This is a genomic window from Tissierella pigra (assembly GCF_009695605.1).
Taxonomy (GTDB): domain Bacteria; phylum Bacillota; class Clostridia; order Tissierellales; family Tissierellaceae; genus Tissierella; species Tissierella pigra.
Genome location: NZ_VUNQ01000002.1, coordinates 1 through 115343, shown reverse-complemented (window position 1 = coordinate 115343; position 115343 = coordinate 1). Strand labels below are relative to the sequence as shown.

The 115343-nt window shown below is 31.6% G+C and carries 109 protein-coding genes, 1 tRNA gene and 1 riboswitch (1 of these 111 running past the window's edge); of the genes, 95 read left to right on the top strand and 15 right to left on the bottom strand.

Features of this window, described 5'->3' with window-relative positions:
* Together FYJ83_RS01815 and FYJ83_RS01810 are read right to left on the bottom strand one after the other, a co-directional pair.
* Positions 1–106, bottom strand: partial view of a Ger(x)C family spore germination protein gene (locus FYJ83_RS01815; protein ID WP_195837886.1) — the beginning only. The gene continues 1031 nt to the left of window position 1, outside the view; the window shows 106 of its 1137 coding nt (coding positions 1–106); its start codon is at positions 104–106; its stop codon lies beyond the left edge, outside the window.
* Positions 99–1583, bottom strand: a complete 1485-nt coding sequence (locus tag FYJ83_RS01810) for a spore germination protein (protein WP_154438503.1) — start codon at positions 1581–1583, stop codon at positions 99–101. The genes FYJ83_RS01815 and FYJ83_RS01810 overlap by 8 nt, the downstream gene beginning before the upstream one ends.
* A 151-nt stretch (positions 1584–1734) precedes the next feature.
* Between FYJ83_RS01810 and FYJ83_RS01805 the strand changes: the two genes are divergently transcribed.
* The 3 genes from FYJ83_RS01805 (at position 1735) to FYJ83_RS01795 (ending at position 6097) form a co-directional block, all read left to right on the top strand.
* Positions 1735–2319, top strand: a complete 585-nt coding sequence (locus FYJ83_RS01805) for a LysM peptidoglycan-binding domain-containing protein (protein ID WP_216585668.1) — start codon at positions 1735–1737, stop codon at positions 2317–2319.
* Positions 2320–2470: 151 nt separating this feature from the next.
* A complete protein-coding gene (locus tag FYJ83_RS01800; RefSeq protein ID WP_326828281.1) occupies positions 2471–4075 on the top strand; it encodes a CTP synthase in 1605 nt (534 codons plus the stop codon).
* Between the two features lie 99 nt (positions 4076–4174).
* The gene (locus tag FYJ83_RS01795; RefSeq protein WP_195837885.1) at positions 4175–6097 is read left to right on the top strand and encodes an S-layer homology domain-containing protein; all 1923 of its coding nucleotides are present in this window, start codon (positions 4175–4177) and stop codon (positions 6095–6097) included.
* A 122-nt stretch (positions 6098–6219) separates the two neighbouring features.
* Here the strand turns inward: FYJ83_RS01795 and FYJ83_RS01790 are convergent, their stop codons facing one another.
* Genes FYJ83_RS01790 through FYJ83_RS01780 form a run of 3 tightly spaced genes read right to left on the bottom strand, consistent with a single transcriptional unit; the run spans position 6220 to position 10360 of the window.
* On the bottom strand, positions 6220–7515 hold the full coding sequence (locus FYJ83_RS01790) for an ABC transporter permease (RefSeq protein WP_154438499.1): 1296 nt from the start codon (positions 7513–7515) through the stop codon (positions 6220–6222).
* Positions 7508–9646, bottom strand: a complete 2139-nt coding sequence (locus tag FYJ83_RS01785) for a COG1361 S-layer family protein (protein WP_154438497.1) — start codon at positions 9644–9646, stop codon at positions 7508–7510. The genes FYJ83_RS01790 and FYJ83_RS01785 overlap by 8 nt, the downstream gene beginning before the upstream one ends.
* A complete protein-coding gene (locus FYJ83_RS01780; RefSeq protein WP_412034772.1) occupies positions 9647–10360 on the bottom strand; it encodes an ABC transporter ATP-binding protein in 714 nt (237 codons plus the stop codon).
* Positions 10361–10548: 188 nt separating this feature from the next.
* On the opposite strand from FYJ83_RS01780, the gene kal reads away from it, so the two are divergent.
* From kal to FYJ83_RS01690, 18 genes are all read left to right on the top strand, one after another.
* Complete coding sequence (gene kal / locus FYJ83_RS01775) at positions 10549–10932, top strand: 3-aminobutyryl-CoA ammonia lyase (RefSeq protein WP_154438495.1); 384 nt, start codon at positions 10549–10551, stop codon at positions 10930–10932.
* Positions 10933–11026: 94 nt separating this feature from the next.
* On the top strand, positions 11027–11845 hold the full coding sequence (kce, locus tag FYJ83_RS01770; RefSeq protein WP_154438493.1) for a 3-keto-5-aminohexanoate cleavage enzyme: 819 nt from the start codon (positions 11027–11029) through the stop codon (positions 11843–11845).
* Positions 11846–11911: 66 nt separating this feature from the next.
* Positions 11912–12850 carry a carbamate kinase gene (gene arcC, locus FYJ83_RS01765; RefSeq protein WP_154438492.1) on the top strand — a complete coding sequence of 313 codons (939 nt, stop codon included), beginning with the start codon at positions 11912–11914 and terminating at the stop codon, positions 12848–12850.
* A gap of 182 nt (positions 12851–13032) precedes the next feature.
* Entirely contained in the window at positions 13033–13884 is an 852-nt protein-coding gene (locus FYJ83_RS01760; protein ID WP_154438490.1) for a class II fructose-1,6-bisphosphate aldolase, read from the top strand.
* A gap of 70 nt (positions 13885–13954) precedes the next feature.
* A complete protein-coding gene (gene fsa / locus FYJ83_RS01755) occupies positions 13955–14602 on the top strand; it encodes a fructose-6-phosphate aldolase (protein ID WP_154438488.1) in 648 nt (215 codons plus the stop codon).
* 11 nt (positions 14603–14613) lie between these two features.
* Entirely contained in the window at positions 14614–15582 is a 969-nt protein-coding gene (gene glpX / locus FYJ83_RS01750; protein ID WP_154438486.1) for a class II fructose-bisphosphatase, read from the top strand.
* A 167-nt stretch (positions 15583–15749) separates the two neighbouring features.
* Positions 15750–17105, top strand: a complete 1356-nt coding sequence (rho, locus tag FYJ83_RS01745) for a transcription termination factor Rho (RefSeq protein WP_154438484.1) — start codon at positions 15750–15752, stop codon at positions 17103–17105.
* Positions 17106–17200: 95 nt separating this feature from the next.
* The gene (rpmE, locus tag FYJ83_RS01740; protein WP_154438482.1) at positions 17201–17401 is read left to right on the top strand and encodes a 50S ribosomal protein L31; all 201 of its coding nucleotides are present in this window, start codon (positions 17201–17203) and stop codon (positions 17399–17401) included.
* 459 nt (positions 17402–17860) lie between these two features.
* Positions 17861–18805: a DUF1385 domain-containing protein gene (locus tag FYJ83_RS01735; RefSeq protein ID WP_154438480.1), complete on the top strand. Its 945-nt coding sequence runs from the start codon at positions 17861–17863 to the stop codon at positions 18803–18805.
* On the top strand, positions 18799–19632 hold the full coding sequence (gene prmC / locus FYJ83_RS01730; protein ID WP_154438478.1) for a peptide chain release factor N(5)-glutamine methyltransferase: 834 nt from the start codon (positions 18799–18801) through the stop codon (positions 19630–19632). Before FYJ83_RS01735 ends, prmC begins: the two co-directional genes overlap by 7 nt.
* A gap of 14 nt (positions 19633–19646) precedes the next feature.
* On the top strand, positions 19647–20189 hold the full coding sequence (locus tag FYJ83_RS01725; RefSeq protein WP_326828280.1) for a chromate transporter: 543 nt from the start codon (positions 19647–19649) through the stop codon (positions 20187–20189).
* Positions 20186–20704 carry a chromate transporter gene (locus FYJ83_RS01720; RefSeq protein ID WP_154438476.1) on the top strand — a complete coding sequence of 173 codons (519 nt, stop codon included), beginning with the start codon at positions 20186–20188 and terminating at the stop codon, positions 20702–20704. Before FYJ83_RS01725 ends, FYJ83_RS01720 begins: the two co-directional genes overlap by 4 nt.
* 33 nt (positions 20705–20737) lie before the next feature.
* Positions 20738–21802: a peptide chain release factor 1 gene (gene prfA / locus FYJ83_RS01715; RefSeq protein WP_154438474.1), complete on the top strand. Its 1065-nt coding sequence runs from the start codon at positions 20738–20740 to the stop codon at positions 21800–21802.
* Positions 21803–21922: 120 nt separating this feature from the next.
* Positions 21923–23503 carry a type I restriction-modification system subunit M gene (locus FYJ83_RS01710; protein ID WP_154438473.1) on the top strand — a complete coding sequence of 527 codons (1581 nt, stop codon included), beginning with the start codon at positions 21923–21925 and terminating at the stop codon, positions 23501–23503.
* A gap of 35 nt (positions 23504–23538) precedes the next feature.
* Positions 23539–24522: a virulence RhuM family protein gene (gene rhuM, locus FYJ83_RS01705; RefSeq protein WP_229768456.1), complete on the top strand. Its 984-nt coding sequence runs from the start codon at positions 23539–23541 to the stop codon at positions 24520–24522.
* The gene (locus FYJ83_RS01700) at positions 24506–25792 is read left to right on the top strand and encodes a restriction endonuclease subunit S (protein ID WP_154438469.1); all 1287 of its coding nucleotides are present in this window, start codon (positions 24506–24508) and stop codon (positions 25790–25792) included. Before rhuM ends, FYJ83_RS01700 begins: the two co-directional genes overlap by 17 nt.
* Before the next feature lie 37 nt (positions 25793–25829).
* Positions 25830–26465 carry a restriction endonuclease subunit S gene (locus FYJ83_RS01695; protein WP_326828279.1) on the top strand — a complete coding sequence of 212 codons (636 nt, stop codon included), beginning with the start codon at positions 25830–25832 and terminating at the stop codon, positions 26463–26465.
* 38 nt (positions 26466–26503) lie between these two features.
* Entirely contained in the window at positions 26504–29521 is a 3018-nt protein-coding gene (locus FYJ83_RS01690) for a type I restriction endonuclease subunit R (protein ID WP_154438465.1), read from the top strand.
* Between the two features lie 87 nt (positions 29522–29608).
* On the opposite strand, the gene FYJ83_RS01685 is transcribed toward FYJ83_RS01690, so the two are convergent.
* Positions 29609–30319, bottom strand: coding sequence for a ZIP family metal transporter (locus FYJ83_RS01685; protein ID WP_154438463.1), 711 nt, complete (start codon positions 30317–30319; stop codon positions 29609–29611).
* Positions 30320–30463: 144 nt separating this feature from the next.
* On the opposite strand from FYJ83_RS01685, the gene FYJ83_RS01680 reads away from it, so the two are divergent.
* The 29 genes from FYJ83_RS01680 to FYJ83_RS01545 all read left to right on the top strand — a co-directional run bounded on the left by FYJ83_RS01680 (position 30464) and on the right by FYJ83_RS01545 (position 55137).
* Positions 30464–31513: an L-threonylcarbamoyladenylate synthase gene (locus tag FYJ83_RS01680; protein ID WP_195837884.1), complete on the top strand. Its 1050-nt coding sequence runs from the start codon at positions 30464–30466 to the stop codon at positions 31511–31513.
* 12 nt (positions 31514–31525) lie between these two features.
* Positions 31526–31966, top strand: coding sequence for a low molecular weight protein arginine phosphatase (locus tag FYJ83_RS19600; protein ID WP_195837883.1), 441 nt, complete (start codon positions 31526–31528; stop codon positions 31964–31966).
* A 34-nt stretch (positions 31967–32000) separates the two neighbouring features.
* Positions 32001–32438, top strand: coding sequence for a ribose 5-phosphate isomerase B (gene rpiB / locus FYJ83_RS01675; RefSeq protein WP_154438461.1), 438 nt, complete (start codon positions 32001–32003; stop codon positions 32436–32438).
* A gap of 53 nt (positions 32439–32491) precedes the next feature.
* A complete protein-coding gene (upp, locus tag FYJ83_RS01670; protein WP_154438459.1) occupies positions 32492–33121 on the top strand; it encodes a uracil phosphoribosyltransferase in 630 nt (209 codons plus the stop codon).
* A gap of 14 nt (positions 33122–33135) precedes the next feature.
* The gene (locus FYJ83_RS01665; RefSeq protein ID WP_154438457.1) at positions 33136–34161 is read left to right on the top strand and encodes a glycosyltransferase family 4 protein; all 1026 of its coding nucleotides are present in this window, start codon (positions 33136–33138) and stop codon (positions 34159–34161) included.
* Positions 34162–34282: 121 nt separating this feature from the next.
* On the top strand, positions 34283–35392 hold the full coding sequence (gene wecB, locus FYJ83_RS01660; protein ID WP_154438455.1) for a non-hydrolyzing UDP-N-acetylglucosamine 2-epimerase: 1110 nt from the start codon (positions 34283–34285) through the stop codon (positions 35390–35392).
* Between the two features lie 167 nt (positions 35393–35559).
* The gene (locus FYJ83_RS01655) at positions 35560–36951 is read left to right on the top strand and encodes a sigma-54 interaction domain-containing protein (RefSeq protein ID WP_326828278.1); all 1392 of its coding nucleotides are present in this window, start codon (positions 35560–35562) and stop codon (positions 36949–36951) included.
* Positions 36952–37208: 257 nt separating this feature from the next.
* Entirely contained in the window at positions 37209–38387 is a 1179-nt protein-coding gene (locus FYJ83_RS01650) for an acetyl-CoA C-acetyltransferase (protein ID WP_154438453.1), read from the top strand.
* Positions 38388–38524: 137 nt separating this feature from the next.
* Entirely contained in the window at positions 38525–39181 is a 657-nt protein-coding gene (atoD, locus tag FYJ83_RS01645; RefSeq protein WP_154438451.1) for an acetate CoA-transferase subunit alpha, read from the top strand.
* Positions 39181–39831, top strand: coding sequence for a 3-oxoacid CoA-transferase subunit B (locus FYJ83_RS01640; protein ID WP_154438449.1), 651 nt, complete (start codon positions 39181–39183; stop codon positions 39829–39831). Before atoD ends, FYJ83_RS01640 begins: the two co-directional genes overlap by 1 nt.
* Before the next feature lie 215 nt (positions 39832–40046).
* Positions 40047–40283, top strand: a complete 237-nt coding sequence (locus FYJ83_RS01635) for an AtpZ/AtpI family protein (protein ID WP_154438447.1) — start codon at positions 40047–40049, stop codon at positions 40281–40283.
* Positions 40276–40650 (top strand): ATP synthase subunit I, encoded by a 375-nt coding sequence (locus tag FYJ83_RS01630; protein ID WP_154438445.1) that lies wholly within the window; start codon positions 40276–40278, stop codon positions 40648–40650. Before FYJ83_RS01635 ends, FYJ83_RS01630 begins: the two co-directional genes overlap by 8 nt.
* Positions 40651–40698: 48 nt before the next feature.
* Positions 40699–41367 carry a F0F1 ATP synthase subunit A gene (atpB, locus tag FYJ83_RS01625; protein WP_154438443.1) on the top strand — a complete coding sequence of 223 codons (669 nt, stop codon included), beginning with the start codon at positions 40699–40701 and terminating at the stop codon, positions 41365–41367.
* 29 nt (positions 41368–41396) lie between these two features.
* Positions 41397–41666 carry an ATP synthase F0 subunit C gene (gene atpE / locus FYJ83_RS01620; RefSeq protein WP_154438441.1) on the top strand — a complete coding sequence of 90 codons (270 nt, stop codon included), beginning with the start codon at positions 41397–41399 and terminating at the stop codon, positions 41664–41666.
* Between the two features lie 66 nt (positions 41667–41732).
* Positions 41733–42245 carry a F0F1 ATP synthase subunit B gene (gene atpF, locus FYJ83_RS01615; RefSeq protein WP_154438439.1) on the top strand — a complete coding sequence of 171 codons (513 nt, stop codon included), beginning with the start codon at positions 41733–41735 and terminating at the stop codon, positions 42243–42245.
* Positions 42233–42766, top strand: a complete 534-nt coding sequence (locus FYJ83_RS01610) for a F0F1 ATP synthase subunit delta (RefSeq protein ID WP_154438437.1) — start codon at positions 42233–42235, stop codon at positions 42764–42766. Before atpF ends, FYJ83_RS01610 begins: the two co-directional genes overlap by 13 nt.
* 27 nt (positions 42767–42793) lie before the next feature.
* Positions 42794–44296, top strand: a complete 1503-nt coding sequence (gene atpA, locus FYJ83_RS01605) for a F0F1 ATP synthase subunit alpha (RefSeq protein ID WP_154438435.1) — start codon at positions 42794–42796, stop codon at positions 44294–44296.
* Between the two features lie 122 nt (positions 44297–44418).
* Positions 44419–45276 carry an ATP synthase F1 subunit gamma gene (gene atpG / locus FYJ83_RS01600; protein ID WP_154438433.1) on the top strand — a complete coding sequence of 286 codons (858 nt, stop codon included), beginning with the start codon at positions 44419–44421 and terminating at the stop codon, positions 45274–45276.
* A gap of 18 nt (positions 45277–45294) precedes the next feature.
* Positions 45295–46692 (top strand): F0F1 ATP synthase subunit beta, encoded by a 1398-nt coding sequence (gene atpD / locus FYJ83_RS01595; RefSeq protein ID WP_154438431.1) that lies wholly within the window; start codon positions 45295–45297, stop codon positions 46690–46692.
* 2 nt (positions 46693–46694) lie between these two features.
* Entirely contained in the window at positions 46695–47105 is a 411-nt protein-coding gene (locus FYJ83_RS01590) for a F0F1 ATP synthase subunit epsilon (RefSeq protein WP_154438429.1), read from the top strand.
* 144 nt (positions 47106–47249) lie between these two features.
* The gene (locus FYJ83_RS01585; protein ID WP_154438427.1) at positions 47250–48047 is read left to right on the top strand and encodes a YwmB family TATA-box binding protein; all 798 of its coding nucleotides are present in this window, start codon (positions 47250–47252) and stop codon (positions 48045–48047) included.
* 18 nt (positions 48048–48065) lie between these two features.
* Positions 48066–49316 (top strand): UDP-N-acetylglucosamine 1-carboxyvinyltransferase, encoded by a 1251-nt coding sequence (murA, locus tag FYJ83_RS01580; protein ID WP_154438425.1) that lies wholly within the window; start codon positions 48066–48068, stop codon positions 49314–49316.
* Positions 49317–49463: 147 nt separating this feature from the next.
* The gene (gene spoIID, locus FYJ83_RS01575; protein ID WP_154438423.1) at positions 49464–50501 is read left to right on the top strand and encodes a stage II sporulation protein D; all 1038 of its coding nucleotides are present in this window, start codon (positions 49464–49466) and stop codon (positions 50499–50501) included.
* A 138-nt stretch (positions 50502–50639) separates the two neighbouring features.
* Positions 50640–51452 carry a M23 family metallopeptidase gene (locus FYJ83_RS01570; protein WP_195837882.1) on the top strand — a complete coding sequence of 271 codons (813 nt, stop codon included), beginning with the start codon at positions 50640–50642 and terminating at the stop codon, positions 51450–51452.
* 49 nt (positions 51453–51501) lie between these two features.
* Positions 51502–51756, top strand: a complete 255-nt coding sequence (gene spoIIID, locus FYJ83_RS01565; RefSeq protein ID WP_216585643.1) for a sporulation transcriptional regulator SpoIIID — start codon at positions 51502–51504, stop codon at positions 51754–51756.
* A 120-nt stretch (positions 51757–51876) separates the two neighbouring features.
* Positions 51877–52899: a rod shape-determining protein MreB gene (mreB, locus tag FYJ83_RS01560; protein WP_326828277.1), complete on the top strand. Its 1023-nt coding sequence runs from the start codon at positions 51877–51879 to the stop codon at positions 52897–52899.
* A gap of 58 nt (positions 52900–52957) precedes the next feature.
* Positions 52958–53995, top strand: a complete 1038-nt coding sequence (locus tag FYJ83_RS01555; RefSeq protein WP_195837881.1) for a flagellar hook-basal body protein — start codon at positions 52958–52960, stop codon at positions 53993–53995.
* A 6-nt stretch (positions 53996–54001) separates the two neighbouring features.
* Positions 54002–54796 (top strand): flagellar basal-body rod protein FlgG, encoded by a 795-nt coding sequence (flgG, locus tag FYJ83_RS01550; protein WP_154438418.1) that lies wholly within the window; start codon positions 54002–54004, stop codon positions 54794–54796.
* Positions 54797–54807: 11 nt separating this feature from the next.
* The gene (locus FYJ83_RS01545; protein ID WP_154438416.1) at positions 54808–55137 is read left to right on the top strand and encodes a rod-binding protein; all 330 of its coding nucleotides are present in this window, start codon (positions 54808–54810) and stop codon (positions 55135–55137) included.
* Positions 55138–55190: 53 nt separating this feature from the next.
* Here the strand turns inward: FYJ83_RS01545 and FYJ83_RS01540 are convergent, their stop codons facing one another.
* The 3 genes from FYJ83_RS01540 to FYJ83_RS01530 all read right to left on the bottom strand — a co-directional run bounded on the left by FYJ83_RS01540 (position 55191) and on the right by FYJ83_RS01530 (position 60694).
* Positions 55191–58052: a phosphodiester glycosidase family protein gene (locus FYJ83_RS01540; protein WP_154438414.1), complete on the bottom strand. Its 2862-nt coding sequence runs from the start codon at positions 58050–58052 to the stop codon at positions 55191–55193.
* A 176-nt stretch (positions 58053–58228) separates the two neighbouring features.
* A tRNA-Pro gene (locus FYJ83_RS01535) sits at positions 58229–58305 on the bottom strand.
* A 253-nt stretch (positions 58306–58558) separates the two neighbouring features.
* Positions 58559–60694 carry a methyl-accepting chemotaxis protein gene (locus tag FYJ83_RS01530; RefSeq protein WP_154438412.1) on the bottom strand — a complete coding sequence of 712 codons (2136 nt, stop codon included), beginning with the start codon at positions 60692–60694 and terminating at the stop codon, positions 58559–58561.
* 170 nt (positions 60695–60864) lie between these two features.
* On the opposite strand from FYJ83_RS01530, the gene FYJ83_RS01525 reads away from it, so the two are divergent.
* From FYJ83_RS01525 to FYJ83_RS01455, 15 genes are all read left to right on the top strand, one after another.
* Positions 60865–61335, top strand: a complete 471-nt coding sequence (locus tag FYJ83_RS01525; protein ID WP_154438410.1) for a COG2426 family protein — start codon at positions 60865–60867, stop codon at positions 61333–61335.
* Between the two features lie 57 nt (positions 61336–61392).
* A riboswitch (SAM riboswitch) is annotated at positions 61393–61496 on the top strand.
* Between the two features lie 365 nt (positions 61497–61861).
* A complete protein-coding gene (gene metK / locus FYJ83_RS01520) occupies positions 61862–63034 on the top strand; it encodes a methionine adenosyltransferase (RefSeq protein WP_154438408.1) in 1173 nt (390 codons plus the stop codon).
* A 154-nt stretch (positions 63035–63188) separates the two neighbouring features.
* Positions 63189–65411, top strand: a complete 2223-nt coding sequence (gene recD2 / locus FYJ83_RS01515) for an SF1B family DNA helicase RecD2 (protein WP_154438406.1) — start codon at positions 63189–63191, stop codon at positions 65409–65411.
* A 1-nt stretch (position 65412) separates the two neighbouring features.
* Entirely contained in the window at positions 65413–66060 is a 648-nt protein-coding gene (locus FYJ83_RS01510; RefSeq protein ID WP_154438404.1) for a ComF family protein, read from the top strand.
* The gene (locus FYJ83_RS01505; protein WP_154438403.1) at positions 66057–66467 is read left to right on the top strand and encodes a MerR family transcriptional regulator; all 411 of its coding nucleotides are present in this window, start codon (positions 66057–66059) and stop codon (positions 66465–66467) included. The genes FYJ83_RS01510 and FYJ83_RS01505 overlap by 4 nt, the downstream gene beginning before the upstream one ends.
* A gap of 63 nt (positions 66468–66530) precedes the next feature.
* The gene (gene flgM / locus FYJ83_RS01500; RefSeq protein ID WP_154438401.1) at positions 66531–66812 is read left to right on the top strand and encodes a flagellar biosynthesis anti-sigma factor FlgM; all 282 of its coding nucleotides are present in this window, start codon (positions 66531–66533) and stop codon (positions 66810–66812) included.
* Between the two features lie 14 nt (positions 66813–66826).
* Positions 66827–67294 (top strand): flagellar protein FlgN, encoded by a 468-nt coding sequence (locus FYJ83_RS01495; protein ID WP_154438399.1) that lies wholly within the window; start codon positions 66827–66829, stop codon positions 67292–67294.
* Between the two features lie 3 nt (positions 67295–67297).
* Positions 67298–68710 (top strand): flagellar hook-associated protein FlgK, encoded by a 1413-nt coding sequence (gene flgK / locus FYJ83_RS01490; RefSeq protein ID WP_154438397.1) that lies wholly within the window; start codon positions 67298–67300, stop codon positions 68708–68710.
* A gap of 39 nt (positions 68711–68749) precedes the next feature.
* Positions 68750–70171, top strand: coding sequence for a flagellar hook-associated protein FlgK (gene flgK / locus FYJ83_RS01485; RefSeq protein WP_154438395.1), 1422 nt, complete (start codon positions 68750–68752; stop codon positions 70169–70171).
* Between the two features lie 64 nt (positions 70172–70235).
* Complete coding sequence (gene flgL, locus FYJ83_RS01480) at positions 70236–71213, top strand: flagellar hook-associated protein FlgL (protein WP_154438393.1); 978 nt, start codon at positions 70236–70238, stop codon at positions 71211–71213.
* A gap of 149 nt (positions 71214–71362) precedes the next feature.
* Positions 71363–71776: a flagellar assembly protein FliW gene (fliW, locus tag FYJ83_RS01475; RefSeq protein ID WP_154438391.1), complete on the top strand. Its 414-nt coding sequence runs from the start codon at positions 71363–71365 to the stop codon at positions 71774–71776.
* A 1-nt stretch (position 71777) separates the two neighbouring features.
* Positions 71778–72002, top strand: coding sequence for a carbon storage regulator CsrA (gene csrA, locus FYJ83_RS01470; RefSeq protein WP_154438390.1), 225 nt, complete (start codon positions 71778–71780; stop codon positions 72000–72002).
* A gap of 32 nt (positions 72003–72034) precedes the next feature.
* On the top strand, positions 72035–73582 hold the full coding sequence (locus tag FYJ83_RS01465; protein ID WP_154438388.1) for a response regulator: 1548 nt from the start codon (positions 72035–72037) through the stop codon (positions 73580–73582).
* Between the two features lie 190 nt (positions 73583–73772).
* Complete coding sequence (locus FYJ83_RS01460; protein WP_154438386.1) at positions 73773–74900, top strand: AAA family ATPase; 1128 nt, start codon at positions 73773–73775, stop codon at positions 74898–74900.
* Complete coding sequence (locus FYJ83_RS01455) at positions 74897–75679, top strand: DUF3226 domain-containing protein (RefSeq protein WP_154438384.1); 783 nt, start codon at positions 74897–74899, stop codon at positions 75677–75679. The genes FYJ83_RS01460 and FYJ83_RS01455 overlap by 4 nt, the downstream gene beginning before the upstream one ends.
* Positions 75680–75852: 173 nt before the next feature.
* On the opposite strand, the gene FYJ83_RS01450 is transcribed toward FYJ83_RS01455, so the two are convergent.
* On the bottom strand, positions 75853–76104 hold the full coding sequence (locus FYJ83_RS01450) for a hypothetical protein (protein WP_195837880.1): 252 nt from the start codon (positions 76102–76104) through the stop codon (positions 75853–75855).
* Between the two features lie 415 nt (positions 76105–76519).
* Between FYJ83_RS01450 and FYJ83_RS01445 the strand changes: the two genes are divergently transcribed.
* From FYJ83_RS01445 to FYJ83_RS01360, 18 genes are all read left to right on the top strand, one after another.
* Entirely contained in the window at positions 76520–77812 is a 1293-nt protein-coding gene (locus FYJ83_RS01445; RefSeq protein WP_154438380.1) for an AAA family ATPase, read from the top strand.
* Complete coding sequence (locus FYJ83_RS01440) at positions 77805–78392, top strand: hypothetical protein (protein WP_154438378.1); 588 nt, start codon at positions 77805–77807, stop codon at positions 78390–78392. The genes FYJ83_RS01445 and FYJ83_RS01440 overlap by 8 nt, the downstream gene beginning before the upstream one ends.
* 440 nt (positions 78393–78832) lie before the next feature.
* Positions 78833–79651 carry a flagellin Hag gene (gene hag / locus FYJ83_RS01435; RefSeq protein WP_154438376.1) on the top strand — a complete coding sequence of 273 codons (819 nt, stop codon included), beginning with the start codon at positions 78833–78835 and terminating at the stop codon, positions 79649–79651.
* A gap of 87 nt (positions 79652–79738) precedes the next feature.
* Positions 79739–80614 carry a hypothetical protein gene (locus FYJ83_RS01430; RefSeq protein WP_154438374.1) on the top strand — a complete coding sequence of 292 codons (876 nt, stop codon included), beginning with the start codon at positions 79739–79741 and terminating at the stop codon, positions 80612–80614.
* Between the two features lie 14 nt (positions 80615–80628).
* Positions 80629–81084, top strand: a complete 456-nt coding sequence (locus tag FYJ83_RS01425) for a hypothetical protein (protein WP_154438372.1) — start codon at positions 80629–80631, stop codon at positions 81082–81084.
* A gap of 557 nt (positions 81085–81641) precedes the next feature.
* The gene (locus FYJ83_RS01420; RefSeq protein ID WP_412034773.1) at positions 81642–81803 is read left to right on the top strand and encodes a YjfB family protein; all 162 of its coding nucleotides are present in this window, start codon (positions 81642–81644) and stop codon (positions 81801–81803) included.
* Between the two features lie 48 nt (positions 81804–81851).
* On the top strand, positions 81852–82577 hold the full coding sequence (locus FYJ83_RS01415) for an Rpn family recombination-promoting nuclease/putative transposase (protein ID WP_326828282.1): 726 nt from the start codon (positions 81852–81854) through the stop codon (positions 82575–82577).
* Between the two features lie 95 nt (positions 82578–82672).
* On the top strand, positions 82673–83299 hold the full coding sequence (locus FYJ83_RS01410; protein WP_154438366.1) for a hypothetical protein: 627 nt from the start codon (positions 82673–82675) through the stop codon (positions 83297–83299).
* Positions 83286–85157 carry a motility associated factor glycosyltransferase family protein gene (locus FYJ83_RS01405; protein WP_154438364.1) on the top strand — a complete coding sequence of 624 codons (1872 nt, stop codon included), beginning with the start codon at positions 83286–83288 and terminating at the stop codon, positions 85155–85157. Before FYJ83_RS01410 ends, FYJ83_RS01405 begins: the two co-directional genes overlap by 14 nt.
* The gene (pseB, locus tag FYJ83_RS01400) at positions 85144–86181 is read left to right on the top strand and encodes a UDP-N-acetylglucosamine 4,6-dehydratase (inverting) (protein WP_154438362.1); all 1038 of its coding nucleotides are present in this window, start codon (positions 85144–85146) and stop codon (positions 86179–86181) included. The genes FYJ83_RS01405 and pseB overlap by 14 nt, the downstream gene beginning before the upstream one ends.
* 19 nt (positions 86182–86200) lie before the next feature.
* Positions 86201–87391 carry a UDP-4-amino-4,6-dideoxy-N-acetyl-beta-L-altrosamine transaminase gene (pseC, locus tag FYJ83_RS01395; RefSeq protein WP_154438360.1) on the top strand — a complete coding sequence of 397 codons (1191 nt, stop codon included), beginning with the start codon at positions 86201–86203 and terminating at the stop codon, positions 87389–87391.
* A gap of 9 nt (positions 87392–87400) precedes the next feature.
* Complete coding sequence (locus FYJ83_RS01390) at positions 87401–88132, top strand: cytidylyltransferase domain-containing protein (protein WP_154438359.1); 732 nt, start codon at positions 87401–87403, stop codon at positions 88130–88132.
* 23 nt (positions 88133–88155) lie between these two features.
* Positions 88156–88614, top strand: coding sequence for a GNAT family N-acetyltransferase (locus FYJ83_RS01385; RefSeq protein WP_154438357.1), 459 nt, complete (start codon positions 88156–88158; stop codon positions 88612–88614).
* 21 nt (positions 88615–88635) lie between these two features.
* A complete protein-coding gene (gene pseI, locus FYJ83_RS01380) occupies positions 88636–89652 on the top strand; it encodes a pseudaminic acid synthase (RefSeq protein ID WP_154438355.1) in 1017 nt (338 codons plus the stop codon).
* Entirely contained in the window at positions 89649–90623 is a 975-nt protein-coding gene (locus FYJ83_RS01375) for a hypothetical protein (RefSeq protein WP_154438353.1), read from the top strand. Before pseI ends, FYJ83_RS01375 begins: the two co-directional genes overlap by 4 nt.
* Before the next feature lie 169 nt (positions 90624–90792).
* On the top strand, positions 90793–90990 hold the full coding sequence (locus FYJ83_RS01370) for a YjfB family protein (RefSeq protein WP_154438351.1): 198 nt from the start codon (positions 90793–90795) through the stop codon (positions 90988–90990).
* A gap of 66 nt (positions 90991–91056) precedes the next feature.
* Positions 91057–91422 carry a DnaA N-terminal domain-containing protein gene (locus tag FYJ83_RS01365; RefSeq protein ID WP_154438349.1) on the top strand — a complete coding sequence of 122 codons (366 nt, stop codon included), beginning with the start codon at positions 91057–91059 and terminating at the stop codon, positions 91420–91422.
* A 176-nt stretch (positions 91423–91598) separates the two neighbouring features.
* Positions 91599–91868 carry a hypothetical protein gene (locus FYJ83_RS01360; RefSeq protein WP_154438347.1) on the top strand — a complete coding sequence of 90 codons (270 nt, stop codon included), beginning with the start codon at positions 91599–91601 and terminating at the stop codon, positions 91866–91868.
* 52 nt (positions 91869–91920) lie between these two features.
* Here the strand turns inward: FYJ83_RS01360 and FYJ83_RS01355 are convergent, their stop codons facing one another.
* Both FYJ83_RS01355 and FYJ83_RS01350 read right to left on the bottom strand, forming a co-directional pair.
* On the bottom strand, positions 91921–92379 hold the full coding sequence (locus tag FYJ83_RS01355) for a chemotaxis protein CheX (protein ID WP_154438345.1): 459 nt from the start codon (positions 92377–92379) through the stop codon (positions 91921–91923).
* Positions 92370–93233: a response regulator gene (locus FYJ83_RS01350; RefSeq protein WP_154438343.1), complete on the bottom strand. Its 864-nt coding sequence runs from the start codon at positions 93231–93233 to the stop codon at positions 92370–92372. Before FYJ83_RS01350 ends, FYJ83_RS01355 begins: the two co-directional genes overlap by 10 nt.
* A 291-nt stretch (positions 93234–93524) precedes the next feature.
* On the opposite strand from FYJ83_RS01350, the gene FYJ83_RS01345 reads away from it, so the two are divergent.
* The gene (locus FYJ83_RS01345; RefSeq protein ID WP_154438341.1) at positions 93525–94952 is read left to right on the top strand and encodes an aminopeptidase; all 1428 of its coding nucleotides are present in this window, start codon (positions 93525–93527) and stop codon (positions 94950–94952) included.
* 107 nt (positions 94953–95059) lie between these two features.
* Positions 95060–95377: a hypothetical protein gene (locus FYJ83_RS01340; protein WP_154438339.1), complete on the top strand. Its 318-nt coding sequence runs from the start codon at positions 95060–95062 to the stop codon at positions 95375–95377.
* Positions 95378–95429: 52 nt separating this feature from the next.
* Here FYJ83_RS01340 and FYJ83_RS01335 read toward each other — a convergent pair whose 3' ends face one another.
* Entirely contained in the window at positions 95430–96047 is a 618-nt protein-coding gene (locus tag FYJ83_RS01335; RefSeq protein WP_229768455.1) for a hypothetical protein, read from the bottom strand.
* A 177-nt stretch (positions 96048–96224) separates the two neighbouring features.
* Here FYJ83_RS01335 and FYJ83_RS01330 point away from each other — a divergent pair, with 177 nt between their 5' ends.
* Positions 96225–98261, top strand: coding sequence for a methyl-accepting chemotaxis protein (locus FYJ83_RS01330; protein WP_154438335.1), 2037 nt, complete (start codon positions 96225–96227; stop codon positions 98259–98261).
* 37 nt (positions 98262–98298) lie between these two features.
* Here the strand turns inward: FYJ83_RS01330 and FYJ83_RS01325 are convergent, their stop codons facing one another.
* Both FYJ83_RS01325 and FYJ83_RS01320 read right to left on the bottom strand, forming a co-directional pair.
* Positions 98299–99153 (bottom strand): YihY/virulence factor BrkB family protein, encoded by an 855-nt coding sequence (locus FYJ83_RS01325; RefSeq protein ID WP_154438333.1) that lies wholly within the window; start codon positions 99151–99153, stop codon positions 98299–98301.
* Between the two features lie 77 nt (positions 99154–99230).
* The gene (locus FYJ83_RS01320; protein WP_154438331.1) at positions 99231–100295 is read right to left on the bottom strand and encodes a winged helix-turn-helix domain-containing protein; all 1065 of its coding nucleotides are present in this window, start codon (positions 100293–100295) and stop codon (positions 99231–99233) included.
* A 550-nt stretch (positions 100296–100845) separates the two neighbouring features.
* Between FYJ83_RS01320 and FYJ83_RS01315 the strand changes: the two genes are divergently transcribed.
* From FYJ83_RS01315 to pcp, 9 genes are all read left to right on the top strand, one after another.
* Positions 100846–105768 carry a S8 family serine peptidase gene (locus FYJ83_RS01315; RefSeq protein ID WP_154438329.1) on the top strand — a complete coding sequence of 1641 codons (4923 nt, stop codon included), beginning with the start codon at positions 100846–100848 and terminating at the stop codon, positions 105766–105768.
* 261 nt (positions 105769–106029) lie between these two features.
* Entirely contained in the window at positions 106030–107733 is a 1704-nt protein-coding gene (locus FYJ83_RS01310; protein ID WP_154438327.1) for a peptide ABC transporter substrate-binding protein, read from the top strand.
* Positions 107734–107805: 72 nt separating this feature from the next.
* Positions 107806–108741 (top strand): ABC transporter permease, encoded by a 936-nt coding sequence (locus tag FYJ83_RS01305; protein WP_154438326.1) that lies wholly within the window; start codon positions 107806–107808, stop codon positions 108739–108741.
* A 10-nt stretch (positions 108742–108751) separates the two neighbouring features.
* Entirely contained in the window at positions 108752–109672 is a 921-nt protein-coding gene (locus tag FYJ83_RS01300; protein WP_154438324.1) for an ABC transporter permease, read from the top strand.
* Positions 109673–109682: 10 nt separating this feature from the next.
* Entirely contained in the window at positions 109683–110708 is a 1026-nt protein-coding gene (locus tag FYJ83_RS01295; protein ID WP_154438322.1) for an ABC transporter ATP-binding protein, read from the top strand.
* A complete protein-coding gene (locus FYJ83_RS01290; RefSeq protein ID WP_154438320.1) occupies positions 110701–111657 on the top strand; it encodes an ABC transporter ATP-binding protein in 957 nt (318 codons plus the stop codon). Before FYJ83_RS01295 ends, FYJ83_RS01290 begins: the two co-directional genes overlap by 8 nt.
* A 14-nt stretch (positions 111658–111671) precedes the next feature.
* On the top strand, positions 111672–113054 hold the full coding sequence (locus FYJ83_RS01285) for a TldD/PmbA family protein (protein WP_154438318.1): 1383 nt from the start codon (positions 111672–111674) through the stop codon (positions 113052–113054).
* Complete coding sequence (locus FYJ83_RS01280; RefSeq protein ID WP_154438316.1) at positions 113054–114397, top strand: TldD/PmbA family protein; 1344 nt, start codon at positions 113054–113056, stop codon at positions 114395–114397. The genes FYJ83_RS01285 and FYJ83_RS01280 overlap by 1 nt, the downstream gene beginning before the upstream one ends.
* Before the next feature lie 163 nt (positions 114398–114560).
* Positions 114561–115202 (top strand): pyroglutamyl-peptidase I, encoded by a 642-nt coding sequence (pcp, locus tag FYJ83_RS01275; protein WP_154438315.1) that lies wholly within the window; start codon positions 114561–114563, stop codon positions 115200–115202.
* Positions 115203–115343 lie beyond the last annotated feature (141 nt).

The following is a 115343-nucleotide window of genomic DNA, read 5'->3' as shown; positions in this document are numbered from 1 at the left end:
TTCCAGCTACGGGAGAGAGCTGTTCAATTTCTTTATAGCTTCCACAACCTGTAACAAGGCTTAAAATCATAAATATAATTAGTATAAAAATAAAAGATTTATTCATGGTTTTTACCTCCATTACTACGAATATGGTTATTTGTCATATATCTAGGTCTAAGCCTCATATACCATGCAGGAAATCTTACGGCTGTATCTTTTAAACTTTGCATATTAAATGTAGTTAAATTTGACATATATGGTATGCCAAAGGAGTCAAGCTTAAATAAATGAATAAGGAGAAATGTCATTCCTATAATATATCCATATAGACCTAAGATAGAAGAAAGAAAAATCAGGGCTATTTTTATAACATTTGAAGCACCATTTAGATTCGGAGTTATTAAACCAGCAATTCCAGACATTCCAACTACAATAATTATTGGAGCACTAACAAATCTTGCATCTACAGCTGCAGTTCCTAGAACTAATGCTCCTACTATAGATAATGCTTGCCCAATAAATGAAGGCATTCGTGCTCCTGCCTCCCGAAGTTCCTCAAATACTATTAGTAGTCCAGTAAGCTCTAAAATTGTAGGCAATGGGGTAGATATTCTAGAGGCATAAATACTCATCATAAGTGGAGTAGGAATAAACTCTTGATGCTGGGTTACTAATGCTAGATATATGGGGGGAATACTTATGGTAGAAAGGAACCCAAATATACGAAGAATCCTATTTATAGATGAAAAATAATAATTTAAACTATAATCATCAGCAGATTGGAAAAGCTCTATAAAAATATAAGGTAGAGTCATGACTACAGGAGAACCGTCAACTAAAACTGCAATTCTCCCTTCCAAAAGTTTTGACGCTACTACATCTGGTTTTTCCGTACTTCCAGTGGTTTCAAATATAGAAAAAGGTTCTTTGTCAATATACTCTTGAATATATTTCACATCAAGGATTCCATCAATTTTAATGGCATTTAATTGACTGTATAGGTTCTCTAAAATTTTCTCCTCTGCTAACCCCTCTATATAAGCTATACAAATATCTGTATTGGTTATATCTCCAATGGTCATAAAATTAAATTTTAATTTATTTGATTTGATTTTCCTTCTAATCATAGACAAATTAACCATTAAACATTCATTAAACCCTTCCCTTGGACCACGAAGGGCTTTTTCTACAGTAGGTTCTTCAATATTACGGGTTTGCCAACCTTGACTTTTTATAATAAGACAATTGTTTTCGCATTCTAAAAATAGAGCAGTATTTCCCATTAGAACTGCATCAACTAATTTAGATATATCTTTAGTTTTTTCAGAGGAGCATGACATAATAATTTGATCTTGGAAAGTGTCCATTTGGTTTAAATTAGATGAAATCCTATTTGTAATAATAGGTTTTATTATATATTCACTGATTATATTTTCATCAACCATTCCATTAATAAAAAATATACAGCAAACCATATTGGGATTAAATTGGTTTTGAAGTTTTTTTATTTTTAAAGTATTATCGTCTTTAAATATTTCCTTCATTAAATTTATATTTTCATCTAAAGAGTAAGATATATTATAATCTTGTAAATTTTTCATAATATCCACAACCTTATATAAGTTTATTTGTTAGCTTTACCAAATAGAGTATTTTTATGTTGTCTTATATAAAATTAAATCTATGATGAACCAATGGATTTTATTTGAATATACTATATTGAGTTATAATTCAATTAAGGGAGGTAATAATATGTTTTGTCCAAATGGAATGCCTTATACTATTAAGGCGGGAGATACATTTTATAGAATAGCTCAAACCTACGGTATAACTGTAGATGCTCTAATGCAAGCTAACCCAGGTGTAAATCCAGATAGATTATTTATTGGTCAAGTAATTTGTATACCAACATCAGGACCTACTCCACCACCGACACCAGGAAGTTGTCCTACTTTAAGACAAGGAAGCAGAGGGGCTGATGTAGTAAGACTTCAACAACTTTTATTAGGTCATGGATTTAATCCAGGTGCTATAGATGGTATATTTGGTCCGAATACTCATTCAGCTGTTGTGGCTTTCCAAAGAAGTAGAGGACTTACACCAGATGGAATAGTAGGAATAAATACTTGGACTGCATTGGGAGTAAATTGTTCTGGAGGACCGACACCGGGACATTGTCCAGCAGGAACTTTTGCTTATACTATTAGATCAGGGGATACTCTTTATATCCTTGCACAAAGATACCGTACTACAGTTGATGCAATAATGCGTGTAAATCCAGGGATAAATCCTAATAATTTACAAATAGGTCAAGTAATTTGTATACCTCAACAATAAAATAGAGAACCTAAGGTTCTCTATTTTTTATTCAAAAAACCTTCCAAATAATTGACTTATTTTTTTATATAAGATAAACTATTAGGATAGACTATAGTAAACGAAATTTTTAAATTGACTATATGAAATATTTTGAGGAGGTTTTGGTAAAGTGCCAACTAAATATATATTTGTTACTGGTGGTGTAGTTTCATCTTTAGGAAAGGGAATTACTGCTGCTAGCTTGGGACAACTTTTAAAAAGCAGAGGACTTAGAGTTACTATTCAAAAATTTGATCCTTATATAAATGTGGATCCAGGAACAATGAGTCCATATCAACATGGAGAAGTATTTGTTACAGATGACGGAGCGGAGACAGACTTAGATTTAGGTCACTATGAAAGATTTATTGATGTAAATTTAAGTAAAAATAGTTCAGTAACTTCTGGTAAAATTTATTGGTCTGTACTTAATAAGGAAAGAAAAGGGGAGTATGATGGAAGAACAGTTCAAGTAATTCCCCATATAACAAATGAAATCAAAGAAAGAATCATAAGAGCATCTAAGGAAAGAGATGTAGATGTTGTGATCACTGAAATAGGTGGTACAGTAGGAGATATAGAGTCTTTACCTTTCTTAGAAGCTATTAGACAGATTAAATATGATGTAGGTAAGGAAAATGTAATGTATCTACATGTGACTTTAGTTCCATATTTATCTAAAGCTGGAGAACTAAAGACTAAGCCTACACAACATAGTGTAAAGGAATTAAGAGGTCTTGGAATTCAACCTGATGTTTTAATCTGTAGAACCGAAGTTCCTATTGCTAAGGATTTAAGGGATAAAATAGCCTTATTCTGTGACCTAGACCCATCAGAAGTAATAGAGAATAGTGATGCCGATACTATATATGAAATTCCTTTAATGCTTGAAAAGGAAGGACTTCCACAATTAGTTATAAATCACTTGAATTTACAATGTAATGAGCTAGATTTAACAGAGTGGAATAAAATCGTTGAAAGAGTAAATAATCCTCAAGGTCATGTGACTATTGGTCTAGTGGGTAAGTATGTTGAACTGAAGGATGCTTACTTATCTGTATCAGAATCCTTATGTCATGGTGCTATTGCCAACAATATAAGTGTAAGTATAAAATGGATTCATGCAGAAGAAATAAATGATGACAATGTAGAAGAACTTTTATCTGATGTAGATGGAGTTTTAGTTCCTGGTGGTTTTGGAGATAGAGGAGTAGATGGAAAGATTTCTGCTATAAGATATGCTAGAGAAAACAAAGTCCCTTATTTAGGTATATGTTTAGGTATGCAGTTGGCAGTTGTAGAATTTGCTAGGAATGTGGCGAATCTAAAGGATGCACATAGTTCAGAATTAAATTCACAAACAGATTATCCAGTTATTGATTTAATGCCAGAACAAAAGGATATAGATACATTAGGAGGTACATCTAGATTAGGATTATATCCTTGTAAAATTAAGGAAGATAGCAAGGTTTTTGAAATATATAATGATGAAATTATATATGAAAGACATAGACATAGATATGAATTCAACAATGAATATAGAGATATGCTTATTGAAAATGGTTTAGTTATATCTGGTACATCTCCTGATGAAAGATTAGTAGAGATAATAGAATTGAAAAATCATCCATGGTTTGTAGCAGTTCAATTCCATCCAGAGTTCAAATCAAGACCAACGAAGGCACATCCATTATTTAGAGAGTTTATTAAAGCAACTATGAAAGATAATGAATAACTAATAGTTCCGATTTTTGATCTAAATATTATTATCCACTGTGAATAGTAATTACTAAATCAAAAATCGGAATTACTGTAAATAAAGGAGGTTATGAAAATGAAAAGTGTAAAATTGAGAAAAGGCATGACCACTATTTTAGCTTCAGCAATATTAATATCAGGGATTCCAAGTTATGGTGCAGCACCAAGATTTAAAGATGTTCCTGCCAGCCATTGGGCTTATAGTTATGTAGAGAATATGGCAAAGTTAGGCTATATTTCAGGAACTACCAGTACAACATTTTCTCCTCAAGGAAGTTTAAACTTTGATGCAGCTATGAGTTTAGTTGCTAGACTTTCTAATCCTAGTGAAGCAGAAAGAACTAAAGCTTTAGATGGTTATGATGATTTATTAAAGGAATTGAAGATAGAATCATGGGCAAAAGAAGGACTAGCTGTTTGTCTACATAGAGGTATAATTACTGAATCCCAATTAAGAGATGTAAGTAAAAAAGGTCTTGTAAAAAAACCTATTAAAAAAGTAGATATAAGTGAGTATTTAGTAAAAGCCATGGGTTTAGAAGATGAAGCTCAAAGTAAATTAATTGTAGCTTTGCCATTTAAAGATGTACTTAGTATTGAAGCACGTCAAGCTAAATATGTACAGGTATTACTTGATGCAGGAGTTTATGATGCTAAGGGAAATGGAGATGGTACTTTCAAGCCAAATTCTTCTTTAACAAGAGATGTAATGGCAAAGATGATGTCAACTGCATATGATTATATGGAGAATAATGGAATATCAACTACTCCAACTAACCCTACTTCACCAGAGACACCAGACTCAACAGAAACAGACAGTGTAAATGGACAGATAAAGATACTTACTGAAGGAGGAGCAGAGAAGCTTGTAACAATTACAGATAAAGTAAAGGGACAGGCTACTTATAGATTATCAAATACATCTGTAATAACTGTAGATGGTAAAAGTGCTTCTTATGCTTCTTTAACTGAAGGACAAGAAGTAGAACTAGAATTAAAGAGAAACACAAATCAAATAGTAAGTCTTAAAGCTAAATCCATAGAAGAAAGTGTATCTGGTAAGATTAAATCCATAAATGCTACTGGTCTAAGGATGACTTTAGAATATACAGAAGGAAGCAAAACTCTTTCTAAGGAATTTAATGTAGATAAAAATGTAGAAGTATATTTAAATGATAAATCTGCAAGTTTAAAGGACTTAAATGAAGGAGATTTAATAGAGGTAAAAAGTAGCAATAATGTAATCTACGATATTGAGGCTATAAGCAAAATCAAGAAAGTAGAAGGTATTATAAAGGAAATAACTAAGGTAAAAGATAGTAAAGATGGAGAATATGATATTACCATAGTGGATGATAAGGATAATGTATATGAGTTTATAATAAACGATAAATCTTATATAACTAGAAACAATAGAAAAGCAAAAGCAGAGGATTTAAAAGTAAAAGACGATGCTTATGTTGAAGCTGAATACAACATAGTAAAAGATATAGATGCTGAAGTAGTTAAGAAAAATATAAAAGGTCAAATTGTAGAACAAAGTACTAGGCTTCATCAAAGCATAGAAATAACAGTATTAAACCAAGATACTAAAAAAGAAGAAAAGTATGCTTTAAGTAAAGATGTGTATATTAGAGTAGATAAGACAGTTACAAGTCCAATAGATTTAAAAACAGGATATTATATAGAAGCTGTTACAGAAGGTGATGAAATCATTGAAATATCAGCAGACTCTAAAGGACTGGAATCTACTTTACTAGGTAAAATTGATTATATCAACACTAGAAATATGGAGATAATTTTGATTATAGAAAACACAGATTTAGATGATTCAAAATATGGTGATGAAATAACAGTACGTGTTAAAAAAGATGCTATTATAGCAGATAGATCACTTAAAGCCATTTCTCTATCACATTTGGGAAGAGGAGATAAGATTCTTATAGCAGGAACTTATGATGGATTCTATTTTGTAGCAGATACTATACAATTAAGATAATAAACCTTGGGGAACTTTAAGTTCCCCAATAATTAAAAAACTAATAATTGGAAGGCAATTCCAATTATTAGTTTTTTTATCTTTTAAACTATTCACTTTTCACTCTTAGTTATTCACTGTTTTTATTCCGTTCTGATCGCTTCTAATGCTGATAGATTCATGGCACGTCTTGCAGGGAAGTATCCTGATACTATTCCTATAAGAGCCGAAAACACCATAGATGCAAGTATTAACCATAGGGGTATTATGGATATTTTAGTGGAACCAGAGCCAATGGCTGCACCAAATTTCACACTAAGCTTATTTATAACGAAGGATATTAAATAGGAAAACCCTACTCCAAATACTCCGCCTGTAAGTCCAATTAAGGCTGACTCAAATAAGAATAATCTCTTTATATCCTTTAAGGAGGCACCTATTACTTTCATTATACCTATTTCCTTAGTTCTTTCATAAATACTCATTACCATGGTGTTTGTAATACCTATGGCTGCAACTAGTAATGATACTGCCCCAATTCCACCTAGAACTGCTTGAATTACTGCGGCTTGTTTTTTCATAGATTCTAGTTCATCATTTAAACTATAAGCCTCATAGCCCATGTCCTTAATGGTTGTTTGCACTTCTTGGACATTTTTCATGTCATTTACTTTAACGTTTATTTGATCATATCCACTATTCTTTTTACCTGGTTGTGGTTTTTGATTTTCTGATTTTTCTTTTTCTTTTATAAGTTGTTGTAAATCTTTAAGAGGCATATATATTCCATAGTTGGTTTCCCAGTTTCCCTCTGTTAAAACTCCGGCTACTTTAATTTTATATTCCTTATAATTTACCTTTTGCTCTCCTGGAGTAGACCAGCCATAGTTAGGATCTAGTGTTAGAGTCATTCTATCCTTCATAAGATTGATTTTTGGTTCTCTATAGGTTCTTGCCTTAGGTTCGTAGAAATTATTCTGCATTTGACCTCCAAATACTACAGTAAGGGTATCCTTATTGTTTAAAAGTCTACCTTCAGCAGCTTCGAATCCAAAGTCTTCCATGGAATCAGGGTCTATTCCTTTAATGGAACCTGATGCAACATATCTTCCATTTATAATAGAACCATAAACTTGAAGTGTAGGGCTTACGGCTACTACATTAGTCAAAGTCTTAAAGGATGCTACGGCTTTATCATCTAAAGGCATTTCTTTTTTCCCAGGTTGGGGAGCCTCCCAACTTTTACGAACATTGACGGTAGTTAAACTACCCCACTGGGCAATTTGTTCTTCAAAGGCTTTACTCATTCCAAATCCTAGACTAAGCATTACTATAATAGAACTTGCACCTATGATTACTCCAAGGACTGTAAGAAAGGTTCTTAGTTTTCTTCTCCACAGATTTTTAAATCCCATTACGAATAAATCTATATTACTCATCTAATGCTTCTTCCTTTTGTTTTTTCTTTTTCTTATAAAAGAAATATCCGCCAACAGATGCTGCCACTATGGCTAAAATAGACCATAGCCATTTTGAAGTAAGGATTCCTTTAATTCCACCTTGATTCATATTATCTTCTGGTGGGAATTCTCCGGGAAACTCCTCTGCTGGAGGCATATCCGTTACATTTAGTGTAAATTCTTTTCTTAATTCTTGAGGTTGACCTGTGGAGTCCTCATATGTGAAAACTACTGCTCCAGTTAACTCTCCTGGTGCATTTGGAATTACCGTTCCTTCAAAATATTCACTGCCACCACTATCAAAATTACCTACATAATAGCTTCCATTTTCTGTTTGGAAATCTCCTTCTAATTTAACCATCATATTATATAATGTAACTTTACCTGTATTATAAAATTCTAAAGACACAGGTAAAGGCTGACCTACTGATGCTTCAGGATAAACACCTAGTTCGCCAGTTTCAAGTCTTGATTGTTGTACTACAGGTACTCCTATTAACTCAACATCTTTTAATTCTGTACCATCGTTATCTTCATATTCAAAGTTAGCTGTTATAATATGAGTTTTTGCCACAGCATCGGGAACTGTAAACATAGTAATGGTTTTTTCTACTCTGCCTTTAGGGGCTATGGAGTCAATATAGAATGTATTGGAACTATCTACTGGTGTAAATGCAGAACTGCCAGCTTTCTGATTATCATTACTTCCAGCTGCTTCTGCTGTTAAAAATATTTTTATATTTTTAACAGTTTTTTTACTAGATGTATTATAGAAGGAAAGAGTCATTTCAAAGTTTTCTCCTGCCTTAACTAGCTGTGGGTCAAAACTATATTTGTCTATGATTAATTTTGGTTTTCCTTTAGTTGGATCACCTTTTTCTGGAGCTACTACAAATACTCCAACAAATTGATTTACAGTATCTTCTTTTCCTAAATCGTCTGTATATCTAACTGTGATTTCTATAGGATAGTTTTTAGTTTCAGCTGCCTTTGTACTTAAAAATTTAAACTCTAAGTCTTGAGAATCCTGTGGAGCCAGTGAATTTAATTTTACTATACTTACAGATTTAGGCACTACTCCTGATGGATCTGTACTTTTAGCTTCCACGATTATATCTTTTGCATCTGATTGACCTTGGTTTCTAATACTAAAGCCTACAGTTATTTCTTTGTTTTGTCCAATTGAACCTGTTGGATAATTTAGTTTCTCAATTATTAAATTAGATGATTGACCTTGATTTCCAGCAACTGTTATAAAGAAATTACTTTCATCAGTTATGGTTTCACCTTTTTTATCTTTATAAGATAAGATTAGTTTTAGCTCATGATTTCCAGAGGATATTTTTTTTGATGATTTTAATTCAAAATACACATATTTTTTACCTCCAGAATTTATAGATTGTATAGTTTTACTATTAACTCCATTGGCTAAGGCAAATCCTTCTCCAGATAGTCCGCCTAAAGATACTTTAATGTCTTCTGCTGTAGCATTACCGTTATTTGCTAAATTAAATCCTACTGCAATAACTTCCCCTGCTTGGACAGTAGACGAAGGCATTATATCTACTTTATCTACTATAAGTTGAGATGAAGTTTTATCCTGAGTAACACGTATATTTATAGTTCCTTTTGTAGTGTATTGCTTTGGTTGTACAATTTCTTCTTCGTATTTATCGTTGCCATCGTCATCTTTTTCAGGTTTACCATCTTTATCTGTAACCTGTATTTTACGATAATCAGGTTCACCATAGTAAGTGATTTCAATTGGTAAAGAATAATTTTTTCCCTCTGCATCTGGGTCTATTTTTACTCTATATGATAAAGTTCCACTTTCACGATCTCTCATGCTTCGTATACTATCAAAGGAAGAACCATCTACATATACCATTCCAGTAGAGTCTCCACTAAGGTTTCCAGTAACATCTGTTGCATAGCCATATCCTGTGTTTTTAAGGTCTACAGATATGGATATACTTTCACCGGGCTTACCTTGGTAAGTAGTTGAATTGGAAATTATTATATTAGGGTCACCTCTATAGGCAAATCCCATACTTGGAACTTGTAATATAACCAAGATTGCTGCTAAAAAAATACTTAAAAATCTTTTCATCTAATTTGCTGCCCCCTTTATTATGTTTTCATTTTCTATGATTTTTTCTATATGTCCATCCCTAAGACTAACTACTCTATGGGCATAGTCTGAGATCTCTACATCATGGGTTACTATTATTAAGGTTTGTTTAAGGTCATAGGCCATACCAGTGATTAAATCCATGATTTCCAGTGTAGTTTTAGTATCTAGATTTCCTGTAGGCTCGTCTGCAAATACTATGTCAGGTTTGCCTACAAAGGCTCTTGCAATACTTACTCTTTGCTGTTGTCCCCCACTCATTTCAGATGGTTTGTGATGAAGTCTTTTCTCTAAACCCACGTCGATTAAGATTTTTTTTGCTAATTTTTCTCTTTCAGATTTAGGTACTCCTTGAAAGGTAAGACCTAAACTTACGTTTTCTAAAGCTGATAAAGTTGGAATCAAATTATAGGACTGAAATACGAAGCCTACATATTTTTGACGAAACTTGGTTATGTCTCTTTCATTCATTTTGTGTATTTTATATTTCCCTATGGTTATTTCACCCTTAGTAGGTTTTTCGAGTCCAGCCATCATATTTAATAATGTAGATTTACCTGAACCAGATGTACCTAAAAGACATATAAATTCCTCTTTTTTTATGGATAGACTCACGTCATCTAAAGCAATAATTTTTTCGTCTCCCATTTTATAGACTTTTCTCAAATTTTTTAATATAATTAAATCATTCAAAAATAGATTCACCTCCAATTAAATACTATTAATTATATTTTATCATAACATGTAATATTAAATAGTTACAATATTATTAAAGTTTAATGTTGAATATTACTATTTATTAAGAATTCTAAATCTGAATTGTGAACTGATTATCAATATGATATAATAAACTTAAATAAAATTTCTCAAGGGGGTTCACTATGGAAAAAGCTATGATTAGACTTAGAATGAGTACACAAGATGCTCATTATGGTGGAAACTTAGTAGACGGTGCTAGAATGTTGGCATTATTTGGAGATGTTGCTACGGAGTTACTTATTAGACATGATGGAGATGAGGGGCTGTTTGTAGCTTATGATAAAGTAGAGTTTACAGCACCAGTATATGCAGGAGATTATATTGAAGCAGTAGGGGAAATTGTAAAAGTAGGAAATACTTCTAGAAAGATGGTATTTGAAGCTAGAAAAGTAATAGTACCAAGAAAAGATATAAGTGATTCTGCTTGTGATTTGTTAGAGGAACCAATAGTAGTATGTAGAGCAGAAGGAACTTGTGTAGTACCTAAGGATAAAATAAGAAAATAAAGAAAACAGTTAATAGTAAAAAGTTTGGGGTAATGCTTTTGTGTTTTTAACTATTCACTATTAGTTATTCACTAATAATAAAGGGGGCGTTTTTATGGAAAAATTAATCATTACAGCTGCTATTTGTGGTGCCGAGGTAACTAAGGAAAATAATCCAGCAGTTCCTTATACTGTAGAAGAAATAGGTAGAGAAGCAGAATCAGCTTATAAAGCAGGGGCTAGTATAATTCACCTTCATGTTAGGGAAGATGATGGAACACCTACTCAAGATAAAAATAGATTTAAGGCTTGTATGGATGAAATATTAAGAAGATGCCCAGATGTTATAATCCAACCTTCCACAGGTGGAGCAGTTGGTATGACTGATGAAGAAAGACTTCAACCAACAGAACTAGGGCCAGAAATGGCAACCTTAGACTGTGGTACTTGTAACTTTGGTGGAGATGAAATATTTGTAAATACTGAAAACACTATAAAAAACTTTGGTAGACTTATGATTGAAAGAGGAGTTAAACCAGAGGTTGAAGTATTTGATAAGGGTATGATTGACTATGCCATTAAATATGCTAAACAAGGATTTATAAAAGAACCAATGCACTTTGACTTTGTATTAGGAGTACAAATGGCAGCAAGTGCAAGAGATTTAGTATTTATGGTAGAAAGTATACCACAAGGCTCTACTTGGACAGTAGCAGGTATTGGCAGACATGAATTTCCTATGGCAGCTATAGCAATAGCTATGGGTGGTCATGTTAGAGTAGGTTTTGAAGATAATGTATATATAGACAAGGGAGTATTGGCTAAATCTAATGGAGAATTAGTAGAAAGAGTTGTAAGAATTGCAAAAGAATTAGGACGAGAAATAGCTACTCCAGATGAAGCAAGAGAAATACTAGGTCTAAACAAAAGATAAAAAATAACTCCGATTTCTGGTGATACTGGAAATCGGAGTTATTTTGGAATAAGGAGGAAGGATATTATGGAAAAAAGAGTAGTGATTGCCTTAGGAGGAAATGCTATACTTCAACCTAAGCAGGAACCAAACTATGAAACTCAATTGGAAAATGTAAGAAAAAGCTGTGAAGTACTTGCAAAGCTCGTAGAAGAAGGTTATCAGCTAATAATCAGTCATGGAAATGGACCACAGGTAGGTAATCTCCTTAGACAAAATGAGGAGGCTAAGGAAGTCGTACCTCAAATGCCATTAGATGTACTAACTGCTGAAACTCAAGGATTCATTGGATATATGATTCAACAATCATTAAAAAATGAACTAAACAAATTGGGGATAAATAAAGAAGTTATAACTTTAGCCACTAGAGTGGAAGTATCAAAGGATGATGAAAAGTTTAAAGACCCAAGTAAACCTATAGGTGCATTTTATACAGAGGAAGAGGCTTTAATTTTGAAAGAAGAAAAGGGATGGCTATTAAAAGAAGATTCAGGAAGAGGATTTAGAAGGGTAGTAGCTTCACCTAAGCCTATAGGAATTTTAGAAAAGGAAGTAATAAAAAAATTAGTGGATGATGATGTTATTGTAATCGCAGGAGGTGGAGGAGGTATTCCAGTAATTAGAGAAGAAAATGGAACATATTCTGGAATAGAATCTGTAATAGATAAGGATTTAAGCAGCTGTAAATTAGCAGAGGAAATAAACGCAGATATATTTATGATTTTAACAGATGTAGATAATGCTTATATTAATTATGGAAAACCTGAACAAAAATCCATAGAAAAAATTCAGGTATCTGAACTTATGAACTATATAGAAGAAGGACATTTTGCTAAGGGAAGCATGGGTCCAAAGATAGAAGCCGCTCTACAGTTTGCGAAAACTGGTGGAAAATCCCATATATGCTCACTATTCCAAGCTAGGCAGTCATTAAAAGGAGAAAGCGGAACCATAATATCTAAGTAAATAGTTTGAATTTGTAGCTGTAATACTTTAGAAATTTGATATAATAGTATATAATAAGAAAAGTTCATTGAAATATTTATTGAGGAAGCTTTTCTGGAAACTTGTTTATGGAGAGTTTTTAATTTAGGTAATAAAGAGGTGGAATTTACCTATTTATTATAATGAAAATGGAGGTTGTATTAATGTTAGTTACGGGAAAAGAATTATTGTTAGATGCACAGAAAAAAGGATATGCTGTAGGAGCTTTTAATATTAATAATATGGAGATAATTCAAGCTATTATTGAAGCAGCAGAGGAAACTAATTCTCCAGTTATACTTCAAGCTAGTCAAGGTGGCATTAAATATGCAGGAATCGAGTATATATCGGCTTTAGGAAAACTTGCAGCTAGAAATGCTAAGGTTCCAGTAGCACTTCATCTAGACCATGGTACAGATTTTGATCAAGTAATGTTATGTATTAGACATGGATTTTCTTCTGTAATGATTGATGGTTCTAGATTCCCATTGGAGGAAAATATTCTTTATACTAAGAAAGTAATAGAAGTGGCTAAAGCTGTTGGAGTTTCAGTTGAGGCAGAACTAGGAAAAATTGGCGGAACAGAAGACCATATTACTGTAGATGAAAAAGATGCTACTTTTACTGATCCACAAGAAGCTTTAAGATTTGTAAATGAAACAGATGTGGACTTTTTAGCCATAGCTGTAGGAACTGCCCATGGAGTATATAAAGGAGAGCCAAAACTAGATTTCGATAGAATAAAGACCATAAGAGAAACCATATCTGTACCACTAGTATTACATGGTTCATCAGGAGTTTCAGAAGAAGCTTTGAAAAAGGCTATTTCTTTAGGAATATCTAAAATAAATATAGATACAGATTTGAGGATAGCTTTTGCTGAAGGAGTAAAAAACTTTATAAAAGACAATCCAGCTAATATAGATCCAAGAAAAATCTTAACGCCTGCTAAAGAACAAATGAAAGCAAAGATTAAAGAAAAGATGGAGATATTTGGTTCAGTTAATAAAGCTTAGATTCATTTTGGTTATCCATAACTAGGGGTAGTGAATAGAGTTATTCACTAGAAAAAGAGGGGGAAGATTTATGAAGTTTTTTATTGATACTGCAAACATAGATGAAATAAGAGAAATAAATGAATGGGGAATAATTTCAGGAGTTACTACTAATCCTAGTTTAATTGCTAAGGAAGGAAGAAATTTTAAAGAGGTTGTTAAAGAAATTGCTGAAATAGTCAATGGGCCCATTAGTGCAGAAGTTATTTCTTTAGAAAAAGATGGTATGTTAGAGGAAGCAAGGGAACTTGTTAAGATTCACAAAAATATAGTAATAAAGATTCCTATGACTAAAGAAGGATTAAAGGCTGTAAAGGTCTTATCATCTGAAGGAGTAAAGACCAATGTAACTTTAATATTTTCTGCTAATCAAGCATTATTGGCAGCTCGTGCAGGAGCTACTTATGTAAGTCCTTTTATTGGCAGACTTGATGATATAGGAAATGAAGGAATATCTCTTATTGAGGATATAGTAAATGTATTTAATGTTCATAATATAGATACTGAAATAATTGCTGCAAGTATTAGGCATGGTATTCATGTATTAGATGCGGCAAAAGCAGGAGCCCATATTTCAACTATACCTTATAAGGTATTTTTACAAATGTTAGACCATCCTTTAACTGATATTGGTATAGATAAGTTTTTAAAGGACTGGGATAGTTTACAAACTAAATAGGGAGTGTTAAAATGGATAGAAACTTGGCTTTAAATTTAGGAAGAGTAACTGAAGCAGCAGCATTAGCCAGTGCAAAATTTTTAGGCAGAGGAGATAAAAATGCTGCAGATCAAGCTGCTGTTGATGCCATGAGAAGAATGTTTGATACTGTAAATATAGATGGAGTAGTAGTTATTGGTGAAGGAGAAATAGATGAGGCTCCTATGTTATATATTGGAGAACAAATAGGGATTGCAGGACCTGATAGTTTAAAAATAGACATAGCTGTAGACCCTCTTGATGGAACTAGTTCCATAGCATTTGGCAGACCAGATGCTGTTTCGGTTGTTGCCATAGCTCCAAGGGGCTGTATGCTTCATGCACCAGATACTTATATGAATAAAATTGCAGTAGGTCCAAAGGCTGCAGGAGTTATAGATATTAAAAAGCCTATAGAAGAAAATATTGCCAATGTTGCTAAGGCTTTAGATAAGGATATATCTGAGGTTACTATAACTATGCTTGATAGACCAAGACATGATAAATTAGCAGAAGATATAAGAAAAGCAGGAGCTAGAATTAGAATGATTACTGATGGAGACGTAATAGCTGCTATTAACACTTGTTTTGAAAATACAGGAGTAGATATGATGGTAGGTATAGGAGGAGCTCCAGAAGGGGTAATTACTGCTGCTGCTCTAAAATGTATGGGAGGAGAATTCCAAGGAATTCTACATCCTGCAACTGATGAACAAAAACAAAGATGTATAGAAATGGGTGCTGATTTAAATAAAGTATATAAAACAGATGACCTTGTAAAAGGAGATGAAATAGTCTTTGCAGCAACAGGAGTATCCCATGGAGAGTTACTTCAAGGTGTTAAATACTTAGAAAACAATGTTGCAACTACTCATACTTTAGTTCTTAGGAGAGAAACAGGAACCATTAGATTCATAGAGGCAACCCATAAGTTAGACAAGAAACCTGAATACGCGAAATAAATTTCTAAAGGAAATTTATAATTGTAAATTTTGAATGTTGAATTGTGAATTAAAACCTCATACTTAAAAACATTATGTTTTTAAGTATGAGGATTGGTTTTAATCTTTTCCATTCAAAATTCACAATTCACAATTTAAAATTGGCGTAAGCCTAGGAGGTGTTATATTTGACGGAGCAGGAACTGTCAGGGAAAAAGATTAGTGAATTACGAGAAATTGCAAAGCTTCAAGACATAGCTAGTCCTTATAAGTATAAAAAGGATGAGTTAATCGATATAATACTTCAAAGTTATGTATTAGAAGAAAAGGAAAGTAATATGGAAGAAAATAAAGAAGATATTAGAACAAAAGTTATTAACACGGAAAAATTACCTGAAAAAGTAGCAGAAGGATTAGAGAATATGGAGGTTATAAACACTGCTGAAGGAATCCTTGAGTTACATACAGATGGATACGGATTTTTAAGATCAGATAACTACCAATCAGGTGACGAAGATATATATATTTCTCCTTCACAAATAAGGCGATTTAGATTAAAAACAGGAGATAAGATATTTGGAGTAACACGTGACCCAAATCCCGGTGAAAGATATAAAGCTCTTCTATATATTAAATCTGTCAATGGAATGCATCCAGAAACGTCTATTAAAAGACCTAATTTTGATAATTTAACCCCCATTTATCCAAATAAAAGATTAAAACTTGAGACAAATTCATCTGATTTATCCACTAGAATGATAGACTTAATTGCACCTATTGGAAAAGGACAAAGAGGAATGATCGTTTCTCCCCCAAAAGCCGGAAAAACATCTTTACTCAAAATGGTTGCCAATAGTATATCGGAAAATCATCCAGAGGTGGAAATAATTGTATTACTAATAGATGAGAGACCAGAGGAAGTAACAGATATGAAAAGGTCTGTAAAAGGTGATGTGGTTTACTCTACTTTTGATGAGCAACCTCAACATCATACTAAGGTTGCGGAAATTGTCCTTGAAAGGGCAAAACGCCTTGTGGAGCATGGGAAAGATGTGGTTATTTTATTGGATAGTATTACAAGATTGGCTAGAGCTTATAACTTAACTATTCCAGCTACAGGGAGAACCTTATCAGGAGGATTAGACCCTGGAGCATTGCACAAACCTAAGCGATTCTTTGGTGCAGCAAGAAATTTGGAAGAAGGCGGTAGCTTAACTATTTTAGCCACAGGTTTAGTAGAAACTGGAAGTAGAATGGACGATGTTATATTTGAGGAATTCAAAGGTACAGGTAATATGGAAATACATCTAGATAGAAAGTTGTCTGAAAAGAGAATTTTTCCAGCAATAGATATTAATAAATCAGGTACTAGGAGAGAAGAGCTACTTCTTTCTCAAAAAGAACTTGAGACAATCTGGGGCATAAGAAAAGCTCTAGGTAATGCTCCTACGCAGGATGTAACTGAGACTTTAATAGATTCTTTACTAAGGTCTAAAGACAATGAACATTTTATAAATGAAATGAGAAATAAAATTTGGTTATAGTTGAAAACTAAAATAATATATGCTATAATTTAATGGTTGAATTATAGAAAAATGTTTTTTTGCTATAGACTAGCAGTCGGAAAGAGGTGAAAGGAATGAAAGCGGATATTCATCCAAATTATAACGAAGTTAATGTTACTTGTGCTTGTGGCAATACATTTAAAGCAGGTTCAGTTAAAGATGAACTAAAAGTAGAAATCTGTTCAGAATGTCACCCATTCTTTACAGGCCGTCAAAAATTTGCTGAGCGTGGCGGACGTGTTGAGAAGTTTAAGAAAAAATACAACAGAGACTAATTTTGTCAAAAAAACTAGGTTAGATGCTATAGCAACTAACCTTTATTTTTTATGACCTTTATGACCTAACCCAGTGAAGGAGCGTAGCGAGTGAACTGTAGGTAGGTCAAACGCAATGAAAACCCAATTTATACGAGTGTAACGAGTAAATAAATTGGAGTTTGAAACTGCGTAACCAAGCCTAGAGCTACAGTCAACTCAAATACCAGAATAGTAGGTCAAAAGCAACGAGAACCAAATCTATACGAGTGTAACGAGTAAATAAATTGGTGTTTGAAACTGCATAACCAAGCCTAGAATCGACTTGAATAATAAAAAAGCAGTGAATAACTAATAACTAATAATAAATAGTTATGGTAGTTTCAAGTAAACTTGAAACTATTAGCTAGAACTTAGAATTTCCCTTTAAGCTGTTCACTATTCACTATTAGTTATTCACCAAAAAAGAGGGGTGAGTATATGAAAATAAAAAACATAGATAGAGTGCCAAAACATATTACAAGTATTGGTGGTCAAGCCTTAATTGAAGGAGTTATGATGCGTGGCCCTAAGGAGATTGCAATGGCTGTTAGAAAGCCAGATAAGGAAATTGAAATAAAAGTAGAGAAACTCCAAACTTTAGGGATGAAATATAAAATATTTAAACTGCCTTTTATAAGGGGGGTAGTAGGGCTAATAGAAGCAATGCTATTTGGTACCAATGCACTGATGTACTCAGCAGAATTCTTTGAAGAAGAGGAAGAAACTAAGGAAAGCTTTACGGAAAAGATATTTAAAGATAAGGCTAAAGATATAGAAATGATTTTTGCAGTAGTTACTTCCTTAGTTTTAGCTGTAGGTTTATTTATGATTTTACCTACTATTTTGACTAATCTCTTTAAGACAAAGATACAAAGTTCCATAGGTCTAAATCTTTTGGAGGGCTTAGTTAGAATAGTTGTGTTTTTAATATATATAATTGGAGTATCTAAATTAGAAGATATAAAAAGAGTCTTTGAATATCATGGTGCAGAACATAAAACCATTCATTGTTATGAAAATGAAGAAGAATTGACTGTAAATAATGTAAAGAAATATCCAATTCTTCATCCTAGATGTGGAACTAGTTTTTTATTTATGGTTATGATAGTTAGTATCTTGGTTTTGTCATTTTTTGGATGGCCAAATCCTTTACAAAGATTTCTAGTAAGGATTCTAATGTTTCCTGTAATTGCAGGTATATCTTATGAAATAAATAGATTAATCGGAAAAAGTAATGGTAAACTGGCATATATTTTATCTTATCCAGGACTGATGATCCAAAAGTTAGCAACTGTAAGGGAACCAGATGAAGAGCAGATTGAAGTGGCTATAGAATCATTAAAGGCAGTACTAACGGATAATAAGGAAGAGGATAAATGGTAACTATAGATGAACTGCGTAGGAAATATAGGGATTTTTCATTGGAAGGAGTTTTAATCTTATGTAAACTACTAAATGTGGATAAATCCTATATTTATACCTATGGAGAAAAACAGGTTTCAAAAGAAATAAAAGATAAATTTATATATTTTATGGAAAATATAATTAAAGGGTATCCTATTCAATATATCCTAAAAGAAAGAGAGTTTATGGGACTAGAATTTTATCTAGAGGATGGAGTTTTAGTCCCTAGACCTGATACTGAAATTTTGGTAGAATATGTCATAGATTATATAAATAAAAGATATAATGGCAAGAATATTGATGTACTAGATATTGGAATAGGCAGTGGTGCAATTTCATTAAGTATTGCTAACTATTGTAAGGATGTAGAGGTTTATGGTATAGATATCGAAGATGTACCTATTAAGGTAGCAAATATAAATAAGGAAAAGTTCAATCTAACTAACGTAAACTTTTTTAAAGGCGATTTATTTAAAGCCTTAGATGGATTGGATTTAAAGTTTCATATAATAATGTCTAATCCTCCATATATAGCTTCAGAAAAGATAAAAGATTTAGATATTAAAGTAAAGAATTTTGAGCCAAGAATTGCATTAGACGGTGGAATGGACGGATTAAATTTTTATAGATGGATTACAGCTGAAAGCAAGAAATATTTAATGGACAATGGACTTTTAATATATGAAATAGGATTCGATCAGGGAAAATCTGTTAGCGATATTTTGATAAAAGAAGGTTTTAGTAATGTTTCCATATTAAAAGACTTACAAGGACTAGATAGAGTAGTCTATGGTACTAAGAGATAAAGGTGGTGCTTTAGGTGGAATTATTATTTAAACTATTTTGGTCATTTTTTAAAATAGGTGCATTTACTATTGGTGGTGGATATGCAATGCTTCCACTGATTCAAAGGGAGGTCGTAGAAGAAAATAATTGGCTTACATCAGATGAATTTGTGGATATATTGGCTATAGCAGAAGTGACTCCAGGACCTGTAGCTGTAAATACCAGTACATATGTGGGCTACAAGAAAGCAGGTCTTAAAGGTGCTTTAATATGTACATTAGGAACTATCCTTCCTTCATTTATTATTATACTTTTGATTGTTATATTTTTCTGGGGGTATAGAGGTAATCCTATTATAGAAAAGGTGTTTTTGGGAATTAGACCAGCTGTATCAGCTTTAATATTTTCTGCTGTATATAAGTTAGGAAAAACTATGAAGTTAAATAAAACTATGATAATAGGAGCATTACTTACGATATTTTCCATACTATTTCTTGATTTAAGTCCAATAGTTATAATCCTTATTTCCTCTATTAGCTCAATAGTCTATTTTAAAAATAAGGAGAAAAAGATATGAATATACTTAAACTTTTTATATCTTTTTTAAAGATAGGTGCCTTTAGTTTTGGTGGAGGCTACGCTATGTTGCCTCTAATACAGAAAGAGCTAATAGATGTTCATGGTTGGATAACTACAAAAGAATTTATAGATATATTAGCTGTAGTAGAAATGACACCGGGACCTGTTGCTATAAATTCTGCTACATTTTTAGGGTATAAGGTAGGAGGATTTTTAGGTTCAGTTGCTGCAACAGTTGGTGTAGTATTACCATCTATAGTTATAATACTTATAATTGCCCATTTTCTATCTAAGTTTAAAAGTTCGCCTTATGTATCTTGGGCATTTACAGGAATAAGACCAGTGGTTTTAGGATTAATTACATCTGCTAGCTTGACAGTTGCTAAGGATGCAATTATAGATATAAAAAGTTTTGTATTGATGGCAATACTTTTCTATTTAACATCATTCAAAAAACTACATCCAATATTGGTTATTGTATTAGCAGGAGTAGTGGGAGTATTTATATATTAATTTCAAAATTGAAATTGTAGAAGGAGGAATAATATGTTAGATAAATTGGCTTCAATTGAAGCTAGATATAATGAACTTGGTGAAAAAGTAATAGATATGGAAGTAATAAACGATAGAGAATTATGGCAAAAGCTTATGAAGGAACATTCAGATATTGAACCTATAGTATTTAAGTACAGAGAATTTAGAGAAACTAGAGATGGTTTAGAAGATGCTAAGGAAATGCTTAGAGATAAGCTAGATGATGAAATGAAGGAATTGGTTAAGGAAGAAATAAAGGAATTAGAAACAAATTTAGACACTATAGAAGAAGAACTTAGAGTATTGCTTATACCAAAGGACCCTAATGACCACAAAAACGTTATAGTGGAAATAAGAGGTGGAGCTGGTGGAGACGAGGCAGCTTTATTCTCAGGAGTATTATTTAGAATGTACTCAAGATATGCAGAGAGAAATAGATGGAAAGTAGAAGTAATGAGTAGTAATGAAATAGGTATAGGTGGGTTTAAAGAAGTAATATTTATGATAAAAGGTAAAGGTGCATATAGTAGATTAAAATATGAATCAGGAGTACACAGAGTTCAGAGAGTGCCAGAAACTGAGGCTAGTGGTAGAATTCATACGTCTACTTCTACAGTTGCAGTGTTACCAGAAGCTGAAGATGTAGATATAGAAATTCAAGAAAAGGATTTAAAAATAGATATTTATAGATCTTCAGGAGCAGGTGGACAGCACGTTAACACTACAGACTCAGCAGTTAGAATTACACATATACCAACAGGAGTAGTAGTTGCCTGTCAAGATGAAAGAAGCCAAATTAAGAATAGAGAAAAGGCAATGAAAATACTTAAAACTAGGATTTATGATCAAATGTTAATGGACCAAGAAGCAGAAATTGCACAGGAAAGAAAGGGGCAGGTAGGATCAGGAGATAGATCCGAAAGAATTAGAACCTATAATTTCCCTCAAGGAAGGGTAACTGACCATAGAATTAACTTAACACTGTATAAATTAGATGCTTTCGTAGATGGAGACTTAGATGAAATGATAGATTCTTTAATCACATCAGATCAAGCAGAAAAGTTAAGTGGAGAATAAAAAAATCGACTTTGGTAGACCAAAGTCGATTTTTTTATAATACTGAAAACCCCTTAAAATCTTGTTTAAACGCTAAATCTGAGGTATGATATAACTAAGTAGAGTAGAGAGGTGAATAAGTTGGCAGAAGAATTCAATAAACTAAACAATGAAGGAATACAACGTACAGAGTTGCATCGTAAGATTTGGGCAATAGCTGATAATGTACGCGGTGCAGTAGATGGATGGGATTTTAAGCAATATATTTTAGGAATCCTTTTCTATCGCTTTATTTCAGAAAATATGACTGATTTCTTTAATAAAACTGAACATGAAGCAGGTGATTTAGACTTTGACTATGCAAAGCTCTCTGATGCAGAGGCAGAACAAGATTTTCGACCTAATACTGTGGAAGAAAAAGGTTTCTTCATTTTGCCTAGCCAGTTATTTGAAAATGTAGTAAAGACATCTAAAACTAATGAAAACTTAAACACAGATTTGGCAAATATATTTCGCCGTATAGAAGCAAGTGCTATAGGTTTCTCATCTGAAGGAGATATTAAAGGTTTATTTGATGATTTGGATATGACGAGTAATCGTTTAGGTGGAACAGTTGCTGAAAAAAATAAACGGTTAGCAGATATTCTTATAGGCATCTCTGAAATTAATTTTGGTAAATTTGCAGAGAATGATATAGATGCTTTTGGTGATGCATATGAATATTTAATTTCTAACTATGCAAGTAATGCTGGAAAAAGCGGGGGAGAATTTTTCACCCCACAGACAGTATCAAAACTATTAGCTCGTATCGTTATGGAAGGGAAAGATAAAATTAATAAAGTGTATGATCCAGCATGTGGAAGTGGATCGTTGCTTTTACAGATGAAAAAACAATTTGAAAAACATATTATTGGAGAAGGTTTTTTTGGTCAGGAAATCAATATGACTACTTTTAACTTAGCTCGTATGAATATGTTTTTACATAATATCAATTATAATTATTTTAGTATCAGGCGTGGAGATACTCTATTAAATCCTCTCCATAAAGATGAAAAACCCTTTGATGCTATCGTATCAAATCCGCCTTATTCCATAAAGTGGATTGGTGATGATGACCCCACTCTTATTAATGATGAGCGTTTTGCTCCAGCAGGTAAATTGGCACCTAAATCAAAAGCAGATTTTGCCTTTATTATGCATAGCTTAAACTATCTTTCAAGCAGAGGAACAGCCGCAATTGTATGCTTCCCAGGAATATTCTATCGTTCAGGTGCAGAAAAAACAATTCGCAAGTATCTTGTGGATAATAACTTTGTAGATTGCATAATAGCTTTGCCTGAAAATCTCTTTTTCGGTACAAGTATTGCGACTAATATATTGGTGCTTGCTAAAAATAAAAAAGAGAATAAAACCCTATTTATAGATGCCAGTAACGAGTATAAAAAAGAAATCAATAACAATATATTGACTGAAGCAAATATTGAAAAAATAGTATCTGCTTTTCGAGATAAGAAAGTACAAGAACATTTTACCAGGTTAGTCGATAACGGTGAAATTGCTGAAAATGATTATAATCTATCTGTTTCAAACTATGTTGAAAAGAAAGACACAAGAGAAAAAATTGATATTGCTAAATTAAATGCTGAGATTACTGAGACTGTTATTAGAATTGATGAACTTAGAGCTGCTATTGATGAAATTGTAAAGGAGCTGAGTAAATGACTAATGAAGTAATTATTTATAACACAGAGGATGGCTTGACAAAAATCGAGCTATATTTAAAAGATGGCACTGTATGGTTGTCTCAATTAGAAATAGCAGAACTTTTTCAAACAACAAAACAGAATATTAGCAAGCATATTAAGGCAATTTTAGATGATGGAGAACTAGAGGAGAAAGTGGCTGTCAACTATCAGTTGATAACCACTAAACATGGAGCAATACAAGGGAAAACCCAGTCAAAGTCGGTGAAGGTTTATAATTTAGATATGATTCTTGCAGTTGGTTATCGAGTAAGATCAATACGTGGAGTACAATTCAGAAGATATGCTTCAACGGTCTTGAAAGAGTATCTTATCAAAGGTTATGCTATGAATGATGAACGTCTAAAGAATCTTGGTGGCGGAGATTATTTTAAAGAATTACTGGATAGAATTCGTGACATCCGTTCGAGTGAAAAAGTCTTTTATCGTCAAGTTTTAGACCTATTTGCAACAAGCAGTGATTATAATAAAAACTCTGCTGAGGCTAAACTATTCTTTGCTACGGTCCAAAATAAAATGCATTTTGCTATACATAACCATACAGCCAGTGAGTTAATATATTCACGTGTAGATAGTGATAAAGAGTTTATGGGGCTTACTATCTTTAAAGGAGAACTACCTACTTTAAAAGAGGCAAAGACAGCAAAAAATTATCTGAGTGAGGCAGAATTAAAAGGTCTAAATCAGTTGGTCTCGGGATATTTGGATTTTGCTGAAAGACAAGCTGATAGGCGAGTGGTTATGACCATGAAAGACTGGATAAACCACGTTGATAGTATCTTGCAAGCTGGCGGTGAAGATATATTAAAAGATAGCGGAAAAATATCACATCGGAATATGATTGATAAAGTAGAAGTGGAATATAAGAAATACAAGCAAAAAACAGTTACACAGGTTGAAAAAGATTACTTGGAGGAAATCAAGCGTATAGGAAACATGGCAAAAGTAGGGGGAAATAGTAATGACCAAAATAGATGATTTATTAAAAGATATTAAAGTTGAGTGGAAGACACTTGGTGAAGTTGCTGAATTGAAGAGAGGTCGCGTTATCTCAAAGCAGTATATAAACGAAAATATTGGAGAATATCCAGTCTTTTCTTCACAAACATTGAATTGTGGTGAAATTGGGAAAATTAATACTTATGATTATGATGGGGAGTATGCTACGTGGACAACGGATGGAATTTATGCTGGTACTGTATTTTATAGAAATGGAAAATTTAGTGTTACTAATATTTGTGGAATTATAAGTCCATTTAATGACAAAATACTTGATTTAAAATTTTTAGTTTATTATTTGCAAATTGAAACAAAAAAACATGTTAAAGATGGTTCAGGAAATCCCAAATTAATGAGTAATGTAATGTCCCTAATCAAAATTCCCATTCCACCGATAGAAATTCAAAAAGAAATTGCCAAAACACTTGATAAATTCACAGAATATGTTACAAAACTAACCGTAGAATTAACTACAGAATTAACCACAAGAAAAAAACAATATAGTTATTATCGTGATTTGTTGTTAAGTGAAGAATATTTGAATAGAATCTCTAGTAAGCTAATGCTTGAGGAGGATCAGAGTAATGAAGTTATTCAGACAACCCTTGGGGAAATTGGCAAATTTATTCGTGGCAATGGTTTGCAAAAGAAGGATTTTACAAAGGATGGTAAACCAGTTATACATTATGGACAAATTTATACAAGCTATGGGTTTTCCACTACGAAAACCATATCATATACTAGTGTTGAAACTTTTTCGAAATTAAAAAAAGCAAAGCCTGGAGATATAGTAATGGCTACAACATCAGAAAATGTGGAAGATGTCTGCAAATCTGTAGTATGGCTAGGGAATGAAGAAATTGGAATTTCTGGAGACTGCTATATTTTTAGCACTGATCAAAACGCGAAATATTTAGCTTACTTCTTTCAAACCATAGCTTTTCAAGTTCAGAAAGAACGCAAGGTTACTGGAACAAAGGTTATTCGTGTTAATGCAAAGGATATGGAAAAATTTAAAGTTTTTCTTCCACCAATACATATTCAGCAAAACGTCGTAGAAATATTAGATAAATTTCAGGAGTATATGAATGATATAAATGGGCTACTTCCAGAAGAAATTGAACAAAGAAAAAAACAATATGAATATTATCGTGAAAAACTATTGACATTCCATGAGGAATATGATAAACACACACACACACACACACACACACACACACACACACACACACACACACATAATACCTAATAGATACTTTGAACTATTGGAAACTGCTGCTAATATAGTGAGTTTACTGATAGAAGATATTACGCCAAAAGTTAAGTGGACTACATTAGGGGAAGTTGGAACATTTATTAACGGTTCTGGTATGCCCAAAAATATGTTTGATGAAAATGGGGAAATTGGAGCAATTCATTATGGACATATTTATACAAAATATCAAAATTTTGTTTATGAACCAGCCGTCAAAATTTCTCGCAAAAATGCTGAAAAACTAAAGAAAGTTCAAAGTGGTGATTTAGTTGTTGCCAGAACATCTGAAAATGTTGATGATATTATGAAAACAATTGCTTATCTTGGAGATGAGGAAGTTGTAGCAGGCGGACATTCAGCTATTTTTAAGCATAATCAAAATCCTAAATACTTAGCTTATGTTTTTAATGGCTCTTATGATTTAATAAAGCAAAAAAATAAATTAGCTAGAGGGACAAAAGTAATAGAACTTTCAACAAGGGATATGGTTAAAATCTCTATTCCTTTACCATCATATTTAGTTCAAACATTTGTTGTAAGTATTTTAGATAAATTTGATAATTTAACCAATGAGATTGTTCAAGGACTATCAAAGGAGATAGAACTTAGAACTAAACAATACGAATACTATAGAGAGAAGCTACTAAGTTTTAGTAAAGAAAAATAGATTTTATATAAAAATTAAAAAGGAAAGGAAATTGATCTATGGAGCAAAAGACGGATTATACTACAATTGCTGAAATGACTAATGGTATTATTTTAGCTAATTTTGAAAAGCAACCATTAGTACGTGAAGGTACTTTTCAAACTGAATCTATGCTTGAGTGTAAGATGAAAGATGATCTAATTTCTCAAGGATATGAAGATGTGTCTATTGGTACATCAGAGGAATTACTGTCTAACCTAAAAATACAAATAGAGAAGCTAAATAAAGTGACATTTACAGATGATGAGTGGGAACGTTTTTTATTGGAGTATTTAGATACACCTAATGACACAATGATAGAAAAAACTAGAAAGATTCAGGAAGACCATGTTTATGATTTTACATTTGATGATGGACATCTTCAAAATATCAAAATTATCGATAAAGATAATATTTATAACAATTATTTGCAGGTTACCAATCAAATCAGTCAAATGGGTTCACATAAGAATCGATATGATGTTACTATTTTAGTGAATGGGCTTCCTTTAGTACAGGTAGAGCTTAAAAAGCGGGGAGTTAATCTTCATGAGGCATTTAACCAAGTACATAGATATAGCAAGGAAAGTTTTAATCACGAAAATTCTTTGTTCAAATATATTCAAATTTTTGTAATTTCAAATGGAACGTATACTCGTTACTTTGCAAATACAACAGCTCAGAACAAGAATCATTATGAATTCACTTGTGAATGGGCTGATGCAAAAAATAAAACAATAAATGATTTAGAGGATTTTACAGCCACATTTTTTAATAAGAGAACCCTATTAGAAATTTTAATAAAATATTGTGTGTTTAGTTCAGATAATATTTTGCTTATTATGCGTCCATATCAAATTGCAGCAACGGAGCGTATTTTGTGGAAAATTGAATCCAGCTATCAAAATAAGAAGTATGGAACTATTTCTGCTGGTGGGTTTATTTGGCATACCACAGGAAGTGGAAAGACTTTGACTAGCTTTAAGGCAGCAAGACTTGCAACAAACCTTGAATATATAGATAAAGTATTTTTTGTAGTTGATAGAAAAGACTTAGATTATCAAACCATGAAGGAATATCAAAAATTTCAAGCAGATTCTGTTAATGGCAGTAAAAATACAAAGGAACTCAAGGTAAGTATAGAAAGACAAGATAATAAAATAGTTGTAACCACAATTCAAAAATTAAATGAATTTATTAAAAGAAATTCGACACATGATATTTATGGTAAACATTGTGTTCTGATTTTCGATGAATGTCATCGCTCACAATTTGGAGAGGCACAAAAAAACATTAAAAAGGCTTTTAAGCATTATTACCAATTTGGATTTACGGGCACACCTATTTTTCCTGAAAATTCCCTTGGAGCAGATACAACAGCAGGAGTATTTGGCACTCAGCTTCATAGCTATGTAATAACTGATGCTATCCGTGATAAAAAAGTATTGAAGTTTAAAGTTGATTACAACAATATATCCCCTAAATTTAAAGAAGCTGAAATGGAAAAGGACTATGATAAGTTAAAAAAACTTGAAAAGAAAATGCTTTTACATCCCGAGCGTATCGAAACTGTAACTAAACATATCTTAAAGGTTTTTGATACAAAAACTCATCGAAATGAACATTACACTCATAAGCAAAAGGCTTTACATGGATTTAATGCCATGTTTGCTGTTCAAAGTATTGAAGCTGCCAAACTTTACTATGAAGAATTTACTAAACAACAAGCTACTTTACAAGAAGAAAAAAGATTAAAGGTAGCAACAATTTATAGCTTTGTAGCAAACGAAGAGCAGAGTGCAATCGGTGAGATTGCTGATGAAAACTTTGAACCAAATGCACTTGATAGTAGTGGCAAGGAATTCTTAGACAAAGTTATAAAAGATTATAACTATACCTTCAAAACAAATTTTTCAACCAATGGGGATGAATTTCAAAACTACTATAAAGATGTATCCTTACGAGTAAAAAATAAGGAAGTTGACTTATTAATTGTAGTGGGGATGTTTTTAACTGGATTTGATGCACCTACATTGAATACCTTATTTGTGGATAAAAACTTACGGTATCATGGACTGATTCAGGCGTATTCAAGAACCAATCGTATTTTAAATAAGGTTAAGGCTTTTGGGAATATTGTCTGCTTTCGTGACTTAGAGAATGCTACTCGTGATGCTATTAAGGTATTTGGTGACGAAAATAGCATCAATGTTATATTAGAAAAAAGCTATGATGAATATATGTATGGTTTCACTGATAAAGAAACAGGAAAAACAATTAAAGGATATGAAGAATTATGTAATGAGATTTTAGAAAGATTCCCTGAACCTACAGGGATTGTATTAGATAAAGATAAGAAAGAGTTTGCTAAGTTGTTTGGAGAATTATTAAAGTCGGAGAATATATTGAAAAATTTTGATGAGTTTCAGGAGAAGGGTTCGATTATTAGTGAGAGACTTATGCAGGATATGAAGAGCGTTTATGTTGATATTCGTGAAGAAGTCATTAAAAATAATGGTGGAACTAATTCAAAGGAAATAAAGGACATAGATTTTTCAGATATAGAGTTTCAAATTGAGTTACTAAAAACAGATGAAATAAATCTTGACTATATATTGGCACTTATTTTAGAAAAATCTAAAGAACATAAGGATATTGAAACTCTGAAAGACGAAATTCGTAGAGTGATTCGCTCAAGTCTTGGGACTCGTGCAAAAGAAGAATTAGTTATTTCTTTTATTAATGAATCTGATCTAACAAGTCTAAAAAACACAGATGAAATTTTGACATCATTTTATGTTTATGCAAAGAAACAAAAAGAAAAACAAATTGAGAATCTTTCAAAAGAAGAGAACTTAAAGAATGATGCTAAACGCTTTATTGAAAGGTCAGTTGAAAAGGGCTTTGTATCATATGAAGGTGCAGAACTTGATAGTATATTGCCACCTACATCAAGAAGGCATGGAGCTAGAGAAACTAAAAAACAAATGGTTTTAGAGAAAATTCAAAAAGTAGTTGAGATATTTGTTGGTATTTAGAACCAACTATCTATAGAACTAAGATAGCAGAGTTAAATCCTAAGTAGAGTAGTATTAATATGGTATATTGACTCTGCTATACTATTTTCATCTAAAATATAATATAATTCCAAGTATAAATCCACCAATGACTCCAAGGCTAGATACTCTGCCTTTGTGAAGTTGTTTACCTGTTGGAATTAAATCATCACATACTATATATAGCATAATTCCACCAGTTATGGCTAAGCAAATAGAGATTACGCCATTGGATATGGTGCCTAAATAGGAACCGATATAGGCACCTATGCCTGTAGGAGCACCTGCAAGAAAACTAATCCACATTATTTTAAAAGGACTTACCTCATTCATGCTTAAAGGTAGTGCCATAGATATGCCCTCTGGAATATTATGTAGAAGCATGGCAAAAGTTAAAATAAATCCAAAATCAGATACTCCTACTAAGGTAGAGCCTAGGGCCAGGCCTTCAGGCATATTATGTATAGCTATACTCAAAGCTAAAAGTACTCCAGACCTTAATCCTACAAGGAATTCTATTTTCTCTATTAAAAACTCCAGTATAATAATAATAGACACTCCTATTAAGACACCTAAGATTACATTTAAGATTCCTCCTAGGTAAAAGGCTTCAGGAAATAGATGAAAGCTTACTATAAACATCATAAATCCACCTGTTAAACCCAATAAAAAACTTAAAATTTTATCTGTTTTTTTTACATATATACCAATAAAACTTCCTAGTCCAGTACCTACTACCCCTACTAATAATCCAATAAGACTAACAAACCATATATTCATAAAGAATCCCTCCCAATAATAGATATGAGAAGCTAAAGCTAATTATGAATTGTGAATTATGAATTGTGAATTGAAACATAATAATATATAATTGAGATGAATAGTGAACAGTTAATAGCTATTCACTAAAAAACGGAGGTCATTATGAATACAAAGATATTAAAAATAACTGAAAATAATATAGATGAAGATTTAATAAATGAAGCTATAAATGTAATAAAAAATGGAGGGCTTGTTGCTTTTCCTACTGAGACTGTTTACGGACTTGGAGCCAACGGTTTCGATCAGTGGGCTGCTGAGAAAATCTTTATTGCCAAAGGTAGACCACAGGACAATCCACTAATCCTTCATGTGTCATCAATTGAGCAAGTAGGAGAATTAGTAAGAGAAATACCAAAGGTGGCCATAGAGTGTATTGAAAGATTTTGGCCAGGACCTCTTACTATACTGTTGAAGAAATCAGATAAGATACCTAGTATAATTACAGCAGGATTAGATACTGTGGCTATTAGAATGCCAGAGCATAAAATAGCATTAGAACTAATAAGTGGATCTAATACTCCCATAGCTGCACCTTCTGCTAATACATCAGGAAGACCTAGTCCTACATCTGCAAAACATGTTATAGAGGACTTAATGGGTAAGGTTGATATAATAATAGATGGTGGAGATACTGGAATAGGTTTAGAATCAACAGTGTTAGATTTATCTGGAGAAACTCCAATGATTCTTAGACCAGGTGGCGTAACTAAAGAAGATTTAATAAAAATAATTCCCAATATAGAGGTAGACTTTGCTATAATAAAAGAAGATGAAAATATAGTACCTAAATCACCTGGACAAAAATACAGACATTATGCTCCTAAGTCAGAAATGGTAGTCTATAGTGGAGATGTTGAAAATATTGTAAGAGCTATTTTGGAAAAGACTGAAGAATATATAAGTGGTGGAAAAAATGTAGGAATTATTTGTACAGATGAAACAAAGGAATTTTATAAAGATGGTATAGTAATATCCATGGGTACCAGAAAGGATGAAAAAACCATAGCCCATAATTTATTTAATATTTTAAGATTATTTGATGAGAAAAATGTAGATATAATTTTAAGTGAAGGTGTTGATTTTTCATTTTTGGGAGTAGCTATAATGAACAGAATGATGAAAGCTTCAGGGGGAAAAATCATAGAAGTTTAAGGGGGATATGGAATGAAAATATTATTTGTATGTACTGGTAACACTTGTAGAAGCCCTATGGCTGAAGGAATTTTACGTTCAATAGCGGAAAAAAATGGTTTGGATATAGAAGTTAGATCTGCAGGTATTTCTGTATTTGATGGAGACCATGCATCTATTAACTCCATTGAGGCAATGAAAAAAATAAATATAGATATATCAGGTCATGAAGCTTCTCAATTACATATAGATTTAATAGAAGAGGCAGATTTAATTTTGACTATGGGAAATTCCCATAAAGATTTTATAGTATCTAATTTTCCAAAAGCTGTTGGTAAGGTTTACAATCTAATGGAATATGCTTATAAAATAAACAAAGATATATCAGATCCCTTTGGAGGGAATCTAAAGCAATATGAGTATATAAGAGACGAAATATATCAGGCAATAGTACAAATTAAATTTAAAGAATAGTTGTTAGTTATTTGCTAAAAAGGAGGAAAAGTAAATGAAAATTGGTATAGGCAGTGATCATGGCGGATTTGAATTAAAAGAATATATTAAAGAATATTTAAATAAAGAAGGAATTGAATATATAGATTATGGAACTAATTCTATGGATTCAGTGGATTATCCAGATTATGGCAAAAAGGTATCTGAGGCTGTAGTATCAAAGGAAGTAGACAGAGCTATAGTTGTATGTGGTACAGGTATTGGTATTTCCATAGCTTGTAACAAAGTAAAGGGAATTAGATGTGCATTATGTGGAGATACCTACTCTGCAAGAATGAGCAGAGAGCATAATGATGCCAATATTTTAGCTCTTGGAGGAAGAGTAGTTGGCAGAGATTTGGCAATGGAAATAGTAGGAGTTTGGTTAAAAACTGAATTTGCTAATGGACGACATAAAGGAAGGGTAGAAAAAATAAGTGAAATTGAAGCTTAATTTGTGATATAATCTTTAAGGAAAAAAATTAGTGAATGAAGGGAGTTTTTTATATGGCAAAAGTAGTAGTATTTGATCATCCTCTTATTAAACATAAGCTTACATTTATAAGAGATAAAAACACTGGCTCAAAGGAATTTAGAGAATTAGTTACAGAGGTTTCCATGTTAATGGGATATGAAGTAACTAGAGATTTTCCATTAGAAGAAATTGAAATAGAAACACCTGTTACAACTATGAAATCACAAGTTATATCAGGTAAAAAGGTGGGTCTTATTCCAATTCTTAGGGCAGGACTTGGTATGGTAGATGGAATGTTAAATCTATTACCAGCAGCTCGTGTAGGTCATGTTGGTCTTTATAGAGACCCAGAAACTTTGAAGCCTGTGGAATATTACTGTAAATTACCTCAAGACATTGAAGAAAGGGAATTAATAGTGTTAGACCCTATGCTTGCAACAGGTGGTTCAGCCACTGCAGCCATAGACTTCTTAAAAGAAAAGGGAGCAACTTCTATTAAACTAGTTTGCTTAATAGCTGCACCAGAAGGAGTAGATGCCGTAAAGGATGCTCATCCAGATGTGGATATTTATGTAGCGGCTTTAGATGAAAAATTAAATGATCATGCTTATATAGTGCCAGGATTAGGAGATGCTGGTGATAGGTTATTTGGAACTAAATAAAGGAGTGGATTAATATGGGAAGCTTTATTGCACCATTTTTTCTAGCTTTATTGATTTCATTTATTTCCACTCCTTTAGTGAGAAAACTAGCATTCAAAATAGGTGCTGTTGATGTTCCCAAGGACGACAGAAGAGTGCATAAAGAGCCAATGCCACTAATAGGTGGTTTGGCTATATTCTTCAGCGTAGTACTAGTTTCTATAATATTTTTACCTCTAAATAGAGAGATGGTTTCTCTTTTAATAGGAGGTACAATTATTGTAATAAGTGGAATTATAGATGATTTAAGGGAGCTAAATCCCAAAGCTAAATTCATATTTCAAATTATAGCAGGACTAGTAATTATTTATGGTGGTATAAAAGTAGATTTTGTTACTAATCCTTTTACAAGGAATAGTTCTCTAATTTATTTACATTGGTTATCTATTCCTATAACTTTATTTTGGATAGTTGGTATTACAAATACATTAAACTTTATAGATGGATTAGATGGATTGTCAGCAGGAGTAGCCATGATTTCTAGTATAACTCTTATGGTAGTAGCAGGTAAATTTGGATATACATCTATAATCATATTATCAGCTGCCATAGCAGGAGCTTGTTTAGGATTTTTACCTTTTAATTTCAACCCTGCTAAGATTTTCATGGGAGATACTGGTGCTTTGTTTTTAGGATTTATGTTGGCAGCAATAACTATAGAAGGTGTAATGAAGTCTGTAGCAACTATTGCAATTGTAGCTCCTATACTTATATTATCTGTACCTATATTTGATACTACCTTTGCAATATTTAGAAGATTACTAAATGGGCAGTCTATATCTTCTGCAGATAAAGGTCATTTACATCATAGACTTTTAAATAAGGGATATTCTCAAAGAAAATCTGTACTGATACTTTATGCTATGTCAGCTGGTTTTGGAGTGTTTGCCATAATAGTATCTAGGGCAAATACAAGGCAGGCAGTTTTTGCTTCCATCGGATTACTTTTAGCTTCAGTATTAGTGGCTATAAAATTAGGAATATTTGAGAAAAGAGGATAGAGAAGCAGTGAATAGTGAATGCGACCACAGGCTGTAATATAATAGTTTCAAGTTTACTTGAAACTTCTACAATATTTACTATTAGTTATTAACTATTCACTAAAGAATAGGAGGGGTATATTTGAAAATAATGACTGTTTTTGGCACAAGACCAGAGGGGATAAAAATGGCTCCCATAGTGAAAGAACTGGAGAAAAGAAAAAATATAGAGTCTATAGTATGTGTAACAGCACAACATAGAGAGATGTTAGACCCAGTTTTAAACTTATTCAATATAAAGCCAGACTATGATTTAAATATATTTAAACCTGGACAAACTCTAACAGAAATTACAACAAGAGCTTTACAAGGTCTAGAAGAAGTAATTTTAAAGGAGAAACCAGATGTATTATTGGTTCAAGGAGATACTACTACAGTATTTGCAGGTGCATTGGCTGCTTTTTATCATAGGGTAAAAATTGGACATGTTGAAGCAGGTCTTCGTAGTGGAAACCTATATTCACCATACCCTGAAGAAGCCAATAGGAAACTAGCAGGTATACTTTCAGATTTTCACTTTGCTCCTACAGAGAGCAATAGACAAAATTTATTAAAAGAAGATTATCCAGATGAAAAGATATTTATTACGGGAAACACAGTAATAGATGCTTTAAAATATGTTGTTAAAGAAGATTATATATTTGAATTAGATTTGTTAAACAATCTAGATTATAAAAATAAAAGAGTGATTTTAGTTACAAGCCATAGAAGTGAAAATATTGGTAAACCTATGGAAAATATATTTACTGCAATAAAAGATATTGTAGAAGAATATAAGGATGTAGAAGTAGTATTTCCTATGCACTTAAATCCAAAGGTGAGAGATATTGCAAACAGAGTACTAGGAAGCAATAATAGAATTCATTTAATAGAGCCACTAGACTATGAACCAATGGCAAACCTTATGTCAAAGGTACATTTAATAGTTACAGATTCTGGTGGACTTCAAGAAGAAGGACCAACCTTTGGTAAACCTGTACTTGTAGTTCGAGAAGAAACAGAAAGACCAGAAGGTATAGAAGCAGGAACTGCTAAACTAGTAGGGACTAAATATGAAAATCTATATAATGAATTAAACCTATTATTATCTAATGAATCAGAATATAACAAAATGGCAAATGCAGTGAATCCTTATGGAGACGGAAAGGCCAGTGAAAAGATAGTAGATATATTAGTTAATAGTGAAGAGTAAATAGTGAAAAGTGAATAGTTTTTGGGTCTTTAGGTTAATAGTTTCTAGTTTATTCGAAACTTCCAAAACTATTCACTAGATAAACAAACTAAGCGATGCACACAAAATTGAAAACCATAATTTTGGTACTCTGCTTATATTAGTTATTCACTAAAAGGGGGTCTATTGTGGATAAATTAACTGAACTCAGAGATAGTTTTGAAATGCTTGTGGATATTTTAAATTATGCTTATGAAGGTTATGTATTAGTTGACCCTAACGGTAGAATTGTTAAAATGAACTATGAAAAACTTATGGGTATAAAGGAAGAAGACGCCATAGGTAAACCTGTGGAAGAGGTAATTGAAAATACTCGTATGCATATTGTAGTAAGGACAGGGAAAAAGGAACTAAGAGATGTTCAAAGAATTCAAGGGCACGATATGATTACAAACCGTATTCCTATAATCAAACAAGAAAAGATAATAGGTGCTGTAGGTACAGTGCTTTTTAAAGATATAAGCGAAGTAAAGGAGTTGGCACACCAACTCCTTGATTTGCAGTCAAAGATAAATAAGTATAAGGGTGAAATCGAAAGGATAGAAGGTACAAAATATTCTTTTCACAGTATAATTACTAGAAATCCAAAGATGGAATATTTAAAAAAGGTAGGAAAAATGGCATCAGAGACTAATTCCACAGTATTGATTACAGGAGAATCAGGTACTGGAAAGGAATTATTTGCTCATGCCATTCATAGGGCCAGTTACAGAAAGGAAGAAGCATTTATTGCGATTAATTGTGCTGCAATTCCAAAGGAATTATTGGAGTCTGAACTATTTGGTTATGACAGCGGTGCATTTACAGGAGCTAGAAAAGATGGTAAACCTGGAAAATTTGAGCTTGCCTCTGGTGGTACAATATTTTTAGATGAAATCGGAGATATGCCTTTAGAGATGCAAGCAAAAATACTTAGAGTACTGGAATCTAAGGAATTTGAAAGAATAGGCGGTAATAAGAAGATTGGCTTTGATGTGAGAGTAATAGCTGCCACAAATGAAAATATTGAGGAATCTGTAAAAAAAGGTAAGTTTAGAGAAGATTTATATTATAGGTTAAATGTAATATCTATAGAGATTCCACCCCTAAGAGAACGAATGGAAGATATAGAGATTTTAAGTGAAGATATATTAAATAATTTAATTAAAGAAATGGCAGTAGGAAGAAAAGAATTATCTAAAGAAGCTATGAAAATATTAAAGTCTTATAGTTGGCCGGGAAATGTAAGGGAGTTAAGAAATATACTAGAAAGAGCCATTAATCTTTCAATGGGGAATCTTATATTAGCAGAACATTTACCAGAAAGAATTTTAAATGGAGTAAATTATTTGCCAAATAATATAGAGGACATTATAAAACTTAAAGATACAATTGAAGCAGTGGAAAGGGAGGCCGTTATAAAGGCAATTACACTTACAAAAGGAAATAAAACTTTGGCTGCAGAGAAATTAGGAATACATAGAACAGCTCTTTACAAAAAAATAGACAAGTATAAAATAGAAGATATAGATTATATGTAGCCGTAAGTATACAAAATTCTGAAGAGTGTATATTTATGGCTACACTATTATAGTATAATCAATGAGTTTTGTATATAAATAGCTACAGATATAAAATTAATTTATTTACTCCATTTTGAGTTTTCTAAAGAAATCAGTAAAATCAATCTTTCTAGACTATAGAATATTTATATAAACCTTGGCATAATAATTGCTATTATATAGGGTATGAAATATATACTTATATAGTTTTAAATATAATAATAGGAGGTATTAGAATGAGAGAAGTAGTTATTGCTTCAGCAGTGAGAACACCTATTGGTGCATTTGGTGGTAAATTTAAAGATGTTTCTGCAGTACAATTAGGAACCATAGCAGCTAAGGAAGCTCTAAAAAGAGCTAAAATAGAGCCGCATATGGTTGAAGAGGTTATATTTGGTAATGTACTTCAGGCAGGTTTAGGACAGAATGTTGCCAGACAGGTTTCAGTACATTCAGGTATTCCTATGGAAGTACCATCTTTTACAGTAAATAAAGTTTGTGGTTCAGGTTTAAAAACTGTCCAATTGGCAGCTCAAGCTATTTTAGCAGGAGAAGCAGATATAATATTAGCAGGTGGTACAGAAAACATGAGTCAGGCACCTTATTTATTAAAGTCTGCTAGGTGGGGTCAAAGAATGGGCAATGGAGAAATAGTAGACTATATGGTTGCTGATGGATTATGGGATATTTTCAATGACTATCATATGGGAATTACAGCAGAAAACATAGTGGAAAAATACAGTCTTACTCGTGAGGAGCAAGATGAACTAGCATTGATGAGCCAAAATAAAGCAGAAGAAGCAATAAAAAGTGGTAGATTCAAGGAAGAAATAGTTCCAGTGGAAATTCCTCAAAGAAAAGGTGACCCTATAGTTGTAGATACAGATGAATACCCAAGATTTGGTGCTACAATTGAGAGTCTATCAAAACTTAGACCTGCATTTAAAAAAGATGGAACAGTAACAGCAGGAAATGCTTCAGGAATAAACGATGGTGCAGCAGCATTAGTTATAATGAGTAAGGAAAAGGCAGAAGAATTGGGAATTACTCCATTGGCAACTATTGTTTCATATGCTTCAGCTGGAGTAGAACCTTCACTAATGGGTACAGGACCTATTCCTGCAACAAGAAAAGCTTTAGATAAAGCAAATATGACAGTGGAAGATTTAGACCTAATAGAAGCTAACGAAGCCTTTGCTGCTCAAGCCTTATCAGTTATAAAGGATCTTAATCTAGATACTTCTAAAGTAAATGTAAACGGTGGGGCAATAGCTTTAGGTCATCCAATAGGAGCTTCAGGAGCAAGAATATTAGTTACATTACTTCACGGAATGGAGAAGGTAGATGCTAAAAATGGTCTGGCTACTTTGTGTATAGGTGGCGGACAGGGAATTGCTATGATAGTCAAACGCTAGTTAAAAGTCAATAGTGAATAGTTTTTGGGTAAGGCTTTTGGGTTTTTAGGTTAATAGTTTCGAATTTATTCGAAACTTCCATAACTATTCACTATTAAGTTCTTCACTATTCACTAAAAATGAAGGAGGTTATATATATGAACAAAGTTGTATCCATAGATGAAGCCATATCTCATATTAAAGATGGCATGACTATTATGGTAGGTGGATTTTTAGGTTGCGGGTCTCCCCATAAATTAATAGATGCTCTTGTGGAGAAGGGTGTTAAGAATTTAACATTAATTTGTAATGATTCTGGTTTTACTGATATAGGAGTAGGTAAGTTAGTAGTGAATAAACAGATTAAAAAGCTTATAGCTTCACATATTGGAACTAATAAAGAAACTGGAAATCAAATGAATTCTGGTGAAATGGAAGTAGTTTTAGTACCTCAAGGAACTCTTGCAGAACAAGTAAGGGCAGGTGGAGTGGGATTAGGAGGTTTTTTAACCCCAACAGGTGTAGGAACTGTAATTGAAGAGGGTAAGGAGAAGATAGTAATAGATGGAAAAACCTATCTTCTTGAAAAGCCTTTAAGAGCTGATATAGCTTTAGTTGCTGGGGAAACAGTAGATAAATATGGAAATATTGTATATTATGGTGCAACTAGAAACTTTAATACTCTTATGGCTACAGCTGCTGATACAGTTATAGTAGAAGCAGAAAGAGTAGTTGAAGTAGGGGATATTGATCCTAATCATGTTGTTACTCCAGGAATATTTATTAATTACATAGTTAATGGAGGTGAAAAGTAATGGACAAGAAAGAATTCATTGCTAGACGTGTAGCTAAGGAGCTAAAAGATGGAGATGTGGTTAATTTAGGTATTGGTTTACCTACTATGGTAGCAAATTATGTGCCTAAAAACATGAATGTGTCTTTTCAATCAGAAAATGGATTTATAGGGCTGGGACCAGCACCTCTTGAAGGAGAAGAAGACCCTCATATAGTAAATGCAGGAGCTCAATGTGTGACTATTTTGCCAGGAGGAGTGTTCTTCGACTCGGTTACATCCTTTGGAATAATCCGTGGTGGTCATGTGGATATTACTGTTCTTGGTGCATTGCAAGTAGATGAAAAAGGAAATCTTGCTAATTGGATGATACCAGGAAAAATGGTTCCAGGTATGGGAGGAGCTATGGATTTAGTAGTTGGTGCAAAGAAGGTAATAGTGGCCATGGAACATACAGTAAAGGGAAATCATAAGATATTTAAGAAATGTAATCTTCCGTTAACTGCAGCAGGAGAAGTAAATTTAATCATTACTGAAATGGGTGTTATGGAAGTAACATCAAAAGGATTACTGTTAAAGGAGATAAATCCAGAATATACTATAGATGAAATAAAGGCTGCTACAGAGGCAGAACTGATTATTGCTGAAAACCTAATAAGTATGGAAATATAAAAAATGACTCTTAGAATATTCTAAGAGTCATTTTGCTATACTATTTAATATTTATTTGAATATTGTGTTAAACTACTTGCAATAAATGTCAAAATTTTATATAATTGAAACTGTATTTAAAAATATGGGCAGAAGATTCGACAAAATAAACAAAAAAATATCAATCGATGATTATTTATTAATCTAGATTATAAAACTGTATCGGAAGTGATAAAATGAAAAATAAAAATTATAAAGATATTCTTCAAAATGTAGCTTTGGTTAGCCAAATGGGTATATCTATTATAACACCGATTTTATTAGGAGTTTTGTTGGGACAGTTTATTGATAAAAAGCTAGGAACAAACTATGCTTTTTCTATAATATTTATAATTTTAGGTTCTGGGGCTGGTTTTCTGAATATTTTCAAATTAGGAATAAAGCCTGAAAATAAGGAGAAGAAAGATGAATAATGACTTGGTTTTAAAGATAATTAAAAGAGCCATAGTATTAAGCCTAATATCAACTGGAGTAATTCTCTTTATCTTTAAGGATTGGAAGCCTATAGCATTAGGTTTAATATTTGGGACAATCATAAGTATTTTAACTTTTAAACTCCTTCATAATGCCGTAAATAAGTCAGTTACTATGCCACCAAGAATGGCCAATGCTTATAGTGTAGGTCAATATACTGGAAGATTCTTAATATATGGTGCTGTATTGGTGGTGGCGGCTCTAGCGAATTATCTAAATTTCCTTTCTACTTTTATTGGGTTAATTATGATAAGAATAGTTATCTCAGGCTCATTAATATTAGATAGGGAATTTTTAAAAAGATAATAAATTTAAAAAGATTAACTAAATTCATAAAGGAGGGAGGAATAATAATTGGAAGTACTAATCCAAATTGGTGGTAAGGAAATATTTATTCCCGATACTATAGTCAATGTTTGGTTTGTTGCTATTGTTTTAATTGTATTTGCATTGGTAGTCAACAGCAAAATGAAAAAGGCTAAGCTTGATGAAGAACCATCAAATTTCCAATTGATATTGGAGGTTGCAGTAGAAAGTATTGATAATCTAGTTAAGACCACTATGGGTGAGCAGAACTTAGGATTTGCACCCTATATATTTACGCTGATTACGTTTATAATGGCTTCTAATTTATCTGGTTTGTTAGGTATAACAGCCCCAACATCAGATTATTCAGTGACAATATCACTGGCTTTAATTACCTTTGTTTTATCCCAGTATTGGAATTTCAAAAATTCTGGAGGATTATTAGGATATTTAAAAGGTTATACAGAACCCATGGCATTGTTAACACCTTTAAATGTAATTGGTGACTTGGCAAACCCAATATCATTATCTTTCCGTTTATTTGGAAATGTAATGGGTGGAGGTATAATTATGGGATTGTTATATAGTGCATTAGGTTATTTTGCCCCAATAGTAACGGCACCACTGCATATATATTTTGATATATTCTCTGGTGTATTACAATCATTTATATTTACGATGTTATCTATGATATTTATAGGTGGCAAGGAAGCATAATTTTTTAAAACTTGAGAGGAGGATTTTTAATGTTACAAGGTATATCAAATGAAGCTTTTGTTTTAGGGTGTTCTGCAATAGGTGCAGGAATAGCAATGATAGCAGGTTTAGGACCTGGAATTGGACAGGGAATTGCTGCAGGTAAAGGTGCAGAGGCAGTTGGAAGACAACCAGAGGCACAAGGTGATATTACAAGAACCATGTTATTAGGTCAGGCAGTAGCTGAGACAACTGGTATCTACAGTTTAGTAATTGCTATTATTTTATTATTTGTTCGACCATTATTAGCTGGTCTATAGGAAAAACATTTTGAGGGGGATGGGTTTCCCCATCTCAATTAACCCTCAATATAAGGAGGTTTAATTATGAATGTAGTAATAAGGCCTTTGCCTATTTTGTCATCCATGATAATATCCTGGGTGGCTCTTCTATTACTTTACCTCATTCTTAGAAAGTTTTTATATAAACCAGTTTCAACATTCTTACAGAATAGGAAAGATAAAATTCAGACTGATATTCAAGAAGCTGAAGGTTTAAAAAATGAAGCTGTGTTGCTAAAAAATGAATATGAATCAAGAATTAGCCTTGCTAAGAAAGAAAGTAATGAAATCATCGAAGGTGCTAGAAAACGTGGAGAAGAATTAAAAGAAGATATTATAGAAGAAGCTAGACGTGAAGCTGAAAATATAGTATCTAGAGCAAGAAAGGAAATAACTCGTGAAAGAGAAATGGCCTTCCAAAATATCAAATCCCAAGCTGGTGAAATAGCTTTACTTATTGCTTCCAAAATAATGGAAGAAGAAATCAATAATGATAAGCAAGGAAAACTAATCGATAAATTTATTGATGAGGTAGGTAATCAAGAATGGCAAAGTTAGTTAGCAGCAGATATGCGTTAGCTTTATTTGAAGCAGGACTTGATATGGATAGGAACAATGAGTTTAATAAAGAGTTAGATTTTTTAAAAGCAGTATTTGAAAGTGAAGCTAAACTTCTTCAAATATTTAATCATCCAAGAATTAGTAAAAGTGAGAAAAAAAGTTTAATAGATAATATCTTCAAAGGAAAATTATCTGAGGAAATGATTAACTTCTTATATATCATAGTAGATAAGAGAAGAGAAGGGTTTATCTTAGATATAATAGAAAAATATAAAGAAATATTTAACGAACATGAAAATATACTAAATGTTGTTGCTATAACAGCTATTCCTATGAAAGAAAGTTCTAAAGAAAAGCTAAAATCAGTTTTATCCAGCAGGTTAAATAAGAAAGTAGAACTTTCAAATAAAGTAGATAAAACTGTAATTGGTGGAGTTTTACTGCGTGTTGAAAACAGGATTATAGACGGTACAGTAAAAGGACAATTAGAATCCATAGGCAAAGCTCTGATAGTATAACAAACTAGCAAGGAGTGAGGTGAAAAAATGGAGTTAAGACCAGAAGAAATAAGTTCCATTATTAAGGAACAAATTAAAAGATATGAAAAGACTTTGGAAATGGTAGATATAGGTACAGTTATTCAAGTAGGAGATGCCATAGCTAGAATCCATGGTCTAGAAGGATGTATGGCTGGAGAGCTTATTGAGTTTCCAGGTGAAGTATTTGGTATGGTAATGAACCTTGAGGAGGATAATGTTGGTTGTGTTCTTTTAGGTTCAGATGAAAATATAAGAGAAGGCGATACTGTAAAGAGAACTGGCAGAATCATAGAAGTTCCAGTAGGGGATGCTATGATGGGTAGAGTTGTTAATGCCCTTGGTCAGCCAATAGATGGTAAGGGAGCTATAGCAACTTCTAAGTTTAGTCCTATTGAAAAAATTGCTCCAGGAGTTATCACAAGAAAGAGTGTTAGTGAACCCTTACAAACAGGTATCAAAGCAATAGACTCCATAGTTCCCATAGGTAGAGGACAAAGGGAACTTATAATTGGAGATAGACAAACAGGTAAAACTGCTCTTGCAATAGATACTATTCTTAACCAAAAAGGTGAAGATGTTATTTGTATCTATGTTGCCATAGGACAAAAAAGATCTACAGTGGCTCAAATAGTTGACACATTAGAAAAGCGTGGTGCTATGGACTATACGATTATAGTATCTGCTACAGCTAGTGAATTAGCACCATTACAATATATAGCTCCTTATACAGGAGTAACAATTGCTGAGGAATTTATGGACAATGGTAAGGATGTTTTAATCGTATATGACGATTTATCTAAACATGCTATTGCGTATAGAGCTATGTCTCTGCTTTTAAGAAGACCACCAGGAAGAGAAGCTTTTCCAGGAGATGTATTCTATCTTCACTCAAGGCTTCTTGAAAGGGCGGCAAAATTAGATGATAAATATGGTGGAGGTTCTATAACTGCTTTACCAATTATAGAAACTTTAGCTGGAGATATTACAGCCTATATTCCAACTAACGTTATATCAATTACAGATGGACAGATATTCCTAGAAACTGACTTATTTTTTGCAGGTCAAAGACCAGCTATAAATACTGGACTTTCAGTTTCAAGAGTTGGAGGTTCTGCTCAAATCAAGGCAATGAAAAAAGTTGCAGGTAGGATTAAACTTGAATTAGCTCAATATAGAGAGTTAGCAGCTTTTGCTCAATTTGGATCTGAACTAGATAAGGAAACCAAAGAAAGATTAGACCAAGGGGAAAGAATGCTTCAAATATTAAAGCAGCCTCAATATAGTCCTGTTTCTGTAGAGCATCAAGTTATAATTATTTATGCTGTACTTAATAAACATTTAGCAGATATTCCTGTAGCAAAAATATCGGCTTTTGAAAAGGAATTCCTAAAATTTGTGGACAATAATTATCCAGATATAGTACAAAGTATAAAGACCTCAAAGGATTTAACAGATGATAATATAGAAAGAATAAAACAAGCCTTAGGAGAATTTAAGAAAAATTTTTAATTGTAAATTGTAATTGTAAACAAGATTAATGTGGAAAACATAAGTGAAATTATTCATCTAATAGACCCCACAATTAAAATTAGCAATCAACAATTAACGATTATTTCAAGGTGGTGTAAATTTTGGCTGAAACAACAAGAGAAATTAAAAGGCGAATAAGAGGAATAAGTAACACCAAACAAATTACTAAGGCTATGGAATTGGTTTCTTCTGCAAAACTTAAACGTGCAAGGGAAAGACTAGATAAGTCTAGACCATATTATGAAACAGTCCTTCATAATATTCAAGAAATTTTAGGTTCTACAGGTAATGTAAAGCATCCATTATTAGATATTAGAGAAGTCAAGTCCTCCTTATACATTGTAATAGCAGCTGATAGAGGTTTAGCTGGAGGATATAATGGAGGAGTAATAAGACTAGCAGAGAAAAGAATAAGAGAGCAAAATAAAGATGCTAAAATCATAGCTGTAGGTTCTAAAGCTAGAGACTATTTTACAAAAAGAAACTATAATATAGTTGGTCAATTTATTGGAATTAGTGAAGATCCACAGTTTTCAGATGCTAGAGAAATTGGTAGTTTGGCCATGGACTTATATGAAAACAAGGATGTAGATGAAATAAATCTGGTCTACACCATGTTTAAAGGAACTATTTCTCAAGTGCCTACTATTATAAAATTACTTCCTTCTAATGAAATTGATGAAGAAAAGAAGGAAAGAAAAACCATTACAGAATTTGAACCTTCCCCAGAGGAAGTTTTAGAATATTTGATTCCTAAATATATACAAAGCAGTATCTATGGTGCTCTTATAGAAGCGTCTTCAAGTGAACAGGCAGCTAGAAGAGTTGCCATGGAAGCTGCAACAGATAATGCTGAAGAAATGATTGATGAATTAAACATCAGCTATAATAGAGCAAGGCAAGCTGCCATTACTATGGAAATAACAGAAATTGTATCTGGCGCTGATGCTCTAAAGTAAGATGAAAGGAGAGGGCAAATGGAAAAGAACATTGGAAAAATTGTTCAAGTTATAGGCCCCGTAGTTGATATTCGTTTTGATGAAGATAGTCTGCCAGAACTACTTAATGCTATAGAAATTAATAGAGAAGGTAAAACATTAATAGTAGAGGTAGCACAACACGTAGGTGATGACATTGTTAGATGTATTGCCATGGATTCAACTGATGGACTTGTTAGAGGAATGGAAGCGAAAAATACTGGAAAATCTATTGCTGTACCTGTAGGTAAATCTACTTTAGGTAGACTTTTCAATGTATTAGGTGAAGCTATAGATGGTAAAGGAGAAGTTAAAGCAAAGCAAACTGCACCAATACACAGGGCTGCTCCATCCTTTGAAGAACAAGAGACTTCTAAAGAAATATTTGAAACGGGGATTAAAGTAATAGACCTTATAGCACCTTATTCTAAAGGTGGAAAAATAGGACTATTTGGTGGTGCTGGTGTTGGTAAAACAGTACTTATACAAGAACTAATAAATAATATAGCAACAGAACATGGTGGTTTATCTGTATTTACAGGTGTAGGAGAGAGAACAAGAGAAGGTAATGATCTATATTATGAAATGATTGAATCTGGAGTTATTGAAAAAACAGCTTTAGTATTTGGTCAGATGAATGAGCCACCAGGAGCAAGAATGAGGGTAGCGTTAACTGGTCTTACTATGGCTGAATATTTCAGAGATCAAGAAGGCCAGGATGTACTTTTATTCATAGACAATATATTTAGATTTACTCAAGCTGGTTCAGAAGTTTCTGCATTGCTTGGCAGAATGCCCTCAGCTGTAGGTTATCAGCCAACCTTAGCAACAGAGATGGGTGCTTTACAGGAAAGAATTACATCTACTAAGAAAGGTTCTATTACATCTGTTCAAGCTGTATATGTACCTGCAGATGACTTAACAGACCCAGCACCTGCTACTACTTTTGCTCATTTAGATGCTACAACTGTACTTTCACGTCAGATTTCAGAACTAGGAATTTATCCTGCAGTTGATCCACTGGATTCAACTTCAAGAATCTTAGACCCTGAAGTAGTAGGTGAGGAGCATTATAAAGTAGCCAGAGATGTACAAGAAATTTTACAAAGATATAAGGATCTTCAAGATATTATAGCAATTTTAGGAATGGATGAACTTTCAGATGATGACAAACTAATCGTAGGGAGAGCTAGAAAAGTTCAAAGATTCCTATCACAGCCATTTACAGTAGCAGAACAATTTACAGGTATGGTAGGTAAATATGTACCTATTAGCGAAACTGTAAGAGGATTTAAGGAAATCCTTGAAGGAAAACATGATGATTTACCAGAGTCAGCATTCCTATTTGTAGGTACTATAGATGAGGCTGTAGAAAATGCTAAGAAAATGGAGGATTAATTATGTCTAACTTTCATTTAGATATTGTAACCCCTGATAATCTTTTCTTCTCTGATAAAGTAGAAATGGTTATAGTAAGGGGTATCGATGGGGACTTAGCTGTATTAAAAGGAAGAGCTCCTATCACTACTCCTCTTAGAATTGGAAAGGTAAGAGTATTTCAAGAAGGTAAAGAAAGAGTAGCTGCCATATCAGATGGATATGTTTCTGTTCAGGATGATAAAGTTACCATAGTAACTGAATCAGCAGAATGGCCAGATGATATAGATATAGAAAGAGCTAAGTCTGCAAAAGAAAGAGCAGAAAAGAGACTTAAAGATAGACGTGATAATATAGATATTCATAGAGCAGAGTTAGCCCTTCATCGTGCTATAAATAGAATTGAAGTTTCTCAAATTAAAAAATTTGATTAAAATTTAATTAATATAGGTATAAAAAGTACCCTTCCTTGGTAATACTTTTATCATAGGAATAGGGTACTTTTTAGTTTGAAATGTTTTGTCCCCCTTTACATTTTATTAAAAAGTACCCTTCCTTTAAAATCAAGGAGGGATACAATGAAAAAATTAATTTTATTTGCAATTATTCTATCTTTATTAATTCCAACAATAACAATGGCAGGAAAGAAATACAATGAGGAAGATATTTTACAAGGTATATTACAAAGATTAGAAGGTGAATTTAAAGAGGGAGATTTAAATATGGGGGGAATAATATTAGATAGGCTTATATCTAAAGACGAAATGGAGGATATAAGTAAGAAAGTAATCAATGAATTAGGTATTACTGGAGTTGAAATAGACCCCTATATAGATGATGTGGACATTACAGAAGAAGAAGGAAAATACTTTATAAGACAGTATACTGAAGAGTTTGAGTCTAGACATTTAATAGTATATGGATATGATATAAATAAAAATATGATAGAGTTTACAATAGCTTCATACTCAAGTCCAGACTGTACTCAGGAAGAAACAACTCTTTTTATAAATTTAATAAAACATAAGCAAAATTTTAGTATTAATGGTATAATAGAAAAGGTAACAAGTATTTTTAAAAGCTATGGTAAACCTTTAGAAACTACAACTTGTATTATTGGAACATTAGAGGGAAAAGTATCAGGTAAAGAACTGAAGAAAGACGCAGCTAAATCTGTAATGAAGTATAAGGGAAAAATTGTTGAAGAATATGTAGACGAATCCATAGTTAGTTACACTGCCTATACTCCTCTTATAGAAAGTTCCATATTCTCCGGTGATAAAAAGGTTAACCTAAATTTGGCAGTAAGATACAATGAATATGAAGATAAGACCTATATTTGGATAGGAACGCCTATTATTACCATTGGATACTAAAATTAGGAGGAGATTTGCTTGGAAAAAATAATGGTGGAAAAAAGCCCCCCATTGAAAGGAAGAGTTAGAATATCTGGAGCAAAGAATTCGGCACTTCCAATATTAGCAGCATCTTTGCTAGGTACAGAAGATATAATTTTGGAGGATGTACCAAATCTTAAAGATGTTACAGTGATTTGTGAAGTTCTTAGATCACTTGGGGCAGAAGTTGAACAATTAGATAAAGGCAAAATAAAAATTAATTCTAGAAATATAAATAACTATGAAACTAAATACGAATTAATGAGTAAAATGAGAGCATCTTTTTTAGTTATGGGACCACTTCTTACAAGACTTGGAAGAACTAAAAACTCATTACCTGGTGGATGTGCCATAGGTACTAGACCTATAGATTTGCATTTAAAAGGATTTAAGGCATTAGGTGCAACCATAGATGTAGATCATGGTAATATTACAGCCTATGCGGATAAATTAGTAGGAGATAAAATTTACTTAGACTTTCCTTCTGTTGGAGCTACAGAAAATATAATGATGGCAGCAGTATTAGCAGAGGGAGATACCATATTAGATAATGCAGCAATGGAACCAGAAATAGTAGACTTAGCTAGTTTTTTAAATAAACTAGGAGCAGATATTAAGGGAGCAGGAACATCTACCATAAGAATCAAAGGTGTAGAAAAATTAGGCGGAGGTGTTCATTCTATTATCCCCGATAGAATTGAAGCTGGTACATTTATGGTAGCAGCAGCTATAACTGGTGGAGATATTATTGTAGACAATGTAATCACCAGTCATATAAAACCAGTTATAGCAAAATTAAAAGAAGTAGGCTGTGAAGTAATAGAAAATGGAGATTCAGTTAGAGTAATTGGTACAAAGGATTTAAAAGCAATAGATATAAAAACTTTACCATATCCAGGATTTCCTACAGATATGCAGGCACAATTTATGGCACTTATGAGTCTTTGTAAAGGTACATCAGTATGTATAGAAACTGTTTTTGAAAATAGATTTATGCACGTAGACGAACTAAAGAGAATGGGTGCAGATATAAAAATTGATGGAAGGTCTGCAATTATTCAAGGTGTAAAAAATCTAACATCAGCTCCAGTAAAAGCATCAGATCTACGAGCAGGAGCAGCTTTAGTATTAGCTGGGTTAGTATCTGAAGGAGTTACTGAAATCGATAATATATATCATATAGATAGAGGATATGATAATATAGAAGAGAAATTTACACAATTAGGAGCAATTATATATAGGAAATAAAAAAGTGCCATGGCACTTTTTTTATTTCCTATATTTTTTATCCTTTTTATCTTTTCCTTCGTAATTAGATATATGCAAATTTTATAGTCATATGGACTATAAAATTTGCATATTATATTACATACTAAAGGTAAAGAGGGGGAGAAAATGAAAAAACTTGGAATTTATATTGGGACAGTCTTGATAATAACTATAATATTACCTACAGTTATTGTTAAGACTTTTAATTTTGTACCTAGAGTCAATTCAGTAGTTGGAGAATCCTTAGAAGAGGATAATACAATAGAGACAAATGAAATAACATCAGTTAAGGATCATGAATATGAAGTCATCAAAGTATATAATTCCAAAACTGGAGAAACTGAAGAATTAAAATTAGATGAGTATATAAAAGGTGTAGTTGCAGCAGAAATGCCTGCAGCATTTCATATTGAGGCATTGAAGGCTCAGGCAGTGGCTGCTAGAACCTATGCCATAAGTAGAAGTATAAGGTTTGCTGATGGACATCCAGAACATAAATCTGCTCCTCTTTGTACAGGTATCCACTGTCAGGCGTACTTATCTCTTGAACAGTTGAGAGAACTCCATGGAGAAAGTTGGATGGAGGAATATTGGGGTAAGATTGAAGAATCGGTAAATTCAACTAAGAATTTGGCAATATTTTATAATGGTGAAATTATAGAACCACTATATCACTCCACAGCAGGAGGTAGGACAGAAGACGCCAAAGATGTATTTGCAGTAGAGTCACCTTACTTAAAATCTGTAACTAGTCCCTATGAAGAAGAAGCACCAAAATTTAAAGATATATTGACTTTAACCTTAGATGAATTTATTAAAAAGATTCAATCTAAATATCCTGATGTTAAAATAACTAAGGATAATATACAGGAAAAAATAAAATTAATAGATAGAACATTAACAGGTAGAGTAAAGAAAATTGCCATAGATGGAATTATATTAGAAGGCAGAGATTTAAGAGATTTATTTGCCTTAAACTCAACTAATTTTACCATATCCTTAGATAAAAAATTAAATATAATAGAAATAGAGACTTATGGATATGGTCATGGAGTAGGTATGAGTCAATGGGGTGCCAATGGTATGGGTAAACATGGCAGTACCTATGAGGAAATACTAAAACACTATTATACAGAAGTAGAAATAAAGGAAATAGACAATTAAATAGTTTTGATTATTTAATAGCTCTAATTTTGGTGTTAGAACCAAAATTGGAGTTATTTTTATTTTGATCACTAATAATTGTGAATTTATTGTATGGATTTTTTCAATGTGGAAATACTAGGTAATGGAGGTGGACATATGAAAAATAAATTAATAAAATTAATGGAAAAAGAAGGATTTATCTTAATCTTATTTGTGTGTGTATGTTTAGTTGCAGGAGGTACTTTGTTTTTATCCATGGAAAACATGAATAAGAATAAAAATGTAGGGAATGGGGATTTTACAATTCTAGAAGAAAGTGGAGAGGAAATTTCTCTATATGATGAACATTTTGATTTGATTAATCAGGAAGAAGTAAAGACGGTAAATGCAGAGGATGTGGAGGAGACTGAAGAAGAAAATAAGAATGATGAAGAAGAGTTAGAAGAGATAGAAGAAACTATGGAAATTGAAGAAGTAGAGACTGTAAATAATAATGTTGAAGATGAGGAATTGGAATTTGAAGAAGATGATTATAGAGAGACTCCGGAAATAGTACAAGATACGGCAAATATTTCTATGCCAGTAGAAGGAAATATACTAACTGACTATGCTACAAATACTCTAATATATTCAGAAACTTTAGATGCGTGGGTAGGTCATGAAGCTATTGATATTGAAGCATCAATGGGGACGGCAGTTAAGGCAGCATTAGATGGAGTAGTTAAGGAAGTATATGAAGATGATCTATGGGGAATAGTAATAGTAATAGAGCATGGAAATGGCTTACAAACTAGATATTCTAATTTAGAAACTAAAGAAATGGTAAAAGAAGGACTGGAAGTAAAAAAGGGAGATCATATATCTAAAATAGGAAGTACAGCTAAGGCTGAAATGTTAATGAAACCACATCTTCATTTTGAAGTTATAAAAAATGGAAAATTAGTGGATCCACGTTCTATTAATGATTAGAAGTGCATAAATATTTAGTGAATACCCAAAAAGTCAGGGGGGTTGGTAAGTGAAAGATTATATAGAGGAACGAACACTAGAAGTTGCAAAATATATAATTGCGAATAAAAGTACTGTTCGGGATACAGCTAAAGCTTTTGGGTGCAGCAAATCAACGATTCATAAAGATTTAACAGAAAGATTGCCAAAGATAAATCCAAACTTAGCCGATAGCGTAAAGAACTTATTAGATTTTAATAAGTCAGAGAGACATATAAGAGGCGGAGAAGCAACTAAATTAAAGTATAGCGTATCTAATGAATAAAAGAGTCCCATAGTTGGGACTTTTAAATTTTTTGACAAAAATCTCCAAAAAAAGAAGGAGTTTTAAAATTAATGTAGAATACTATATTAGATAAGGATAAATAAGGAGGTTAGTAGTAACGTGAGAGCGGATATAGGAATAGATTTAGGTACTGCAAGCGTTTTAGTATATGTAAAAGGTAAAGGAGTAGTATTACAAGAACCTTCAGTTGTTGCTATAGATCAAAATACAAACAAGCTTCTAGCAGTTGGAGAAGAGGCTAGAAGAATGTTAGGTAGAACTCCAGGAAATATTACAGCTATTAGACCTATGAGAGATGGAGTAATATCTGATTATGATATAACTGAAAGAATGATAAAATATTTTATACAAAAAGCAATAGGTAAGTATATTTTAAAGCCTAGAGTAATAGTGTGTGTACCTAGTGGAATAACTGAAGTAGAAAAACGAGCAGTTATAGAAGCTAGTACTCAGGCAGGGGCTATAAAAACTTATATAATAGAAGAACCAATTGCTGCTGCCATAGGAGCAGGAGTAGATATTACAGAGCCAACTGGCAATATGGTAATTGATATTGGTGGAGGTACTACAGATGTAGCTGTGATTTCCTTAGGAGGTATTGTTGTTAGTCGTTCCATAAAAATAGCTGGCGATGAATGGGATGAATCTATTTCCAAATATATTAGAAAAAAATTTAATATGATGATAGGAGAAAGATCAGCTGAGGAACTAAAACTCAATATAGGTTCTGCCTATGAGATGGGAGAAGAAAGGTTTAAGGAAGTAAGAGGAAGGAATTTATTAACAGGTCTGCCTATAACTATAAATGTATCCTCAGATGATATGCTTCAAGCTCTTAAAGAACCTATACAAGAAATTATAGATACAGTTCATATAGTTCTTGAAAGAACACCACCAGAATTAGCAGCAGATATTAGTAATAGAGGAATACTTATGACTGGAGGAGGAGCACTTCTTCATGGATTAGATAAGCTGATATCGGAAAGAACGGGAATTCCAGTTCATATAGCAGATGAGCCAGTTTCATCTGTTGCAAGAGGTACAGGTAAGGCATTGGAATGGATACAATACCTTGATTCTAATGTGGTAGAAGCTAGTACACCAAAAAAATATATACGCTAAAGTCTTTTATAAAATCAGCCGATAATATAATAGATATAATGTTTAGGATGTGATGAATATGAATAGAGGTCTATATATTGGAGCTACTTCTTTAGTGACCAACCAAAAAAAGCTAGATGTTTTGTCAAATAATTTAGCCAATGTAAATACAGTAGGATATAAAAAGGATATTTCTCTTTCTGAGTCTTTTCCTGAAAAGTTATTGGTAAAGATGAGTAAAACTCCAGAGTTGAGAAATATACCTGGGGAAAATAACATAACTTATGAAAATAATAATGGAGTTCATACTGCTAGAACAGAAGAAGGATACTTTGTTTTAGAAACTTCTAGGGGAAAGTCTTATGTAAAGGAAATAAAAGTTGTAGCTGATGAAGAAGGGAATTTAAAAACCCATTATAAAGATTTAATGGGTGAGAATAAAACAGATTATGAAAATTATTTAATCGACCAGAGTGGAAACAGAGTACAGCAAGGAGGAGATATGGAAAATCTACTTCAAGGCTTAGTATTTACTCCACCTCCTTATGTTGTAGGTACTATGAGTGGAGGAGTAAGATTTCAGAAGATATTTACTGATTTCACTCATGGTGGAATGATGGATACAGGTGGAAAATTGGATTTAGCCATAAAGGGAGATGGATTTTTCAAAATCCAAGGAGAAGGACAAACTCTATATACTAGAAATGGTTCATTCTCCATAACTGACGGTTATCTTACAGATTTAGATGGCAGAAGAGTACTTGGAAGAAATGGTGCGATTCCTTTAAACGGTGGTAATGTAGATATTTTAGCTAATGGACTCATTCAAGTTGATGGAAATACCATAGATACCTTAGATATAGTTAATATAAATAATAAAGAATTTCTTAGAAAAATGGGAGATAATCTTTTTTATGGAGTAGAAAATGCTAATATAGAAGAAAATCCATTTAATGGAGAAGTATTACAAGGTTATCTTGAAGGTTCTAATATGAACTCAATATCTGGAATGGTTGAAATGATAAATTTACTTAGGGAATTTGAAGCAGGACAAAAGGCAATTAAGATGCAGGATGAAATGTTAGAAAAAGCAGCTACTGAAATAGGAAGGGTGTAAAATAATATGAGATCATTATGGACTGCGGCAACAGGTATGAAGGCACAGCAATTTAATATAGATACTATATCAAATAACTTAGCCAATGTGAATACAACAAGCTATAAAGTACAAAGAGCAGAATTTAAAGATTTATTTTATACAAATCTAAAAAGAGCTAATATAAACGACGAAGGTGGAAGACCGGTAAATTTAGAAGTAGGACATGGTTCTATGCCTGTGGCTACTAAAAGAGACTTTAGAACAGGGTCTTTTATAGATACTCAAAATACCTTTGATTTTGCATTAAATGGAGAAGGTTTCTTTGCAGTGATGATGCCTAATGAAGATATAAGATATACTAGAGATGGTGGATTTAAATTAAGTGTAGATGGAGATGAAGCTACTTTAGTTACTTCAGAAGGATATTTTGTACTTAGTGAAGATGAGGATTTAATTACTTTTGATTTAGGATTAAAGGATATAACTGTTGATGAACTAGGATATGTCTATGGATTAGATGAAGATGATGAAAATGTTGAGATAGGAAGACTAATGTTAGTTAATTTTATGAATCCAGAGGGGCTTCAAGCTGAAGGACAAAACCTTTACAGAGCAACAACTGCTTCGGGAGAAGAAATTTTACTAGAAGCAGAAGAAATGAGTACGAAAGTAGTTCAAGGATATTTAGAAGCATCAAATGTTCAAGTTGTAGACGAAATGGTAAAGATGATTACAGCTCAAAGAGCATATGAAATTAATTCAAAGACCATATCTACTTCTGACGAAATGATGCAGATTGCAAATAATTTAAAAAGATAATAGGTGATTAGATGAATATATTACCAAATAATAATATTATAAATGTAGATAAAGATCCTTCCATGATTCAGAAAAAGGCAGAAAACCTTAAAGATGGCGAAGATAAGGAATTAATGGAAGTATGTAAGGAATTTGAAAGTATATTTACCTATATGATGTTAAAAGAAATGAAAAAAACTGTTCCAGATAATAATGGCTTCATAGAAAAATCTCAAGGAACTCAAATATTTGAGGAAATGTACTTAGAGGAATTATCTAAGGAGATGTCCAACGGAAATAATGGTATAGGAATAGCAAAGATGCTTTATGAACAATTTAAAAATGGAAATGTAAGATTGTAAATTTGCAAATAAAAACAACTCCGATTTCTGATTATCAGAAATCGGAGTTGTTTTTATTTTACTTTGACTCCCGGTTTTTCAAATAAGGGGGAAATTGTATAAGTCATATTCTTGCCATTTACCACAAATTCTACAATACCTAAGTCGTATATTTCATCAGCTTTTGTTGGTGTTTTTGTATTTAGAGAAATATATCTTATACCATCTTTTAAATCAGAAGCATTATAGCTTCCACCATGGACTACGAATACATTTTTACCTCTCTCGTGGGCTTCTACTAAATAACTGTGAAGTAAATCTGCTTCTAGTTTATCTTCAAATCCATTATCTCCAAATATTGGAGTAGTAAAGAATAGTACAATATTATCTTCCTGTATTTTAGATAAATCATTTTTAAGATTATTCCATTGACTAGCATTAGTTGCCCTAATACCTTTTTTGTCAGTATTTACACTTATGAAAACAACCTCTTTATGTTTATCCTTTTTATAACCACTTGAAGCGTCTATTCTTGCATAGTTGTTTAATCCATTTGAAAATTCTTTTGATACGCTATTTAAGAAAACAGCTATTTTACTTTTATTTATTCTAGCTTTAATTTTTGAACTAGCATCATATTTTACAAGTTCATCTAATTTCTTTGGTTCTGCTGCTACAGCAAATGTAAAACCATTATCTTCAACATTGGACTTAACATTTTTATCATCTTTTAATGAGCTTGGTGTAGGCATTACTACATTGCCTAATGTAGGTGGATAAAAAGCTGTTAATCCATCAAGTAATAATTCTCCTGCTGGTGCTTTTAAACTATCTGTTTCCACAGGATAAATTCGTTCTAAAATAATAGGGTATGAAATATTAGAAGGAATTGTAGCTTCTACAAATCTCCAGTCACTAAAATCTATATTCTTTGTAAAGTCTATAGTATGTTCTTTTCCTTTACTGTCCTTTAAAGTACCTCTTAGCCATGTACCACTACCATCGCCTTTAACCCAAATACCAAGTTTCTTTGGCACACCAGCTATAGTTAGTCCCTTTTTATCTCCTGTTCCGAAATTAATATAAGCAGCTCTAGTACCAGTTCCACCAGAGAAATCATATTTTAGAGATAGTGAAGATTTACCCTCTTTTACATCCTGACTTAAAGATACACTACCTTTTACTGCATCTGGGTATGGTGAGAAATGTATATTGTTAATACTTTCAAAGCTTTCAACTAGTTTACCAGAACTACCTACAGTTACTATAATATTTTTAACTCCGTCTCCTAACTTTGCAGTTAGAACTCCAGCTTGAGATTTGTCACCACTATGGAAGACCCCGTTATTTACAGTTCCAATATTGTTAATAGTTGTGAATTCAATGTCTTTAGGATATATTTTGGCTTGATAGCCATTTTTATCTTTACCATTAAAAACAGGCAAAGTTCTTTCACTATTTAAGTCCATATTGAAATTGGATAAATCAGTAGTTAAGTCTCTAACGGGACCTAATACCTTAACTTCTGTAGAAGCAGTTATACCATCATAATTGGCACTGATCTTAGCAACACCTTCTGAAAGAGCTTTAAAATTGTTGCCATCTATAGTTCCCTCTACACCTTCGTGAGTGAATATTAGTTTAGATTTATCTATTGCAACTGGATTATGATATTCATCATAGCCTTTTACTGTAAAGTCTCTTGAAGTATTTAAAAACATATTTGAATCATCAGTTGATACTTTAATATATGATAGTTCTCCTACTGGAGCATTGGAAAATACTCCAACTCCATTTACTACAAGTCTTTCAGTTCCTTCAGATGGTTTGTTTACTACAGTGGCTTTTTGCTCATCAATTGGCTTTATTGCCATAGTAGTTGAACCACCGCCATCTAGATTTAATCCATTATATGCCCCTAAGTCTCTTAGAATTGCACCAAACATTTCTTGGCTGACTCCTTTGAAGGATTTATCCCTTCCGTCTATAGTTACTAAAATAAGTTCTTTTCCGTCTTGACTAATTCCGATTCCAGTTCTAGGAGCATTTCCTTGAGAGTTAATATTTGTAAGGGACAATTCCCCATCTTTAAGTATAATACTTCCGCCACCTATGGCAAATTTGATTTCATCAGTACTTGGAGAAGTGGCTAATTTAAGATCTATAGGATCGCCTACGGCAAATTGATCTAATCCTTGCTTTCTTTCTTCTCCTCTTACAGCTAAAACATATCCGTTTTGAGGTATGTTAACTGCTTCTTTTCCAATTCTTACATCTGTTACTACATCATCTTCTACTACAACTTCTACTAAATCTGAATGAAATTTGTTTCCTATGGATTTAGTGCCCCAATTTTTATCTAAAAGCGTTAAAACCTCAAAGTTAGTAGTTACCTTATTTATTGCATTTATAACAACTTTCTTTCCACTAGATAAGTTAGTAGCCACCATGCTTCTATCTAAATAATCTATTTTAGCATTATTTAAAAAGTCTATGAAGAAGGTAGGAAGAGCATAGTCCTTTTCTATAGGAGAAGATATTATTGTACCATCATTAATTAAAGTTCCTAAAGAAGATGGTAGAGGAGCGTAATTGAAATAGTCTCCATTTATTCCAGCTACAGCATCATGTTTCTCCACTAGGGAACTAACTTTGTCTCTATTTGGAATGCCATTCGGATTAAATAGACCTTTTATTTCAGTATAAGGGTCTAGCAAATCTATTCTAAGTACATTTATATTCCACCATCCAGAAGTGGTAAAACGCATTATTTTTTCATAGACCACTCCAGAAGAAATATTATGTTTTTCTACATTCTCATATATAGAATATGGCATGTTTACAGTAATTTTAGCAGCAAGAGCTGGACCAGTTGAAGTAAATACAGTTGTAGCAGCTAAAATAGACACAAAAACCTTTTTAATATTTTTTTTCATTAAATCACCTCATTATAATTTACCTTTTTTTCCTAATCTGCCTAAGATTGCTTGTCCAAGTATTATTATATAGTTTAAATATATCAATTGGGTTACAATTATATTACAAGTTAGGAACAAATGACTATTGACAAAAAAATAAAAAAGAATTAAACTTTTGTTTAATTCTTTTTTTATGGTCGGGGTGAGAGGATTTGAACCCCCGGCCCCATGGTCCCAAACCACGTGCGCTACCAAACTGCGCTACACCCCGACATTTAATTGTTTGTTGTGTCTGTGTCACTCACTCGACTATTATAGTATACGATGGATTGGATAAAAATGCAATAGGTTAAATTAGTCTGTATATAGCCAAAAATGGTGATATATAGATTGAAATTAAGATTATATAGATAAATTGAAGTATATCTATAAATATCTAGATATATCTCTAAAAATATGTGAATTTATAAAGGAATATTTAAAACAGGACAAAAAATCTTATGTTTTCTGTCCTGTCTTTAGAGTTAGTATTTAAGTTTTGATATGTCTCTATACATTTCTTCTGATAATTTTAGTAAATTCTTTGAGGCAAGTTCAATTTCTGACATGGCAGATATTTGTTCCTCAATAGATGCTGAAGTTTCCTGTGTTCCAGCAGCATTTTCTTCTGAAATTGCAGATAAACTTTCAATAATATTTATTATTTCTTCTTTTTTATTATTCATTTCATTACCAGAAGAATTTACATTTTCAATTGCTGCTCCAATTTTTTCAATAGCCTTTGCAATACCTTCAAATTTATCATTAGTAGTTTCTACACTTACTCTTTGCAGTTCTGTAGATTCTTTTACTTTTTCAACATTACCTACTGCATACTCTGTTTCTTTTGTTAGATCTTCTATTATATTTACTATTTCCTTAGTAAATTCATTGGAGTTCTCCGCTAATTTACGGATTTCATCTGCAACAACTGCAAAACCTCTTCCATGCTCACCAGCACGAGCTGCTTCTATGGCAGCATTAAGAGCCAAAAGATTTGTTTCCCTAGCTATGTTTTGAATCATATAACTGGCATTGTGGATTTTCTCAGTACTACGATTTGTATTTAAAATAATTTGATTTATCTCTTCTACAGAATCTTGATTCATTTTAGTTTTTTTTACTAATTCTTTAATTATTGCACTACCTTCATCCTTTAATGTTCTGACTTCATCTGTAGTTTTATTTAGTTCTTCAACATATTCTTGGTTTTTTTCTATAAGGTTTCCTAATACATTTATACTTACGGCACCTTTTTCTGTATCTCCTGCTTGGTCATATGCTCCTCGAGCTATTTCTTGCACGGTATTGGCAATTTCTTGGGATACCATAGTTGTTTGAGTACTGGTAGAAGCCAATTTTTCTGATGCAAGTTTTAAGTTATCAGATATATTATACATATCACTAAGAAGTTTTTTAATAAAGCTTTGTAAATTCCCTAGAGAATTAGAAATTTCTCCAAACTCATCTCTTTTACTAAGGAACTTATGAGATAGGATATTGGTAAAATCTCCAGATGCCATTAGATTTAAATGATTTTTTGCTATATTAAGACTATCTGAAATGGTTTTAGATATAAGAAACAATACGGTTCCCAAAATAATAAAGGAAATGGCACCTACAATTAAAACAATAATCATATTTCTATTAATTGCATCATTGGTATCTTTCATAGATAAAGCTATATTCAAAGCACCTGAAAACTTTCCATTTATATTAGCAGGAACTACGAACTCATAGACTTCTTCTCCATTATCAAATATGGAGGAATAGCCTGTTCTTTCATTTATTGCCTCAATAATATTACTATCACTTATTTCTGTACCAATTTTATCACTATTACTATGAGCTATTATTTTATTATTAGGATCTATAAATCCAGCATAAACTATACTAGAATCTCTGGACAAATCATCTATAAGTTTTTGATATTGAAATTTTTCAGTTAATTCATGGACTTTATCGGCAGAAATAGCAACCTGAACAAATGCTCCACCTTGTCCCTTTATTGCTCCAAATTTATAGTAAGAACCATTTTCAGATGCTGCATCTTGTCTAATATCTTTTTCTATCATTTCGAGATCAGAACTTTGCATAAAGTTAGCTAATGGATGATCAGAAGGTACAATCCATCCAATATCTCCACGAACTGTTGAGTATATCATTTCCATATTTTCATTATACCAATAGATATTATCTATAATAGAACTTTCTTTAATATTATCTAGGAGTTCATTACTTAAATTATCTTGGTTTTTTATTACTGAATTTGCTGTAGCTCTCATGTTTTTTTCCAATACTTCAGTAATTGCCATAATAGAGCTTTCATTATCATTCATTCTACTTATTACTTGGTTTGCTAACTGAAAACCACTGGTTTTCTTTGCATTTAATATATTCCTCTTAAACAAATAAGAGGTCCCACCTTCAATTACTAGTATTGTAATAAATAGAAATACTAAGGGAACTACAATTAACTTAAATTTAATGGTTTTTGAATTCTTACTTTTTTGATTTTCCACGTTGTCAAGGTTTTCCTCACTAGGTTGAGATACTTTAAAGCTTGGCATTTTGGGTGTTAAATTTTCTTTTTTAAATTTTTTCATCTTTAGCTTTTTCACCTTATCATCTCCTATGTTATTTTGTAATTAAAGGTTTAACTAATATATACCGTATATTGATTATTTTACCATAAATAAAGCAAGTTTTTTACAAAAATTGCGATTATTCATTGTCAAAATTCAATCATTGAAGGTATAATATATTTATCGGAATGTTTGGAGGAATATTTATGTTAGAATTAATAGAAGAATTAAGGATAGAAATCATGGTAATTTTCTTTTCCATGTTACCTATAGTGGAAGTAAGAGGAGCTATACCTTTAGGTATATCACTAGGTCTAAGCCCAGTACATAGTGCAATTCTTGGTATAATAGGGAATATAATCATAGTTCCATTTTTACTAAAGTTACTTTATCCTATTATGTCTTTCTTTGAAAAAACAGTGATTTTCTCAAAGACCATAGGGTGGATAAAAAGAAGATCTATGAAAAAATCAAGGACCATAAAAAAATATAGTCTTATAGGACTATTTATATTTGTTGCTGTACCAATACCTACTACAGGAGCATGGACAGGCTCTGTTATAGCATCTATGCTGAAGCTTGATTTTAAAAAGTCATTAATGGCCATATCTCTAGGAGTCGTATCATCAGGTCTTATAGTACTAACTATATCTTATGGTATAGTTTCAATATTTTAAATTGTTGACTAGGATTTTTTCCTATGATAAAATGTCATGTAGATAAAAAAATATAGTTCCTTATCAAGAGAGGTGGAGGGTATGGGCCCAATGAAACCCGGCAACCAGTATTTATATACAAGGTGCTAAGTCCCACAGAACTAAGTTCTGAAAGATGAGGTAAAGCAAACGCTAAGACCTTTTCTTTAAAAAGGTCTTTTTTTATGACCTAATCCAGTGAACGAACGTAGTGAGTGAGCTGTAGGTAGGTCAAACGCACCTACGCTGTCCGTTTTGTCTACAATTCGCTACGCTCATTGGACAAAAAGGCAATGAGAACCAAATCTATGCGAGGGTAGCGGGCAAATAGATTTGAGTTTCGAGACTGTGACAAATGACCTAACACAACGAACGCCAGTGAGTAAACAAATTGGTGTTTCGAGACTGCGACAACTGACCTAGTGTAATTCTAGGTCAAATATAACGACAAATTATATAAAATGACCTAATAGTAGGTGAATTTAAATTATAAAGAGGAGGAAAAGAAATGAAGAAATGGTTATTTACTTCTGAATCAGTAACAGAAGGGCATCCAGATAAAATATGTGATCAAATATCAGATTCTATACTTGATTCAATATTAGAAAAAGACCCTAATGCAAGGGTGGCATGTGAAACTACAGTGACTACAGGAATGGTATTAGTAGCAGGTGAAATAACTACAAAATGCTATGTAGATATTCCTAGAATTGCTCGTGACACTATAGAAAAAATAGGATATACTAGAGCAAAGTATGGATTTGATTCAGATACTTGTGCAGTACTTACTTCCATAAATGAGCAATCAGGAGATATTGCCATGGGAGTAGATAAAGCTCTTGAACAAAAGACTAACTCAGAAGATATATTAGACCAAATAGGTGCTGGAGATCAGGGCATGATGTTTGGCTATGCTTGTAATGAAACTAAGGAACTAATGCCATTACCCATATCTTTAGCACATAAACTAGCTAAAAGATTAGCAGATGTAAGAAAAAATGGCACTTTGGAATATCTAAGACCAGATGGAAAGACTCAAGTAACAGTAGAGTATCATAACGATAAACCAGTAAGAATAGAAAATATAGTAGTATCCACTCAACATAGTCCAGATGTATCTTTAGAAACCATAAGAGAAGACATAATAAAATATGTAGTAATGGAAATAATTCCTCATGAATTACTAGATGAGAATACAAAATATTATGTAAATCCAACAGGTAGATTTGTAACAGGTGGACCTATGGGAGATGCAGGATTGACTGGAAGAAAAATAATAGTAGATACCTATGGAGGATATGCAAGACACGGAGGGGGAGCTTTTTCAGGAAAAGATCCTACAAAAGTAGACCGTTCAGCTGCATATGCTGCAAGATATGTGGCGAAAAATATAGTAGCAGCAGGATTAGCAGATAAATGTGAAGTAGGTCTTTCCTACGCCATAGGAGTAGCTAGACCATTATCAATTTATGTGGATACATTTGGTACTGGTAAAGTAACTGATGGAGAAATAGAAGAATTAGTAAGAAAGCACTTTGATTTAAGACCAGCAGCAATTATAAAAGACTTAGACTTAAAAAGACCAATCTATAGTCAAATAGCGGCCTATGGACACTTTGGCAGAGAAGATTTAGATTTACCATGGGAGAAAATAGATAAAGTTGATTTATTGAGAGGATAACCCTCTCAATAAATCTCCAGTGAATAACTAAGAGTGAATAGTGAATAGTGTGTACGACCTGCGGTCTTTACCTAAATAGTTTCAAGTTTACTTGAAACTTCCATAACTATTCACTTTTAACTATTAAATATTAACTAATAAGGGAGGCGAGTATATGTTACTGGAAGGTGTCATTGAAGAAGTTAGATTCAGAAATGAATCCAACGGCTATACAGTTGCAAAACTTAATACATCTGATGGACCAATTATTATAGTAGGTAATACTCCCTTTATTAATTTAGAAGAAACTGTAAAGGTAGAAGGAGAATGGATATATCACCCTACTTATGGAGAACAACTTAGCTTTACAACTTTAGAGGTAGTAGTACCGTCTACCTTAAAGGGAATAGAAAACTATCTTTCCTCTGGACTTATACCTCATATTGGACCAAAGACGGCTAAAAGGATAGTGGAGAAGTTTGGCATGGATTCTTTGGAAATTATCCAATATAATCCAGAAAGACTAAAGGAAATTAGTGGAATAGGGGATAAGAAGCTTGAAGGAATAGTTGAAGCTTATAAAGAACAGAGAGAAGTAAGAGATATAATGGTATTTCTTCAGCAATATGGAATTACAGTAAACTATGGTATCAAAATATATAAAAAATATGGTAAAGACACCATAAATATAATAATGGAAAATCCTTATAAATTATCGGAAGATATATACGGTATAGGATTTAAAACAGCAGACAAAATTGCAGAAAAAATGGGCATAAATAAGGAATCTTTATATAGAATAGAGGCAGGACTAAAGTATGTTATAATGGAATGGGCAGGAAATGGACATTCCTATGTACCTAAAGAAGAATTAATCTTAAATACCAAAGAATTGCTGGAAACAGAAGAAAGTTTAGTAGAAGAAGGTATAAGAAATCTTGGACTGAAGGGAAGTATTCATATAATTAGAGATGGTGAAGATACTCTAATTTATTACACTCCTTTTCATATTGCAGAAAATAATGTAAGTAAAAAATTAGTAGAATTGTCTCAAGTAAAATTAGAAGAACTATCAGTAGATGTAGAAAAGGAAATAAAAAGAATAGAGGAAGAAGAAACTATTCTATTTGCTAAAAAACAAATTTTAGCCATAAAAGAATCCTTAGAAAATGGTCTTGTAGTAATTACAGGTGGACCAGGTACAGGAAAGACTACTACTATAAATGCCATAATAAAAATATCAGAGGACTTAGGACTTTCAGTTATATTGGCAGCTCCCACTGGAAGAGCAGCAAAGAGAATGACAGAAACTACAGGAAAAGAAGCAAAAACAATACATAGATTATTGGAATATTCCTTTATGGAAGAAGAAAGTATGGCCTTTGGAAAAGATGAAGACAATGCCATAGAAGGAGACTTAATTATCATAGATGAATCTTCCATGATAGATATACTGCTTATGAACTCTTTGCTTAAAGCCATAAATCCAGGAACTAGAGTTGTTTTAGTAGGAGATATAGACCAGTTACCATCTGTAGGAGCAGGAAATGTATTAAAGGATATAATAGAATCAGGAGTAGTTAAAGTAGTAAGGTTAGATGAAATCTTCAGACAGTCAGAAGAAAGTATGATAATAGTCAATGCCCATAAAATAAATAAGGGAGAAAACCCAATTCTAAATCAAAAGGATAAAGATTTTTATTTTCTCACAAGAAATACTACTAAGGATATATTAGATACAGTAGTGGAACTCTGTGCTGATAGATTACCTAAATTCTATGGAGTAGATAGTGTAAAAGATATTCAAGTTCTTACTCCAATGAAAAAAGGAGATGTAGGTATAAATTCCTTAAACAAATATTTGCAATCTACCCTAAATCCAGAAAATGACCAAAAATCTGAAAAGGATATAGCTGGAGAACTTTTTAGAGTAGGGGACAAAGTGATGCAAATAAAAAACAATTATACTACTGAATGGAAGATAATGAAAAATGGTATAGAAATAGATACAGGTGAAGGTGTATTTAATGGAGACTTTGGATTTATCATAGATATAGATGAAGAGGATAGAACCATGAAAGTTTTATTTGATGATGAAAAAGAAGTAGAATATGAATTTAACCAATTAGATGAATTGAAACTAGCCTATGCAACAACAGTACATAAATCACAGGGTTCAGAGTTCCCCGTAGTTATAATGCCTATTACCTGGGGTCCTCCAATGCTTCTAACTAGAAATCTATTATATACTGCCATTACAAGGGCAAAAAAACTAGTAGTATTAGTAGGAGAAGAGAAATATTTATCTATGATGATAAAAAATAATAGAATAACAAAAAGATATTCGGCTTTAGATAGGAAAATGAGAAGTTATATTTCTATTTTTATGGAGGAATAGTATGTTATTTGTGAAAAATAATATTTGTCTTTTTTGCAAGGAGAATAATATTGACATAATTGGGTATCTATGTAAAGATTGTTATGAAAGATTAGAAATAGTCCATGGTGAATTAGAACTGGATTTTCCCTATATTAAGAAAACCTACTATTCCTTGGAGTACAATAGGTTCATTAGAGAAATTATAGGAGATTATAAATTTAATGGAAAAAATTATTTATATAAACCCCTTGGACAAATTATGGTGGAAACAATAACAAGAAAAAACATACATAAAGATATAGATATAATAATATATATACCAATTCATAGAAGAAAGGAAGCCATAAGAGGATATAATCAGGCTGAGCTATTGGGAAATTTCATAGGAAAAGAATTAAACATACCTGTGTCTAAAAATAATTTAGTCAAGATAAAATGGACTAAGGAACAATCTCACTTGACTAAAATCAATAGGGCTACAAATCTAAAGGATTCATTTAAAGTGAAGGATATTAATAAAATTAAAAATAAAAAAATACTTCTAGTAGACGATATTATAACTACAGGAGCAACTATGGGAGAATGTTCTAGATTACTTATAAATAGTGGTGTAAAGGAAGTCATAACCGTGGGCATAACTTCAAGTAAAAAAGGAGTGAAAATATGAATGTAAAAAATTGTAGTAGATGTGGAAGAATTTATAACTATGATGGATTTAGAGTGTGTCCTACCTGTAGAAGAGAAGATGAAGCAGATTTTCAAAAGGTAAAGGAGTATTTATATGACAATCCAGGAGCTGATGTTCAGGAAGTTAGTGAAGAAACAGAAGTAGATTCAAGGAAAATCATAGATTTTCTAAGGGCAGGAAGATTGGAAATAGCAGAAGGAAGTGCTCTTATACTAGAGTGTGAAAGCTGTGGTGTAGGCATTAGAACAGGAAGATTCTGTGAAAAATGTACAGTGGGAATGGAAAGGGAACTGGGAGCCATAGTAAATGCAGCAAGACCTAAAACAGACGGTAGAAAAGTAGAAGAAAAATTTAGATTAATAGATAGATATGGAAAAAATAGATAAAAAAACTAAAGTAACACCCCATCTTACCGATAATAATATTGAAAGGGAAGAGGGGTGTTTTTTATGAGAATAAATAAAATGGGTAATGTTTTTAAAGTATATAATGAGAATCATAGTGTTAAGAAAGTCAAAGATAAGAATACTAATGATAAAGATCAAGTAAAATTATCAGAACAAGCTGTAGAATTTCAATACGCTTTGAAAAAGGTAAAAGAAGTGGAAGAAATACGTACAGAAAAAGTAGAAAATATTAAAAAACAAATTCAGACAGGAACATATAAAATAGACGGAAAGAAAATAGCTGAAAAGATAATTGAAGATATTACTTTTGATAAGAAAATATAACGGCTGGTGAGAAAATGACATTTATAGAGGAATTAGAAGAAATATTAAATAAAGAATTAGAAATCTTAGTTGAACTAAAAGATATATCTTTTAAAAAGACAGATATAATCATATCCAATAATGTACAGGAATTAGAAGAAACTTCAAGAATTGAAGAAGTGTTAGTAAATCAAATGGCTCTGCTGGAAGAAGAAAGAGAAAGATTTCTAGATACTTGGGGAGTAGCCAAAGACACTTCTATTTCTTTTGTCATAGAAAAATTTCCAGAAGATAATAAAGTATTGATTAATATTAAAGAAGAAATGAAAAATGTGATGGAAGAATTAAGTGATAGGAACAAGATAAACAATGATTTGATAATGGAGAATTTAGATTGGATTGATTTCAATATAAACTTAATTACCAGCAACCCCACAAGTCCTAATTATGGTAAGAAAGAGATAAAAGAAAACGGAAATAGTATTTTTGATAGGAAGGTGTAGGATATGTCATTTGGTGGATTATATATATCAATATCAGGATTACAAGCTACAAAGACGTCCTTAAACACAGTTTCACATAATATAGCTAATTCAGATAATCCCAATTATGTAAGGCAATCAGCCCTACATAAAGATAATTACTATAGAACAGATGGAAGGTTTCAAACAGGTACAGGAGTCAGTGTAGGAGAAATAAGACAAATAAGAGACGAGTTTTTAGATATAAGATTAAGACGAGAAATATCAAGCTTTGGATACCATTATGCAAAGTCGGGAATTTTAGAAGATGTAGAAGGTGTATTTAATGAAACAACTAATAGTGGTTTACAAAAAACAATGAATGAACTTTGGAGTAATTGGAATGAATTAGGTAAAGAAGCAGAAAGTCTAACTATAAGAGGTTTGGTTCATGAATCAGCAGTAGCTTTTACAGAAACAGTAAACCATATTTCTACTCAACTTAATCATATAAAACAGAGTTTAAACAAAGAAATAGGAAACAAAGTAAATGAAATAAATAATATTTTAAATGGAGTATCTAAGCTAAATAGCAAAATCAAGCTAGTAGAAGGAGAAAACAGTAGAATAAAAGCTAATGACTATAGAGACGAAAGAAATGCCCTACTAGATAGATTAGCACAGCTAATACCAGTTAATATTCATGAAAATAAATTTGGTGAATCAGTAATATCCATGCAGGGAAGAGATTTAGTAAATGGCAGCTATGTAAGCACTATAGATATAAGAAACAATGCTGAGGGTTTAGGAGAAATATACTGGCAAAATACTAATGAAAAAATAGAGTTAAGCTCAGGAGAACTAGCAGGATATATAAATGCTAGGGATGTGTCAGTAGTTAATTATATGGAGAGATTAGATACCTTAGTGAAGGATATAGCAGAAAAAATAAATGAAATTCATAGTAAAGGCTATGATTTAGAAGGAAATGGTGGAGTAGATGGGTCTGGAAATGGTCTTGGAGAACCTTTCTTTATAGGTATAGGTGCTAAAGGAGCAGCAGGTACTATTAAAGTAAATCCAGTTCTTTCAGATTACAATAAAATAGCAGCATCTACAGATCCAGATGGTATAGGAAATGGAGATATAGCAAATGAGATTTATAACTTAAGAGATTTAGAAATCACAGATGGTATGAATCCAGATGAATATTACAGAGATATATTTCTAAGTGTAGGAATAGAAAGGGAAGAGTCAAGAAACATAGTAAACAATCAAGGATTCTTAATTAACTCCATAGACGAAAAAAGAAAAAGCATCTCTGCTGTATCTTTAGACGAAGAAATGACCGATATGATAAAATACCAACATGCCTATACAGCCAATTCGAGAGTAATAAATGCTATTGATGAAATGATAGAAACCGTTGTTAATAGAGTAGGATTAGTGGGGAGATAATTCACTAATCCAAAATTTTTACGAAAGGATTGAGTAAATATGTTTTTTGGATTTAACTCGGCAGTAAGAGGACTTCTTGCATCACAGAGAGCCTTATATACTTTAAATCATAATATAGATAATGCAAATACAAAGGGATATTCTAGACAGAAAATAGAACAAAGAGCAACAAGCCCCTATCTAATACCGGGAACAGGGTTTCTAGGAACTGGTACAGAAGTTTATAATATAGAGAGAATAAGAGACTCATTTGTAGACTTTAAATATTGGAATGAAACAGCTCCAATGGGAGAATGGGAAATCAAGAAAAATGCCTTAACAGAAATAGAAAAATTAATGGGAGAACCATCTAATAGTAGCTTTAGAAAATATATGGATGATTTTTATTCTAGTTTAGATGAAATGAGTAAAAATCCATCAGATGATGCTTTTAGAAAGCCAGTAAAAGAAAATGCTATGGCATTTACAAAACATTTGAATGATACAGCAAAGCGATTACAAAATATGGAAATAGAAACCAAATATAATATAGATATGAATGTAAGAAAGGTAAATAGCCTAAGTGAGCAAATAGCCGTACTAAATAAGCAAATACATTCATCAGAATTAGATGGAAGAAAAGCTAATGATTTAAGAGATAGAAGAGAAGTCTTAGTAGATGAATTGTCAAAACTAGTAAATATAAAGGTAAATGAATCACCAGATGGAAAATATACAGTATCTTTAGGGGGTATCTCCTTAGTAGATCATATATATACTAATAAAATAAGTTATGATGAAAAAGAAGATCCAGGTAAAAGGTTCATTTGGGAAAATGGGGGAAAAGTAAACCTTAGTTCAGGAACACTTAAAGGATTAGCAGATATGTATGAAGGTGATGGAGTAAATAACAGTTATAGAGGAATTCCATACTATATGAAGAAACTAGATGAATTTGCAACAGGATATGCAGAGAAGTTTAATGACCAACATAAAAAGGGATATGACCTAAATGGTAACCCAGGAGAAGATTTCTTTGTAAGCACAGATGGTAATCCAGTAACAGCAGCAACTATAACTGTAAATGAAAAGATATTAGAAGATGTAAATTTTATAGCAGCAGGTAGCGTAGGTGGAGATGCTGAAGACAATACGAACTTATTGGAATTAATAAACCAAAGAGAAGATAAAGAGTTTTTTAGTGGAGGCCTATCTCAAGGAACACCAGATGATTTTATAAAGGCTATAGTATCATCTTTAGCAGTAGATAGTCTTCAAGGAAAAAGAGTATATGGAACACAGGAATTGATGCAGAAAAACATAGAAATGAAACGTAGCTCCATATCTGGAGTAAACTTAGAAGACGAAATGGCAGATATGGTAAGATACCAACATACTTATGTAGCAGCATCAAAAATGATTTCCACAATGGACATGATAATCGATATTACAGTAAATAGACTTGGATTAGTTGGACGTTAGTTAAATTTATAGTTGTGAATTGTGAATAGAGACATAAATGTAACCAAAGGGAGTGACTAGCAAAATGCGTATAACAAACAATATGCTGATTAATAATATGACATATAATCTAAATGGTACATTACAAAGATTAGAAAGACTGCAATATGAAACATCTGTAGGGAAGAAATTTAGAGTGCCATCTGATGACCCAATAGCTGCAAGTAAATCTTTAAAATTTAATACAGATATATCAAAGGTAGAACAATATATTAGAAATTCTAAGGATGCACAGTCTTGGATGAAAGACACAGAATCAGCCTTAAAAGAAATAAAAGCAATACTTCATAGAGCTAACGAACTATCTGTACAAGCAGCCAATGGAACGAATATAGATGATTTAGATAAAATAAAAGATGAAATAGCAGAACTAAAAGGACATTTGATTCAAGTAGGTAATTCCACTTATGCAGGAAGATCATTATTTACAGGTTATAAGACAGATAAGAAATTATTAAATCCAGATGGAACATATAACATAGACTTAGAGAAAGATGCTGTTACTGGTAAGGAAGAAATATTTGAATATAATGTGGGAGTAGCTGAAACAGTTAAAATAAATATTTTAGGTAATAAGGTTTTTGGCAGTGCAACGTATACAACTACTGATCCAGTCTCAGATATTACTGGTGGTCCGGGATATGGAGCTGATATTGCTGATGGGGATACACCTTATCTAATAGCAATATTTTCTCAACTAGAAGATGCACTGGAGAGTAAAGACACAGATAAACTCCAAAAAGCCATAGGAAATATAGAAGGCGCAATGAATAATGTACTATCAGTTACAGCAGAAATAGGGGCAAAGATGAATAGGTTGGAGCTTACGCAGAATAAGTTAGAAGATCAAGTAATAAGCTTGAAAGAGCTGTTATCCTTTAATGAAGATGTAAGTCTGCCAGAAGCATATATGAAATTAGCTATAGAAGAAAATGTATACAGAGCAAGTTTATCAGTTGGTGGAAGAATAATTCAACCAAGCTTAATGGACTTTTTAAGATAATTATATGGCGTACTTACTAAGTACGCCATATTCCATTTTATGGGTACAAATACTTATGGAAGAATCTTGGTAAATATTGTATAATATTCTTTAATAAAACATAGAATATAAAAATATTGATTGCCAATTTTAAATTGGAGGAGTTATAGTTGAAAATACAAAAAGAAAAAATAATTCATTTCCCAGAAGGAATTCCTGCCTTTGAAGAAGAAAAGGAATTTGTAATTATATTAAATCATGACAGTCCTTTCAGTTATTTACAATCAGTGAAAAATGAGAACCTATCATTCATTATCATAAACCCTTTTGAAATATTTAGTGACTATGATATTCTGATTCCAGAAACAGCTAAAAATAGACTCAAAATAGAAAAACAAGAAGATATAATGATATATACTATAGTAGTAATTCCAGAAGATGTGGAAAACACTACAACAAATTTGTTGGGTCCCATAGTCATAAATACAAAAGAAATGTTGGGAAAGCAAGTAATATTAGATGACAAAAGATATAATACAAAGCATTTTATATTTGACAAATACTCCCAAAAGGGGGTAAAATAGTATGCTTATACTTACAAGAAAAAAGGGAGAAGCCTTAATAATAGATAGAAATATAGAAATAAAAATAATGGAAATTGAAGATGGGAAGATAAAATTAGGCATAGAAGCACCTAAAAATATAGAAATTCTTAGAAAAGAAATATATAAAAATGTGGAAGAAGAAAACTTGGCTGCAATAAATAATAAATCTAAGATAGAAGATATAAAAAGGCTTTTAGGTAAATAGAATCTAAACAAAAGAACCTAAGGAGGACAACTATGGATGGTACAGTACAATATTACAATGAACAATCCAATAAATGGAATATATTGATTGTAGACAACGATAACTTTATACATCAGATAATAAAGGAAATGAATAAAGACTTTACCTTTGAAGGAAGAACTGTAAATTTCCATAGTGCATATAATACTAAGGAAGCCATTGAAGTCTTAGAAGATAATAGAGATATTGTACTTGTGTTGCTAGAAGCTTTTTTAGAAAAAGAGGATTCAAGTTTAGATTTAGTAAAATACATTAGAGAAGATATAAAAAATGAAGATATTAGAATACTTCTAATGACTGAGAAAAATATTAATGGACTAGAAGGCAATATAATATTTGATTATGATATAAATGGGTATGAAAAAAAGTCTGAACTTCTCTCTAAAAAAACTAGCGCAGTTATATTATCATCCATAAGATCATTTAGAGATATTAGTCGTATAAAAAGTAATAGAAAATCTATGGAAAGAATAGTATCCTCCATATCAAATTTATACGAAAAAGATGCAATAGGTGATTTTTTAATATCTAGCTTATGCCACCTAAGCGCTTTGATTAATCAATGTAAAGGAATGGGGAAGGAAAACTGTAATATAAATTCCTTTGCAGCAGCAAGGGAAGGGACAAGCAATATATTTAGGATAATAGATGGAAAAGGAAAATATAAAGATTGTATCAACAAGACAATAAGAGAGTCAGTATCAGCTACTGATTTGATGAAAATAAATAAAATATATAATGAGGGAGAGCATGAATTATTTGACAATGTATATATTGCCAGATATAAAAGCACCTCTGGAAGTGAAGCTATTTTACTTGTAGAAAATCAAAGTAAAGATAATTATATAGATATTGAATTATTGGATATATTTTATAAATCTGTATCAGCAACCTTTGATAATTTATGCTTAAACTTAGAAATTGAAGAAACCCAAAAAGAAATATTATATACTTTAGGAGAAGTAACAGAGGCTAGATCAGAAGAAACAGGATCTCATGTAAAGCGAGTATCTAAATATTGTCAGATATTAGCAGAGGAATACGGATTATCTCCAAGGGACATTATGCTACTTACTCATGCTTCTCCTATACATGACATAGGAAAAGTAGCAATACCAGATAATATATTACTAAAGCCTGGGAAACTAACAGGAGAAGAGTTCAATATAATAAAAAGTCATACGACCATAGGCTATAATCTACTAAGAAACTCAAAACGAGAAATCTTAAAGGCAGCCGCCATAGTAGCCCATGAACATCACGAAAGATATGATGGCAAGGGATACCCAAGAGGATTAGTTGGGGAAGAAATACATATATTTGGCAGAATCACAGCCATAGCAGATGTATTCGATGCCCTAGATAGCTCAAGAGTATATAAAAAAGCTTGGGTAATGAACGATATATTAAATTACTTTATAGAAGAAAAAGGCAAACATTTTGACCCTAAATTAGTGGATATATTATTTGAAAACTTAGATAGATTCTTAGAAATAAGAGAGAAATATAGTGATATAACCGAGCAAAGCTCGGAACTGTAAATAATGGGAGAGCTATGCTCTCCTTTTTAGCATTTTCATAAAGGCAATTATTTATAAAAATGTCTGTAATATTGTTGTAATGACAATAATACTTGTATATACTATAGGGTAAATAGAATATATATTCACTATAGTCATTAAGTAGATATATACTTGTTTAAGATTAGATGTTAGAAGAGAGGTGTATATTATGGCAAATCATATTACGAACCTTAATATCGAGGCATATAGAGGAATAAAAAGTTTAGAGATAGAAGATTTAGGTAATATAAATATATTTGTAGGTGATAATAATACTGGAAAGACAAGTGTATTAGAAGCAATTCAATTAATATGTAATCCGAGTGAATACAATTTAATTAGAATAGCAAGACAGAGAGAACGTTATAGGACAAATACTAGGATGGGTCTAAATATTTTAGATTCTATTTTATGTTTATTTAATATTGAGCATTTTAATAAAGAAAGGAATTATTATCATATTAGAATAAAGGGAACAATAAATAATCAAGTAGGAAATATAGATATAAATGGTAGAGTGGTTAATCAATTAATTGATTTAAATGAAGTTGCAAAATATAATGCAATTATAAGGAGTAGATTAAATCGTTCTATTATTGAAACAGAGAAAGAAATACCAACATTTATAGGAAAGATAGATAGCAGTTTCCCCTTAAATCAACTAAGTTTTGTAGATAATAGTATGGGAGAGTTTGAGATTAACGAATATTCTAGAATAATGCAAGTAAAAGACAAACCCTCTATATTAGAAGTCAAATTTATTCAGACAGTAGACCATATAATTGAGGACGCCTTTAGTATGTTGATTAAAGATAAAGATCTTAAAGAAAAATCGGTTGAATTATTAAAAGAATTCGATGAATCAATTACTGATATTAGATATATTAATGATAATGGTAGATTTATTCCTATTATCGAAACTAATGATAAAAACTATTTACCACTTTCTATGTATGGTGATGGTATGAAGAAGTCACTTATTATGTTAAATGCAATTGTGAGTGTTGAAAATGGAGTAGTTTTAATTGATGAATTTGAAACAGCACTTCATACATCCGCTATGAAGCAAGTATTTAAATTTATTTTAGATATATCTAGACAATTAAATGTACAATTGTTTTTAACTACACATAGTATTGAGGCAGTAGATAAGTTATTGGAAAGTGCAGAACAAGATAGACAGGATATAAGAATTGTTAGATTAAAGAAAAAAGATGGAATAACATCTGCAAGAGTACTTAATGGAAATGAAGCATTTCATGATAGAAAAGAATATAATATGGAGCTGAGAATATGAAAAGCTTGATTTTATGTGAAGGTTTTGATGATATGTATATTCTTGGGTATTATCTTCATAAAACAGATGAATGGAATCGTAAAAATGATATAAAAATATCGCAACTGTATGATTTTCCAAAAGTACACTTTAGAAATCAAGGGATTGAAGTATACGAACGAGGAGATGAAATACTTGCGATTTGGTGTGTAGGTGGTAAAGATAGTTTTGAGGAATCCTTTAAATTTCTAAAAAGAATTAATGAAAATCATCCGGAAGAAGGATTTGAAAAGATGTTTATTTTAACTGATAGGGATGATCTCGAAATTAAAGAATGTTTAAAAGTTATAGAATACCAGATGCAAAAATGTGGATTAATTATAAAGGATTTAGAAAATAATCATTGTAATAGATTAGAGTATGAAGTAGAAAATGAAATTTATAAATTAGATATCATGCCAGTAATTATTCCATTTGATCAAACTGGAGCATTAGAGAATGTGCTGATTGAAGCAATTAGGTGTACATGTGAAGAGGATAAATTAATAGTAGAAAAGGCAGAAGAATATGTGGACAAGTTAGCAGAGAGTGATATAATTGATAGCTATTTGAAGAATCCTAGACAAGTTCTTAAATCTAAATTCTCATCTGTCATTTCAATAACCAATCCTGATAGATCTACTGCATTATTCAATAGTCTTCTTATGACACATCCTTGGGAAGAAAAACAAGAAATAGTTAAACACTTCAAGATATTTAATGAAGTATTGAATAAAATTAGTAAGACTTATATGGAATAGTAAGGTAATAGAAATAGATATGAATGAGTTATACGATATTATTATTTTGAAATTCTGTAATTAGTACTGATTTTAAAAGTTAGAATATTTTATTAAGCTACCATAAGGACTGAATCAGGTATTTTATCTGATTTATTCCTTTTAGCATAAAATCTATCTTATGTCTCTAATTATTAATTTATTATTAATTGTTTCATTTTAGTATGATTAAAAACACTAAATTTATTTTTAGATATAAAGATATTGTCAGGATATTCATTGATTATGTTATTAGATATATTATTGTTAAAATATTCTTTTAGATACTTATATTTTTCAAGTACATCTTCTACATCTTCAGTCGAATATTTTTCTAAACTTTTTATTATCATATCTCTAATATTCAGCATATCTTTTATTGTTTTAATATCCAGAAATTTTAACATTTAGACTATATATAAAATTAGATGATTTGTAATTGATTTATCGGTTACAATTATTATACTAAAGAAATTGTTACTAAACAGAAGCATGTAAGATAATAGGACTATTGTTTCAGAGGAATCTAAAATACATCTACATCATAGAGTGGATATATTATTTGAAAATCTAGATGGATTCTTAGAAATAAGAGAGAAATATAGTGATATAACCGAGCAAAGCTCGGAATTGTAAATAATGGGAGAGCTATGCTCTCCTTTTTAGCATTTTCATAGAGGCAATTATTTATAAAAATGTCTGTAATATTGTTGTAATGACAATAATACTTGTATATACTATAGGGTAAATAGAATATATATTTACTATAGTCATTAAATGAATATATATTTATCCAAATTTAATTGTTAGGAGGGTTAGACAATGATTTTAACTCTTAATAATATAGGTAAAATTGAAAAGGCAACAGTCGAATTAAATGGGATTACAATTATTGCTGGTGAGAATAATACGGGTAAAAGTACAGTAGGTAAGACTTTGTTTTGTATTTTCAATAGTTTTTATAAAATTGAAGAACAGATTCAAAGAGAAAGAAAAAATGCAATAAGAAAAGCATTAGATATTATATATAATCCTATTTACAGAGGAGCTAGGATATTAGATATAGAGGAATTAATAGAAAATCTGCTTCAAAATTCAGAGATATATAAATCAGATATAAATCCACTAAAGAATCGATTAAAAGAATATTTAATATATGACGGAGAGATTGATAAATATGTGAATGAAAACTTCTATGACAGTTCTGATTTTGAGAACACTGTAAAAAGAATATTACAAATTATATCTATTCCAGATGAAGAAATTTTAAAAACAGTACTATCACAGAAATTTAATGCAGAGTTTAACAATCAAATTAATAATATTTATTCTGACGATGAAGATGGTATTGTAGAGCTAAAGATTAAAGATACAAATATTGAAATTTTGATACAAGATAATGAGGTAAAAAGTATTTCAAAAAATCTTAGTTTAAATACAGAGGTAATTTATATTGATGATCCATTTGTATTAGATGAAATAAGACCTTCTTTATTCTATTTAAGAACGGAGGGGTATGCTAATCATAGACTCCATTTACAATCAAAACTTAGAGATATAAAAGAAGGATTTGGAATAGAAGATGCTATAAATAAAATTATTGTAACAGATAAGATGATGGATATTACCTCTAAAATAGATGATGTGTGCAGTGGTAAAATGATAAAGTCTTCAAATGGAAAGTTTGTCTATAAAGAAAACAATTTGGATAAGGTATTAGATATAAAAAACATATCAACAGGGCTAAAAACATTTGTTATACTAAAGACCCTACTATTAAATGGCAGTATAGAGGATAACGGAACTATCATTTTAGATGAACCAGAAATCCATTTACACCCAGAATGGCAAATCCTATTTGCAGAAATTATTGTGCTTTTGCAGAAGAAATTTAATATGCATATTCTATTAAACACCCATAGCCCTTATTTTTTACGTGCTATTCAAGTATATTCTGCAAAATATGAGATAGCAGATAAATGTAACTACTATTTAGCTGAAAGCATAGATGATAGAGTTACAATTAAAGATGTGACCACATCTATTGATGAAGTATATGCTAAACTTGCTAAGCCTTTTGAAATATTGGAGATTGCGAGGTATAGTGATGATTGATATATCTAGTCATAGTATTTTTGAAAAAAATAAAAGTAGTCTCAAAGAAACTTCTAAAGACGATGCAGATAAAAGAAATATAAAATATATGACCCATTCAGAATTCGAAGTAATTGATTTTGATGGCGTGAAGAATGACTATATAAAAGGTTTAAAACTAGGTGATACACCGAAATCAAATGATGTTTTGTGTATAATAAATAATGAACTATATTTTATTGAATTTAAAAATGGAAATATGAAAAAGGAAATACACAAAGTAAAGAGAAAGATATTTGATAGTCTATTAATTTTTACTGATATAATAAGTAAAGGTATTTCCCATACAAGAAAAGATCTTAATTATATTTTGGTCTATAACAAGGATTATAGACCAAATCCTACGAAAAAGTTGGACAAGGATGAAGTACAAGAATCAAAAGAACTTGATAAGTTTATAAGCTTAATAAATAAACATGGAAGGCTAGAACCTGATCCATTCGAATTGAGTAAGCAATTTAAAAACTTATATTTTAAAAAGGTTTATACATATACAGCAGAAGAATTTGAAGAAAAGTTTGTAAATGAGATAGAAGAATAGATACTTAGATTTGATATATAAGCTATAAAATATATAGCAGTTATTGAAAATTCAAATGGAAATTGAAAAACTAAGAAATAAAAATGACTATAATATTTTTTTATTGTGGAAGAAGAAGATATTTACCAATAAATTATAAATGCAAAAGTCTTTATAGACATAATTGAAAAATATATATGGAATAATTATAAATAATTTCCCAAAAAACACTAAAGTAATATTTACCACTGCCGATAATAAATGTAAGAAGGAAACTTCATAGAATTGCATGATATTAATTGTAAATTTTACATTAAAGCCAAAGTACATTTAAAACTATCAAGCACATTAAATGATATTGGTTTTAATTATTTAATTCACAATTCAACATTCACAATTCAAAATTTCGCCAAAGGCGACAAGGCAAGGATGCCAAAAACAAAAATCAAGGAGGAAGAAAAATGAGAATTAATAACAACTTAATGGCAATGAACACACACAGACAATTAGGTATATCAACTAATGGTGGAGCAAAGTCAATGGAGAAACTATCTTCAGGCTATAGAATCAACAGAGCTGGAGATGACGCAGCTGGACTATCAATCTCTGAAAAGATGAGAGGCCAAATTAGAGGACTTAACATGGCTTCTAAAAACTCTCAAGATGGTATCTCACTAATCCAAACTGCAGAAGGTGCATTAGATGAAACTCATGCAATTCTTCAAAGAATAAGAGAACTTGTTGTTCAAGGTGGTAATGGTGGTACCTTAGAAGATGATGATATTGCTGCAATTAATGCAGAAATTACAGAATTAAATGAAGAACTAGACGGAATTTCTGAACGTACAGAGTTTAATGGTAAGAAATTACTAGATGGATCTTATGATGGAAACTTACAAATAGGTGCAAACTCAGGACAACAACTTAATTTAAAAATTAGTGGTGCAATGTCTTCGAGTGGTCTAGGAGTTAAAGCTGTAGAGGTAGACGGAACCTCAGGACAATTCGATACAGATATAGCATTAGTAAATGAAGCTATTAAAACTGTTTCCGAATTAAGATCTAAGCTTGGTGCTAATCAAAACAGATTAGAACATACAATCAAGAACTTAGACAATGCTGCTGAAAATCTACAAGCTGCAGAATCAAGAATTAGAGACGTAGATATGGCAAAAGAAATGGTAGAGCAAACAAAACAAAACATATTACAACAAGCTTCAACTGCTATGTTGGCTCAAGCAAACCAAGCACCTCAAACTGTATTACAATTATTAAGATAATTGAAAACTTGGTAAAAAATATAATGAAAATGAAGAGTCAGAGAGAATTCTCTGGCTCTTTTTCTAAAAGATAAGGGGTATGATAGTATGTTTGCAGGTTTTAATTTGGCTATAACTAGTCAAGAACTAAAAGAACTTGTAGGAAGTGGTAACTTTGATTATTATAAAAAGATAGGAAGAGAGCATCTTAAACCGAAGAAAGCAATCTTTGAAGAAAACATACAAAAATATATAGAAAATGGAATTGCAGATGGAACAAAGATAGAGAATGATTGGTTTCCTAAAATAGAGACTGATATTTTTATTTCACATTCACATATTGATGAGGAGATTAGTTTAACCCTTGCGGGTTGGTTGCATGACGAGTTTCAAATTGATTGTTTCATTGATTCTTGTGTATGGGGTTATGCGGGCCATTTATTAGAATTAATAAATAAGGAATATAGTGATAAAAGGAAAGATGATAATGGGGGATATCTATATAATCATGAAAAATGCAATACGGCATCAAAACATGTAAATATTATGCTGTGCATGGCCTTGCAAAAAATGATTGATAAGGTAGAAGCTACCTTTGTGATTAATACAAGGAATTCAATTGATAAATATAAGGATGTTTATGAGGATAGCACATTTTCTCCATGGATTTATACAGAGATAGTATGTACACAGATAGTAAGGCATAAGCGGTTAAGCGAATACCGTAAAAAACACTTAATTAAAAAGGAGGTAAGTGAAAGCTATAGTGAAATACAGCAAGAATTTAAAGCAGTATATGAAGTGTCATTGGATCATTTAAAGATCCTTAATAAAGAGATATTAAATAATTGGGGAATTGCATGGAAGGATATAGATAGTAAATCTAATATGTATGCATTAGATGAGTTATATAAAATAGTAATTCCAGAAGCAATGGAAGATATAAGAAGATTTTATAAAGAACATCTTGCTATTTTAGGATAGAAGGAGAATGCTTAATGAATAATGGAATAGAAATAGAGGAAATTCATAAAGAGATTGATTTAATTCAAGACTGTATTAAACGTATGGAAAATAACTCCTTTATGTTAAAAGGTTGGCTTGTATCATTATATGTGGTTGTTTTAGGGCTTTTACCAGAAAAATTTAATATTTGGTTAATATGTAGTGTACTTATTACTATGACAATATCTTTTTGGTATTTGGATGGTTTCTTTTTGAGGACAGAAAAGATTTATCGTAATATATATGAATGGTGCTTGATAGAAAGACAACGAGGAAATAAAGAATTATTGTATAACCTAAATCTGAGTAGCTTTAAAGGGAAAATTGAAGATGTGGGTGGAATTGTTAATATAATGATGTCAAGGACTTTAAAAACCTTTTATTTGATACCTTTGAGTATGATTACTATTGTAGTTATACTTAATATATTAGTGAAATGGTGTTTATAAAATCTCGGAGTCATATATAAGCTATCAGACAATAAAGATTAAGACATTAAGACATTAAGATATTAAGATATATGAGAGATGGAAGTTATTCCTATCCAAATCATCACTACCATGGAACAGATCAAGTACTGCCGTATGATCCTCAAATTATGATAAGTTAAAGACTAAATCAGAATCGTTACAAGGTGTACTTAATGAACTGACAACTTTCTATAATAAAAGTGATTAGTATACTAATTGAATTGAGTAATGGTAAGGGGGCGATAAATATAAATTAAATATGTAAGTGTATAAATATGAATGATAAGGTTAAACATGATTATGAAGTTTATAGATCTACAAAGGAAGAGGAAAATGATATGAACGAAATTATTATGAATTAATATTGAAATATTCCTTTAAAGAGGTGGATAGATTCCCAGAACTAGATAATATTATAGTGGTCATTAGGAGAAAAGTGGAATAATTGGATTAGGGAAACGTGATAGTGGATGAGGTTGCTGTCACATTGTTGATAATAGAATAGCATAAGGAGCTGATACAATGTACATAGCAGCATTATCAATGCTTTATGCCAAATGAAACTAGTACAAGAAGCAAGTATATCAGTACTAAAAATGGCAATGGATACATCACAGGCTTGGAGCTACAGATTTACTACAGATGCTAGAAGCAAATACAAAAATAACGGAGCAATCTGTAAATCTACATATCGGTGAAAGTATAGATATTAGTTTATAAAATAAAAGAAATCTAGAAAGACATTAATCTTTAGATTTCTTTTTTATTACAGCAAAATAGTTTTAGAATTCAAATATTGTGGTAAAATAATAGTAATAAGAGAAATAATAAATATAGAAGTTCAAGTAAGAAAAGAAGATAACTATAGAAAAAGAAGCTTGTACTATTGGTCCAAATCCTATGGAGAAACAATATTAGGCTCAGAAGGATATGAAAATCTTAAAAAGACAATAGTAATAAATATATTAGGATATATAGAAGTAATAGAAAGTAATAAACTACACACCATATTTAAAATAATGGAACAGGAAGAACATTTTCAACTACTAGAAGATTTACAAATACATTATTTAGAGCTACCAAAACTATCAAAGAAAAGAATAGAAGAATTAAATAAAGTAGAATTATGGTTAGATTTCCTAAGAGAAGCGGGTAAGGAAGGAAATGAGAAAAGACTGAAAGGGTTAATGGAGAGGAGTGAAACCATGAAAACTGCCATAAATAAATTGCAAGAAATTTCATCAGATGAAAAAATGAGGGAATTATATAGGGCAAGGGAAAAATATAGGATTGATATGATATCAAAACTAAAATATGCAGAAAATAAAGGGAGAGAAGAAGGAAGAGAAAGTAGTATAAGAGAAATCGCAAGAAAAGCTATAACAAAGGGGCTAGACATACAATATATATCTGACTTAACAGGACTAACAATAGAACAAATAGGAAAACTTAAGAATGAAATAGAAAATTAAAAGATAGTCAGAGATTTTCTGACTATCTTTTAATATGTAAATATATATCAAATTTTGCCGATAATATATACATACTGAGGAATGGAGGTTTTGTTTTGAAAATTCATATAGAAAATAAAACATTAGAGTTTGAAAATAATTCAAAAGAAATAGATAGTATTCTTAATGAAATAGATAATGTAATTAATCAATCATCTAAGATACTAAGTCATATGATAATAGATAGTTTTGAAGTCTATCAGGATTTTTATAATTATCTTTTAGATAATATTAGAGTAATAGAAGAGGTAAAGGTCATTACACTAACATACAAAGAATTAGTTCAAGATATATTAGTATCAACAGTACAATATGTTGGAAGAGTTCCCAAAAACATAGAGGAACTATCAAATAGTTTTTATAAGAATCCAGATAGACAAGCCTGGGAAGGACTAAATGATTTATTAGGTGGAATAACTTGGATAATCAATACATTTTCTTCAATAGATCAAGATAAAAGACTTAATGATGTAGTATCAAGCTATGAGTCTTGGAATCTATATGCAAAGGAAATATTTTCATTACAAGAAATCCTAACTGATTTTAAGGAAGCGTTGGAAAGTAATGATAATGTTACAATAGCCGATATACTTTTATATGAGATACTACCAATTTTTAATGAAATGGAAGAAAGACTATTAGAATTAGTTAAGATGGAGGAAAATCTAGATGATCTTAATTGATAACATTAATTACCTAAGAGAGAAGTTTCCTTTAGTAAGAGAAAGGTTAAAATTAGTAGAGGAAAATCAGAGTAAACAATTTCAAATAGAGGAAACAAGAAAAGGAGATAAAACCCTTTCATATAATAAAGATGATAAAAAAGTATACTTTCATAGTAAATATGATCCCATAAGAGAAGCAAAGACTATTATAGAGGAATATAAAGATATAAAAGATACTAATATAATATTTTATGGTACAGGACTGGGTTATCATATAGATTTATTTGTAAAAGAAAATCCAAATAATAATTTCTATATATTTGAACCTATAGAGGAATTAATGGAAAAGTTTCTATCCATTAGAAATTTATCGAAATCTGAGTATAAAGATTTAAGGGGTATAAGTATAGGGAGAGATAGTATTGAATCAGATATTAGTAGCTTCTTGGAACTAAACAGAAAAGAAACAATAATTGTAGAATTACCTATTCACAAACAAGTATTTGGGGAAGAGTTTAAAACTTTTAGCCAGATATTTTTAAATGTAATAAAACTTAAAAGAAGTAGTATCGCAATAGAGTATTCCTTCCAAAGAAGATGGATAATTAATAGTATGAAAAACTTCAGAGAAGTATTATCTACCCCTAATATTTTAGTGGAGAAAAAAGGTGTATTTAAAAATAAACCTGCCATATTAGTGGCAGCTGGACCCTCTTTAAATGAGGAAATAGAGAATATTAGATATATTAAGGAAAATGGACTAGCCTATATATTTAGTGTGGGATCTGCCATAAACACACTTATACATCACAATATTTATCCAGATGCGGCGACTACCTATGACCCAGGTGAATTTAATCAAAATGTATTTAAACGAATTAAAGAAGAAAAAATAAGCCAAATTCCTATGATTTTTGGTTCGTCAGTAGGGTTTGAAACCTTAGAAAATTATCCAGGAAAAAAATATCATATGATAACTTCACAAGATAAGGTAGCAAATTATTATTTAGAATATAGTAATGGAATGGAAATTGATATAGTATTAGATGCACCTAGTATCGCAGTTGTCACTTTGCAGCTATTGGCCAACTTGGGATTTAGTCCCATTATATTAGCAGGACAAAATTTAGGATATATGGGTAGGATGAAGCACTCAGAGGGAGTGTACTATAGCAAGGATTTAACTGAACAAGAGGTAGAAGAGGCATTGTGGATAGAAGATGTATATGGAAACAAGATAAAAACTAATGATGGTTTCAATAGAATGAGAGAACAAATGGAATTATACATTACTAATATGGAAAAGGGTAGGGTAATCAATACCACTAAAGGTGGTGCTAAAATAAATGGTACAGAATTTAGAGAGTTAAAAAATATAATAGATAATGATTTACCGCAAAAAAGTATAATTGAAAACTGGCTAGATGAGAGTAAATCCAATTACAATAAGAAGGTATTAAAGGACAAAGTTGAAGCTATGGACATAGCCTTAGATGAAGCTTATAGATGGATTAAAGAATATAATAGATATTTGTATAAGATGCTAGACTTAGTTAAAAACAGAAACTTTAAACAATTGGATATTATGTATAATAAGCTAGATATAAGTATTACGGCTTTGGAATCCAATGTTTTTTTTACTACATTTATTCTTCAAATGAATAGAGTGCAACATAAATTACTTGCTGATGCAGTGAAAATTTCTAAGTTGGAAAAAGATTTATATAAGAAACATATGGATTTATTAAATAGCTATAAAGTATTCATTGATAGATGTAGTAATGATATGGAATTAATAAAACCTATATACGAGGAAATGAAAAATGATATATTGAAATATATTGGAGATGGTGAGAAAAATTATGCTAAACAGTAAATCAATTTTAATAACAGGTGGGACAGGCTCATTTGGACAAAAGTTTATAGAAATGATACTTGATAGATATAATCCTTCTAGGGTTATAATATATTCGAGGGATGAATTTAAACAAGACATGGTAAGGAAGAAATTCATGTCTAAATTAACCAAAGAGCAACAATCTAAATTAAGATTTTTTATTGGAGATGTAAGAGATAAAGAGAGGCTTTATAGAGCTTTCAAAGGTGTTGATTATATAATTCATGCAGCTGCAATGAAACAAGTACCAGCTTGTGAATATAATCCATTCGAAGCTATAAAAACAAATATACATGGTGCACAGAATGTAGTCGATGCTGCTTTAGATTGTGGAGTTAAAAAGGTAGTAGCATTGTCTACTGATAAAGCAGTAAATCCGATTAATTTATATGGTGGAACAAAATTGGTATCTGATAAATTATTTATATCAGCAAATGCATATTCTGGTGAAAAGGGAACTATTTTCTCTGTAGTTAGATATGGGAATGTAGCAGGTAGTAGAGGTTCTGTTATACCTTTTTTTAAGGAATTAATTGAGAAAGGTGAAAATGAACTTCCAATAACAGATTTTAGAATGACCAGATTTTGGATTACTCTTGAAGAAGGGGTAGAGTTAGTATTTAAAGCTTTAGAAGAATCAAAAGGTGGAGAGACATATATATCAAAGATACCGTCATTTAAGATAACGGATTTAGCTAAAGCGATGTTACCAGGTTGTAACTTAAAAGAAGTTGGCATTCGAGAGGGAGAAAAACTACATGAAGTAATGGTAACAAAAGATGATTCGAGAATGACCTATGAATACAAAAAACATTATATAGTATATCCTCATTTTGACTGGTGGAATTCTGAAGGATTTTTTTCTGAAGGTGGACAATCTATAGAAGATGGATTTGAATATAATTCAGAAACTAATGAAGAGTGGTTAAGTGTAGAAGAATTAAGAGAATTATTATCTCAATTAGATATGATTCCATTTATAGATGATAAAAATAAAGAATAATAAAGATAGGTGAAATATCATGAAACCAGCGATATTAGGTGGAATACCTACAAGAAAAGAAGCATTACCCTATGCAAAACAATATATAGATGATGAAGATTGTATAGCTGTAAATGAAATTTTAAAATCTGATTTTTTAACAACTGGTCCTAAAGTAAAGGAGTTTGAAGAAATAATAGCTAATTATGTAGGAGCTAAATATGCAGTAGCATTTTCAAATGGTACTGCAGCATTACATGGGGCTTGTTATGCTGCAGGTATCGGTGTGGGGGACGAGGTAATTACAACTCCTATGACATTTGCGGCATCAGCAAACTGTGTGTTATATACAGGTGGAATCCCAGTATTTGCAGATATTGATCTAAATACATTTAATATTGATGTAAAGGAAATTGAAAAGAAAATCACTAATAAAACTAAGGCTATAATACCAGTAGATTACACAGGACAAGCAGTAGATATAGATGCTATTAAAGGTTTAATAAAAGATAGAGATATAGTAATTATAGGAGATGGAGCACATTCTTTAGGAACTAAATATAAGGAGACTAAAGTAGGTTTTGTTGCGGATATGACAATGTTTAGCTTTCATCCAGTAAAAACTATAACAACTGGTGAAGGCGGAATTATAACAACAAATAATGAAGAATACCATACTAAATTAATTAACTTTAGAACCCATTGTATTACAAGAGATATTAACCAGCTTGAAAATAAGGATGGTGGAAATTGGTATTATGAACAGTTAGACCTTGGATTTAACTATAGAATGACGGATTTTCAAGCAGCTCTTGGAATAAGCCAAATGAAAAAACTAGATAAGTTTATAGCTAGAAGAAAAGAAATAGTAAGTAGATATAATGAAGCGTTTAAAGATTTAGATGGGATTATTCTTCAAAAAAATGAAGATTATTCTGATACAGTTAATCATTTATATGTACTGAGGCTTGATTTAGATAAACTTAAAATAGATAGAAAAGAAATATATAATGCATTAATTGCAGAGGGTATAGGAGTACATGTACACTATATACCAGTATATTGGCATCCATATTATCAGAAGTTAGGGTATAAGAAGGGTTCATGTCCTAAGGCTGAAGAATTATATAACTCAATTCTTACAGTGCCATTATATCCAACAATGACAGATGAAGATGTAGAAGATGTAATTAATGGTTTTTATAAAATAATTAATTACTATAGAAAGTAGTGTGGATATATGAAAACAGTAGTGATAATACAAGCTAGAATGGGGTCAACAAGATTACCAGGAAAAGTAATGATGAAACTATGTGGAAAGACAGTATTGGAACATGTAATAACTAGAGTAAAACAAGCTAAAGAGATAGACGATATAATAATAGCAACAACGGTTCAAGGAGATGATAATTTCATAGTAGAAGAATCAAAAAAATTGGGAGTTAAATTCTTTAGAGGTTCTGAAGAAGACGTATTATCAAGGTATTACTATGCTGCTAAAGAAAATGATGCAGATATTGTAGTAAGAATAACATCAGATTGTCCTTTAATAGACCCCAAAAGAGTTGATGAAATCATTAGATTCTATAAAAAATATAAGTATGATTTAGTAACCAATGCAGGTGCCGATTTATCTCAAAGAACATATCCAAGGGGATTAGATACAGAAGTATTTTCGTTTGAGGAGCTAGAGAATGCTTATATAGAAGCCAAGAAAGATTATCAAAGAGAACATGTAACGCCATTTATCTATGAAAATAGCACTAACATATTCTATTATAAAAATGATATAGACTATTCAAAACATAGATGGACATTAGATACAGAGGAAGATTTTGAATTGATAAATAGAATATATGAAGAACTTTATAATGGAAAACATAATTTCTATCTTGAAGAAGTATTGGAGCTATTTAAAAGACAGCCAAATTTATTTAATATAAATAACTATATAGAGCAGAAGAAGCTATAAAAAAGAGTAAGGAGACAAATAATATGGGAAACAATGATAGCCATAAATTAGTTTATGCTACAGAAGACTATTGTGATTTATTATTTGAATGGGTTAATGATGAGAAAGTTAGACTTAACTCATTTAACTCTGAAAGAATAAAATATGAAGAACATAAAAAATGGTTTAAAAGTAAAATTGAATCAGATGATACAGTTATTTATATATTTAAAGCCAATAACCAAGATATAGGTGTAATTAGATTAGAGAAAATGGACAAGAATGGTTATTTAATTAATTATAGTATTGCAAAAGATTATAGAAAAAAAGGATATGCAACAACTTTATTAAAATTAATAAAAGAAAAATATAAGGGGCAATTACTAGTAGGTAAGGTAAAGAAAGGAAACGTTGGTTCAATAAAAGCTTTTATAAATGCCGAATTTATAATCAAGAAAGAATATGATGATATATATGAGTTTTATTCTTTTAATAAAGAGTAACTATGTAGGAGGTAGGAGTTTATGTTTGATAATCATATATATATAGTAGCAGAATTATCAGCAAATCATGGACAAGATATTCAAATAGCTAAAGATACAATAAAGGCTATAAAAGAAGCAGGTGCGGATGCAGTAAAACTTCAAACATATACAGCTGATACAATTACTATAGATTGTGATAATGAATACTTTCAGATAAAACAAGGAACTTTGTGGGACGGAACGACATTATATAAATTGTATCAAGAAGCATATACTCCGTGGGAATGGCATAAAGAACTGTTTAATTATGGAAAAGAAGTAGGAATTACTATTTTTTCTTCACCTTTTGATAAAACGGCTGTAGATCTATTGGAAAGTCTTAATACACCTGCATATAAAATAGCTTCCTTTGAAATAACAGATATACCACTGATTGAATATATAGCTTCTAAGGGAAAGCCGGTAATTATTTCAACAGGAATAGCTACTATAGGAGAAATAAAAGAAGCCGTAGATACATGTAAAAAGATGGGAAATTATGATATTACATTGTTAAAATGTACAAGTTCATATCCAGCACCTTATGAAGATATGAATATACTGACAATACCAAATATGAAACAAACATTTGGAGTAAATGTAGGTCTATCAGATCACTCAATGGGAAGTACAGTAGCTATTGGGGCAGTGGCCTTAGGTGCTAAATTTATAGAAAAACATGTAATCCTAGATAGGAGCATAGGAGGACCTGATGCAGAATTTTCTATGGAAATAGATGAGTTTAAAACAATGGTGGAAGAAATAAGAAAGCTAGAAAAAGCGTTGGGAAATATAGATTATAATCTTACTGATAAAGTAATTAAAAATAGAAGTTTTTCCCGATCTTTGTTCTTTACAGAAGATATAAAGGTTGGAGAGATAATAACTGAGAAAAATATGAAATCTATAAGGCCTGGATATGGAATACACCCGAGACATTATAATGAGATACTAGGTAAGAAAGTAATAAAAGATATTAAAAGAGGGACTCCTGTTGATTGGAGTTTAATAGAATGAAAAAGATAGTAATAAGAACATTAGGTGGTAAGGGAATAGGATATGGGCACTATTATAGGTGCCTTTCTTTGGCTAAGGCTATAAAATTGATAGATAAAAATATTGATATTAAATTTATAATAAATAAAGATTTAATGAGCTTAATTGAGAATACAGATTTTAATTTTACTATAAGTGAAGATTTAACAGAAGATATGAAAATTATTAAAAACTTAGATATTGATTTGTTTATATTTGATTCATATATAGGGGATGATAATTATCTTAGAGCTATAAAAGAAAAAACTAAATTAATGCTAATAGATGATAACAATGATATATATGATTCATCAATACCAGATATAATTTATAATGGAAATATTCATGCTGAAAAATTAGGATATTCTAATGTAGAAGGACAAATAAAGTTATTAGGTTCTAAATACTTAATAATGAAGGAAGAATATTGGAATTGTAATGTAGATGAAAACTTAGATAAAGGTGGAATTTTAATTACTACTGGTGGTACAGATGAGCATGGTATTGTAATAAAGATATTAGGAGAAATTAAAGACTTAAATGTAAACGTGAAAGTTATTATTGGACCAGGATATGCAGATGACTATATAAAAAAGATAGAAGAGAAAAAGACAGATAATGTGGAATTGATTTATAAACCAAGTAGCTTAAAAAAATACATTTCTTCTTCTAGGATAATAATTACTGCAGGAGGAAGCACTGTATATGAGGCTTTATTACAAAGAAGTATTCCGATTTTATTTAGTATAGCAGATAATCAAGATTTAATATGTAAAGAATTAAATGATTTAGGAATTAGGTATTTAGGTAAATATCCTGATATATGGTATTCCAGATTAGTGGATATAATTAATAATTTAAATAGTAATAGTACAAGTGATTTACATTCTAGTGTTTTCGATTTGGTAACTGGTAAAGGAGTATTATCAATTGCTAAATTACTTATTAAATAGATTCATTAATAAAAGAATGGAAACGATAAATAATCAAAGTTCAAATTGATCCACATAAAAACATATTAATATTTTATAAAAATAGATTTGTTTTAATCTTAGAAAGTTAATATTTATGCTACGCATAAGTCATTTCTTAGAAGAGTAATACGTTAAAGGAGGCATACCAATGGATATAGCAGCATTATCAACAGAACTAAGCCAAATGAAATTGGCTCAAGAAGCCAGTATTTCAGTAATGAAAATGGCAATGGATATATCAAAAGTACAAGCCGTAGATTTAACTCAAATATTAGAAGCTAATACTAAAGTAATGGAGCAATCAATAACTCCACATGTAGGACAGAATATAGATATCAAACTATAAAGACAGATTTCAAAATCTGTCTTTTTTAAAATAAGAATTGGATATTTGGTTAAAGGAGAAATTACTATGGATAACAAAAAGCAAGAGATAATTTCATTATTAGATACTATGGATAATAATACATTGGAGTGGCTATTATATCTAATAAAACTAAGACATAAAAGCGGAGATAATATAAATTATTCTATGAACCCAGATGTTAAAGAAATATGGGATAAAGCATGTAAACTTATGGAGGTAGAGCTAACAGAAGTTTCGTATAATACTTGGATTAAAGGCATAGTTCCTATTGAAATTGCTGAGAGTAATTTTAAGCTAGGAATAGTAAATCAGTTCAATAAAGAAATTATTGAAAGAAGATATATAAAATTAATTGAAGATGCCTTATTTTATGTTACAGATATAAATTTTGATGTAGAGTTTATTGTATAGTATTCAAGTAGGATAAAAAAAGTATTATAACTATAAAATCTATTCTATTGTTATTCAATATGATATAATTATACTAGTAAAGTTCAAGAAGTTGGAAAAAGTGAAGATCATTATAATACATACATAACAATTAATCAGGCAGAAACAATGAAATTTATAATAGAAGGTGATTATAATTGGAAGATAAGATGTTTGATTTGATGGAAAAGATGTATATTGAATTTAGTAAGAGATTTGATAACATTGAAAATGACATTGGTATATTAAAGACAGGTATGAGTACATTAAAAGAGGATGTAACAAAAATAAATACAAAAATTGAACATGAGCTTATGCCTAAGACTACTATTTTATTTGATAGGCATAGGCAACATTCAGAACAATTAGATAGAATCGAGAAGGAAGTATCTAAACATGGGGAGATAATTTTAAGAAGAATCAAATAAAAGTAAATATCCCTAAGTAAGAGTTGTACAACTCTTATTTAGGGATATTTAATTAATTTATAGCTATATTTATTTCTATAGGGATATTATCTACTAAAAGCTCAATACATAGAAGCTTCGGAGTATTGAATTTGGTCTTAATATTACTTCCATACATAAGAGTAGGAGTTGAAATATTAATATTTATATCCATAATAGAAAATTCAATACTAGCATTGGCAGTAAGCATGTTGGAAAGTTCAGATATGGCACTCTGAGCCATTTCATCAAATTCAGCAACTTCCATACCCATCATCATTTTAGAAGCAATTTTCTTAGCATCTTCTGTAGTTAAGGAATAAATAACATTGCCCTTCAAATCTCCTACAATTCCCACGATTATTAATACACCATCAGTAATTAGTTCTCCTTCATTAATATTTATTTTGCCTTTTTCAACTTTTTCAAATCCTATTTGAGGCATTACATTTTTAAATGATGTTAAAAATGGGTTAATATATTTTACATCCATTGTGCATCACCATCACTAAAACCTATATTTAAAACCATTTCTCCAAAATCAGTATTAATTTTCACTAAGAATGTTTTAAATTTTACTGATGATACAGTTAAGCTATCACCAGAGAATATTGAAGGAGGAGACACTCTTAGTCCTAATACTTTATTTTGTCTATTAAGTATAGAGCAAGCATTACCTGATACAATATTTGTAAACTCTCCTATAACTGCCATAACTTCATTGGAATTATTGGTTTCTCTTCTAAGTGCTTTGCTGGATAAAATAGTGGCTGTTTCAATAGACATATCTAATATCATTCTACCAGAGTATTTGCCAATAATACCAACGACTACAGATATGCCTTTTGATTTTAATAAATCGTTGGAAAGATGTTCATCAATGAAATTAGGAATCGTTTTTGTCATTTTATTTAAAGCATCAGCAAATGCTTCTTTAAATACAGGTAAGTATAGGTTTTGAAAAGTTTTAAATTGCTCCTTGTCTTCCATGATTCGATTAATAGCTAGTATAAGGTTATCTTCATCAATTGGTTTTTGAACATATGCATCGACATTATGTTCTTTAGCTTTTTTTAACATCTCTTCATCCATCATAGCACTTATCATTATAACTTTAATATTTTTATCAATTTTATGGACTTCCTTTGTACACTGAAATCCATCTGTATCCGGCATAGTTACATCCATAGTAACTATATCAGGTTTGCTATCTGATACTACTGAGATTACTTCTTCAAGGGAACTAGCTTGTCCCACTACTTCAAAGCCATTTTTTTCAAGAATATCCTTAATAAGTACAATTGAGAAATAAGAATCATCAACTACAACTACTCTTTTTTTAGTCAAAATAATCACCTCTAAAGATTTTATTCTTAAACATAAACTACTCTTTTATTTATAAAAAGAATATTTATTTAGTTAAATTAAATATTCTTTTTTCCTAATTATTCAAAGGAACCCCCTCTCGTCATTCTTATTATAATTATACCCTATAATGATTTATTCTAAATATATTTATATTTGAATTTATCCATGTATTGGAATATAATCAAGATAGATTAATTATTTCATAGTAAAAACTGTAGAAGAAGTATAAATGGCTATGAATAAACAAAATAACTTCTTGGAGGGATAAAAATGGATAATAAATTAAGTGGAAAAGAATTGCAAGAAAAATTAACGCACAAATGGAAAAATGTATGGGAAGCATTAGATAATGATGAAAGAGAAAAAGCATTTGCTATAAACGAAGAGTATAAGGATTTTTTAGATAAAGGCAAAACAGAAAGAGAAGCAGCAGAACAAATAATCAAAGTAGCATCTGAAAATGGATATATATCCATAGATGAAGCTATAGAAAAGAGAATAAAGCCAACTACAGGAATGAAGATATATGCCAACAATAAGGACAAGGCTGTTGCATTATTTGTAATAGGGGAAGAAAGCTTGGAAAGAGGAATGAATATAATTGGTTCCCATTTAGATTCTCCAAGAATAGATTTAAAGCAAAATCCTCTTTATGAAGATTCAGACTTTGCTTTATTAAAAACTCACTATTATGGTGGAATTAAAAAATATCAATGGGTAACATTGCCATTAGCCTTACATGGAGTTGCAATAAAATCCAATGGAGAAAAGGTTAATATTGTAATAGGTGAAGATGAAAATGATCCAGTATTTTTTATAACTGATTTACTTCCTCATTTGGCTAAAGATCAAATGGAGAAGAAAATGGGTGATGGAATTACAGGGGAAGGGTTAAATGTTTTAATTGGTAGTATTCCCTATGCAGATAGTGGTTTAAGTGAAAGAGTTAAATTAAATGTACTTAATATACTAAACGAGAAATATGGAATAACTGAAGAAGATTTTACTTCAGCAGAGTTTGAGATAGTACCTGCTGGTAAATCAAGAGATGTAGGTATAGATAGGAGTATGGTTGGAGGATATGGACAAGATGATAGAGTTTGTGCCTTTACTTCTTTCAAAGCTATACTTGATATAGAGAAGCCAAAGAAAACAGCAGTTGCTTTATTTGTAGATAAGGAAGAAATCGGAAGTGTAGGAAATACTAGTATGGAGTCCATGTTCTTTGAAAATATTGTTTCAGAATTAATAAATCTTACAGAAGAAAACTATTCAGAGCTTATGGTAAAGAGAGCACTTGCGAATTCCTGTGTACTTTCAGCTGATACATTGGCAGGATTTGACCCTAATTATCCTGAAGTTTTAGATAAGAAAAATTCACCCTTTATAGGAAATGGCATAACTTTAGTAAAATATACTGGTGTTAGAGGTAAGGGTGGAAGTAATGATGCTAACTCCGAATATTTAGGAAAAATCAGAAAGATATTCAATGATAATAATATAGTATGGCAAATGGGTGAACTTGGAAAAGTTGACCAAGGCGGCGGAGGTACTATTGCTTATATTCTAGCAAAATATGGAATGGAAGTAGTAGACTGTGGAGTTCCATTGTTAAGTGTACATGCTCCTTATGAAATTGCAAGTAAAGCAGATGTATATATGACTTACAAAGGATATAATGTTTTCTATGAAAATTAATATTGATTAGATGTGGTCTGGATTTACATCTAGGATTATAGGACTAAATATACGAACATACTATCAATTTAATCTCCATATGATATAATTATATGGAGGTGGTATTTATGTCATATATGGTATGTAAAAGATGTAGCAAGATGTTCCAAAGAAATGGTAGACTCTACTGTGATGATTGTTTTGAAATAATTGAAAAAGAACATGATTTGGTTATAGAATATGTTAGGAAATATCCTGATGCTACTATTTTAGATATTATTGCGGCAACTGGTGTTACTCTTAAAAGTATTGATTGTTTAGTAGAAGAAGGGTTTGTTTCCTATGTAGACAACAAGATACAAGAAATAGATGAGGAAAGATTAGCAGAGGTAATGGACAAGATATTAAGCAAAAGAGGTAGATTCCACCTACAAAATAAAAAATGAAATATAACTAAAGAAGAATCTCCCTGTATTATCTACAGGGGGATTGTTGTCATTATTCTTCTTTAGCCCAAGCATCAAGTTTTTCCATAGTCAATTTATAAGTTTCTTTAGATACATCAGGTAGTTCTCCTAATATCTTTTCTGCTTCCTTAAATCCTTGCTCAATTGCAGACCTAAGTGTCTCAACTTTAGATTTGTCTCCACCAGATATGGCTATGGCAAAATCTACTAGTCTTTGGCTTACAGCTTCTGCTCCAAGAGGACCATCGGGACCTATTAATGCTTTAGCTTCTAGTCTTGCTGTTTCATCTACTTCTACGATTTCATCAGCACCTAACAACTCAAGGCTCTTTCCTTGACGTTTAAGCATTTCTTGTACTAGTCTTATTAATTGGGAATGAGCTTCTTGACTTTGTCTTTTCAATTTAAGAATAGTATTTTTATCATAAACATGAGATGTTTCCTTTTGCTCTGTCTTCTCATAGACTGCTGCTGGAGTTTCGTTAGTTGTTTGAGTATCCTTTGCTTCTGTCTTTGAATCTATTTTCTTTTCAGCTTCTATTTTATCTGTCGTTGCCACAGGTGTAGTTCTTTGAATATTTTCAACTCTCATTATAATCACCTCTAATATATCTATCGGTAGATTTAGAAAAACCTTAAATTTTTCCATGTAAAATTTGGAAATTTTATATGATTTTATTTATGATTATATTTTTTTATAGAGATAGGAATAATTCACTAAATTCTAATAAATAGGTAGAAGATATTGACAAAATATGGTAACATATAACATAGTTTGACATATATTATACATATATATCTAATTTAAATATAAGGAGATGCTGTAATGAAAAAAACAAAAAAAGATGAAACGAGGGTTAGTGGTAAATCTGGAAGTTTAAAAACGAGAATGATTATATCAAATGTATTGATTTTACTAATAGTGTCTTTATCTATGGGTTTAATATCATATATACTTTTTTCTAAGAGTATAAATGGACATATGGATACAATTTTATCCAATAAAGCTTATGACTCAGCTAAAATAATTAATGAAAAGATAGACAAGTTCTTAATTGGTATTGAAGGTGTTGCTAGTCACGACATTATATCTAATCCAGAAATAAGTATGGAAGAAAAGTTTAGTATTATGAGACAAGAGAAAGAAAGACTAGGTTATACAGAATTATACATTGCAGATTTAAATGGAATTGTACAATTGGAAGATGGAAGTACTTTAGACCTTTCTGACAGTGCTGATTTTAAATTAGCAAAAAGTGGACAAAGTGTTTTACTAGAAGCCATTAAAAGTCAAATAACAGGAGAAAATCTACTGCCTATTTCTGCGCCTATTAAACATGATGGAAAAATAGTTGGAGTATTATTAGGCTCTAAATCTGTCGATGAACTTTATGGAATTATAAATGAAATAAGCTTTGGAGAAACTGGTGATGCTTATTTAGTCAATGAACATGGAGAATTAATAGCATATAATATTCAAGAAGTAGTTGAATCTGGAGAAATTACCATAGAGAAGATGAAAGCAATACCTGAATATGATGGTTTAGTAAATGTATTTGAGAGAATGGTTGCCGGTGAGTCCAATGTAGACCAATACTTCTATGATGGCAAAATGAGATATGCTAGTTATACACCAGTAGGGAGCAAAGGTTGGTCTGTGGCAGTTGCCATAGATGTAAGTGAAATGGCAAAGGATTTAAATGATTTGAGAAAATTCATGATAATCATTACAATATCCGCCTTAGGAATAGGTGTAATATATTCAGTTTTATTTAGCAACTCCATTATTAAACCCATAAGAGAAATAACCGAAAACATGAAGGCATTAGCAAGGTTAAATCTTAAAAGTGATATAAATCCTAAGGTTTTAAATAGGAGAGATGAAATAGGAGAAATAGGAAAGGCAAATAAGATTGTAATTGAGAATCTAAGGGATTTTGCCAGTATGGTAAATGTGTCAGCGGAGCAGGTGGCATCTTCTTCTGAAGAGCTAACTGCCATATCTGAGGAATCTACTTCTGCTTCTACTAATATGGCAGAGGCTTCTTCTGAAATTGTTATAAGCTCTGAAAATCAATTAAATGATTTATTAAATGTTACATCTTATATGGAAGAAATCTCTGCTCAAATCCAAGAAATAAGTAGCAATGCAGAATCCATAGATACTTTAAGCAGTGAGGTAGCAGATAAAACTCATATAGGTAAGTCTAAAATGGTTGATACAGATGTTCAAATGAATAATATTGTAAAGAGTTCTGAAGAAGTAAAAACTTCTTTATTAGAAGTAGACAATAGCTCCAATGAAATGGATGAAATTATAAATGTAATTAGGTCCATAGCAGAACAGACAAACTTACTTGCATTAAACGCTGCTATAGAGGCAGCAAGAGCGGGGGAGGCTGGTCGTGGTTTTTCTGTAGTAGCTGATGAAATTAGAAAACTAGCTGAAGAAACAGCAGTATCCACTGGTAGAATAGATAATATAATAAGAGAAAACCATACTATAATAGAAAAGGCTAACCATAATATGGAGTTAAGCAATTCTGAAATAAATAAGGGTATGACTACTGTAAAGGAATCTATAGAATATTTTAATCAGATATCTGAATCTATAAATCAAGTAACAGCACAGGTAGACAATATTACTAAGGCCATAAATCAAGTAGCACAAGGAACAGAAAATGCAGTAAAAGGGGCAGTAGCCATTGAAAGTATGAGTAGAGGTATAAATGACAGTATTCAAAATATATCTGCAGCAACAGAGGAGCAAACAGCTTCCATGGAAGAAATTGCATCATCATCAGAGTCTCTGTCTCAATTAGCAATGGAACTAAGGGATTTAGTAGCAAAATTTGAAATGTAAAAACAATAGGTTAGACCAATTGGTCTAACCTATTATTTTAATTATTTTTTACATACCACAATGTAGCATTTATTTCTCCGCCTAATATTATTATAATACTGCTCATATAAAGCCAAATAAGTAAAACAATGATTCCACCAAGACTACCATAGGTCTTTCCATAGTTTGCAAAGTTATTTACATAATATGAAAATATAGTAGATGTAAAAATCCAACCAATAGATGCAAATATGGCACCAGGCATAGCACTCTTTAAGCTAATTTTCCCATGACTTCTTATGGAAGGTATAAATCTATATAATAATGCAAATATAAGAATCATAAAACCTAAGGATATAATAACTCTAAAATATCGCCAAAAGGAAATAAACTTTTGTGTAATTCCTAGAAAATCAAATAATCGATTTCCAAGGACTTCTCCAAAGACTAAAGTTAAAAGTACAATAAGTAACAAGAATAAAAGTGCTAAGGTAAATAATATAGCCATGGCTCTTAATTCTATATAATTCCTTGTCTCATTTACATCATATGCTTTGTTCAACGCCCGAATAAGTGCCATTATTCCCTTAGAAGCAGCCCAAAGACCAGTTATAGCACTTAGGGAAAGAAGAGTTTCACTACTGGTTGTTATGGTTTCTACTAGCAAAGTATATATTATCCTTTGAGTATCCATTGGTAGCAAAACTATTATACTATGTAATACATCCTCTCGAGCAATAGGTGTATACGTTAATATATTTAGAAAAAATATTAGAAATGGGAATATGGATAATATTAAATAATATGACAATTGGGCACCTATTGCAGTTACATTATCATCTCCTATTCTGAACAATAATTCTTTTAAGAATCGACTATTTTTATTATTATACTTATCTAGCCAATTTAACAAAAAAACACCCCCCCAACTATATATACTAGTATTTTACCATAGAAATACATATTTAAACATTAGTTGGAGTTAGTTTCTTAGTCTAATAAATCCTCTAAGGCCATATTGAAAAGTTTTTTAAGACTGTCTTTATTTGTAGTGTAGTAGTATCTGTTATTTATAATACTAGGCTCAAAGTTTAATATTTCTAAGTCTAGAAGTAAGTTTAAGTGATAGGAAAGAGTAGCTGTAGTTAAGTGAAAATAATCTGCTAGCTCCTTGTTATACCAAGGTCTTTTGGAAGTTAATTTTAATATCTCTATTCTCTTATCATCAGATAATGCTTTAAATAATGCCTTATATGTGTCACGTTTCTTTCTGTTTTCAAATCTATGTTCTACAGTTTGCCCACAGGACATGACTAGAATATCTTCAAATGTAAAATAAATTACTCCTACATCCATATAAAAACTCATATAAATAATCATTTCTTTGTGAAGCTCTATAGCTTTAGAATAGTCTCCAATTCCAATAGTATTTATGAAATCAGTAGGATCTTTTTTAAATAGATCATTGTGAAAAATAAGTCTTTCATCCATATAATTATAAACTCTGTCCTCAAAGGGTTCATAAAACTCCTTATAAAAAATTTGCAATACATCTATTAACTTATTTTTATATTCTAAAGGATGAATTTTCATCTGCATAAAGGCTGATGCTATTTCAGGGGAATAAGCTTCAGTTAAGGTATCTTTCAACTCTATATCATCATCTAGTGAAGCTGGAAGCTCATAATATTTATAGGAGAATTCAATCATAGTAGAAGTATCTAAAGTCTTTAGAGATTCTATTAATTCCAAAGGATCTTTTATATCTTCCATCATCACTAGATTTAGACAAACATCTAATAATCTATAGGTTTCATCTGTTACAAATATTAAGTCATTACGAAAAAAAGGAGAAATATTATCATCTATATATTTCAACCAATCCTTTACTTCCTTATTTGGAGAAAAATCCATAATTCCTTTAGCAATGTCTTTTTCCAAGTCTGGAGTATTCCAATAAATTTGACGAGTTTTACTATTAGTATATTTCAGAATAGATACAATAAATTCGATTGCTTTGTTATATTCAATTTTACATGATATTATGCTTTCCATTTGACCCCTCCTAATTAGTCTTATATAAATGATACAATATACTGAAAATTAATTCAATACTAAATCAAAAATGCATTAGAAAAGTTTCTAACATAAACTTCGATAATTATATTGTAACATAAAGGAATATATGGTATAGTTTGTCTTAAGATAAGGTTTACAATTTTCTGTAAATAAGAAAACGAAAAGATACTTTAAACTATTATTCGTTTTATATTTTTACAATAAGTATTAAGACTTAATAGTCCAAATTAATTATCTGTTTAAATAATATCACGTATAAAGAATATTTCTTATTGCGATAAATTCCATAATTAAGGAGGTGAAGCAAGGGATAAGCGATTAATCGATATATATTCATAAAATTTTTAATCAATTTAGTTTTCAACTAGGATATAGACTATATTTTAAATTTATTGGACTATATAACCTTATCAAAGTACAAAGACTAACCTTTCCTATAGCATATCATCTTTGCTTTTCACCATCTTGGAATAGGGTTTAATGCCTAAGTTTAAATGGCTAATATCATATAAGGAGTGTGAAAGTAGTGAAACTAGTTAGACAAAGGATTCTTAGTTTTATATTAATTTTTTCTCTTGTATTGGGAATGACCCCAGGAAGTTTTGCAGAACAAATCACATCTGGAAGCACCCAGAAAACGAGACATTCTGGTGGCTTAATTGGATTTGATGGGGAATATGCCCTTAAAGGTGATGGAAGGCAGATTTCAATCATTGTAGAGTTAACTAATCAACCAGAAGAATTGGAACACGTAGTAGGAACGTATAAAGATAGAAAAACATTTTCTACCTTTAATGCCGCAATGAATGCGGAGCGTGATAGAGCAGATTTTCTAACAGCATTAGATGAGTTATCTGGTCAATCATCGAACTTTAAATCAAGAGCTGTTAGTATTTATAATATAAATGCCACGTATACAAGTGCTATCAATGGGTTTGCCTTAACAGTATCAGATACACTTATTCCAAAGTTGATGGAGCTTGAAAGTGTGTACGCTATCTATCCAGATGAAGAGATTAAGGTAGACCTGCCTGAGGTAGACTACGATGATATAAGCAAGGAATTATTTGGAATCTCAAGCGGTACAGGAGAAACTATCCAGGTTGGAATGGGGGATAGCCGTAAGTATTATGAGGTGAATAAGCTAATAGAAAAGGGATTCACGGGAAGAGGTGTAACTGTAGGAGTTATCGATAGCGGTGTTGATTATAATCACCCTGACCTAAAAGATACTTTTTCTGACACACTTCCAAACGGGAGAATTCCACAAGTAGAAGAACTTCTTAATGGTAAGTTCATTGGAAGAAATTACATTAATAACGGTAGGGGAGAAAATGATCCTATGGACGATCAAGGTCATGGTACTCATGTATCAGGTACAGTTGTTGGACGAGGAGTCAATAGTCCAATATCTGCCTTAGGAATTGCTTCTGAAGCAACCCTTGTTAGTTATAAGGTAATCAATGAAAACGACAGTGTCCAAGCTAGTTGGCTTATTAGCGCCATGGAGGATGCAGTGGAAGATGGTTGTGAGATTATTAATATGTCTCTAGGATGGAGTAGAGAAAATGGGCCATCACACATTACTACTGTAGCTATAAATAACCTTGCTTTAATTAATCCTGATGTACTTTTTGTCGTATGTGCTGGTAATACAGGGCCTAATAGTAGTACCCTTTGGTCTCCTTCAACTTCCCCGCTAGTAATGACTGTTGCTAATGCAATGCTCCCATCAGTAGATAAGAAATTTACTGTTAGAGTTAATGATGAAGAAATAGAAAGTCAAGGGGCAGAAATTAACTTAATTAGAGATGAGTGGGAGAATAAGGTGATTGAGAAACAAGGTCTATATGAATTAAGAGGAAGTTATCTAAGACCTACACAAGACAGTACTTATAAAATGTTACTGTTGCCAACAGTAAAGAAAACTCAGTCAATAAACCAAGTAGAAGAGATAGAAGAAGTAGAAGAGATAGAAGAGGTAGAAGAGGTAGAAGAGGTAGAAGAGGTAGAGGAGTTAGAAGAAGTAGAGGAGTTAGAAGAAGTAGAAGAGTTAGAAGAAGTAGAGGAGTTAGAAGAAGTAGAGGAGTTAGAAGAAGTAAAGGAGTCAGAAGAAGTAAAGGAGTCAGAAAAAGTAGAAGAGATAGAAGAGGTAGAAGGGAAAAAAATAAAAGAAGAGAGAATTGTAGAAAGCACCTGGGATAATTTAGGGGTTGGATTAGAGGAAGAATTTAATTCATATAAGGAAACCCATAAAGAAAAGAATGATTGGGAAAATACTATTGTGGTTTTAAAGCGTGGACAATCTTTCGATGATACTGTAAGAAGACTTCGCAATCTTCATGGAGGATCAATTATTGTTATTAATAATCCTGGACAGGATTATAGTAATATCTCCTTCTATCAACAATCCTACAATAATTATTTGCCTGTATTCACAGTTAGCTATGAAGAAGGTATGAAATTAATTGAAGGAATGGAAGCTGGAAAGGAATATGAAATTAGCTTTACAAATATGGAAGATTTGGGAGAGGTAGAAATTAATAGCAGTAGTTCTCGTGGTCCAGTTAAATCAACTTATGATGTAAGACCAGATATTACAGCTAATGGAACTAGCGTCTTATCTACTGTGCCTCAATTTTATGCTGGTGTAAATGATTATGACTATTCTTATGCTGCAATGACAGGTACTTCTATGGCAACACCTCATATCTCAGCTTTTGCAGCTATACTTAAACAGCAGAATCCTAATTGGAATGCGTTGCAACTTAAGGCCCATTTAGCCAATACGGCAGATCCTAAGATTATGGCTGAAAGTGTTTATACTCAAGGTTCTGGTATGATACAACCTCATGTAGCATTAGATAATACAAATTTTTATGCTACGGCAACTAACTATAATGCCTACTATCGTACATCTACAGGTGACATTGATATGCAGAACACAGAAGGTACTACTATTAGTTTTGGACTAGTTAAGTCTGGTAAAGATTCTACTAAGACAATTCCTGTTACATTAAATAACGACGGAATAGGAGATGAAATGTTTAATGTTACGATAGAGATGAGCGGTTATAGAAATGTTACTGTAGAAACTTCTGAGAATAATATTAGAGTATCTTCTAATGGTGAGAAAACTATTGATATAATAGCTAATGTATCTTCAGCAGCGGAGCCTGGAATCTATGAAGGATATTTAAAGCTAACTCAGGAAGGAACTAGTAATCCTATTACCCTTTATATGCCATTTGCTATTTATGTGGATAATGAATGGAAGGATGAGTCAGCTTATAATGACAAATTAACTTTCGTTCAGGTAGCAGCTATTTCTAACGGGGAAGATCGTCAAATTAAAGAGTTATCACCTCACAAAAGTTCTGAGTCCATTGTTCACTATCAATTTATTAGAGATTTCGATTTCTTTGATTGTTTAATAGCAGATTCTAAAGGGAATATTATAGGATATGTAGATAAGGAAAAGTATAATGATACTAGCACTGGGGGAAATTGGTATTATTGGGGTCTTATGACAGGCTGGTACTATCCATATATAGAAAGGGATGGTAAAAAAGTTTTAGCTAATGAGATGGAGCTTTTACCAGAGGGACACTATAAGTTCGTACTTCATCCTCAAAATTTAAATGGTGAAGAAGCATTTTTCTCAATGGATTTTGTAGTAGATAATACTTTACCAGAGATTACTTTTAATAATTCTATAGATGAAAATTGGTACTATAGTGTTGATGGAGAAGAGTTAGTTCTTAGTGGTAAGATTTTCGACCAGGGAACTAAGACGATGCAAGAAGCGGGAATCAATTCAGAAATGAATTATCGTCTATTTGGACGAAAGACTAGCCAACAAGATAATATAGTAGTTGTAGAAGCAAATGATAAACTTTATCGGGGCATAATTGAAACAGATGGTAAGTTTACTATTAGAATGCCATCTAACATAGAAATTAGTGAGGCTACTGTATACTATGGAGACCATTTCTTACCCGTTGGGCAAGAGTTGGCATGGGAAGAATATCAGGCAGTTGAAGGTTTTAGCCCAGATAAGTTGTCTTATATGGGAGTGACGCCAAGGGAGACTCAAAATCTAGTGCCATGGATGTATTTCTATGCTTATCGTGCAGCAAATATGGGACAGATTAATGTTACATTAATAAATGATGAAAAGATGCCAATAGACCCAATAGATCCAACAGAACCAACAGAACCAACAGAACCAACAGAACCAACAGAACCAGGTGGAAGTACACCAACGGAATCAGGATCGGGTAATATTCATTCACCTAAGGAGGACAATAAAACTACTACAAAAGCAGAACCGACATACAGTAATGGTAGGGTAGAGCTTAAACTTGAACCTACAATAAAAGATGGTATTGCTTTAATTAATGTGGATAACAAACAATTAACTAAGATGATAGAAATATTAGCTGAGCACAAGGCTGATAATGTAGTTATTATTCCACAAAGATTGGGAGACCAGGATTTTGTTCAGGTACAACTACCTAAGGATGGTCATCTAAAACTTGCCAAATTTGGGGTTGATTTGGTAATCAAGACTAGTAATAGTACTATTACTTTACCAAATAAGGCGTTAGCAGCTTTTAACGATGGTATAATGGAAATCAAAATTTTGAGTATTCAAAGAGATAGTATAGATATATCAGTAAAGATTAATGGTACGGAAATGAGAAATATTCCAGGAGGATTAGAAATTATTTTACCTGTTGGAGCCACTAGTCAAAAATTCGTAGCAGTATTACAATATCCAAATGGGGACCAAAAAATATTACGTAAGAGTATAGTTTTATCTAATGGAGATGTATATGCAAATATATCTGAACTAGGTACTGTGAAAATCTTACAAAAAGAAGATACTTTCACCGATATTAGGAATCATTATGCAGAAGAGGCAATATCCTTTGTTACAGCTCGTGAGTTGTTTATGGGAAAATCTCAGACAAACTTTGGACCTAATGATTTTATGAATCGTGGAATGCTTGTAACTGTTCTTAATCGTTTAGAAAATGAAGAAAAGTCACAGGGTAAACAAATGTTTACTGATGTTAATAAAAATTCTTACTACTCTGAGGCAATTAGCTGGGCTGCAGAAAATGGAATCATATCTGGAACTGGTGATGGAAAATTTGCTCCAGATTCATTTGTTAGTCGTGAGCAATTAGCTACGATAATTTATAGATATGCTAAAGTTTATGGTTATGATCATAGCTTTAAAGGCAATGAAGATTTGGAAAAGTTTGCAGTAGATATTAATAATACTAGCAACTGGGCACAGCTGGCTATGAATTGGTGTGTGGCTAATGAAATTATTACAGAAAATAATAATGGTATGATTCAGCCTACTAAGATGGCTACTCGTGCTGAAGTATCTGTTATTTTACAGAGATTTGTACAAGCTATTGGAGAAAATAGATAACAGATATCAAAAATGATGTTTTATGATATTAAGGCTATGCTATTTTTAGGTATAGCCTTAACATATTCTTTTTATAAGGGTAGAAATGGTATTCTTAAGATGGCACATAGTACAACTATGAAAATAATTTAAACAATAAATTTATGCATTATTAGAAATCTTTCTAATACATAGTTAGATAAACATTGACTCGTATTAGAATATATTATATACTATAAATATAAAATTAACATACTTAATAACAAAAAGGAGGCTTCACAGATGAAAAGCAAGAAGTTTTTAGCATTATCACTAGCACTAGTGTTAATATTACTTACTGTAGCAGGCTGTGGAAAAAAAGACAATGGAGAAGTTACGCCACCAACAGATAATAATGGTGGAAAAACAGATGAGGCGGCAACTATTGATAAAGAACAATATTTAAATCTTTATTTAGTTGCTGAACCAAGTACCTTAGATTCTTCTAAAGGTTCAGATATGTATTCAAATAGAGTACTTAATAATGTATTAGAACCACTTACTAGATTAGAAGAAGATGAGAATCAAAATAACTTCCTAGCACCAGCAGGAGCAGAAAGTTGGGAGCATAGTGAAGATGGTACTGTATGGACATTTAAAATTAGAGAAAATACATGGTCAGATGGAGTTAAAGTAAGAGCTCAAGACTATGAATATGGTATAAAAAGATCAATAGATCAAGACACAGCATCACCTTATGCGTGGATTTTGATGCCAATTAAAAATGCGTCAAAAGTAAATAGTGGAGAGCTTACTGTTGATGAACTTGGAGTAAAATCTTTAGATGATAATACTCTTGAAATAACTTTAGAGTCAGCAACTCCATATTTTGAGCAATTAACTTATCAAAGAGTAATGTTCCCTCAAAGACAAGATATAGTTGAGGCACAAGGAGATAAATATGGTTCAGAACCTGATACTTTAGTATATAATGGACCATTTACTTTAACATCTTGGGTTCATAATAGTGAAATAGTTTTAACTAAAAATGATAATTATTGGGACAAAGATACTGTTAAATTACAAAATATAAATCTGAAAATTATTTCAGACCAAAATGCTATTTATAACTCCTTAGCAAATGGTTCATTTGATTCAGCAACTGTTAATAAGGGAGAATGGAAAGAAAAGTTCATGAAGGATGAGAATTTAAATCATATAGAAATAGTTAATCCAAGTATTAACTTCATGTTCTTTAATACTCAAGATAAGGTATTTAAAAATGCCAATATAAGAAAAGCTTTTACAATAGCTTTAAACAGAGAAGAATTAGCTGATACTGTATTCTATGGAGTACCTGCTCCAGCTTATGGTTGGGTACCACCAAGTATAAATATAGGTGATGATGAATATAGACAAGTTGCAGAGTCACCAATTAAGAAATTAGCTGATGAAAACAAAGACCCTAAAGCACTTTTAATTAAGGGGTTAGAAGAATTAGGAATGGATACAGACCCATCTAAATTAACAGTAAAGATTTCCTTAGGTGGAACAGATCAATGGTTTAGAACATATGGAGAATATTTACAACAAACTTATATTAAAACATTGGGAATTAATTTTGAAGTTGAACAAATGGAATGGCCAGTATTTGATGGTAATGTAAAAAAAGGAGATTTCCAAATTGGTTATATGGCATGGGGAGCAGATTTCAATGACCCAATTAATATGTTAAACCTATTTAAATCAGATGCACCAGCTATAGGTACGGGATGGGTAAATGAAAGATTTGATGAACTTATAACTTTAGCTTCTTCAGAGATGGATAGTGCTAAACGTTTAGAGTACTTTAAAGAAGCAGAAAATATATTATTATATGAAGATGCAGCAGTAGCTCCAGTAGTATATCCAAGAGAACATGTATTTAGATATAAATATGTTCATGACTTAGGAGTTACTCCATTTGGTACTCAAGGATATAAATATAGCTATACTGAAGGTAGATAATTAAATGTATATAGCAGTTTATAGATATATCTATAAACTGCTATATTTCTAAATAAGCTAAGGAGGAACGTTATGGGAAAGTATATAATGAAAAGAATTGGATATATGCTTCTTACTTTATGGATAGTTGTAACTATCACTTTTTTCTTGATGCACAGTATACCAGGTGACCCCTTGGCACATATGGCCAAGAATTTACCGGAACAGATAAAACAAAACTATTATCAAAAATATGGTTTAGATCAGCCCGTTATAGTACAATATGGAAAGTTTATGAAAAATTTAGTTACAAAGGGTGATTTAGGAGAGTCCCTAAGATACCCAGGTAGATCAGTTACGGAAACTGTACTAACAAATGCAAAAGTATCAGGTAGATTAGGTTTTCAAGCAATAGCCATAGGTATTACCATAGGTATTACTCTTGGAGTAATAGCTGCTTTAAATAGAAATAGATGGCCAGATTATTTAGTTATGTTTATAGCCATTCTAGGTATTACAGTACCAGTATTTATTATTGCTGCACTTTTACAATATACATTATCCGTTAAGTTTGAGCTTTTACCAACTACTGGTTGGGGTAAATTTAAGCATACGGTTCTTCCTACCATAGCAATGTGCTTTGGTTCCATAGCTACCTATGGAAGATATATGCGTTCAAACGTGTTAGAAGTAATAAATCAAGACTATGTTCTTACAGCTCAGGCAAAAGGTGTTAGTCCATTTAATGTCGTGAGAAAACATGTTCTTAGGAACGCAATACTTCCTGCTATTACTATACTTGGACCACAAATTGCAGGAATATTTACAGGTTCTTTCGTTATTGAAAGGATATTTGGTATTCCGGGATTAGGTTCATATTATATTACTTCCATTAATGATAGGGATTATACTATGATTATTGGAACTACAGTTTTCTATGCAGCATTATTTGTAATAGCTCAATTGTTAGTAGACTTACTTTATGGTGTTGCAGACCCTAGAATTAGAGTTTCAAAAAATAGCAAATAGGAGGTCCAAAATGGAAGGCATTTCAAAAGATAAATTTAGAAAAATTGGTATAGATCCATCATCAAATGAAGCCATGGCACGTCCTAGAGTTGGCTATTGGCAGGATGCTTGGAGAAGACTTAGAAGTAACAAGGTTGCAATGTTAGCCATTGTAATACTTTTAACCATATGTATAATGACTGTAATAGGACCACATATAAATGGTTTCAAATATGAGGAAGTAGATTCATCAAAGATTAACCTAAAGCCAAATAGTGAGCACTGGTTTGGTACAGATGAATTAGGACGTGATGTTTTCTCTAGAGTATGGCAAGCAGGTAGGACATCTATGATAATAGGTATAGTAGGTGCACTTATTTCTACAATAGTAGGAAGTATTTATGGTGCCTTTGCTGCATATTTCGGGGGAAAAGTAGACAATATTATGATGAGAATAGTTGAGGTTTTAACTTCTATTCCCTATTTAATAATAGTTATTATAATTTCAATAGTTACAGAATCAAGAGATATAGGAACTTTACTTTTAACTTTGACTTTAACTGGTTGGTGCGGTATGGCAAGACTTGTTAGAGGACAGATGCTACAAATAAAACAACAGGAATATATTATGGCAGCAGAAGCATTAGGAGTTAGTCCTTGGAAAATAATCACAAAACATTTAATTCCAAACTCTTTAGGTATAGTTATAGTATCTATTACTTTTGATATTCCAGGGTATATCTTTGCTGAGTCATTCCTATCCTATCTTGGACTTGGACCTCAGCCACCAGCAACTTCATGGGGTGCTTTAGCATCAGCTGCACAGCAGAACTTTATATTTTATCCTCATCAATTGTTTTTCCCAGCCCTTATGATTGCTTTAACCATGTTGTCATTTACACTACTAGGTGATGGACTTAGAGATGCTCTAGATCCTAAACTAAGACAATAGGAGGAAGAAAATGGAAAAAGTACTAGAAATTAAAGACTTAAATATATCATTTCATACCTATGCAGGAGAAGTTAAAGCTGTTAGAGGTATTAGCTTTGATGTCAAAAAGGGAGAAACATTGGCCATTGTTGGAGAATCTGGATGTGGAAAAACTGTTACAGCAAAGGCTATTCTAAGATTATTGAAGACTCCACCAGCAGAGATAAAAGAAGGGTCTAAGATTTTATTTGATGGTGAAAATGTTGTGGAAATGGATAAAAAGAGACTGCTTTCCTATAGAGGAGAAGATGTAGCTATGATATTCCAAGACCCTATGACATCTTTAAACCCTACTATGACAGTAGGTAAGCAAATAATGGAGACTTTGCAAATTCACAAAAAAATTACTAAAAAAGAAGCAGAAGCAGAGGCAATTAAGCTTCTTAAACTAGTAAATATACCAAATGCAGAAGAAAGAATAAAGCAATATCCACATGAATTATCAGGTGGAATGAGACAGAGGGTTATGATAGCCATTGCCCTATCTTGTAATCCAAGGGTATTAATTGCAGATGAGCCCACTACTGCCCTTGATGTAACTATTCAAGCACAGATTATGGATTTATTAAAGGAATTAAAGGATAAATTTGGCACTGCTATTATTCTTGTAACCCATGACCTTGGAGTTGTTGCAAACTTTGCAGATAGAATTCAGGTTATGTATGCGGGAAATATTGTAGAAACTGGAACAAAGGAAGAGATATTCTATAACAGTCAACATCCATATACTTGGGCATTACTTAACTCTGTGCCAAGTGTAGATACAAAGAGTAAGGAAGAGCTCTATTCCTTAGGAGGTACACCGCCAGATTTAATTCTTCCATTACCAGGTTGTCCATTTGCTTCAAGATGTGAACATGCAATGGAAATATGTAAGGAAATAAGACCAGAAGAAACTAGTCTTTCAGATACACATAAAGTAAATTGCTGGCTACAGCATCCAGATGCTCCTAAAGTAGACAGAGTAAGGAACTTAGGAGGTGGAAAAAATGAGTAAGGACAACTTAATAGAAATAGTAAATTTAAAGAAATACTTCCAGGTAGGAAGAAATGCAACTTTGAAGGCTGTAGATAATGTAAGCTTTAATATAAAAAAAGGGGAAACTTTAGGTTTAGTTGGTGAATCTGGATGTGGAAAAACTACTTGTGGTAGAACGATTTTAGGTATTTATCCAGCTACATCAGGACAAGTTTTATTTAATGGAAAAGATGTTCATAAAATGAATAGAGCAGAAAAACTTGAATTTAAGAAAAATGCTCAGATTATATTCCAAGACCCATATGCTTCCCTAGATCCTAGAATGACCATAGGTGATATTATAGGTGAAGGTATGGATGTTCACTTAAATTTAAGTTCTAAGGAAAGACAAGAAAAAATACACGATTTACTGAAGAAAGTAGGATTAAATCCTGAACATGGTTCAAGATTCCCCCATGAACTATCAGGAGGACAAAGACAAAGAATAGGTATAGCAAGGGCTTTAGCAGTAGAACCACAATTTATTATGTGTGATGAGCCTATTTCTGCCCTTGACGTATCTATTCAAGCTCAAATAGTAAATCTTCTTATAAAATTACAAAGGGAAATGGGTTTAACTTATCTTTTTATATCCCATGACCTTTCCATGGTAAAACATATATCAGACAGAGTAGGGGTAATGTATTTAGGTTCCATGGCAGAATTAGCAAGTAATGAAGCCTTATATGACAATCCATTACATCCATATACAAAGGCACTAATATCTGCTATACCAGTGGCAGATCCTAGTGCAGAGGAAACAAGAAATAGGATAAAACTAGAAGGAGAAGTTCCATCCCCTATTAATCCACCACCTGGATGTAAATTTGTTAAAAGATGTGCATATGCAAAGGATATATGTCACAAAGAAACCCCAAAATTAAAAGAAGTAGAAAAGGATCATTTTGTTGCCTGTCACTTATATTAGAAAGGGGGAATTTGATGTTAAATAAATCAATAATTCAAGATATATTTTTTGAAGCGTTATCAAGTGGCGGTGATTTCTGTGAGGTTTTTATGGAAGATAATTTTTCCACAGAAATTGCCACACTTGGCGGTAATATTGAAAGAGGAATGAGTGGAAGGGACTTTGGTATAGGCATTAGAGTTTTTAAAGGACTAAGCTCCGTATATGGATATACTAATGATTTATCTCATGAAAACCTTATAAATATTACTAGAAGAATAACAAAAGCATTTAAAGGGAATAAAAATGATATTGTATTTAACTTTGATAAAAATGTAAGTCCAGTAAATCATCCTTATGTAAATCTACCATCTACAGTGGATTTATCTAAGAAAGTAGAATTTGCTAAAAGGGCATATAGAGCTGGAATGGATTATGATGAGAAAATAGTTCAAATGACAGTAAACTACTTAGATCAAGAGCAGAATGTTCTTATAGCCAATACAGAAGGTGTCTATGTAGAAGATAAAAGAGTAAGAACTAGAATGTTAATCATAGCTGCTGCTGAACATAATGGACAAATAGAAACTGGATATATAGGACCTGGAGCTTTAATGGGTACTGAGTTTTATGAAAAGATAGATATAGAAGATTATGCAAGGGAAGCTGCTAGAAATGCTAAGACCATGGCAATGGCTGACTATTGTCCTGCTGGAAATATGCCAGTTGTTGTAGATAATGGTTTTGGTGGTCTTATGATTCATGAGGCTTGTGGTCATAGTTTAGAAGCTTCTTCTGTAGCTAAGGGACTATCAGTTTTTTCAAACAGAATAGGAGAGAAAATTGCATCAGATGTGGTTACCTTAGTAGATGATGGTTCCATAGTTAACTCTTGGGGTTCCCTTGGAGTAGACGATGAAGGTATGAGAACTCAAAAAAATGTCCTAATTGAAAATGGTATTCTTAAGGGATATATGATAGATAAATTAAATGCTAGACGAATGAATATGGAACCTACAGCTTCAGGTAGAAGGCAAAACTATAGATTTGCTCCAACATCTCGTATGTCTAATACTTATATAGATAATGGAACAAGTACAAAGGAAGAAATAATAGGAAATACAGAAAAAGGTTTATTTGCTAAATATATTTCAGCAGGTTCTGTAAATCCAGCTACTGGAGACTTTAACTTCTCTCTATCAGAAGCATATTTAATTGAAAATGGTAAAATAACTAAGCCAGTTAAAGGTGCAACTCTAATAGGAAACGGAACTAAATTCCTTCAAGATATAGATATGGTAGGAAATAATCTTTCCATTGGACAAGGTTATTGCTATGCTGCATCAGGTGCATTATTCATAGGAGCAGGACAACCTACCCTTAGAGTTAAGAATATGACTGTTGGGGGGAGAGAATAATGAATCTAATAAATCTATTGTTTGAAAAAGGTAAGGAATATAATATAGAAGAAATGGAAGTCTATATAAATAAAAATTCCTCAGTAGATTTTAACATATATGAAGGAGAATTGGAAAAATATATAGTTGCAGAAGAAACAGGATTATCTCTAAGAGGAATTTATAATGGAAAAATGGGCTATTCCTATACGGAAAAGTTATGGGAAGAAAACTTAGATGAGTTAATAAAAAACTTAATTCAGTATGCTGAAAATAATCATAGTGAAACAGTAGAAAAGATAGCTTCGCTAGCAGGAGAAAAGAGTGAGTTTATTCCGAGGAAAAACTTACTTAACAAATATACTGAAGAAGAGAAAATAAACTATTTACTAGACCTAGAAAAAAGAGCCTATGCTGTAGATAAAAGAGTGAAAACCATAAGTGGGTGTAGCTATAGTGAGTCAACTAATTCTGTATATATTAGAAACACTAAGGGATTAGAACTTGAAAGTAGTCATGCCATAGGCATGATGAATCTTGGTGCTGTTGCAGAAGAAGGAAAAAATATGCAAACGGGATATTCACATATTGTATTTAATGATCTTAAAGAAGAATATAAGGATATATTAATTAAAGATAGTGTGGGAGATGCTTTGAGTATGCTGGGTTCAGATCAGGCAGAATCCTCAAATTATAATATAATCCTTAGAAACAATGTGGCAGCAGATATGTTTAGTAACTTCCTTCCAATATTTTTTGGCAACACAGTACAAAAAGGTCTATCTTTAATGAAGGGTAAAATAGATACAGAAGTAGCAGTAGAGTCCTTTAGTATAGTAGAAGATCCATTAATGGACAATGGAAAATATTATAGAACTTTTGATGATGAAGGTACTTTAACTAGTGAAAAATATATAATAGAAAATGGAGTTCTTAAGACTTTCCTTTATAGCAACAAAACTGCTGAAAAGGATGAAGTTTCCTCTACTGGAAATGGCTTTAGAAATTCCCATAAGTCTTCTATTGATACTATGAGTACAAATATGTATATTAAAGAAGGAAATAAAACTCTAGAAGATATGGTTAAAGAAATGGAAAACGGTATAATAATTACAGATATTGATGGACTACATGCAGGAATCAATCCTACATCTGGAAACTTTTCATTATTATCTAAGGGGTTATTAGTAGAAGATGGAGAAATAACAAGACCGATTTCTCAAATAACCATGGCGGGAAATTTATATGAAATGTTGAAAAACATTAAGATTATTGGAAATGACACTAAATTTTCTCACCCAAGTTCAAATTATTTTGGTTCACCTTCAATTTATGTGGGTAAACTAACTATAGCAGGAAAGTAAAATTCCTATATAATTCTATATTACAACATTGAATCACAAAAAGACGAGTGAAGAATAATCTTCGCTCGTTTTTTAGTAAAAATTTAAGCTTTAATAGCATTAAATGTATTAGACATTCATATAATTTTGATGTTTGTATGTACATTTTAAGGAGGATAAATAAATGAAAGTATTGATTACAGGATTTGATCCCTTTGGAGGAGAAAAGATAAACCCTGCCTATGAGGCAATAAAAGGTTTAGCAGATAATATTGGTGGGGCAGAAATTATAAAAAAAGAAATACCTACTGTCTTTAAGAAATCCATAGTGGAATTAGAAAAGACAATAGAAGAAGAAAAGCCAGATATAGTTATATGTGTTGGTCAAGCTGGTGGAAGACATGATATTACCTTAGAAAGAGTTGCTATAAATATAGATGATGCAAGAATACCAGATAATGAAGGAAATCAACCTATAGATAAGAAAGTGTTTGAAGATGGTGAAAACGCATATTTTACATCTGTACCTATTAAAGCTATGACTCAGGAAATAAGAGAAGGAGAAGTACCTGCTAGTATTTCCAATACTGCTGGAACTTTTGTATGTAACCATATTATGTATGGATTGTTATATTTAATTGATAAGAAGTTTCCTAATTTAAGTGGAGGATTTATTCATGTACCTTTTCTACCAGAGCAAGTTTTAGATAAAGGAAATGTTCCTAGTATGAGTACAGAAAATATTACAAAGGCTTTAAGACTAGCTATTGAAGGGGCATTAAAATATAAAGAAGATATAAAAGTACAGGAAGGAAAAACTCATTAATAAAATAATCAGGGGGTAGTGTAAAATAATCTGTGCTTTTGCGAAATAAAATTCTCTTTTCTGGCAAGAATCAAAATATGATTTAAACCAGAAAGGAGAATTTTTTATGTCAACATTACCAAAAGAAATTTTAAGAAATAT

Bases quoted from the DNA above. Each gene is read 5' to 3' on its own strand.
- rpiB (WP_154438461.1), top strand. From the start codon at position 32,001: ATGAAAATTGGTATAGGCAGTGATCATGGCGGATTTGAATTAAAAGAA.
- pseI (WP_154438355.1), top strand. From the start codon at position 88,636: ATGTTTGATAATCATATATATATAGTAGCAGAATTATCAGCAAATCAT.
- FYJ83_RS01635 (WP_154438447.1), top strand. From the start codon at position 40,047: ATGAAAAATAAAAATTATAAAGATATTCTTCAAAATGTAGCTTTGGTT.
- FYJ83_RS01450 (WP_195837880.1), bottom strand. From the start codon at position 76,104: ATGTTAAAATTTCTGGATATTAAAACAATAAAAGATATGCTGAATATT.
- FYJ83_RS01385 (WP_154438357.1), top strand. From the start codon at position 88,156: ATGGGAAACAATGATAGCCATAAATTAGTTTATGCTACAGAAGACTAT.
- FYJ83_RS01495 (WP_154438399.1), top strand. From the start codon at position 66,827: ATGACATTTATAGAGGAATTAGAAGAAATATTAAATAAAGAATTAGAA.
- FYJ83_RS01430 (WP_154438374.1), top strand. From the start codon at position 79,739: ATGTTTGCAGGTTTTAATTTGGCTATAACTAGTCAAGAACTAAAAGAA.
- flgL (WP_154438393.1), top strand. From the start codon at position 70,236: ATGCGTATAACAAACAATATGCTGATTAATAATATGACATATAATCTA.
- atpD (WP_154438431.1), top strand. From the start codon at position 45,295: ATGGAAAAGAACATTGGAAAAATTGTTCAAGTTATAGGCCCCGTAGTT.
- FYJ83_RS01330 (WP_154438335.1), top strand. From the start codon at position 96,225: ATGAAAAAAACAAAAAAAGATGAAACGAGGGTTAGTGGTAAATCTGGA.
- FYJ83_RS01630 (WP_154438445.1), top strand. From the start codon at position 40,276: ATGAATAATGACTTGGTTTTAAAGATAATTAAAAGAGCCATAGTATTA.
- FYJ83_RS01685 (WP_154438463.1), bottom strand. From the start codon at position 30,319: ATGAATATATGGTTTGTTAGTCTTATTGGATTATTAGTAGGGGTAGTA.
- FYJ83_RS01440 (WP_154438378.1), top strand. From the start codon at position 77,805: ATGATTGATATATCTAGTCATAGTATTTTTGAAAAAAATAAAAGTAGT.
- FYJ83_RS01445 (WP_154438380.1), top strand. From the start codon at position 76,520: ATGATTTTAACTCTTAATAATATAGGTAAAATTGAAAAGGCAACAGTC.
- pseB (WP_154438362.1), top strand. From the start codon at position 85,144: ATGCTAAACAGTAAATCAATTTTAATAACAGGTGGGACAGGCTCATTT.
- arcC (WP_154438492.1), top strand. From the start codon at position 11,912: ATGGAAAAAAGAGTAGTGATTGCCTTAGGAGGAAATGCTATACTTCAA.
- kal (WP_154438495.1), top strand. From the start codon at position 10,549: ATGGAAAAAGCTATGATTAGACTTAGAATGAGTACACAAGATGCTCAT.
- prfA (WP_154438474.1), top strand. From the start codon at position 20,738: ATGTTAGATAAATTGGCTTCAATTGAAGCTAGATATAATGAACTTGGT.
- glpX (WP_154438486.1), top strand. From the start codon at position 14,614: ATGGATAGAAACTTGGCTTTAAATTTAGGAAGAGTAACTGAAGCAGCA.
- upp (WP_154438459.1), top strand. From the start codon at position 32,492: ATGGCAAAAGTAGTAGTATTTGATCATCCTCTTATTAAACATAAGCTT.
- FYJ83_RS01345 (WP_154438341.1), top strand. From the start codon at position 93,525: ATGGATAATAAATTAAGTGGAAAAGAATTGCAAGAAAAATTAACGCAC.
- FYJ83_RS19600 (WP_195837883.1), top strand. From the start codon at position 31,526: ATGAAAATATTATTTGTATGTACTGGTAACACTTGTAGAAGCCCTATG.
- metK (WP_154438408.1), top strand. From the start codon at position 61,862: ATGAAGAAATGGTTATTTACTTCTGAATCAGTAACAGAAGGGCATCCA.
- atpA (WP_154438435.1), top strand. From the start codon at position 42,794: ATGGAGTTAAGACCAGAAGAAATAAGTTCCATTATTAAGGAACAAATT.
- FYJ83_RS01355 (WP_154438345.1), bottom strand. From the start codon at position 92,379: ATGGATGTAAAATATATTAACCCATTTTTAACATCATTTAAAAATGTA.
- FYJ83_RS01690 (WP_154438465.1), top strand. From the start codon at position 26,504: ATGGAGCAAAAGACGGATTATACTACAATTGCTGAAATGACTAATGGT.
- pseC (WP_154438360.1), top strand. From the start codon at position 86,201: ATGAAACCAGCGATATTAGGTGGAATACCTACAAGAAAAGAAGCATTA.
- atpE (WP_154438441.1), top strand. From the start codon at position 41,397: ATGTTACAAGGTATATCAAATGAAGCTTTTGTTTTAGGGTGTTCTGCA.
- FYJ83_RS01285 (WP_154438318.1), top strand. From the start codon at position 111,672: ATGTTAAATAAATCAATAATTCAAGATATATTTTTTGAAGCGTTATCA.
- FYJ83_RS01785 (WP_154438497.1), bottom strand. From the start codon at position 9,646: ATGAAAAGATTTTTAAGTATTTTTTTAGCAGCAATCTTGGTTATATTA.
- hag (WP_154438376.1), top strand. From the start codon at position 78,833: ATGAGAATTAATAACAACTTAATGGCAATGAACACACACAGACAATTA.
- fsa (WP_154438488.1), top strand. From the start codon at position 13,955: ATGAAGTTTTTTATTGATACTGCAAACATAGATGAAATAAGAGAAATA.
- csrA (WP_154438390.1), top strand. From the start codon at position 71,778: ATGCTTATACTTACAAGAAAAAAGGGAGAAGCCTTAATAATAGATAGA.
- flgK (WP_154438395.1), top strand. From the start codon at position 68,750: ATGTTTTTTGGATTTAACTCGGCAGTAAGAGGACTTCTTGCATCACAG.
- FYJ83_RS01465 (WP_154438388.1), top strand. From the start codon at position 72,035: ATGGATGGTACAGTACAATATTACAATGAACAATCCAATAAATGGAAT.
- atoD (WP_154438451.1), top strand. From the start codon at position 38,525: ATGAACAAAGTTGTATCCATAGATGAAGCCATATCTCATATTAAAGAT.
- FYJ83_RS01540 (WP_154438414.1), bottom strand. From the start codon at position 58,052: ATGAAAAAAAATATTAAAAAGGTTTTTGTGTCTATTTTAGCTGCTACA.
- FYJ83_RS01310 (WP_154438327.1), top strand. From the start codon at position 106,030: ATGAAAAGCAAGAAGTTTTTAGCATTATCACTAGCACTAGTGTTAATA.
- FYJ83_RS01610 (WP_154438437.1), top strand. From the start codon at position 42,233: ATGGCAAAGTTAGTTAGCAGCAGATATGCGTTAGCTTTATTTGAAGCA.
- atpF (WP_154438439.1), top strand. From the start codon at position 41,733: ATGAATGTAGTAATAAGGCCTTTGCCTATTTTGTCATCCATGATAATA.
- FYJ83_RS01455 (WP_154438384.1), top strand. From the start codon at position 74,897: ATGAAAAGCTTGATTTTATGTGAAGGTTTTGATGATATGTATATTCTT.
- FYJ83_RS01510 (WP_154438404.1), top strand. From the start codon at position 65,413: ATGTTATTTGTGAAAAATAATATTTGTCTTTTTTGCAAGGAGAATAAT.
- FYJ83_RS01570 (WP_195837882.1), top strand. From the start codon at position 50,640: ATGAAAAATAAATTAATAAAATTAATGGAAAAAGAAGGATTTATCTTA.
- FYJ83_RS01295 (WP_154438322.1), top strand. From the start codon at position 109,683: ATGGAAAAAGTACTAGAAATTAAAGACTTAAATATATCATTTCATACC.
- recD2 (WP_154438406.1), top strand. From the start codon at position 63,189: ATGTTACTGGAAGGTGTCATTGAAGAAGTTAGATTCAGAAATGAATCC.
- FYJ83_RS01555 (WP_195837881.1), top strand. From the start codon at position 52,958: ATGAATAGAGGTCTATATATTGGAGCTACTTCTTTAGTGACCAACCAA.
- FYJ83_RS01290 (WP_154438320.1), top strand. From the start codon at position 110,701: ATGAGTAAGGACAACTTAATAGAAATAGTAAATTTAAAGAAATACTTC.
- FYJ83_RS01370 (WP_154438351.1), top strand. From the start codon at position 90,793: ATGGATATAGCAGCATTATCAACAGAACTAAGCCAAATGAAATTGGCT.
- FYJ83_RS01280 (WP_154438316.1), top strand. From the start codon at position 113,054: ATGAATCTAATAAATCTATTGTTTGAAAAAGGTAAGGAATATAATATA.
- FYJ83_RS01585 (WP_154438427.1), top strand. From the start codon at position 47,250: ATGAAAAAATTAATTTTATTTGCAATTATTCTATCTTTATTAATTCCA.
- flgK (WP_154438397.1), top strand. From the start codon at position 67,298: ATGTCATTTGGTGGATTATATATATCAATATCAGGATTACAAGCTACA.
- FYJ83_RS01810 (WP_154438503.1), bottom strand. From the start codon at position 1,583: ATGAAAAATTTACAAGATTATAATATATCTTACTCTTTAGATGAAAAT.
- FYJ83_RS01650 (WP_154438453.1), top strand. From the start codon at position 37,209: ATGAGAGAAGTAGTTATTGCTTCAGCAGTGAGAACACCTATTGGTGCA.
- FYJ83_RS01425 (WP_154438372.1), top strand. From the start codon at position 80,629: ATGAATAATGGAATAGAAATAGAGGAAATTCATAAAGAGATTGATTTA.
- FYJ83_RS01790 (WP_154438499.1), bottom strand. From the start codon at position 7,515: ATGAGTAATATAGATTTATTCGTAATGGGATTTAAAAATCTGTGGAGA.
- kce (WP_154438493.1), top strand. From the start codon at position 11,027: ATGGAAAAATTAATCATTACAGCTGCTATTTGTGGTGCCGAGGTAACT.
- prmC (WP_154438478.1), top strand. From the start codon at position 18,799: ATGGTAACTATAGATGAACTGCGTAGGAAATATAGGGATTTTTCATTG.
- FYJ83_RS01340 (WP_154438339.1), top strand. From the start codon at position 95,060: ATGTCATATATGGTATGTAAAAGATGTAGCAAGATGTTCCAAAGAAAT.
- FYJ83_RS01545 (WP_154438416.1), top strand. From the start codon at position 54,808: ATGAATATATTACCAAATAATAATATTATAAATGTAGATAAAGATCCT.
- FYJ83_RS01720 (WP_154438476.1), top strand. From the start codon at position 20,186: ATGAATATACTTAAACTTTTTATATCTTTTTTAAAGATAGGTGCCTTT.
- FYJ83_RS01640 (WP_154438449.1), top strand. From the start codon at position 39,181: ATGGACAAGAAAGAATTCATTGCTAGACGTGTAGCTAAGGAGCTAAAA.
- FYJ83_RS01760 (WP_154438490.1), top strand. From the start codon at position 13,033: ATGTTAGTTACGGGAAAAGAATTATTGTTAGATGCACAGAAAAAAGGA.
- FYJ83_RS01365 (WP_154438349.1), top strand. From the start codon at position 91,057: ATGGATAACAAAAAGCAAGAGATAATTTCATTATTAGATACTATGGAT.
- FYJ83_RS01505 (WP_154438403.1), top strand. From the start codon at position 66,057: ATGAATGTAAAAAATTGTAGTAGATGTGGAAGAATTTATAACTATGAT.
- FYJ83_RS01680 (WP_195837884.1), top strand. From the start codon at position 30,464: ATGAATACAAAGATATTAAAAATAACTGAAAATAATATAGATGAAGAT.
- FYJ83_RS01390 (WP_154438359.1), top strand. From the start codon at position 87,401: ATGAAAACAGTAGTGATAATACAAGCTAGAATGGGGTCAACAAGATTA.
- pcp (WP_154438315.1), top strand. From the start codon at position 114,561: ATGAAAGTATTGATTACAGGATTTGATCCCTTTGGAGGAGAAAAGATA.
- FYJ83_RS01700 (WP_154438469.1), top strand. From the start codon at position 24,506: ATGACCAAAATAGATGATTTATTAAAAGATATTAAAGTTGAGTGGAAG.
- flgM (WP_154438401.1), top strand. From the start codon at position 66,531: ATGAGAATAAATAAAATGGGTAATGTTTTTAAAGTATATAATGAGAAT.
- FYJ83_RS01320 (WP_154438331.1), bottom strand. From the start codon at position 100,295: ATGGAAAGCATAATATCATGTAAAATTGAATATAACAAAGCAATCGAA.
- FYJ83_RS01590 (WP_154438429.1), top strand. From the start codon at position 46,695: ATGTCTAACTTTCATTTAGATATTGTAACCCCTGATAATCTTTTCTTC.
- FYJ83_RS01405 (WP_154438364.1), top strand. From the start codon at position 83,286: ATGATCTTAATTGATAACATTAATTACCTAAGAGAGAAGTTTCCTTTA.
- FYJ83_RS01375 (WP_154438353.1), top strand. From the start codon at position 89,649: ATGAAAAAGATAGTAATAAGAACATTAGGTGGTAAGGGAATAGGATAT.
- FYJ83_RS01805 (WP_216585668.1), top strand. From the start codon at position 1,735: ATGTTTTGTCCAAATGGAATGCCTTATACTATTAAGGCGGGAGATACA.
- rpmE (WP_154438482.1), top strand. From the start codon at position 17,201: ATGAAAGCGGATATTCATCCAAATTATAACGAAGTTAATGTTACTTGT.
- FYJ83_RS01795 (WP_195837885.1), top strand. From the start codon at position 4,175: ATGAAAAGTGTAAAATTGAGAAAAGGCATGACCACTATTTTAGCTTCA.
- FYJ83_RS01305 (WP_154438326.1), top strand. From the start codon at position 107,806: ATGGGAAAGTATATAATGAAAAGAATTGGATATATGCTTCTTACTTTA.
- FYJ83_RS01525 (WP_154438410.1), top strand. From the start codon at position 60,865: ATGTTAGAATTAATAGAAGAATTAAGGATAGAAATCATGGTAATTTTC.
- FYJ83_RS01735 (WP_154438480.1), top strand. From the start codon at position 17,861: ATGAAAATAAAAAACATAGATAGAGTGCCAAAACATATTACAAGTATT.
- flgG (WP_154438418.1), top strand. From the start codon at position 54,002: ATGAGATCATTATGGACTGCGGCAACAGGTATGAAGGCACAGCAATTT.
- FYJ83_RS01665 (WP_154438457.1), top strand. From the start codon at position 33,136: ATGGGAAGCTTTATTGCACCATTTTTTCTAGCTTTATTGATTTCATTT.
- FYJ83_RS01335 (WP_229768455.1), bottom strand. From the start codon at position 96,047: ATGGAAAAATTTAAGGTTTTTCTAAATCTACCGATAGATATATTAGAG.
- spoIID (WP_154438423.1), top strand. From the start codon at position 49,464: ATGAAAAAACTTGGAATTTATATTGGGACAGTCTTGATAATAACTATA.
- FYJ83_RS01460 (WP_154438386.1), top strand. From the start codon at position 73,773: ATGGCAAATCATATTACGAACCTTAATATCGAGGCATATAGAGGAATA.
- FYJ83_RS01300 (WP_154438324.1), top strand. From the start codon at position 108,752: ATGGAAGGCATTTCAAAAGATAAATTTAGAAAAATTGGTATAGATCCA.